Below are 115343 nucleotides of genomic sequence, written 5' to 3'. Positions count from 1 at the left end.
CTGGTCGGCAAGCAGCTGCTCAAGATGGTGACCGGCGCGACGATCTGGCACATCAACGCGGACGAGGGCAGGTTCATGGACTACAACACCGAGTTCAACCCGCCCTCCCTGTACTCACCCGCCGCCTTCCGCTCCTCCGACCACGACCCCCTCCTCTTCGGCATCGACCTGAAGAACTGATCTCGATTTCCACGCGGGGCCACCGGCCCCGCTGAGACAGAACATGGAAGAGCCCCCGGCCAGGGCCGGGGGCTCTTTGTCGTAGATGAGAGACTCTTGGCCGTCAATCCACCCGCTGCGGCGCGTAACGCGCGACCACCGGTCGCTCCAGTGCGGCGACGAGGGCGTACAGGGCCACGGAGACCAGGACGATGATCACGGAGCCCGACCAGAGCGCCGCGAAGCGGGAGGCGGTGTAGTCCGCGACGAGCAGGCTGCCCAGCCCGCTGCCGCTGGCGAGCCACTCCGCGAGGGTGGCGCCGGCGATCGCACCGGGGATCGCGATGCGTGCCGACGCGAACAGCGAGGGAAGCGCGTACAGCAGCCGTACCTTCCTGGTGACCATGACCTGCCCGCCGCCGAGCGAGGTGATGACCTCACAGGCGAGCACGGGGGCCGCGCGAAGTCCCTGGCTCACCGTCACGAGGGTGGCGAAGAAGGTGACCACGGCGACGACGACCGTGACGCCGAGCAGCCCACGCCCGAAGATGAGGGCGAGCAGCGGCGTCAGGGCGACCAGGGGGATGGACCGCAACACGATCGCGATCGGCAGCACGACCTGTTCGGCGCCGCGGAACGCCACCAGGGCGCCGGCGACCAGCGACGCGGCGATCATGCCGACGACGTAGCCGACGCCCGCGTCGAGCAGCGTCGTGCCCAGCGCCGCCAGCAGGCGTCGCCGATGCTCGGCGGCGTCGTCACCGGCGAAGAGATGGGCCGCGACGTCCGCCGGGGTCTTGGCGAAGTACGGATCGAGGGCGAAACCCCGGATGACCGCGTACCAGGCGGCCACGACGAGGAGGATCGAGCCGGCCAGCCCGGCAGCCCCGGCGAGGAGGGACCGCAGGCGGCCGCCGGACGCCCGCGGCGCCACGGCTCCCACGCCCACGCTCACGTCCCGGGCCGCCCACGGGGTGAACCGGCGGGCGATGATCGCGACCACCGCGTAGCCGATCCCCGCCAGGGCCGAGATGACGAGCGCCACCCCCCAGGTGCGCGCCACCTGGAACGACGACTGCGCCTGCACCAGCATCACGCCGAGCCCGCTGCTGGAGCCCAGGTACTCGCCGATGATCGCGCCGAGCAGGGCCGAGGGCGCCGCGATCTTGAGTCCCGCGAACAGACTGGGCAACGCGGCCAGCAGGCGAAGCTTGCGCAGCACCATGAACGAGCCGCCACCGAGGGAGCGGATGAGCTCGATCGCGCTGCGGTCGGCGGACCGCAGTCCCAGTACGGCGGCCGTCAAGGTGGTGAAGAAGACCGACAGCCCGGCCAGCGCCTGCTTGGGGACGTCGCCGGGCAGCACGATGACCAGGATGGGCGCGATGGCGACGAGCGGTACGCAGTAGCTCGCGACGGCGATGCGCAGCAGCAACCTCTCCACGGCGGGGACCTGGACGAAGACGGCGGCGAGCGCGACGGCCAGCAGGTTGCCCCACAGGAAGCCGATGGCCGCCTCGGACAGCGTGGTGGCGATGTTGCCGGAGTAGATGGCGCGGTCGTCCCAGATGGCCTGGAGGACCGCCCACGGTGCGGGAATGACCCGCAGGCCGGTGAAGACCCGGGCGAGGACCACCCAGACCAGGAGCAGCCCGGCCATGCCGAGCACCGGGCCCGCCCAGCGCCGGCCGCCGGTGCGCGCGCCGGCGGCGACCGCGGCGCGCCCGGTCGCCACGAGAGGGTTCACGTGAGGTCCCCGTGCGGGCCGGAGTCCGCCTCGCCATGGTCACCCTGGCCGAAGAGCCGCTCGCTGAGGTGGTCGCAGAGCGCGTGGAACTCCGCCGAGCGTGTCAGCTCGACGCCTCGCGGCCGGGGCAGGTCGATCCGTACCGTGTCGATGATCCGTCCCGGGCGTGCGCCCATCACCACCACGGTGTCGGCCAGGAACACCGCCTCGCTGATCGAGTGGGTGACCAGGAGGGTCGTGGTCCTGCGTTCCAGCCAGATCCGCTGCGTCTCCAGGTTGAGCCGCTGGCGGGTCATCTCGTCCAGCGCGCCGAACGGCTCGTCCATCAGCATGACCTCCGGCTCCCCGGCGAGGGTGCGCGCGAGCGCCACTCGCTGGCGCATGCCGCCGGACAGCTGGGCGGGACGGGCCTTCTCGAAGCCGGTGAGCCCGACCAGGCGCACCAGGTCGGCCACGGCCGTCCGGCTCACCGGCCGGCCCGCGACCTCGAAGGGCAGCGCGATGTTGGCCTCGACGCTGCGCCAGGGCAGCAGGGCGGCGTCCTGGAAGGCGACGCCGATGCGATGCTCGCGCCGCAGGTCGTCGGGGGAACGGCCGTGCACGTACGCCGTGCCGGAGGACGGGCGCTCCAGACCGGCGAATATGCGCAGCAGCGTGGACTTGCCGCATCCCGACGGGCCGAGCAGGGCGGTGAACTCACCGTGCCGGGTGTGCAGATCGATGTCCCGGAGCGCGGGAACCTCGGTCGCCCCGACGTTGAAGGTTCTGCTGACGGCCTCCGCGGACAGGCCCTCCGCGCTCGGCGGGTCCGCGGGAGGCGGCGTCGCGGCGTGCGCGGCGGGCGTCACCCGTCCCACTTTCCCTCCGCCACGATGTCGAGGAGCAACTCGCGGTAGGAGGTGTCACGGCCGGGGATCTCGTTGTCCACCTTCGAGCCTTCCCGCAGGAAGTGCGTGAAGTCGCGGCCCATCTCCTGCCCACGGCGGGTGTGCATGTCGAGGGCGTATTCAGGGATCTCGGGGAGCCGTTCCCCGCTGCGCAGCATGTGGACGGCCCACAGCCCGAGCTCGTCGGTCGTGCGGTCCTTCGTACTGCTGACCAGGAACCGTACGGCGTGCACCGCGAACAGCCACCTGTCGCCGGCATCCCGAGCCATGCGCTGGTGCATGCGGTACAGGGTGTCGACGACGACGGGCTCGGCGAAGGTGCCGGTGCCGGCGTCCTCGCACGACATCACGAGGAGGCGTGACCACATCACCTCCTCCAGCTCGGCACTGCTCTCGTACATCTCACGCGCGATGAGCAGCGCGTTCTCCATCAAGCCGCGGCGCACGGACTTCTGCAGGGCTGAGATCAGCTCGTCGGCGGGGAATCCGCGCACGCTGGTGACACGAGTCCAGGGATCTTCGGTGTGGGAGACGGGCACTGCGATGCGCTCCTCTTCGGAATGGACGGTGGGCAGGAGGGGACTTCAGAGGCGGTTCTTGCCGGCGTAGACCTCGCTGAGGATGCTCGTGTCGAACAGCTCCTCGGCGGTGGCCTTGACGCCCAGCGAGGTCAGGGTGGCGATGTTGGCCGCGATGCCCTCGGCGCTCATGGTGAGCAGGCCGTTCGCCTTGGCATCCTTGGTCTCGATGACCGATCGGAACGCCGCGGCGGTCTTCTGCTGCGCCTTCAGATCGAGATTGAGGCTCTTGCCGTACTTCTCGACGACCAGCTTGGCCGCGGCGTCGGTGTCCTTGAGCGCGTCCTGCCAGCCGCGCGCGGTGGCGCGGACGATCTTGACGACCTGCTCGCGCTTGGCCTTGTCGGCGAGCGTCTGCTCGCTTACGAGCAGCACGTCGGCCCACACGTTGTAGCCGTACTGGTCCAGCGTGAACGCCTTCGTCTGCACGCCCTGGAGTTCCAGCTGAATCGGCTGGTTCGCCAGCATCGACATGAACGCGTCGCAGTCCCCGGCCACCAGGGGCGACGGGTCGAACTGGACCGGTACGAAGGTCACGTCGGCCGGGTCGATGCCGTTCGCCTTGAACACGGTGTTCATGATCTCCACACCGCTCTGCTGGACGCCCAGCCGCTTGCCGACGAGGTCCTTCAGCGTGTTCACAGGAGCCGAGGAGAGGGACATGATGGCGGTCGGGTTGACCTGCATGGTCGCGGCGACGATCTTCAGCGCCGCGCCCTCGTTGCGCGCCTTGGCGATGGTGTCGACGGAGTCGAGGCCGACCAGGGCCTTGCCGCTGATCACGAGCGGTTCGACGACCACCGAGGGGCCGCCTGGCGTCAGCGTGACGTCGAGCTGCTCGTCCCTGAAGTAGCCGGCGTGGTCGGCCATGAACAGGCCCATGTTCTCGACGTTGGCGAGCCATCCGAGCTGGAAGTTCACTTTGGCGGGGCCGGAGGCCGAGGAGGTGGTGGAGGAGGAGGACGAGCAGGCGCTCAGCGCGGTCCCGGCGGCGAGGAGGGACACGCCGCCCACACCGGACAGGAAGGCACGACGAGAAAAGAACGAGGACATGACAGGAGCCTTTCTGGGGGGTTGAGCAGACGGCCTGGCGACGGGAACGCGAATCCCGTGCCGGCCGGCAGGGCCCACCGGCCGGGCCGGAAGGCGGGGGAGCCGTGCTGGGTACGGCAGGCCGGCACGACGAACCGGGACTCGTTACGGCACGGGCAGGGGAGCGCGCGAAGGGACCGTCTCAGCGCGTGACGAGGTCAAACTGACAACGGTTTCCCTCGGGCGTTGGACAATCGCCAACGTCCGTGTCGTCCTTCAGGACCGATCACCCGACACTCCTTTGGCAAGATATGCCCGCCCGAAATGCGGCGGTACTTCGGCATAGTTGCAGGTAGGACGATTGCCCGATGCCGATCCGCTGTCAAGTGGGTGGCAGTGGAAGTAACACAACGACACAAATTCGTGACATGTCGGTCCGTGGTCGGCGCGAGGCGCCGAGGGCGGAAGCCGCTGGCCACGCGGGTAGTGACAACGGTTTCACATGCTGAGCCCATGATCGGTGGACCTGCGGGCCGGCTGGTAGCACTTGCGTCCTCCTGTCGGGGTGGAGTCCCGGGAAATCTATCCGAATAACAAGTCGGCAACAGGACGGGCGCTCGCTGTTGACGTGGTCGCAGGCTGGGGTGCAACCATTATGTGACAACGGTTTCACCAGGAGCGCACTTGATCACCATCCATGACGTAGCGGCACACGCCGGTGTATCCGCCGCGACCGTCTCGCGTTTCCTGCGTGGCCGGCGGGTGCGCTCGTCCGAGGCCATCCAGGCGGCCGTGGATGAGCTGGGCTACTGGCCGAGTGCCGCGGCGCAGTCCCTGAAATCCGGGCGCACCCACACCATCGGAGTCGTCGTCCCGGACATCACCAACCCCTACTTCGCCAAGGTCGTCAAAGGGATGGAGTCCGTCACCCGGGCGGAGTCGTACCGCATCCTGCTCGCCAACAGCGACGAGAGCAGCGAGCGGGAGGACGACGTGCTCGCCGACATGGTGCGCCGGGTGGACGGCCTCATCCTCGCGCCCGCCACGGAACAGGACTGGACCCCGCTGAACCTCAGGGACGCCGACGTGCCGCTGGTGTTCATCGACCGCGATCTGGCGGGCGGCGAGCGCTTCGACTCGGTTCTGGTCGACAACGCCGGCGGAGGCCGGCAGGCGGCCGAGCACCTGCTGAAGCTCGGCCACACCCGAATCGCCGCGATCAGCGGCCCGCCGGACACGACGCCCGGCCGCCGCCGCCGGGAGGGTTTCCTGGAAGCGCTCGCGGCCGGGGGCGCCGACATCGCCCCCGAGCACGACCTCGTCGGCGACTTCCGCGAGCAGAGCGGCTACCAGCTCACCTTGTCCCTGTTGTCGCTGCCGGAGCCCCCCACCGCCGTCTTCACCGCGAACAACCTCATGACCCTCGGCGCTCTCAAGGCGCTCCACGACATGCGGGTCGACGTTCCCGGCCAGGTGAGCCTGATCGGTTTCGACGACCTGGACACCGGCCCGCTGCTCCGGCCGCCGCTCACCGTGATCGACCGGCCGATGGTGGAGCAAGGAGTCCTCGCGATGCGCCTGCTCCTTCGCCGGTTGGACCCGCAGTATGTCAAGGACATCCCTCGTCGCATCGTCCTCGGTACCAAGCTCATCGATCGGGCCTCGACGGCGCAGCCCCTGAAGCCCGGTGGCGGAGCCGCCACCCCTCCACGAGCAGGAAAGACACGATCCAGATGAGCCACGCCACCACGGGCGTCGACCACATCGGCACCGGCCATCTCGACACCGGCGGCATCACGTCGTCCTCCGGCACGTTGCGGGCATTTCTGCATGGTCTGCCGGGTGTCGATCGGGTGGGTGCCGACCAGCGCGCCGCGATGCTGGGCACCCGTTCCATCAAGACGACCGCCAAGGCGCAGGCCATTGACCTGGCCATCTCCATGGTCGACCTCACCACCCTGGAAGGCGCGGACACCCCGGGCAAGGTGCGGGCGATGTGCGCCAAGGCGGTCCGGCCCGACCCGGGTGATCCTTCGGTTCCGAGGGTGGCGGCCGTGTGCGTGTATCCCGATCTGGTCGCCGAGGCGGTGCGGGCGCTCGGGCGCTCGGGGGTGCGGGTGGCGAGCGTCGCGACCGCGTTCCCCAGCGGCAGATCCTCCCTCGCGGTCAAGGTGGAGGACACGGCACTCGCGGTCGAGGCGGGCGCCGACGAGATCGACATGGTGATCGACCGCGGCGCCTTCCTGTCGGGTGACTACCGGAAGATCTTCGAGGAGATCGTCGCCATCAAGGCCGCCTGCGCCCGCGGCGACAGCGCCGCGGGTAAGGGCGACGCGCATCTGAAGGTGATTTTGGAGACCGGTGAGCTGGCGACGTACGACAACGTGCGGCGGGCGTCCTGGCTGGCGATGCTGGCCGGGGCCGACTTCATCAAGACCTCCACCGGCAAGGTCGCCCCGGCGGCCACCCTCCCGGTGACGCTGGTGATGCTGGAGGCCGTGCGGGACTTCCGCGCCCAGACCGGGCGCATGGTGGGCGTCAAGCCCGCCGGCGGCATCCGCACCACCAAGGACGCCATCAAGTACCTCGTGCTGGTGAATGAGACCGCCGGGCCTGACTGGCTGGACCCCGACTGGTTCAGGCTGGGCGCCTCCAGCGTGCTGAACGATCTGCTGATGCAGCGTCAGAAGATGGCCACCGGGCGTTATGCCGGTCCTGACTACTTCACCCTTGACTGAGGCGGGCCCCATGTTCGAATACGCACCGGCGCCCGAGTCACGCGACGTTGTCGACATCCGGCCCTCGTATGGGCTGTTCGTCAACGGCGAGTGGGTCGACTCCCTGGGCGATGAGCGCGAGAAGACCATCAACCCGGCGAGCGAAGAAGTGCTCTCGGAGTTCTCCCTCGCGAGCGAGGGAGACGTCGACAGGGCTGTGTCGGCGGCGCGCAAGGCGTATGAGTCGGTGTGGAGCCAACTCCCGGGCCGCGAGCGCGCCAAGTACCTGTTCCGGATCGCCCGGATCATCCAGGAGCGGTCGCGTGAGCTGGCGGTGCTGGAGTCCCTGGACAACGGCAAGCCGATCCGCGAGTCCCGCGACGTCGACCTTCCCCTGGTCGCGGCGCACTTCTTCTACTACGCCGGGTGGGCCGACAAGCTCGGCCACGCCGGCCTCGGGGCCGATCCCCGGCCGCTCGGCGTGGCCGCCCAGGTCATCCCGTGGAACTTCCCGTTGCTGATGCTGGCCTGGAAGATCGCTCCTGCTTTGGCGTGTGGGAACACCGTGGTGCTCAAGCCGGCCGAGACCACGCCGCTGACCGCGCTGGCGTTCGCTGAGATCTGCCGGCAGGCCGACCTGCCGCCGGGTGTGGTGAACATCGTGACGGGCGCGGGGGCCACCGGTCAGGCGCTGGTCAGCCACCCGGATGTCAACAAGGTGGCCTTCACCGGGTCCACCGAGGTCGGGCGGCTGATCGCCCGTTCGGTGGCCGGGTCGGGCAAGAAGCTGACGCTGGAGCTGGGTGGCAAGGCCGCGAACATCGTGTTCGACGACGCCGCGCTCGACCAGGCGGTGGAGGGCATCGTCACGGGCATCTTCTTCAATCAGGGCCACGTCTGCTGCGCGGGTTCGCGGTTGCTGGTGCAGGAGTCGATCGAGGCTGAGTTGCTGGAGGCGCTCAAGCGGCGTCTGTCGTCGCTGCGGTTGGGTGACCCGCTGGATAAGAACACCGACATCGGGGCGATCAACTCGGCTGCGCAGCTGGCGAAGATCAGGTCGTTGAGCGAGGCGGGGGAGCGGGAGGGTGCTGAGCGTTGGTCTCCTTCGTGTCCGATCCCGGACAAGGGTTTCTGGTTCCCGCCGACGGTGTTCACCGGGGTGGCGCAGTCGCACCGGATCGCCCGTGAGGAGATTTTCGGCCCGGTGTTGTCGGTTCTGACGTTCCGCACTCCGGCCGAGGCGGTGGAGAAGGCCAACAACAGCCCGTTCGGTCTGTCGGCGGGGGTGTGGACGGAGAAGGGGTCCAGGATCTTGTGGATGGCCGACAAGCTCCGCGCCGGGGTCGTCTGGGCCAACACCTTCAACCGCTTCGACCCCACGTCGCCGTTCGGCGGCTACAAGGAGTCCGGATACGGCCGTGAGGGCGGCCGGCATGGACTGGAGGCGTATCTCGATGTCTGATCGGCGACTGACCGTGCGCAAGACCTACAAGCTGTTCATCGGGGGCGCCTTTCCGCGTTCCGAGTCCGGCAGGTCGTACGTGGTGACCGGCCCGAAGGGCGACTTCCTCGCCAACGCCGCCCGCGCCTCCCGCAAGGACGCCCGCGACGCGGTGTCCGCCGCGCGCAAGGCCTTCCCGGGCTGGTCCGGGTCCACGGCCTACGGCAGAGGCCAGATCATGTATCGGATCGCGGAAATGCTGGAGGGCCGGCGGCAGCAGTTCGTCGCGGAACTCAGGGCGGCGGGAATGCCCAGCGGCACGGCCACGGCCGAGCTGGACGCCACGATCGACCTCTGGGTCTGGTACGCGGGCTGGGCAGACAAGATCGCCTCGGTCTCCGGTTCGGCCAACCCGGTCGCCGGGCCGTACTTCAACCTGTCCACGCCCGAGCCGACCGGCGTCGTCGCGGTGATCGCACCGTCGAGCCCGCTCCTCGGCCTCGTCTCGGTGATCGCCCCGGTGATCGTCACCGGCAATACCTGCGTGGTCGTGGCATCCGATGAGGCGCCGCTGCCGTCCATCACCCTGGCCGAGGTGCTGGCCACCTCCGACCTTCCCGGCGGCGTCGTCAACATCCTCACCGGCAGCCGTTCCGAGCTGGCCCCCTGGCTCGCCGCTCACATGGACGTCAACGCCCTCGACCTGGCCGGCGCGTCCGGGGAACTCGCCGTCGCCTGCGAGCGGGCGGGCGCCGAGAACCTCAAGCGCGTACTGCGCCCGTCCGGGAAGACCGACTGGCTCGCCGACCCCGGCACCGGCCGGATGACCGCCTTCCTGGAGACCAAGACCGTCTGGCACCCCACCGGAGTCTGATCTCCGGCGGATGGAGAGGATCGCATGAAACCGAATGGCGTGCTCGTCGTGGGGAGCATCACCGCTGATGTCACGGCGTTCAGCCGGCGGCTCCCAGGCCGCGGTGAGACCGTGCTCGGCGACGACTGCACCCTCGTCCTCGGAGGCAAGGGTGCCAACCAGGCCGTCGCCGCCGCTCGCGCCGGGTCTCCCACGTGGCTCGCCGGTTGCGTGGGACGGGATCCGTTCCGCGAGATCGTCATGTCCGGCCTGCGGTCTCACGGAGTCGCGCTGACGCAGATCCGCACGGTCGAAGGCCGCACCGGCGTCGCGCACATCCGGGTGGACGCCTCCGGCGAGAACGACATCGTCATCACCCCGCTGGCCAACGCCTCCCTCGACACGGAGATGGCCGACGACGGCATCCGGGCCGTCCAAGACGTGGTCAGCGTGCTCCTGCTCCAACTGGAGATCCCCACGCAGGTCACCTGCCACGCGGCGAAGGCGGGGGCGGCCGCGGGGCTGACGGTGGTGCTCGACCCGGCCCCCGCGCAGGAGCTTCCGGAGGACGTGTGGCGACACGTCGACGTCGTGACGCCGAACGAGAGTGAGGCCGGGGCGCTGACCGGGGTCGCGGTGACCGACCTGGAGTCCGCCGGGCGAGCGGCGTCCTGGTTTCTCGACCGCGGCGTCGGGCACGCCCTCATCACCCTCGGTTCGGGCGGTGCCCTTTCGGTCACCGCCGCGCGTACCCGCCATTTCCCCGCCTACCCGGTGACACCCGTCGACACGACGGCCGCGGGCGACGCCTTCACCGGGTTCCTCGGTGCCGCCCTCGCCGCCGGGCTGGACGACGGCACCGCGATCCGGCGCGCCATGGCCGCTGGCGCGCTCGCCACCACCCGTGCCGGGGCCAGCCCGTCGCTTCCCGACCGAGCCGCCGTCGAGACGATGATGGCCGGTACGAACCCCGTCCTGGACGTGGTCTCCTGACCGGCGGGACCCAGGTGGTACCGAGCCGGCGGCTCGATCCTGTCGTCTTCGCGCCTCCGCTGACCGGAAGGCTCGTGTTCTTCGTTCGTGCCTGATGGCGGGCGGCGGGGCGGGGTAGAGGAATTCGCGCACAGGGTAGATGGTTATGCCGATCGAAATCGACGAGACACGAGACGAGGAACCACCTGTGGCGACCATCGCGGTGAACGAGACCAACTTCAACGAGATCGCCGACGAGGGCATCGTCCTCCTTGACTTCTGGGCCGCCTGGTGCGGGCCCTGCCGGACCTTTGGGCCGATCTTCGAGAAGGCCTCCCAGAAGCACGAGGACATCACCTTCGGGAAGATCGACACCGAGGCCGAGCGCGGTCTCGCGGAGGGTTTCGACATCACCTCGATCCCCACCGTCATGGCGATCCGCGACGGCATCGTGGTCTTCGCCCAGCCGGGCGCGCTCCCCGAGCCCGCCCTGGAGGACCTGATCAGGCAGGTGCGGGCGCTCGACATGGAGGCGATCCGCAAGGAGATCGCGGCCGACATCGACGCCGGGGCCGAGGGCCCGGAAGACGGCCGCCGTCCCTGAACGGCCGCACTCGGGAACGGCCCTGACCGGGCATGCCCACCGCCGTCCGGTCACGCGGCCGGGACAGCCGGAAACCGGGGCCCTCCCAGCTGGGAGGGCCCCGGTTCGCGTTTCGGGGTGGGCTCAGCTGGAGCGGTAGAGCTCGGCCACCCGGAAGGCCAGGTCGAGGGACTGGCCGCGGTTGAGACGGGGGTCGCAGGCCGTCTCATAGCGCAGCGCGAGGTCCTCCTCGACGATCGCGTGGCCGCCGCCGACGCACTCGGTGACGTCGTCGCCGGTGAACTCGATGTGGATGCCCCCAGGATGGGTGCCGAGCGCCCGGTGGACCTCGAAGAAGCCCGCCACCTCGTCGAGCACGTCGTCGAGCCTGCGGGTCTTGTGGCCGCTCGGCGCCTCGAAGGTGTTGCCGTGCATCGGGTCGCAGATCCAGGCGACCTGGGCGCCGCTCGCCTGGACCTTCTCGACCAGCGTGGGCAGCGCGTCGCGGACGCGGGAGGCGCCCATGCGGGCGATGAAGGTCAGCCGCCCGGGCTCGTTGGCCGGGTTGAGCTTGTCGATGAGCGCCAGCGCGTCCTCGGGGGAGGTGGCCGGCCCCAGCTTGACCCCGATCGGGTTGCGGATGCGGCTGAAGAACTCCACGTGGGCGCCGTCGAGCTGGCGGGTGCGCTCGCCGATCCAGACCATGTGCGCCGACACGTCGTAAGGCAGGCCGGTGCGGGAGTCGACGCGGGTCAGCGCGCGGTCGTAGTCGAGGATCAGCGCCTCGTGCGAGGAGTAGAACTCGACCGTGTGGAACTCCTCGGGATCGGCCCGGCAGGCGTGCATGAACGCCAGCGCCTGGTCGATCTCGCGCGCGAGCTGCTCGTAGCGCCGGCCCGCCGGGGACTCGGCCACGAAGTCCTGGTTCCAGGCGTGCACCTGGCGCAGGTCGGCGTACCCGCCCTTGGTGAAGGCCCGGGCGAGGTTCAGCGTGACGGCCGAGGAGTGGTAGGCCCGCAGCAGCCGCGCCGGGTCGGGGGTGCGGGACTCGGGGGTGAAGTCGAAGCCGTTGACCATGTCGCCCCGGTAGGCCGGGAGCTCGACGCCGCCGCGGATCTCGGTCGGCTTGGAGCGCGGCTTGGCGAACTGCCCCGCCACGCGGCCGATCTTGACGACCGGGACGCGGCCGGCATAGGTGAGCACGATGGCCATCTGCAGCAGCGTCCTGAGCTTGTCGCGGACGTTGTCGGCGGTGGCCCCGGCGAAGGTCTCGGCACAGTCTCCGCCCTGCAGGACGAAGGCCTCGCCACGGGCGACGGCGGCGAGGCGGTCCTTGAGCTCGTCGCACTCTCCGGCGAACACCAGCGGAGGCAGGCCCTGCAGCTCGGTGACGACCCGCTCCAGCGCGGAGGGGTCGGGCCAGTCGGGCTGCTGGGCGGCGGGTAGCTCCCGCCAGGAATCCAGGTTGATCGGTTCGGCGCTCACCCTGAAAGGCTATTGCACCATCCCCTCTTAACCGACCCACTGTCCACTCCGTGAGAAGCGAGTCCCGAGCGGCGGTATGAACGGCGAGCCGCGTCACTCCCCGGCCGAGGGCGACCGCACGTGCTCGGGCAGGACGCCGAAGCCGATGAAACGGCGTGCCAGGGCGCCGATCACCGGCAGCCGGGACGGGTCCACGGGCAGCCGCAGCGGCTTCGCCGAGCCCTTGAGCGCGGGGCGGATCAGCCGGTTCTGCACCAGCCGCTGCGCGGCCTGCGTGACCACCGTGGGGAACGTGCGCCGGCGCTGTAGCCTGCGCAGCAGCGACTCGGGCACCTCACCGGCGAGCAGGGGGCCGGTGAGCAGGTTGGCCGCCGCCACCGCGTCCTGGACGGCCAGGTTGATGCCGACGCCGAACACCGGCGACATCGCGTGGGCGGCGTCCCCGATGAGGAGCAGGCCGGGCCTGTGCCACCGCCGCAGGCGGTTGAGCAGGACCACCAGCACGCTCACGTCCTCGAAGCCCTTGAGCTTCTCGGTGCGGCCGGCGAGGAAGGGCAGCAGCGCGCTGATGGACGCGCGCATCGCCTCGATGCCCTCGGCCTGGAGCAGCTTGTAGCCCCCCTTGGGGATGAGGTAGGCGAGCTGCCAGTACGTCTCCCGGTTGATCGCGACCATCATGTGGCCAGAGGAGACGCGCAGGAAGGTCTCCTCCGGATCGCCCTGCTCGCGGGGCAGCCGGAACCAGGCGACGTCCATGGGGGCGCCGCGCTCCACCGGCACCAGGCCCGCCGCCCGCCGCACGTCGGAGTGCCGTCCGTCGGCGCCCACGGTCAGGATGGCGCGAAGCTCGTGCTCGCCCTCGGCGTCCCGGTAGCGGACGCCGCGTACCGCGCCGCCCTCGCGGATGACCCCGACGACCTCGGCCTCCATGATCAGCCGGAAGGACGGGTAGCGCCGGGCCGCCGCGACGACCAGGTTGAGGAAATCCCACTGCGGCACGAAGGCGATGTAGGGGAACTTGGTCCTGAGCCCTCTCAGGGAGGCCAGCTCGACGACGCGGTCATCGGTCCAGATCGACAGGTCGTACGCCTTGCGGTGCGCCAGGGAGTGGAATTCCTCGGACAGGCCCAGCTCGTCGAGCACCTGGAGGGTCGAGGGATGGATCGTGTCCCCCCGGAAGTCGCGCAGGAAGTCGGCGTGCTTCTCCAGGAGCGTCACCTCCACGCCCGCGCGGGCGAGGAGCAGAGCCAGCACGGCCCCGGCGGGGCCCCCTCCGGCGATCACGCATGTGGTCAGCATATTCATCACCCGTTGAAATCATTGCACACATCGCCCTCCCGGCAAACCCTGCCCAGGGGACGGCCCGGCGGATCCTCCCGGGCGCGACATGCGGCCGAGGAATAACCCGGCGGCTGCGGGGCAGTCGGTTGTCGGCCCCCCAAAGGGGCTTGGCACCGAGGCGACTTGGAGTTGAGGTCACATGATCGTGCTGGGCCTACTGTTCATCCTTCTCGCCGGCGCGGCCCTGGTCGCGGTGGCGAACGACGCGACCGGCGGCGTCACGGCGTCGATCACGGTCCTGGACCGGACGCTCCAGCTGAGCAAGCTGGAGCTCTTCCTGGCCGGAGCGGCCACCGCGGCCGTCTTCCTGATCGGCCTGATGATGCTCACCGGTGGCATGCGCCGGACCGGCGCCAAGCGCAGGAAGCTGCGCGAGGCCCGGGTCGAGACGCGCGACCGCGTCGCCCGGCTGGAGGAGGAGAAGCGCCGGCTTGAGCGCAAGCTGGAGTCGGAGGCGTCCGCCACGCCGGCGACGGCCACCCCGGCCGCCGTCCCGGTCGCCGTTCCCGTCGAGACCACGCCCGCGGGACGGCACGCCCACGTGTCCGACCGTGACGGCGACGGCGTCGACGACCGCGCCGAGAGCACCGACGAGCGGGTCGGAGCCGGCACGCAGCCGGTGCGCGTCGTGAAGGACCCCTACCCCGCCGACCAGCTGGTCGCCGGCAACCGTTCGCCCCGTGACACCGGCGCCTGACGTGCCGGCGGAGGCGAGCCGGAAGCGGCCGGCCGCCCGGGGACCGGGTCCCTGGGCGGCTCTACCCGCCCGCCGCCGCCTTTCGAGGCCGGTGGGCCACCGTTGCGTGCGGCACGCGCGGCCCCGTCGCCGTATGGGTCACCGCTGCCTGAGGAACGCCAGGCTGTTCGTCAGGCCCGTGGTCGCCAGGTCGCGGATGCGGGCGTAGGACTCCTCCGGGTACTGCCTGGGGCCGCTCTCGACCAGCAGGATCAGGTAGAGGTACACGCGGTAGAGCGCCTCGCGCCTGCGGGCCTCCGGGGTGAGGTCGAGCTTCCCGCCCGCCTCACGGTAGCCCGCAAGGATCGGATCGTCGTCCCTGAGCTCGCCGAAGATCGTCGGGGTGATGAATTCGGCCAGCGGATCGCCCCAGAACGCCCGCTCGTGGTCGATCAGCGCCTGGATGCCGGGCGTGCCCTCCGGGGGCAGCGAGAGGAAGACGTTGCCCGGCCAGACGTCGAAGTGGACCAGCGCGGGGGCGGTCACCTCGTCCAGCACGTGCACGCTTGAGTAGATGCCGCCCGCGATGTCCACCAGCGAGCAGGGAAGCAGGGTGGCGTAGCGCACGGCGTCGTCCATGAGGGCGCCCATCATGGCGATGAACGCGTCACGCCAGGTGGGGCCGGTGAGCCCGGCGTACGGGTAGCCGTAGAGGCCCTGGCCGGGGATGGCGTGCAGCGTGGCCAGGTGACGCCCGAGCTCGTGCCGCAGCACCCGCTCGTCGGCGTCGCCGAGGGAGGTGGCTTGGTTCCACGGCACCCCGTCGAGCGCCGACATGATCAGGTAGTCGCCGCCCAGCTCGGGGTCGTCGAAGCCCGAGTGCAGCAGCCGGGGGAGCGGGAGCCCCGTGGGCGTGGCCAGGTGGTACACCAGCGCCTCGGTGCGCAGCAGGTCGCGCTCGTAGCGCAGCAGCTCGAGATCGGGCGGCGGGGCGACCTTCAGGACGACCTGCCGGCCGTCGCCGAGGCTGAGCCGCCACACCGCGTTGGCGAAGCCGTCGGTGAGCTCCTCGGCCGACGCCACGCCCGTTCCCAGCGCTCCAAGGATCAGCGCGTCCAGCTGGGCGGCCGACAGCCGGCGCTTGGTCCTGCTCTCCATCGGTCACATCACTTCGGCTCGTCGAGACGTTCTGGCTCGGGAGGGTCGGATTCTGTCGAGACGGGCCGGTGGCCGGTCGTCGGGGGGTGCGGGCGGTCAGACGACGGAGATCGTCCAGCTCGCCTCGTGCTTGCCGCCTGGGTCGAGCACCACCAGGTCGGTGCCCGAGTTGAAGGCGTCGGCCGGGCAGGTCATCGGCTCGACGGCGATGCCCCGGTGGCCGAACCCCGTGCCCGTGCAGACCTGAACCCACGGCATCGTCGCGGCGTCCCAGGAGATGCGCACCCCGCCCCGCGCGCCCCGCAGCCGTACGTGCGCCGTGCCGCCGGGGTCCGCGGCGAGCCCGGTGAACGCCTCGTCGAGCACGGTGCCACCGAGCCGGCGGGGAGCCCGGAAGTCGAAATCGGTGCCGGCGACCGGCTCCAGCGTGGTCGGCAGGAGCGTCTCGTCGGTGCGCAGCACGCGCTCGGCCGGCAGCTCCAGCTCCCAGCCCTCCTTCGCGCCGTCGTCGGCGATCAGCCACGGATGCGGCCCGCAGCCGTACGGCGCGGGGCGGTCGCCGACGTTCTCGGCGGTGAGCGTGGTGGTCAGGCCGTCGGGACCGAGGGCGTAGCGCACCTGCAGCGCCAGGCGGAAGGGGTAGGCGGGCGACGGCTCGATCGTGTGCGCCAGCCGGACGAACCCGTGGTCGTCCTCGACGGCGAGCAGCTCGACGGCCTCCCAGTCGGCGAACGCCACCAGGCCGTGCAGCGCGTGGCCGCGCTCGGGCTCGTTCACCGGCGCCTCGAACCGCTCGCCTTGGAAGGTGTACGCGCCGCCGGCGAGGCGGTTGGGCCACGGGGCGAGGAGGGTGCCGCTGTAGTGCGGGATGGGCCCCTCTTCCGGCCAGCTCGCCACGAGATCGCGGTCGCCGTGCCTGAGCACCCGCAGGGCCGCGCCCAGCCGGGTTATCTCGGCGCGGTAGTCACCACCGTGGAGAACGTACTGAGGCACGGGGGAATCCTCTCATCGACGCGCGAACGCAAAGAATCCGGGCGACACCTTGGCGGGCACGCCCCATCATCCCCGTTGCCGCCCGGTGATCAAAATTTGACCGTCGGCCTCGCGGATGGTGGGAGCGCTCCCATAGCGTCAGAAGGTAAGGGCTTTCGGCCGGGGAGTCAACTAATTCGGTAAGCGCCGCCCTACTTCCCGGGGCTGGGCCGAGGTGTGGCCGTGCGGGTGAAATCGCAGGTCGGCATGGCTGAGGGCAGGGCGTACCGAGCCCCGGCGCCACGCCTCCCCACCCCGTCCCCACGGGTCGCCGGCGTGCGGTTTGACAACCCGTGGGGGTCAGTCGCCGAAGTCAGGTCTCTTTCCGAGAGCGGTCAGGGCGCGGACGAATCCGCCGACCGTGGGAGCCTCGAAGAACATCCACGCCGGAACCTCGACGCCGAGGCTCTCCTGGACGCGTGCCGCGATGTGGGTGATCGCCAGCGAGTCGCCGCCGAGGTCGAACAGATCCGCGTCCTCCTCGATGTCCGGCTTTTTCAGGACTTCTGACCAGATGCGGCTGACCTCCGCCGCGAGCCTCTCGTCCACGGGGTCGCCGCCCGGCGGCTCCGGTGCGGCCGGTGCGGCCGCGGGCGAGGCGGCCGGGCGGCGGGGGAACGACTCCAGGGACGGCACCGCCAGCTCGCCGACCGGCACGTCCGGCGAGATCGACAGCGCGTCGAGCAGCGCCTCGAAGGCCGGGCCCAGGGCATCGGCCACCTCCTGCGGCACCCGGTCGACCCGGTGGGTGAGGACCAGCTCGTACCCCGTCCCGCGCGGGATCATCGTGAGCGTGAGGTCGTAGGCCGACCCGTCGACCTCCTCGCTCCACTCGAAGGCCCGGAGCCCGTCCCACCCTCCCGGCGGCGCGGGGGCGTCCTGCTGGATCAGCGCCACCTGGAAGATCGGGTGCACGCCCGGCCGCCGCCGTCCCCCGAGGCCCGACACCAGCGTGTCGAACGGCACCTCGTTGGCGAGCGCCGTGCCGACCTCGTCCCGCGTCCTCGCCACCACGGTGCGGAAGCCCTCGGTGCCGTCGACCCGCAGGGGGATCGGCACCATGTTGATGAAGCAGCCCACCAGATGCTCCAGCTCCCGGCGCGCCCGCGTGCCGGACACCGTGCCCACCGTGAGGCCGGACGAGCCCGTGACGCGGTGCAGCAGCACCGAGAAGGCCGCCAGCACGGTCACGAACGGCGTCGCGGAACCGCCTCGCAGCGCGTCCATCAGGCCGCCTTCGACCTGGATGGTCGTGGTGGCGCTCAGCCGCCCGCCCGGCCGCCGGGGCGACGCGGCGCCCTGCTCGCCGCCGAGCAGGGGCGGCGGGTCGGCGAGGCGCTCGCGCCAGTGGTCCAGCCGCTCGCCCGCGTGAGCCCGCGCCCGAGCCCGAGCCCACGCGGCGTAGTCGGCGTACGTCACGGCCGGCGGCGCGGGGAGCGCCCTGCCGCTGTAGAGGCCGGCGAGGTCGCGGGCGACGACGCCCAGCGAACCGCCGTCGCACACGAGGTGGTCGCAGACGAACAGCAGCCGGTGCTCCTCCGGGCCCGTCCGGTAGACGGTCAGGCGCAGCAGCGGGCCGGACGCGAGGTCGAACCGCTCCCCGCCGGCGGCCACGGCCAGCCTTCGCGCCGTCTCCTCGGCGGCGGGGTCGCCGGTGAGGTCGACCACGGTGAGCGGCGCGTCGGCCGAGCCGAGGATCATCTGGCGGGGCTCGCCGCCGGAGTTCACGAAGACCGTGCGCAGCGCCTCGTGCCGCTCGGTCAGGCCCGTGAGCGCCTTGGCCAGCGCGCCGAGGTCGAGCGGCCCTGACAGGCCGACTCCGAGGGTGACGTTCGGCGCGGCGACCTGGCGGTCGGTCTGGGCGGCCAGCCAGAGCCGCCGTTGCTCCGGGGAGCATTCGAGCAGGCCCGAGTCGCGGGGGACGGCGGGGATGGCGTCGCCGGCCGGTCGCCTGCGGGCCGCGAGCAGCCGGGCGACCAGCTCCTGGCGGTGTGAGGGGAGCCCGGCGACCCGCCCGCGCAGCTCCTCGTCGCTCACGCCGTCACACCTTCCCCGGCCGGAAAAGCCGGAGAGGCCGGAGTCACCGGAGCCGCGGGAGTCGCGGGAGTCGCCGACGAGGCCGGTGACGCGGGAGCGGCGGCCGGTGCGGCCAGGGCTTCCGGTGCGGCCAGGGCCGTGCGCAGGGCGTCCAGGAACAGGACGGCGTCGCGGCCGTTCACGATCCGGTGGTCGAACGCCACGCCCAGGTACACCACCTCCCGCACGGCGAAGCCGCCCGCGCCGTCCGGGACGACCTCCTGCTGCGGCGCGGCGAGCGACAGCGCGCAGGCGTGCCCGGGGAAGATGATGGGCACCGCCAGCACCACACCCGGCTCGTTGTGCAGCGTCACGACGATGTTGGCGCCCTGGAGATCGCTCTCGCGCAGGTCACCGCGCATCGCGCTCATCCGGAACGTCATGAGGTCGCGGGATATGTCCGCCAGGCCGCGCGTCGAGGCGTCCCTGACGACGGGGATGACCAGTCCCTTGCCGACATCGAAGGTGACCCCCACGTGCGCCGCCGCCGGCAGCCGTACGGTGCGCGCGTCGACGGGGGAGGCGAAGAACATCGGGAATTGCCCGTGGAGCGACCCCACTGCCGTGACCAGCAGCTCGGGGAGGCCGACCAGCGTGCGCAGGCTCCTGGTGAGCGCGCGGCCGGTCGAGAGCGCCGCGCCGACGTCGGCCTTCATGACGGTGTACGCGGGCGGGATGGTCCGGTGCGACAGCTCCACGACCGCCGCGGCGCGCTGTTGCGCGCGCGACAGCGGCACGTCGGTGGACTGCCCCGCTTCCCCGCTCACCTCGGGGACCGCCGTCTCCGTCGCTTCCGGTACGGCCGTGATGGCGGGCCCAGGGGCGAGTACGGCCGTGCCGGTTGGGCCGGAGGCTGAGGCGGGAACGGCCGTGGTGCCGGGGCGGGAGGCCGAGGCGAGCGCCTCGACGTCCGAGCGGCGGATGAGCTTCTTCCCGAGGCCGCGCACCCGCTCCGGGCCGATGCCCAGCTCGTCCATCAGGGCCTGGGCGGGAGCGGTGACGACCGGTCCGCCCTGGCCACCGGGGGCGTCCGGCCCGGCCGCCGGGGCATCGCGGCCGTGCTCGCCACGGTGTTCGTCAGGGGCGCCACCGGGTTCTCCGCCCGGCGGGCGGCGTTCCTCCCCGGCGGCGGACAGCCGGGCGATGACCTGGCCGGGCTCGCAGTCGGCGCCCTCCGGCAGGTGGTGGCCGAGGACGCCCTCGGCCTCCGCGACGATCTCCTCGGCGGCCTTGGAGGTCTCCAGCACCGCCAGCGGCTCGCCGGCCCGCACCCTCTGGCCCTCCTTGGCGACCCACTCCACCAGCACGTACTGGGCGTCGTTGTTGTTGAGCTTGGGCACGCGTACGTCGGTCATGCCAGGGCCTCCAGGACGGCCTCGCGGATGGTGGTGTCCTGGATCAGGACGTCGCGCTCCAGGTGAAGGGCGGTGGGCACCACGTCCGGCGCCGAGTGGACCACGCTCACCGGCTGGGGGAGGGAGCCCCACAGGTGGCGGTGCAGCCGGTGGGCCACCTCGCTGCCCCAGGTGCCCCCGGCGGCGCTCTCCTCGGCCACGCAGACGTGCCGCGTTCCTTCGAGCAGCGGGAGCAGCGGCCCGGGGTCGAACGGGTAGAGCCGGGAGGGCACCAGGAGCTGGCAGGTGATCTCGTCGTTCAGCAGCAGGGCCCGCATGGCCGAGATGGCCCGGTGCGCGACCCCGCCGGGCGCGATCAGCGTGCAGTCCGGCGGCGGCCCGTCGTCGAGCCTGACGCGGGCGACGTACGGCGGCGGCCCGACCAGGTCGTACGTGAACAGCTCGTCCACCTCGCCCCGCTGGTACGCCCGGCGCGTGTACAGCACCTTGTCCTCGAACAGCAGGCAGGGCTCGCCCAGGGACAGCAGGTGGGGGAGCAGCTCGCGGGCGTCGTGGAAGGGGCTCATCTCGAACACCGACAGCCCGGGGATGCCGATGAAGTGCTTCTGCAGGCTCTGGCTGTGCGTCGGGCCGTACCCCCGGCCGCCCCCGGTCGGGCAGCGCACCACCAGGGGGATCTCGACGCGCCTGCCGTACATCATGGTCGACTTGCTCGCGAAGTTCAGCAGTTGGTCGAACGCCAGCCCGGCGAAGTCCGCGAACATGATCTCGACGATGGCCTTGTCGCCGGCCAGTGCGAGCCCCGCGCCGACCCCGACGATGCCGCCCTCGCTGAGCGGGGTGGCCATCACGCGGGAGCCGTACCGGGTGGACAGCCCCTTGGTGACCTTGAAGGCCCCGCCGTACGGGTCGACGATGTCCTCGCCGAGCACGTGGACGCTCGGGTCGTCGGCCATCACCTGGTGCAGCGCCCGGTTCAGGTTGTCGACGATCCGCTCCGCCCGGCTCACGGGCGTTCCCCGGCGGTGGCGGCCCGGGCGACGGGTGGACGGGCGACGGGGGGACGGGCGGCGACCTCGGCGGCCACGCGGGCGACCAGCTCGCGCTGGCGGGCGTCGATCAGGGCGAACCGCTCGGGGAACGCCTCGGCGTACACCTGGTGCCAGCCCGACCGCTCGGCGTCGAGCCGTTCCCGCTCGGGGCGGGTGTCGTCGCCCTTGCTGTGCGGGCCGATCCGCTGGGTGACGAACTCCACGACCAGCGGCCGCGAGGTCTGCCTGACGGCGGAGACCAGCGGCCCGAGCTCGTCGCGGATGTGCGCGAGGTCGACGGTGGCGAACCGGTGGTGGCGGATGCCGAACGCCTCCGCCCGCGCGGCGACCGTGCCGGACATCTGCGCGGCCGTCGGCGTGGACTGGGCGATGCCGTTGTTCTCCACGACGACGAGCAGCGGCGCCCGCCACAGCTGCGCCATGTTCAGCGCCTCGTACACAGAGCCCTCGCCGAAGGTGCCGTCCCCGATGTACGCGCAGGCGAGCCCGCCGTGGGTGGTGCGCTTGAGCCGCAGCGCCACGCCGACGGCGACGGGAAGGCTCTCGCCCTGCACCCCGGTGGACAGGAACCGCTCGTGGAAGATGTGCTGGCTGCCGCCCACCCCGCCGCACAGCGCGCCCTCGCGGCCCATGATCTCCGCGAGCAGCCCGTACGGGTCGTCGTAGCGGGCCAGGAAGTGACCGTGGCCCCGGTGGTTGCTGAAGACGAAGTCGTTCTCGCCCAGCAGCGGGCTCAGCGCCACGGGGATGTGCTCCTGGCCGAGGCAGGTGTGGGTGGTTCCGTTGAGGGCGCCCCGCTCGAACAGCTCCAGCAGGGTCAGCTCGAAGTGGCGGATGAGCAGGAGCCGTTCGAGGTCCTCGTCGCCGACCTTGGCCACAGGCAGCCTGTACGACTGCTCGGTGCCGATCACGATGAATGGTCTCCTTGCTCGGGGGCGGTGGTGGGCGGGGGAGCGGCGTGCACCGCCAGCAGGGCGGCCAGCGCCGCCCGCCGTTCGGGGGTGAGCGCCTTGGCCCTCGGCCGGTCGGCGGCGGGGGCGGCGGGCGCGGGCGTCAGCTCGCTCAGGTAGCGCTCGAACGCCCCCTCGTCCAGCGAGGCGACGAAGGACTTGGCGGCCTCCCGCGACCGCCCGCCCAGCTCACGACGGTGGGCGGGGTCGGAGAGCAGCCGGTCGAGCGCCTCCAGCCACGGCCGCGCGTCCTGCACGGGGACGACCGGCACGGGCCGCGCGTGCGCTCCGGCCTCGTACGCGGTGATGCGCCGCACTGGCAGCAGGTACGGCACGCCGAGCTTGGCCTCCGACAGCCCGCCGACGTCGGAGGCGAGCACCGGGATGCCGCGCAGCATGGCCTCCACGGCGGTGTAGCCGAACGTCTCGTCCCACAGCGACGGCATCACGAGGATCTTGGTCATGGCGAGGATCGCGTCGATGTCGTCGGCGGGCTCGACCAGCCTGATGTTGGGCCTGCTGTGAAGCGCGTCGAGGTCGGCGCCGGTGGCGCCCCAGGTGGGCACGGCGAGGAAGGGCGTGTCCGGGCGGGCGTCCGCCAGGGCCAGGAAAAGGGGCAGTCCCTTGTACGCGCAGGGGTTGACCATGGTCACCGCCCCCTCGTCATCGGGGTCGCGGCCGGTGAGGGGGGCGCCGTACACCTGCGGGTAGATCAGCTCCGACTCGATCGGCCCCTGCTTCAGCAGGTGGTCACGTGCCGCGCGGCTGACGGCGACGACCCCCGCGGCGGCCTTGACCAGGCGCGTCCCGGCCGCGCTCGGGTAGAACGCCCCCGGGCCGAAGGGAAGCTGCTGCAAGGTGTGCGCCAGGTAGACGACCCGGCCAGGCGTCGCGCGCGAGGCGGCGCCCAGCATGATCAGGCCGGGGTCGTCGGAGGGCACCAGCGTCCAGGACGGGTCCAGGGTCCCGGCCACGGCGCCGACCTCCCGGGCCAGGCGCGAGGGGTTGACGACGGCGTGGGCCACGACTCCCCGGTACTCGTAGGTCACCGACTCGCCGGTCACCGAGTGGACGCGGGCCCCGAGGCCTTCCAGGTAGGACAGGTGCCGGTCGAGGGAGGTGGGGCGGAGCGCGCCGGACAGGGGGGCGACGACGTGGCACTCGTGGCCCCGGGCGGCGAGCTGCTCCATCAGGATGCGGTTCGACTTGTTGGCGCCGCCGTGGGTCGGCAGGTGGAACATGTTCTGGGCGAGCAGTATCCGCATCACGCACCCCGCTCGGCGAGCCGCCCGCGCAGGCGGTCGGCGACGAGCCGCCGCTGCTCGGCGGACAGGTGGTCGAGCCGCCGGCGTATCCCGTCGGCGGGCGAGTCGGCGACGGGGGGCTCCAGCAGCGCGGCGATCAGGCCGGCCGCCTCGGCCGGCGCCTCGTGCGCGGCGTCCTCACCCGGGGGAGGGACGACTCTGCCCCGCCCGGCCTCCTTGGCGAGGAGGGCGGACACCTCCCGCGGCGTCCAGCGGGGTGCGGGCAGCCAGGAGGCCAGGCCGTGGCGTTCGAGGCGTTCGGCGTTGTCCGGCCGGTCGACCCCGTGGGCGAGGATCACCTGCGGGGTCCCGGCGCGCAACGCGCGGCTCAGGGTGCCGATGCCGCCGTGGTGCACGATCGCGGCGACGCGGGGCATGACGGCGCGGAAGGGCAGGCTGGGGTACCAGCTCACGCCGGGAGGCAGCGGGTCGGGCACCAGGTCGCGGTGCCGTACGACGAGCAGCACGGGACGTCCCGCGAGCCCGCCGCCCTCGACGGCGGCCGTGTAGAACTCCCGGTGCAGCATGCGCCCGGTGCCGCCGGTCACCAGCACCGGCCGTGGCCCGTCCGGCAGGCCGGCGAGCTCGGGAGGCAGGGCGTCGTCCTGGTCGTCGTCGGGGAGGGGAAAGCCGGTCAGCCGGACGCGCGCGGGGGAGCGCGCGCCCGCCCGGTCGAACCAGCGCGGCCACAGGCCCAGTTCGAGCCGGGCCGAGGCGAACCAGGCGTTCCAGTCGGCGACCTGGCCGAGCCCGAGCTCCCGCCGCACCCGGCCGAGCCCGTCCGCGAGCAGGTGCCGGTAGGCGTGCAGCGCGGCCCGCGCGGCCATGAGCTGGATCGGCGCCACGGCCACCCACGCCGCGGGGGCGCCGAGCGCCTCGGCCGCGAAGAGCACCGACAGCGCCGAGGTGTGCCGCCCGACGAGCACCGTCTCGCCCGGGCGGTGCCGCTCGGCGATGGCCCTGAACTCCAGGACCATCTGCTCGTACAGCCCGTTGCGCTCGTAGAACTCCGGCCAGCCGAGGCCGTGCAGCAGCTCGGGCGTGTCGGCCAGCGTCCGCTCGAACTCCAGCTGGGTGTCGACGGCGACGAAGTCCAGGCCGGCGCGGGCGGCGTGCCCGCCGTAGTGGGCGTGGGTGAGGAGCGTGACCTCGTGGCCGCCGGCGCGGAGCTGTCGTCCGAGCCGCACGAACGGCAGCACGTCGCCGTCGGTGCCATGGGTCACCAGCAGCATGGTGGCCATGTGCGGGGTCAGTCCTCCTCGGCGAGGAGGGCGAGCACGTCCTCGTCGGACAGGCTCTCCAGCTCCGTGAGAAGCGCCGCGATCTCGGTGTCGCCGGCGGCTTCGAGCCGGCCCCGGTCGATGGCCCTGGCCGCCTCCGCGACGGTGAAGTCGCCGGTGAACAGCAGGTCGACGGGCAGCTCGATCCCGTAGGTCTCCTGCACGCGCGCGAGGAACCTCACCATGGTCAGCGACTGGCCGCCCAGCTCGAAGAAGTCGTCGTCGACCGAGCCCGGCGTGACGCCGAGCAGCTCGGCCCACATCGCGGCCACCGCGGTCTCCGTGGCTGTCACGCTGCCCTCCACGCGGTGTTTCGGGGGGTCTCGGACCTGCCCGGCAGGAGCGAATGCGTCACTGAACCTCCAGCACGGGGTTTCGTGGGGGGTTTGGTCTGGTGGGAGCGCTCCCACACCCTAGGTACCCGGCCGAACAAGTGTCAACAATGACACGGCATTTGTGAGGATCTCGACACGGCCTTGTCATTAAATTTGGTGGTAATAAGGCCATTCCGGACGAAACGCGTATGACACCTTGACGCCACCAAAGCGCCGTCCCTAACCTGTCGGCCTTGGGAGCGTTTGCACCACGTCTTATGTGATTTCGCTTTGGACGCGCGCTTGTCTGAAGGACAAGAGCCCTTTTCACCGCCGCGGTCCGGCAGAGGTACTGACGCAATGCGCGAGCCCACGGAAATGATCCCCCTCTCGTTCGGCCAGGAACGGTTGTGGTTCCTGGACCAGCTGAGCCCCGGGGACTCATCGCATCACCTCTTCACTACGTTACGGCTGAACGGCCCGCTTGACGTGGGGGTGCTCGGAAGGGCGCTGACCGAGGTGGTGGCGCGGCACGAGCCCCTCCGCGCGCGCTTCCCCGCGAGGGACGGCGGGCCGGTTCAGGTGATCGACGCCCCCGCGCCGTTCCCCCTGGAGTACGCCGAGCTGACCGCCGGCGAGGTGCCCGCGTACCTCGCCGAGCGGACGAACCGCCCGTTCGATCTGGCCGCCGGGCCGCTGATCCGCGCGAGCGTGGCACGCCTGGGACCCGCCGAGCACGTCCTGTGCCTGGTGGTGCACCACATCGTCTGCGACGGCTGGTCGCTGAAGCTGCTCCTCGACGAGGTCGCGCGGCTGTACGCGGCGTTCCGCGAGGGCAAGCCGTCGCCGCTGCCACCCCTGCCCGCGCGCTTCGCGGACTTCGCCCGCGCGCAGCGTTCGCCCGAGCCGGCCCACGGGGCGGGCGTGCCGAGGGAGTCGCTGGAGTACTGGAAGGCGCGGCTCGCGGGAGTGCCGCCCCTCGAACTGCCCGCCGACCGGCCGCGGCCCGCGGTCGCGACCACCAACGGCGCGAGCCTGGTCGTCCCGCTGCCCGCCGGGCTGATGGACTGCGTGCAGCGGCTCGCCACCGCCGAGCGGTGCACGAGCTTCATGGTGCTCATGGCCGCCTACCAGGCACTTCTCGCCCGCTACAGCGGTCAGGACGACCTGTGCGTGGGCTCGGCCATCGGAGGGCGTGACCGGCTGGAGTACGCCTCCCTCGTCGGGTTCTTCGCCGGCACCCTGGTGCTGCGGGGCGACCTGTCCGGCGACCCGTCCTTCGGCGAGCTCCTCCAGCGCACCCGCGCCGCCGCGGTCGGCGCCTACCGCCACCAGACCGTGCCGTTCGAGCTGCTGCTGAACGAGCTGGGCGTCGAGCGTGACCTGAGCCGCGCCCCGCTGTTCCAGACGATGCTCGTCCTGCACGACATGGGGGAGACGCGGCTCGACCTGCCCGGCGTCCGGGCGGAGGTGCTCGACGCCGGGTACCACCAGGTCCACCACGACCTGGTCGCCGACGTGTTCGGCGAGGGCGACGACCGGCGGCTGGTGCTCACCTACAACACCGGCCTGTTCGAGCCCGGCACGATCGCCGGGTACGCCTCGGCCTTCCTGTCCCTGCTCTCGCGCGTCGTCGCCGATCCGGGCGCGCGGCTGTCGCGGTCGCTCGGCGTGCGGGAGGCCGAGCGGCGGCGGTCGCTGGAGGCGGGCGAAGGGCCGGCGCTGGCGATTCCCGGCCTGCCCACGGTGGTCGCGATGTTCTCGGCTCGCGCGGCCGGGAGTCCTGACGCGGTGGCGGTGGTCCAGGGGGGTGTGGAGCTGTCGTACGCGGAGCTGGAGGTGGCCGCGGGTTCGGTGGCGGGGCGGTTGCGGGGTGCGGGGGCCGGCCGGGGGTCATTGGTGGCGGTGTTCGCCGAGCGTTCGGCCCAGACGGTGGCGGGGTTCCTGGGGGTGATGGCGGCGGGGGCGGCCTATCTGCCGCTGGATCCGGACTATCCCCCCGAGCGGATCGCGATGGTGCTGCGGGACTCGGGCGCGGAGGTGGTGCTGGCCCAGCGCGATCTGCTCGACCGGCTCCCCGCGCACCAGGCGACCCTCGTGGTGCTCGATCCCCTTCCCGGATCCGGCGATGACCAGGGCGCGGGGGCGGAGCGGCCCGATGGGGAACGCCGCGCGGGGACCCTGCTCGCGAGCCTCGCGGGGCCCGGTGACCCGGCCTACGTGCTGTACACCTCGGGTTCGACCGGCCGGCCCAAGGGTGTGGTGGTGCCGCACAGGGCGCTGACGAACTTCCTGGTCGCGATGCGCGAGTCGCTCGGCGCGGGGCCACTGGACCGGTGGCTGGCGGTGACCTCGCCGTCCTTCGACATCTCCGGCCTGGAGATGTACCTGCCGCTGGTGACCGGCGGCCGGCTGGTCGTCGCCGGCCCCGGCGTCGCCCGCGACGGGGAGGCGCTGGCCGGCCTGATCGAGCGGTCCGGGGTCACCCACGCGCAGCTCACCCCCTCAGGATGGCGCGTCCTGCTGGACGCCGGGTTCGACGGCCCGGAGGTGACCGCGCTGGTGGGCGGGGAGGCCCTGCCGCCGCCGCTCGCCGCCGAGCTGCGCTCGCGGGCCGGGCGGCTGTGGAACATGTACGGGCCCACCGAGACCACCATCTGGTCCACCGCCTGGCAGGTCCCCGAACGGCCCGGGAGCGTGAGTATCGGCGGCCCGATCGCCAACACCCGGGTGTACGTCGTGGACCGGGACCTCGAACCGGTGCCGGACGGCGTCCCCGGCGAGCTGGTCATCGGCGGGCTCGGGGTGGCCGACGGCTACCTCGGCAGGCCCGGCCTGACCGCCGAGCGGTTCGTCCCCGATCCGTACGGCCCGGCGGGCGGGCGGCTGTACCGGACCGGCGACACCGTCCGCAGGCGCCACGACGGCACGCTCGCGTTCCTCGGACGCTCGGACACGCAGGTCAAGCTGCGCGGGCACCGCATCGAGCCGGGCGAGATCGAGGCGGCGCTGGCCTCCCAGCCCGGCGTGCGCCAGGCCGTGGTCGCCCTCCACCGGGAGACCCTCGTCGCCTACGTCATCGGCGAACCCGACAGGGCCGCGCTGGCCGGCCGGCTGCCCGCCTACATGATCCCCACGATCTTCGTCCCGATGACCGAGTTCCCGCTCACCCCCAACGGCAAGCTCGACAGGAAGGCCCTGCCGGAGCCCGGCGGCCCCGCCCCAGGCCGGGGACGCCCGCCGAAGACCCCGGCCGAGCACCGCGTCGCCACGATCTTCGCCGAGGTCCTCGGGCTCGGCGGCGCCGGGCGCGTCGGGGCGGAGGACGACTTCTTCGCGCTCGGGGGGCACTCCCTGCTGGCGACCAAGGTGGTGGCGCGGCTCGCCGACGCGCTCGGCGTGCGCATCCCCGTGCGCGAGCTGTTCGCCCACCCGACGGTGGCCGGGCTCGCCGCCGTCGCCGGGCGGTCCGACGCGAGCGCGGCGCCGTACGAGCCGAGGCCCGAGGGGGCGCCGGTGCCCCTGTCGGCCGCCCAGGAACGGCTGTGGTTCCTCCACCGCTTCGACCCCGGCGACGCCTCCTACAACGTCTACCTGGTGCGGAGGATCGCGGGGCCGCTCGACGCCGGGCTGCTCGACACGGCGCTCACCGGGCTCACGGCCCGCCACGAGGGCCTGCGGACCCGCTACCCGCACGACGACGGCAGGCCGCTCGCCGTGGTCGAGCCGGCGGTGCCGCTGCGGTTCGAACGGGCAGACGCCACCGATGAGGAGGCGGCCAGGCGGCTGGTGGGCGCGCGGGTGAACGCGCCGTTCGACCTCGCCGCCGCGCCGCCGTTCCGCGCCACGCTGATCCGGCTGTCGCCGGTGGACCACGTCGTCTGCGTCGTGTCGCACCACATCGCCGCCGACGGCTGGTCGCTCACCATCCTGCTCGACGACCTGGCCCGCCTGTACGGCGCGGCGCGGCGCGGCCTGCCCCCGGACCTCGCGCCGCAACCCCTCCAGCCGGGCGACGTCGCCTACCGGCAGCGCCTGCGCGACGGTCACGACGGTCACGAAGCCGCGCTCGCGTACTGGCGGCAGCGCTTGGACGCGGTGCCCGCTCTCGACCTGCCCACCGACCGGCCGCGCCCGGCGACCTCGGCCCATCGGAGGGGCACCCATCGCCTGGTGCTGCCAGGCGACCTCGCCGCCGCGCTGGAGAGGACCGGCAGGGAGCACGGCGCCACGCTGTTCATGGTGCTGCTGGCCGCCTACCAGGTGCTCCTTTCCCGGCACAGCGGGCAGGAGGACTTCGCCGTCGGATCGCCCACGGCGGGACGTGACCGCACCGAGCTGGAGCGGGTCGTCGGCTACCTCACCAACACGCTGGTGCTGCGCGCGGGCCTCGCCGGCGACCCGCCCTTCGGGGAGTTGCTCGGACGGGTGCGGGAGGCCGTGCTGGACGCCCACACCCATCAGGAGATCCCCTTCGAGCGGCTACTGGCGGATCTCGGCGTGGACCGCGACACCGGCAGGACGCCGCTCTTCCAGACCATGCTGATCCTGCACAGCCAGGAGAGCCTCGCGCCCGAGCCGTTCGACGGCCTGCCGTCCGAGCCGTTCGACGCGGGCAACGACCACGCGAAGTTCGACGTGATGCTGGAGGCCTGGCGCGGTGAGGACGACCTGACACTTCTGTTCGGCTACGACGCCGGCCTGTTCGACGCCGTGACCGCCGAGAACCTGGCCGCGCGCATGGCCGTCCTGCTCCGGGGCGTGGTGACCGGCTCCGGCCTGCCCGTCTCAGCGCTTCCGATGCACACGGACTCCGACGCCACCGCGCTGCGCCACCTGGTGTCCGGCGCGGGAACCGGTGAGCCGGGCGGGGCGCGAACCGTGCCGGAGCTGGTCGCGGAGTCGGTCCGCCGCGCTCCCGGGGCGGTCGCGGTGGAGTGCGGGGGCGAGACCACCACCTACGCCGAGCTGGACGAACGCGCCCGCCGGCTCGCCCCGCTCCTGCGCGGCCACGACGTCGTCGGCGTGTGCCTCGGACGGTCGGCCGGTACGGTCGTGACCCTGCTGGCCGTCTGGCACGCGGGCGCCGCCTACCTTCCCCTCGACCCGGAGTATCCGGCCGAGCGGCTCGCCGGGCTGATCCGCGACGCGGGCGTCTCGCTGGTCGTCACCGGGGAGGGGCACGGGCCGCCGTTTCCGAGCAGGGTGGTGGTCGACACCGCAGGCCGGGCCGTCGCGCCGGTGGCGGTCCCGGTCGCCGAGGGCGCGGACGTGCCCTGGCCGGGAGCCGGGGCCTACGTGATCTACACGTCGGGGTCGACCGGGGCGCCCAAGGGGGTGCTGGTGGAGCACGCGGGCCTCGCGGAGCGCGTCCGGTGGATGACGGCCGACTACGGGCTCGGGCCGGGTGACCGGGTGGTGCAGTTCGCGTCCCTGAGCTTCGACACCCACGCAGAGGAGATGTACCCCGCCCTCGCCGCCGGGGCGACCGTGGTCATGCTCCCGGACGGCGGCGCGTCCCTGCCCGACCACCTGGCGACCTCGGCCGGTGTCACGGTGCTCGACCTGCCGACGGCGTACTGGCACCGCCTCGTCGACCTGATCGACGAGATCCGGTGGCCGGCGTCGCTGCGGCTGGTGATCCTCGGCGGCGAGCAGGTCCACGCGGGCGCCGTGGCCCGCTGGCGCGCCCGGTTCGGCGACCGGGTACGGCTGGTCAACACCTACGGCCCGACCGAGACCACCGTCATCGCCACCGCCGCCGACCTCGGTGACGAGCGCGGCGCTCGCCCGCCGCTCGGCCGGCCGATCGCCGGGACCGGCGCGTACGTCATGGACGCCCGGGGCGATCTCGTACCGCCCGGCGTGCCCGGCGAGCTGTGCGTCGGCGGCGCGGGCGTCGCGCGGGGCTACCTCGGACGGCCCGCGCTGACCGCCGCGCGGTTCGTGCCCGACCCGTTCGGGCCCCCCGGCTCCCGGCTCTACCGTACGGGCGACCGGGCCCGGCTGCGGAACGACGGGCAGCTCGAATTCCTCGGACGCCTGGACGACCAGGTCAAGGTGCGCGGCTACCGCATCGAGCCCGGCGAGGTGGAGGCCAGGCTGCTGGCCCATCCGGACGTCGGCGAGGCCGCCGTGGCGGTCCGCGACGACACGCTGGTGGCCTACGTCACCGGCTCCGCGCCGTTCGAGGCCCTGCGGCGGCACGCGGCGGAGACGCTGCCGCCGTACATGGTGCCGGGCCTGTGGGCGCGGCTCGACCGGCTGCCGCTGACGACCAGCGGGAAGGTCGACCGCGCGGCGCTGCCCGAGGTCGAGCCCGAGCGGGAGACGCGCTTCGTGCCGCCGCGCACCGACGCCGAGCAGCTGGTCGCCGAGATCTGGGCCGAGGTGCTCGAACTCGACCGGGTCGGCGCGCTTGACGACTTCTTCCATCTCGGCGGCCACTCGCTGCTCGCCGTACAGGTGACGGCCCGGATCCGGGCCAACGTCGAGCTGGACATGCCGATCCGCACGATCTTCGCCCGCCGCACGGTCGCCGAGCTGGCCGCCGCGCTGGAGGAGCTCCTGCTGGAGGAGCTGACCGGCCTCTCCGACGAGGAGGCACTCGACCTGCTCGAAACCACGAACGACACCCAGGAGAGCCCGTGACCACGGACCTGTCGGCGGCCAAGCAGGCGTTGCTGGCCCAGCGCCTGCGGCGGCGCGCGGCCGCGACGACGATCGCCGCCCGCCCGGAGGGAACGGTCCCGCCGCTCTCGCACGCCCAGGAGCGGTTCTGGTTCCTGGAGCAGTACGTGCCAGGCACCGCCGCGTATGTCGTGCCCTTCTCGGTGCGGCTGACCGGGGAGCTGGACGAGGAGTGCCTGCGCCGCGCGCTGACCGGCGTCGCCGCCCGCCACGAGAGCCTGCGCACCCGGTTCGTCACCACCGGCGACGGGCGGCCCGAGGTGGTCGTGGACGCCGAGCCTCGCACGGGCTTCCGCGTCGCCGAGGCGGACGGCGAGGACCGGGCCCGCGAGCTGGTCAACGAGGAGATCGTCCGCCCGTTCGACCTGGAGGCCGGGCCCCTGCTCCGGGCGCTGCTCATACGGCTCGGCCCGCGCGACCACGTTCTGCTCCTCACGATGCACCACGCCGTGACCGACGGCCGGTCCTGCGACATCCTGATCCGCGAGATCCTGACGCTGCACGACGACCACCGCTCCGGCCGGACGCCCTCGCTACCACCGCTGCCCGTGCAGTACGGCGACTACGCGATCTGGCAGCGCGGCCGCATGGGCTCCCCCGACTACGACCGGGACGTCGCCTACTGGAAGCGCAGGCTCGCCGGGCTGTCGCCGCTCGAACTGCCCGCCGACCTGCCACGGCCGGCGACGCAGGGCTTCGACGGGGCCCAGCACGGCTTCCGCCTCGACGCGGAGCTGGCCTCGGCGGTCGCCCGGCTCGGCGACGCGTACGGGGCCACGCCGTACATGACGCTGCTGGCGGCCTTCCAGGCGCTGCTCGCGCGCTACTCGGGGTCGGCGGACTTCGCGGTCGGGTCGCCGATCAGCGGGCGCGGGCTGCCGGAGCTGGAGGCGCTCGTCGGGGTGTTCGTGAACACCCTCCCGATGCGCGCCGACCTTTCCGGGGACCCCGCTTTCACCGAGCTGCTCGGCCGCTGCCGGGAAACCGCCCTGGACGCGTATTCGCACCAGGAACTCCCTTTCGACCAGCTGGTGAACGAGCTGGCCGTAGAGCGCGACGTCAGCCGCTCGCCGGTCTTCCAGGTGCTTTTCGCGCTGCAGAACTACCGGGGGAAGGACGGGAGGGCGCCGGAGCCGCCGGGCTTCTCCATGACCGGTTTCCCGTTCGACACGAGTATCACCAGATTCGACCTGGCGCTCTATTTGACCGAAACCCCAGACGGCGGTTTATGGGGAAATTTCACCTTTAATACCTCATTGTTCCTACCGGGGACGGTCGAGCGAATGGCCGGCCATTTCGAGAGCCTGCTCCGCTCGGTCGTCGCCGCCCCCGGCACCCGGATCTCCGAGATCGAGCTTCCGTACGGCCGGGCGCTGGAGTTCGCCGCCTCGCCGGCCCCCGAGCCGCCCGGGCACGAGCTGCTGCACCGGCTCGTCACCGCGCAGGCGGCGCGCACCCCCGCCGCGACGGCCGTGGTGTACGGCGGCACCGCCCTCACCTACGCCGAGCTGGACGAGCGGTCCGACCGGCTGGCCCGCCACCTGGTGGGCCTCGGCGTGGGCCCGGACCGGCGGGTGGCCATCTGCCTGGAGCAGTCGGCCGAGCTGGCCGTCGCCGTCGTCGGCGTGCTCAAGGCGGGCGGCGCCTACGTCCCGCTCGATCCCGAGCATCCCGAGGAGCGGCTGGCGCACGCGCTGGAGGACGCGGGCGTGACCGTCGCGGTCACCACCACCGCGCTGCGCTCCCGCCTGCCCCGCGCCACCCAGTCCTCCGAGCCCGGCGGGGCGCCAGGCGAGCTGTCGGCCGTGTGCCTGGACACCGGCGTCCTCGACGGCGTGGAGCCCGGACCCGTGGAGACCGGCGTCACCGGCCGCGACCTGGCCTACGTCATCTACACCTCGGGCACCACCGGCAGGCCCAAGGGCGTCGCCGTCCAGCATCGCGAGGTGCTGCTCTACCTGTCCGGCGTGCGCGAGCGGTTCGCCGCCGCGATGCGCGACGCCGCGGCGGCCGGTTCCGGCGGGGACGGCGTCGCGGGCGGCACCGGGTTCGAGCCCGGAGGGTCGTTCGCGCTCCTGCAGTCGCTGGCCTTCGACTTCGGCGTCACCGTGTTCTACCTGTCGCTGATGACCGGCGGCACGCTGCACCTGATCCCGTCACGCACGGCCGCCCCCGATCTCGTCGCGTACTTCAGAAGGACCCCGATCGACCACCTGAAGATCACCCCTTCGCACCTCGCCGCGCTGCTGGCGGAGGCGAGCCCCCGCGACCTGCTGCCCCGGCGCCTGCTCGTCCTCGGCGGCGAGGCCTCGCCGTGGGCCTGGGCGAAGGAGCTGGCCGCGCTCGGGAAGTGCGCGGTGGTCAACCACTACGGGCCCACCGAGGCCACGGTCGGCGTCACCACCCTGCGCGCCGACCCCGCCGTCCCCGACGTGGCGGCCACGCTCCCGATCGGGCGGCCGCTGCCGGGCGCCCGCGCGTACGTGCTGGACGAGCATCTGCGCCCGGCGCCGGTCGGCGTGCCGGGGGAGATCTATCTCGGCGGGGAACGGCTGGCACGCGGCTACCTCGGCAGGCCCGCGCTGACCGCCGGCCGCTTCCTGCCCGACCCCTACGGCGAGCCGGGCGCGCGCATGTACCGCACCGGGGACCTCGGCCGGTGGCTTCCGGAGGGCGACCTGCAGTTCCTCGGCCGCCGCGACCTCCAGGTCAAGGTACGCGGCTACCGCGTCGAGCTCGGGGAGATCGAGACCCTGCTCCAGGAGCACCCCGCCGTCGCCCAGGCCGTCGTCGACCTGCGCGAGCGTGGACTGGTGGCGTACCTCGTCGCCGCGGGCGAGGAGGCGGTGCCGGGCGCGGGCGAGCTGCGCAACTGGATCCGCGAGCGGCTGCCCGACTACATGGTCCCCGTCAAGTACGTCTGGCTGGACGCGCTGCCCTTCAAGTCCCACGGCAAGGTCGACAGGGCGGCACTGCCGGAGCCGGACGACGAGCGGCCCGGCCAGGGCGCGGGATACGTGCCGCCGGAGAACCCGCTGGAGGAGGCCGTCGCCGAGGTCTGGGCGAAGGTGCTCGGGCTGGACCGCGTCGGGGCGCTGGACGACTTCTTCGACCTCGGCGGGCACTCCCTGCTCGCCATGCAGGTCATCGCGCGGCTGCGCTCGCTGGCCGGGCACCCGGTGACGATCATGGACCTGTTCAAGCACGCGACGGTGCGCTCGCTCGCGCGCCTCATGCATGCGGGCGACGACGGTCCCCGCAAGCTGCTGCACCGGCTCACCTCCGCCCGCCGCGCGACCGCGACGTTGGTCTGCGCCCCGTACGGCGGGGGCAGCGCGGTGATCTACAAGCACCTGGCCGATGCCCTGCCGGGCGACTGGGCGCTGTACTCGATCGCGGTCCCCGGGCACGAGCTGGGGGAGGAGTCACGGCCGATCCCCGAGGTGGCGAGCGAGTGCGTCGAGGAGATCCTCGCCACGGTCGAGGGCCCCCTGGTCCTGTACGGGCACTGCGGGCTCGGGGTGATGCTGGCGGCGGAGATCGTGCGCCGCCTGGAGGCCGCGGGGCGGAAGGTCGACGCGGTCTACCTGGGCGGCATCTTCCCGTTCGCCCGCCCGAAGGGGCTCATGTCGCGGGTGTCGGACTGGATGGAGCTCATCCGCAGCGACCAGGCGATGGCCAACGCGCTCACCGCGGCGGGGATGGACATCGAGGAGGTCGATCCGGAGCAGCTGAAGCTCATCATCCGCAACCGGCGGCAGGGCACGCGCGCGGCGGAGCGGTACTTCGGCCGGCTGTTCGAGGAGCGGACGCCGCCATTCGAGGCGCCCGTCGTCGCCGTCGTGGGCGAGCGCGACCCGGCCACCGAGTTCTACCAGGAACGTTTCCGCGAGTGGCACTGTGTCTCGGACTCGACCGCCCTGGTCGTGCTCGACGAAGCCGGACACTTTTTCATGAAATATCGGGCGGAGGAGCTGGCGGCGATCGTCACCGGGATCCACCCGGCCGTCGCCGCCGGCCGTACCGAGCCGTACCTCCGCCGCGACGACTCCACCTGGTGGCTCCACGACGTCTCCACCGCCACCCCCGGCGCCGCTGAAACAGCCACCCCCGCGAACGGCGAGCCTCTGGGCTCCCTGGAGACCACCGCGGGCGGCGATCCCCTGGAGACCGCCGCGAACGCCGGACCCCGGGCTTCCCTGGAGACCGGCGCGAACGCCGAACCCCGGGCTTCCCTGGAGGCCGGCGCGAACGACGAGCGCTCGGCGTCTCCCGGAGGCGGCGGGGGCGGGCCGGCTCCGGCGTACCCCGGCTCGGGGATGTCCTCGGCGGGGCCGAGGCCGAGCATGCGGAGGTTCGCGGTCGTGGCCGCGGGCCAGCTCGTCTCGATCACCGGATCGGCGCTGACCGAGTTCGCGATCCCCATCTGGATCTACCTGACCACCGGCTCGCTGGTCAGCTTCGCGCTGTTCGCCGTGCTCGGCCTGGTGCCCGGCATGCTGGTGTCACCGCTCGCCGGCGCCATCGTCGACCGGTCCGACCGCCGCCGGGTCATGCTCGCGGGCGACATCGGCGCGGGCTCCACGCAGGTGATCCTCGGCGTGCTGCTGTGGACCGGCAACCTGCAGACCTGGCACATCTACCCGCTGCTGGTGTGCCTGTCGATCGCGCTGACCTTCCAGCGGCTGGCGTACGGCTCCGCGATCCCGCAGCTGGTGCCCAAGCGCTACCTCGGCCACGCCAACGGCGTGGTGCAGATGGTCATCGGCACCTCGCAGCTCATCGTGCCCCTGGTCGCCGCCGGGCTGATGGCCACGATCGGCCTGTCCGGCATCCTGGTCATCGACGTGGTCAGCTACGCCGTGGCCATCCTGAGCGTGGCGCTCATCCGGTTCCCGTCCTCGATGGCGTGGAAGCGGCGTGAGTCCGTGGTGACCGAGATGGTGAACGGCTTCCGCTACTCATGGGGGAACCGGTCGTTCCGCTCCATGCTGGTGTTCTTCGCCGTGCTCAACATCTTCCTGTCGCCGCTCTTCCTGATGATCTCGCCCCTGGTGCTGTCGTCCGGCACGCTGGCCGACGTCGGGCGGGTCGCCTTCGCGGGCGGGCTCGGCGCGTTCCTCGGCGGCCTGGCCATGACGGTGTGGGGCGGACCGCGCAGGAAGCGCCTTCGCGGCGTCCTGCTCTCGACCCTGGCCCTGGCGGTCTTCTGCCTGGTCACCGGCCTGCGCGACCATCTGGTCCTTATCGGCGCCGGCGCCTTCGGGATGTCGCTCTGGCTCACGCTCCTCAACGGGGTCTACGCCACGATCATCCAGGTCAAGGTGCCCCAGCGGTTCCACGGCCGGGTGATCGCGCTGAACACGCTCGTCGCCTGGTCCACCCTCCCGATCGGCTTCGGCCTCGTGGCCCCGTACGGCACGGCGGTGTTCGAGCCGCTGCTGGCCCACGACGGCCCGCTGGCCGGCACCGTCGGCACGCTGATCGGGACGGGCCCCGGGCGCGGCATCGGCTTCATGTACATCTGCTTCGCCCTCGCCATGGCGGTGACGGCGCTGGTGGCGATGCGCGTCAAGGCGCTCGCCCGCTTCGACGACGTCGTCCCTGACGCACTGCCCGACGACCTGGTCGGCGTCGAGGCCCTGCGCGCCCGTACCCCGGCGCCCGACCACGAGAACCTCATCGATCGACGACCAGCTCTCAAGGAGTCCCCGTGACCGAAGCCCCGCACCGCGTCGTCCTCAACGGCGAGGAGCAGTACTCCCTCTGGCCGTCGGACCGCGAGATCCCGGCCGGGTGGCGCCCCGACGGGTTCGAGGGCACCCGGGAGGAGTGCCTCGCCCACATCGAGGAGGTCTGGACCGACATGCGCCCCCTCAGCGCGAGGGCGTCCGGCACGGCTCTTCGACCTTGAGGGGGATGCTCGCCCTCATGCCGCTGGGTCGATTCGTCGACGAAGCAGATCCACGCGCCGCGCTCGGCGGCCTGCCTTTTATATACGGCCAGGTCTCCTTCTAATCCCTCGGTTCCCCCGGCTGCGGCACCTATGGGCCGACCAGGGCTACCGCAGGAGCCGGGATCACCGTCCTGGCGGGCGCGCCGGATATGGGTCCGACCGCCCGACCGGCCGTACACTGATGTCCATGGGTCGTACAAGCGTCATGAGACAGTGCCTGCGGCAGGCGGTCTTCGCGCTGTGCTCGACCATTACGGGTCCGACAGGTGTCGGCCCGGCGACCGCAGCCGACGCGGAGGCACCGGAAGCTGGTCACCGCGTGTTGCACGGCCGCGGCTAGCGATCTTCCACGGCTCCCACCGGGGTCTGTCCCCGGCGCGCTCCTCTTCGAGAACCAAGTAGGACTCCGCCTACCAAGCCGAGCCGTCACATTTAGCTCGCATCGGAGTCCCCACTCCCCGTAATCTCCCCAGTTTCCGGCAAGCCGTCAGCGCTGACGGCCACGCGACCGGGCCAAACCCGTCTTCGAAGGAATCGCCGTGAGGCTGAGCGAACTACTGGCCGGGCACGACCACCAGGTGCTCCAGGGCGACCCGGAGACGCCGATCACCGCCGGCCTATTCTTCGACGTCAATCGGGTGACGCCGGGTTCGCTGTTCATCGCGGCACCCGGCCACCGTGAAGGCGGTCCCGAGTCCATCGGACCGGCCCTTGCACGCGGTGCGGTCGCGGTGATCGTCGACGGTGAGGCGCCGGCGCTTCTGGCATCGGACGCGGGTGTATGTGTCGTCCAGGTGCTGGACACCCGTACGACGGCCGCGATCCTGACCTCCCGGTACTACGGTGAGCCGGGGCGACGAATGGACATGATCGCGGTCACCGGCACCAACGGGAAGACCTCGGTGTCGTACACGGTCGAGTCGGTGCTCCGGATCTCCGAGGGCGCGAGGGTGGGGGTCATCGGGACGTCCGGCAGCCGGATCGGCGACGAGTTGATCCCGATGCCGGAATCGGTGCTGACCACGCCAGAGTCACCGGACCTTCAGTACCTGCTGGGACGCATGCGCGACAGCGGGGTCGCAAGCGTGGTGCTGGAGGCCACGTCGATGGCTCTGCTGACGCACCGGGTGGACTGCTCCTTCATCGACGTCGGGGTCTTCACCAATCTGTCCCAGGACCATCTGGACGACCACGGGACGATGGAGAACTACCGGGACGCCAAGCTGCGCTTGTTCCAGGGACTGTGCCGCCGCGCGGTGGTCAACGCCGACGACCCGGTGAGCGCCCGCATCCAGGCGCTCATGCCGGGCGCGGTGACCACGTACGCTCTCGACACCGGGGCGGACTATCGGGCCACCGACTTAACTGTGGACGCGCATGGCACGCGTTTCACCCTGCACCACGACGGCCGCAAGTACCCGGCGGCGATCCCCGTACCGGGCCGGTACTCGGTGGCCAACGCCCTGGCCACCGTGGCTGCCTGCCACACCTTGGGACACGACCTGAACGGTCTGATCGCCGCGCTCGAGCGGATGCCGCCGATCCCCGGCCGGTTCGAACGCTTCGAGACCCCGCGCGGCACGTGCGTGATCGTCGACTACGCCCACTCCCCGGACTCTCTGGAGCAGGTTCTGACGACCATCCGAAGCTTTGCCTCCGGCCAGGTCATCACCGTCTTCGGGTGCGGTGGAGACCGTGACACCACCAAACGAGCCGAGATGGGGAAGATTGTCGGAACCTACTCCGATCTGTGCGTCCTCACCTCCGACAACCCGCGCAACGAAAACCCCGAGGCGATCCTGGATCAGATCACCCCGGGCCTCGCGACCACCGGTACACCGTTCAAACGCTTCGTCGACCGTCGCCAGGCGATCGCCTTCGCCCTGTCCGCCGCAGGACCGGACGACGTCGTCCTGGTCGCCGGAAAGGGTAGCGAGCCACACCAGATCGTCGGCGAGAAGTTGCTCCCCTTCAGCGACATGGCTACCGTTCGTGAACTCGCCGGAACGTGACCACGTCTGGAAAAGCAGCATGCTGATCATGTGGAGCGGTCGAGCTTGCCAGCGATCATTCCACCGGAACCATACGAGCCACCTAGGCACAGTGATCTCTAGCCTTTCACCCGGGCGCCGGAGGTTGAGTGGCACATCAGTGACAGGAACGTCGCCGTACGCCATCCACACCGAGTTCAGACAGCGGCGGCCTCGGGCTTCGGGCTGCTAGCGTCGCCGGTCGTGAGTGAGAACGTGTACGTGGGAAGCGCGGACGTCGACGCGGCGGCCGACAAGGGGTGGCTGCTCGGGCACTTCAAGCCGCTCGGCGACGTGCGGCACAGCGAGGACGTCGAGATCAAGTGGGGCGTGCACCCCCCTGGCGACGAGCGTGCCGAGTGGGTCACCGGCGAGAAGCGCACCGCCCTGCTCATCCTGATCAGCGGGCGCTTCCGGGTGGAGCTGCCCGGCCGCAGTGTGCTGCTGGCCAAGCCGGGCGACTACGTCGTGTGGGGCCACGGCGTCGACCACTCCTGGCGCGCCGAGGAGCGGTCGGTGGTCCTCACCGTCCGCTGGCCCTCCGTCCCCGGCTACGCGGTGCCGGAACGGCCCGTGCCAGGAAAGGACTCCTGACCTCCGAATACGCGGTGCCGGAACGGTGGATGATCGGATGCGCGAACGGTACGCTCCGACCGGAGAACGGAAAACCCCGTGAGCGCCATGAGGTCATGGCCCGCTTCGGTGGGTGGTGGGAGCGGGCGTCAGGTCAGGCGGCCGGTGGCGATCACGTCGCGGTACCACAGGGCGCTGTCCTTCAGGGTGCGCCGCTGGGTGGCGAAGTCGACGTGGACGATGCCGAAGCGCGCGCTGTAGCCCTCGGCCCACTCGAAGTTGTCCAGCAGCGACCACACGAAGTACCCCTCCACCGGCACCCCCTCGGCCACGGCGTCGCGTACGGCCGCGAGGTGGTCGCGCAGGAAGGCGACGCGCCCGGCGTCGTGGACCCCGCCGTCCGGGTCCACCACGTCGGGGGCGGGCACGCCGTTCTCGGTGACCACGATCGGCACCTCGGGGTAGTCGGCCCTCAGCCGGGTCAGGGTGTCGTACAGGCCCCTCGGGTAGATCTCCAGCCAGTCGAGCTGCGCGGTGGGGTGCTTGACGACGCGGTTGCCCTCGGCGTCGAGGAAGTTCGGGTTGTAGTACTGCACGCCGAGCACGTCGATCGGCTCGCTGATCACGGCGAGGTCCCCGTCGAGGATGTGGTCGGCCATGGGGCTGCGCTCGGCGATCCAGGCCAGCGTGTCCTCGGGATAGGAGCCCGTGAAGATCGGGTCCAGGTACAGCCGGTTCTCCAGGCCGTCCTTGTGCCACACCGCCTTCGCCGTCTCGGGGGCGTCGTCGGCGGCGTAGGTGGGGTGCAGGTTGAGCGCGGGGCCGATGCGGCGGCCCGGGTGCCGGTCGTGCAGGACACGCGACGCCCGCCCGTGGGCGAGCAGCAGGTGGTGCAGGGCCACGAACGCCCGCCCGTCGTCCTGGACGCCTGGCGCGTGGATCCCCCAGCGGTACCCGCACTCGACCACGGTCTTTGGCTCGTTGATCGTCAGCCAGTCGCGGATGTCCAGGGCGTCGAACATGATCTCGGCGTAGTCCGCGAACCGCTCGGCGGTGTCCCTGTTCTCCCAGCCGCCCGCGTCCTGCAACGCCTGGGGGAGGTCCCAGTGGAACAGCGTGGCCATGGGATGGACGCCGCGCTCGCGGAGCCCGTCGGCCAGGCGGCGGTAGAAGTCGAGGCCGCGCTGGTCGGGCCGGCCGGCGCCGTCCGGCTGGACGCGCGGCCAGGCGATGGAGAACCGGTAGCCGCGCAGGCCGAGCGAGGCCATCAGGTCGAGGTCCTCGCCGAGCCGGTGGTAGTGGTCGGCGGCCACGGCCCCGGTGTCGCCGTCCTTGACGTTGCCCGGGGCCGCCGCGAAGGTGTCCCAGACGGACACCCCTCGCCCGTCCTCCTCGGCGGCGCCCTCGATCTGGTAGGCGGAGGTCGCCGCCCCCCAGACGAACTCCTCGGGGAAACGCTGCTCGGGCACGGTCTTCTCCTTCGGGGGAGGGGGGCATGCGGTGGGATCACGGCATGCGGTGGCCCAGGCCCCGGCCCGTACGGCGGCGGGGGCCCTCCCGGACGCGTGGTGTCAGGCCGAGCCGCGCTCGACCAGATGCGTGTCCAGTATCACGACGGGCTGCTGCAGGCGCTCGCCGTTGATGCGGGAGACCAGGAGCTGCGCCATCTGGCGGCCCATGGCCTCGGTCGGCTGGTGGACGCTGGTGAGCGGCGGCACGGTCTGGGCGGCGATGGCGGAGTCCTCGAAGCCGATCACCGCCACGTCGCCGGGTATGGCCCTGCCGTGCTCCTTGAGCACGCGCATCGCACCGATGGCCATCGCGTCGGAGGCGGCGAACACCGCGTCGAGGGTGGGATGCTCGCCGAGCAGCCGCTCCATCGCGTCGACGGCACTGCCCTCGCTGAAGTCGCCATACGCGACGAGTTCGGGCATGCCGGTGGCCAGCAGCGCGTCGCGGTATCCGGCGAGACGGTCGACACCCACGCCCATGTCCTGCGTGCCGGCGATGGTGGCGATCTGCCGCCGGCCCCTGGCGAGCAGGTACTTGACGGCCTGCCTGGCGCCGGCGCGGTTGTCCATGTCGACGTAGCTGAAGGGCGTGAACCCGACCGGCCGGCCGCCGAGGACGGTGGGCACGCCCATCTCCTCCAGCCGGCCGGGCAGCGGGTCGGCGCCGTGCAGCGAGATCAGCAGGACCCCATCGACGTGCTGACCGGTGAGGTAGAGCTCAAGGCGCTCGTGCTCGTCGCTGGACTGCGCCATGGTCAGGATCAGCTGGAGCCCGGTCTCCGACAGCGACGAGCCGATGCCGCGGATGATGCCCGCGAAGAACGGCTCGTCGAAGATGCGCTGCTCGGACTCGGACACGACCAGCGCGATCGTGTCCGTGCGCCTGGTGACCAGGGTGCGCGCCGCCCGGTTGGGCACGTAGCCGAGTTCGTCGATGGCCTGCTGGACGGCCTCGCGCGCCTTCTCGCTGACCTTCGGCGAGCCGTTGATGACGCGTGAGACCGTGCCGCGGCCGACCCCGGCGCGAGCGGCGACGGCCTCGAGGGTCGGTCGCGCTCCCGAGCGGCGGTCCCCGTTCATGAGAAGTGCCCCCTCCTAGAGTTAGGCCTTATTCTGCCGGACCGCGGAGACCGCCTCGGCGAATAGTGTCCGCGTACCAGTACGCGCTGGCCTTGGGGGTTCTGCGCTGAGTGGGATAGTCGACGTAGACGAGCCCGAACCGCTTGCCGTATCCCCATGCCCACTCGAAATTGTCCATCAAGGACCAGGCGAAGTATCCCTTCAGGGGTATCCCCGCCTCGATGGCGGCGTGGCAGGTGCGCAGGTGCGCCTCGATGTAGGCCAGGCGGTCCTGGTCGTCCACCGTCTCGCCGTCCACGACGTCCTCGAAGGCCGCGCCGTTCTCCGAGATGACCAGGGGGATGCTCGGGTAGTCGCGGGCGACCCGCTGGAGCACCTCGTACAGGCCGATGTCGTCGATCTCCCAGCCCATCGAGGTGACCGGGCGCCCGCCGTTCACGAAGGAGATGTGCTCGCTGCCCGGCCACGGCGAGCCGGCGCCGGTCGGCGCGGCGGCGGCGGAGGCGGCACCGCCCGGCTTGCCCGACACCGTGAAGCGGCTGTAGTAGTTCACCATCAGCGTGTCGAACGGCGTGGAGATCGTCTCCAGGTCGCCGTCCTGGATGAAGTCGATCTCGGTGACGCCGCTCAGGTCCTCGAGGACGTCCTCGGGGTAGGAGCCCTTCAGCAGGGCGTCGAGGAAGAACCGGTTCTGCAGGCCGTCGATGCGCCGGGCGGCGTCCAGGTCGGCCTCGTCCTGCGAGGCCGGGCTGATCGCGTACAGGTTGACCGACCCGCCGATGTTGACCCCGGCGCCCTGGGCGCGCAGCGCCTGTACCGACAGCCCGTGGGCGAGGTTGAGGTGGTGGGCGGCCCTGATGGAGGCGGCGGGCTCGCGCCGTCCCGGAGCGTGCTCGCCGGAGGCGTAGCCGAGGAAGGCCGCGCACCAGGGCTCGTTCACGGTGCTCCAGTTGCGCACCCGGTCGCCGAGGGCCTGGTGGACGCACGCCGCGAAGTCGGCGAAGCGCTTCGACGTGTCGCGTACCGGCCAGCCGCCGAGATCCTCCAGCGCCTGGGGCAGGTCCCAGTGGTACAGGGTCAGCCAGGGCTCGATGCCGTGGCCGAGCAGCTCGTCCACCAGGCGGCGGTAGAAGTCCAGGCCCGCCTCGTTGACCTCGCCCGCCCCGTCCGGCTGGATCCGTGGCCAGGAGACCGAGAAGCGATAGGCGGTCAGGCCCAGGTCGGCCATGACCGCCACGTCGTCGCGGTAGCGGCGATAGTGGTCGATCGCGACCTCGGCGTTCTCGCCGTTGAGTACGCGGCCCGGCTGCCGGACGAACGTGTCCCAGATGGAGGTTCCGCGCCCGTCGGCGCTGATCGAGCCTTCGATCTGGTACGCCGAGGTGGCGGCGCCCCAGACGAAGCCCGTCGGGAACACCAGGGTAGGGGCGTCGGTCTCGGGTTGAGTCTCCTGCGTGGTCACGCTTTGACCGCACCTTCCATGAGTCCGCCGACGATCTGCCGGCCGAACGCGACGAAAACAACAATGAGGGGTAGTACGGAAAGGGCCGTGCCCGTGAAGATCAGCACGTAGTCCGTGGTGTGGGCCGCGGTGAGGAAGCTGATCGAGACCTGCACCGTGGGGTTCTCCGGGGTGAGGACGATCAGGGGCCACATGAACTCGTTCCAGTTCAACATGAAGGTCTGCAGCGCCAGGACCGCCATGCCGGGCCGTACGGCGGGCAGGATCACGTTCCACCAGATGCGCATCGTGGACGCGCCGTCCACCCTGGCCGCCTCGACCAGTTCCTCGGGAACGGCCTGGTGGGTGTACTGCGTCATCATGAACACGCCGAAGCCGTTGAGCAGGTACGGCAGGATGACGGCCTTGAGCGTCCCGACCCAGCCGAGGCTCACCATGAGCTGGTAGAGCGGGACGATGCCCATCTGCTGCAGCGGCACCATCATCGTGATCAGGATGGAGCCGAGCAGCAGGTTGCGCCCGCGGAAGTGGAGCCGGGCGAAGGCGAAGCCCGCGAACGTCGAGATGATCACGACGGAGATCGTCACGGTGGAGGTGACGATCAGCGAGTTCATCAGGCCGGTGAGGAAGTGCGCGTCCTCGGTGTTGAGCACCCGCTGGATGTTCTCGCCGAGGTTGCCTCCGGGGATCAGGGGCGGCGGCACCTCGACGGCGTCGGAGTTGGTCCGCGAAGCGATGATGACCATCCAGTAGATCGGGAAGATCGACAGGATGATGGTGAACAGCAGGGAGATCTTGGTGAGCGGCGTGGCGCGGAAGGGGTCCCGCTTGCTCCTGGCGGCGGCCCGGCCGGGCCTGACCTGCGTGATGGCGGTCACTTGCTGCCCCCGATCCGGCGGACGAACGCGTAGTTGATCGCGACGCCGAGGAGGATCAGGATGAACAGCAGCCAGGCGGCCGCCGCCGCGTAGCCGTAGTCGAAGTCCCTGAACCCCTGTTTGACGATGTACATCGCGATCGTCTGGAACTGACCGGTACTGCCACCCTCCATCCGGTTGCTGCCGAACATGACCGGCTCGGCGAAGAGCGTCAGCCCGCCGATCGTGGAGACGAAGACCGTGAAGATGATGGTCGGGCGGATCATCGGCAGCGTGATGCTCCAGAACTGCCGGCGGGAGGACGCCCCGTCGATCGACGCCGCCTCGTAGAGGTCGCGGGGGATCGTCTGCATGCCCGCGAGGTAGATGATCGCGTTGTAGCCGGTCCAGCGCCAGTCGACCATGGTGGCGATCGCGCTCCAGGACGACCACTTGGCGTTCTGCCAGTTGATGTTGTCCACGCCGAGGGACCCGAGCACGTAGTTGATCAGGCCGAAGTCACGGCCGAAGAGCTGGGTGAAGACGATGGCGACCGCTACGACCGAGGTGACGAGGGGCAGGAGCACCCCCAGGCGGAAGAACAGCCGCCCCCGGATCCGCTTGTTGAGGGCGTTGGCCAGCATGAGCGCGAGGACCAGCTGCGGCACCGTCGCCAGGGCGAAGATGCCGACGGTGTTGATCACCGCGTTCCAGAAGTCGGCGTCCGTCAGCAGGTTGGCGTAGTTCGCGAGGCCCGTGAACTTGGCGTCGCCGCCGGCCAGCTCGTAGTCGTGGAGCGAGACCCACAGGGTGAAGATGAGCGGGAACAGGCCGAAGATCGCGAAGAGGATGAAGTACGGCGAGATGAGGAAGTAGGGCGTGGCCTTCAGGTCGAGCTGGGACAGGAAGCGGCGTGAGGATCCCGATTGGTGGCGCCCCGGCCGGTGTGGGGGAGGCGCGGGATCCGCACGGTGGATGCGGACGTTGACGCTCATCGGAATTCCGGGGCGGGTCCCCTGGCCTTCAGCCGTGGGGAGAGTGCCCCATTCTCCTTCTTTCGTCGAAAGCGATGTGTGGTGTGCCCGCCGCCGGGCGATGAGCACGCTCGGCGGGAGTGCCACGGAGGCAGGGGCCGCCCTGGCGGCGGCATGGGGAGTCCTCCGGTCGATGAGCCGCGAACTTTCAGCCCATGTGGGGCGGACTCCACAGGGTCTGTCCGTCGGGAGGAGGTCAACGGTTTACCTTTCGGCGCTCGGAGCGAAGGGCGGCAGCGTGGTTCCGCTGCCGCCTGCCGCTCAGGAGGGGAGGTCACCGGCCCGCCGGAGGGTTGCCGCGGAGGGCCGGTGACGTTCGGGGACGATCAGCCCGCCGCCTTCTGGCCCGCCTCGACGAACTTCTGCCATGCCTCGCCGTAGGGCACGGCGCCCTGGTCCATGCCGATGATGATCTGCTCCACCGCGGCCTTCACCTGGGCGTGCTTCTCACCGAGGAAGGTCGGCTGGAGCGACTTGATGGACGGCCCGAAGATCTTGCCGATGGGCGCGTTGTCGAAGTACTCGTTGGTCGCGCTCTGGAGCTCGGGGTTGTCCTGCGCCGGGATGGTGCTGGGCAGGTTGCCGCCCTCCTTGAACGCCAGCAGCTGCGCTTCCGGGCTGGTCAGGTAGCTGGCCAGCTCGGCGGCCTCCTTCGGGTGCTTGGACTGCTTGGGCACCGCGAGCCAGGAGCCGCCCCAGTTGCCGCCGCCACCGGGAACCGTCGAGACGTCCCACTTGCCCTTGAACTTGTCACCGGCGGTGCCGGACACCACGCCGAGCATCCAGCCCGGGCAGCCGAGGGTCGCGAACTGCGACTTCACGAAGCCCGTGTTCCACGGGTCGGTGAAGTTCTGCAGCTTGGCGGTCAGACCGGCCTGGCTGATCTTCGTGGTGAAGTCGAACGCGGTCTTGACGGCCGGGTTCTTGTCCACGATCAGCTGCTGGTTCTTGTCGAAGTAGGTGACGTTGCCGTTCTTGGCGGACTCCTGCGACAGCACCACGTTGTAGATGGTGTTGACGCTGTCCACGAACTTGGCGTCCTTGACCTTGGCCTGGAAGTCCTGGCCGGCCTTGACGAAGTCGTCCCAGCCGCCGCTCCACAGCTTCGAGACCTCGTCCCGGTCGGTGGGCAGTCCGGCCTTCTTGAACAGGTCGGTGCGGTAGCAGATGCTCATTCCGCCGACGTCGGTGCCGAGGGCGAACAGCTTGCCCTCCGAGTTGAGCCCGTTCTCCCACTTCCACGCGGGGAAGTCGGCCTGACGGCTCTGCAGGCCGTACTGACCGAGATCGGTGAAGAACTGGGGCCGGGCCTTGGCCAGGCCCATGCCGCCCTCGTCGATGCCAACGACGTCACCGGCACCCGTGCCGGACTGGAGCCACTGCAGCATCTGGGGCCAATAGACGTTCTCGAAGCTGTCGGTCAGGTTGTTGTACTTGACCTGCACATTCGGGTGCTCGGCGTTCCACTTCTCAACGGCGGCCTTGTAACCGAAGTTGGTGCCGCCGCCGAAGGTCTGCAGCGTGAGGGTGATCTTCTCCGCCGGCGCGGCTGACGACGAGCCGCCGGTGGTGCTACCGGTGTCGCTGGACGAGCACGCGGTGGTGATTCCGAGCGCGGCGGTCATCACCGATGCGACCGCGAGCATTCTGCCGCGGCGCATGTTGTTCTTCATTCCGGACCCCTCTCAGGTGGTTGCCCGATCGTTGGGAGGTGGCATCGAGGGCCGGCCCCGACAGTCGGGCCCCGCGATGTGCTGGATCCCTCAGTCGTGATCCCGCGAGGGGCTGCCTCGCGAGCGAAGTTTGGGAGCGCTCCCACGAAGAGTCCCCGATAGGCAATGCTGGCGTCAATATGCTGAAACCTAACTGTTACTCCTGGGGCTGTTAGGAGCTTGAAATCAGACGTTGTGCGCGATAAGGACCATTGGCGGTATTGGGAGCGCTCCCACCGTTAACCGGCACAGTCGGGCGCAAATCATCCATGCGCCACGGGATCGCCCGGCTCCCGGACCTGGAGAAAGCACGGTGCCGTACGGCCGGCGGAGTGGGTCGCCGGCCGTACGGCACCGAGGGGAACGGGCGTCCTCCGCGGGAGGGGGAGGGGCGCCTTCGATGGTCGGGAGGGCGGGCGCCCCGCGAGAAGGAGAGCGCCCGGGAGGTAATGTCAGGCGGCGTAGCTCGGGTAGCCGTAGCCGACGACCTGGGAGGCCGGGCGGGTACGGATCTCGACCTTGCCGTTGCCGGTGTTGCCCTCGACGGTCTTGATCGTCCCGTCGCCGTTGTCCTTGATGACGAAGCCGACGTGGTCGATGTTGTCGAGGTTCTTGCTGCGGCCCCAGTCGAAGAAGACGACCGCGCCGGGCTTGGGAGTGCTGCCCCAGCGGTCCTGCGAGGCGAACCACTTGGCGTGCGCGACGGTGTAGGCGTCGACGCCCACGGTGTCCTGCATGCCGAGCTGGCTGCCGACCCAGGAGACGAACATGTCGCACCAGGCGGCGTCGGCGTACCCGGCGATGGAGCCGCTGTCGCGGGCCACGGTCTCCTTGGCCCTCGGGGAGCTCATGTACCAGGAGTGGAACTTGGTGCCGCCACCAGCGCTGTTCTCGGAGATGCCGACCTGTCGCTCCGCCAGCTTCAGGAGCTGCTCGGCGGAGACCTGCCGCACGGTTTCCGGAGCCTTCACGGTGTTCGGGGCCTCGGCGGCCGCGAGGTTGCGGCCCGTGTCGTCGGCGGAGGCGGCGTGGGCCGCGAGAGTCGTGCCCGCCACGGCCTGGGCGACGACCAGGCCGCCGAAGGCGAAGGCTTTGAGATGGTTCTTTGGGGCGTCCAGAAGCCGATGTATCGACATTGACAAGGGGATACTCCTTCTTCCAAGCCGCCTACCGGGTTAGCTGACGGGTTCGGGCGTGGAAGTCGCCCTACGGGAGCGTCCGTGGGAAGTGACGGCCCCGATTCACCCCAGAGGAGGTGGGTCCCCGGCTCCGCGCGACGCGGACTCGGCGTAGCGCGTATCGGCGGGAGAGGGATCTCCGCAGAGGACCGAGCCGCGCTGTGCAATCTCCACGGCACGAGCGGGGTACTCAAACAGGCAGTACCTGTACCAGGAGTCCACTCAGAGTAATACATCGGACAAACACATGCAAACAGGACAAAAGTCCGGGCTGGATGGGGGGCCTGGACGGCAAACCCGCCTTGACCACGCCGGGGCGCAGGGGCTTGGGGTGGCGGTTCACCTGCCTTGACCTGGGTGCGGAGGAACCCTCCGCCCGCCGGGCACGTGACCGGCGGCACCGGAGCGGCCATCGCGCCGGGCCGGGCGAAAGTGATAGTTGCGCAGGTTCGCGCTGCCGTGTCAAGGGGGACTGAAGTGACGTGAGCCCACGGCTGGTACGTGTGATGACGTGGCCGGCCGTCGTGGCATGGCCGCCGAAAGCCCTCCTTTGCTATTCATGAGCGGCGAATACCGTTAACGGTAAATGCCGGGATTTCCGGTTTGCGTTACCCGAACGAGATCACGATGACGTACTCCATCCGGCCCGGTACGGACGTCCTTTCCGTGTACGGCGGAACGCGCGGCTCGTGAACCGGGCACGAAAGGCATCCGGTGCCCATGGCGATCGGAGGGATGGATGGTGAAATATCCCCCATGAGCCACCCCGGCCGTGCTCGCGCCCGCGGACCAGGGCCACGACCAGGGCGGCGACGGGCGCTGACCTCACCCTGGACCTGTACGGCGAGGCCGCGTACCGGCGCGCGAATTCCTTCGGCGCCGTCCACGGACAGCCCGTCGAATGCGCCCCGAAATCAGCGGCTGCAGGTATTTCACGCCATTGGAACGGCCGCGGTGACCGGAAATAGCGGGGCCTGTTGGTATTGGCTGGAAAGGGTGGAGAACATGCGCGGTCCGGGGATCGTCGTGCCGTTGGCGGCCCTGGCATCCCTCGCTGTGGTCGCCGCCCCCTCCGGCCTCATCTCTGGAGGGGGCCCGAGGGCGGCCACCGTCATCACGCTTCCCGTGGCGAGCGCCGGCGCACCGAGGTGCGCCACGGCCGTACCGGCAGAGGTGACCACGCACGCCGGCTGGGTGAGGCTCCTCCGCCCTCCCACCGGGCACCGCCGGAACCACCACCGGCACCGCCGGGAGGCGCTCCGGCACACCCCGGTCCACACTCCAACGAGAACAACTAGACCTGGCTGATCCACCGTTGTTCTCCGTTCACCGGTTGTTACCCCCCGCGTCGGGTCATCCCGTTACGTTGCTTGCGTCGTGAAAGTGTCAATGCCCGGCGTGGAGAGGAACGGTCGAAGCCACGTGCGGGAGCAGGGGTCGGCCGTCGCCTGGGTGGAGTCGCCTCTCCAGTTGCTGTGCGCGGTCGAGGCACGGTATGCCGGGGTCGTCGGGCCGGGCACGCGCGTGGTGACCCGCGCGAAGCTGCCGGGGCTCCGCGTCACCCGCGCCGAGCTGGCCGCCCTCGACCTGCCCGCCGGGCTGGAGATCGAGACCGCCGACGGCGCGATGCCCCGCCCCGGCCGGGACGCCGCGTGGGTCCTCGGAGACGCCTTCTCCGGGAGGATGCAGCTCACCTCGCTCACCGCCGCCCCCGCGCGGATGGTCCTGGTGGACGACGGCCTCGCCACGATCCGCCTGCTGGAGCTGCTCACCGCCAGGCTCGGCACCCCGCTCCTGCGCGCACGCGCCAAGTCCGGCCCGACGCGGCGCGTCCTCGGGGCCGCCGCCGCGGTCCGGCTGCGCGCCGCCGCCCGGGCCGGACGGCTCACGGTGTTCACCGCCCTGCCCGTGCCCGCCGAGCTGGCCAAGGCCGTACAGGGGCTCGGGGCCGAGCTGGTGACCCACGACTTCGCCTGGCTGCGCTCCCAGCCCGCCGTCGCGCACCCACGTCCCCCCGAGAGCACGGTCGTCCTCGGCACGTCGCTGGTGCGCAACGGGCTGATCCACCGCGACCGCTACCTCGCCTGGCTCTTCGGGCTTCAGGGGCCGCTGGCCTACTACCCGCACAGGCGGGAGGACCCCGGCGACCTCGCGGCGGTCCGGGGCCACCCCGGCGTCACCGTCTACGACGGCGGGGTCCCCGTCGAGATGACGCTGCGGGACCTGCGGCCGGGGCAGCGCGTGCTCAGCCTGCCCTCCACGGCCGTCACCTCGCTGCGCGTCCTGCTCTCCGCGCGCGGCGTCCCCGTCGAGACCGTGGAGGTCCCCGACGACTGGTGGACGCCCTCCGCGACGGTCTCGCTCCGTTCACACCTCCAGATGTTCGCGCACGAAAGGGCTTCTCCTTGAGCCGGGTTCTCGCTGTGGCCGATTCGGACTCCTACCTGAAGTGGGCGGCGGGTCTCCTCGACCAGCTGCCCGCCGGGTGGACGTCGACGCTGGCCGTGGTGCGCACGCCGATCGTGCCGTCGCAGGGCCAGATCGCCGCCGCCGTCAACGGGACGCGCTTCGACACCGACCAGCCGCCTTCTGTGGTGCACGCGCGCGGCCTGCGCCGCCTCGCGGAGCGCATCAGGCCGGACGTCGTGCTGGTCGCCTGCACGGGGCCCGTCGTGGACGTGCTGGTGAGCGACGTGTTCGACGGGCTGAGCCCTCGCCCGGTGTTCGTGTCGGGCCTTCCCGGCATCTCGATCCCCGCCACGGAGAAGGCCTGGCTGTACCGGGGCGGATGCGACCTCTTCGTCGTGCACAGCGGCAGGGAGGTCGAGGAGTTCGCCCGCATCGGCAAGGAGCTGGGCGCCGAGGGCTCGGTGGCGCTCGCCCGCCTGCCCTACCTCGACCAGGCCGTCGCGCGCCCCGCCGCCGCCGACCAGCTCGTCTTCTCCTCCACGACGGCCCCGCCGAACCGGGTGGTGTTCGCGACCCAGGCGAAGGTGCCGAAGCGGCGCGAGGAGCGCGAGAGCATCCTGCTGGCCCTCGCGGGGCTCGCCGCCGCCCGTCCCGACCTGGACGTCGTGGTCAAGCTCCGGGCCCTTGAGACCGAGCGCCAGACCCACAACGAGCGGTACCACTACGAGCGGCTGTGGCGGCAGCTCGTCGAGACGGGCGCGGTGCGCGACGGCGCTGTGCGGTTCGCGGCGGGCGCGATGCGCGAGCACCTCGCCGAGGCCGCGGCGTTCGTGACCGTCAGCTCCACGGCGGCCCTGGAGGCCATCGCGGGTAAGGTCCCGCTGCTCGTGCTCTCCGACTTCGGGGTGAGCGCCGAGATGATCAACCTGGTGTTCGAGGACAGCGAGTGTCTCGGCACCCTGGAGGAGCTCGCGCGCGGCGACTTCCGGCAGCCCGCCGCCGCGTGGCGCGACGCCAACTACTTCCACGACCCGGCCGTGAGCGACTGGGTGGTCAAGCTCGCCGCCCTGGTGGACCAGGCGCGCACGGGCGGCCTCGGCCCGGTGCGGCCGCTGCTCGACGGGCCGGGACACGCGGCGGCCCGCCGACGCGCCCGGCTCCGCGTCGAGGTCCCTCCGGACGTGCTGCGCGTCGGCTACCGTGCCGGCCGCCGCGTCCGCCGCTACCTGAAGGCCCTCGGCTAGTCACCCTCAGCCGGCCAGGACCCCCCGGCGGACACCGAGTAAGGCCGGCCACCCGCCGGCCGCGTCACCAACCTGTCAGGACAGAACAGCTAGCGGCGGCCGCGGAAGGTGCGGCGAAGGTCGTCGACCCAGTGGCCGGGGATCTCCCAGGGGATGAAGTGGCCGCCGCTCTCGTGGGCCGTGAGGTTGACGTGGTTGTACCAGCCGGCGCGGTCGCTGTCGAGGAAGCTCTGGACGCGCCGGTCGGTGGTGACGCCGGGCGGGTTCTCGTGGCCGACGAAGGTGATGCCGGTGGGCGCCTCGATCACCGGCCGCCGGTCGTGGGACGGGGTCCAGGGGTAGCGGTTGTTGTTGGCGTAGGTGCGGATCGAGGTGCCGATCGAGTTGGTGACCCAGAAGATCATGGCGTGGGTGAGCAGGTCGTCCTTGGAGAAGACGGTCTCGACGTCACCGCCGTTGTCGCTCCACTTCACCCAGCGTTCGAGTATCCAGGCGAGCATCCCCGCGGGGGAGTCGGTCAGCCCGTAGGCGAGCGTGCTCGGGCCGAGCACGTGCGCGGCGAGGTGGACGGCGAACCGCTTCTCCAGCTCGACGACGCGGGCGTGGACGCCGGCGGGCAGGCCTTCGGGGATGGGCCGGCCACCGCTGAGGTCCCAGGCCCGGTCGCCCTCGAACAGGGTGAGCTTCTGCCCTGACCCGATGTGGATGGCGTACAGCTCGTCGGCGTACTTGTGCCCGAGCTGGCCGGTGACCAGCGCTCCGACGTCGCACCCCGCGGCGGCGTACTTGTCGTGGCCGAGGGTCTTGGTCATGAGGCTGTGCCAGAGGTCGGCGACCTTCCAGAAGTTCATGTCCGGGTTGTCCGGCAGCGGAGTGGAGAACCCGAAGCCGGGGAACGACGGGACGATCACGTCGAACGCCTCGGCCGGGTCGCCGCCGTGCGCGCCGGGGTCGGCCAGCGGGTCGACGACCTTGGACCAGTGCCAGAACGTCCACGGCCAGCCGTGCGTGAGGATCAGCGGCGTCGGGTCGTCGCCGGCTCCGGGCCTGCGCATGAAGTGGACCGGCACGCCCTCGACGTCGACCTGGTAGTGCTCGTAGGCGTTGATCGCGGCTTCGGCCTTCCGCCAGTCGTAGCCGGTGCGCCAGTAGTCGACGAGCTCGCGCAGGTAGGCGCGGTCGACGCCGTAGTACCAGTCCTGGTTGCCCGCGTCGACCGGCCAGCGGGTGAGGTCAAGGCGCTGCCGGAGGTCGGCGAGCACGTCGTCGGGCACGTGGATCGGCGCCGGCGCAAGGGGGAACGGCCGGGGATCGGACATGGTTCTGTCTCCTGTTCACGTTTCGTGCCGCGCGTCGTGCTCACCGGTTCGCCGCCGGTTGAGATCGACTATGCGGGCCAGGGCAGGCAGGGCCGCCGCGATGGCCGTCCGCTCGTCCGGGGTGAGCCGGCCGGTGAGCTCCGCCAGGTGTGCCATTCGCTCGGCCCGCCGCCCGTCCACGATCGCGGCGCCGCGCGCTGTATCAGAAACTAATGTAAACGCCTCAGCGGGTGAGGGCGCGGCGGAGGCGGGTGGTGAGGCCCCTGGCCTTGGCGGGGGGTTCCGGGGCGGGGATCAGGCCGACGGAGGCCAGGCGGCGGTTCTTGAAATAGCGCGCCTCGGCGCCGTGGGTCTCGATGTAGCGGGCGGCGGGCTCGCGCAGCTCCGGGTACGACTCGCTCTGCATGCAGAAGCCCACCGCGTCGACCAGCCCGGCGAGGTCGGCGTCCGGCGGGTCGCCGATCGATCCGTCCGGGGCGAGGCGGGGCACGGTGGCGTCGACGATCGTGACCGGGATCCGGTTGCTGTTCTCGTAGGGCGCGAGCCGTTCGAGCACGGTGTCGCAGCCCATCGTGGCGATGGGGATGCCGAACAGCCGGTGCGCGGTCATCAGGGCGGTGGAGAAGCAGCCCACCACCAGTTCGGGCCGCAGGGCCTGGAAGCACACCTCCGCCGGGACGGTCTCACCGGCCACGCTCAGCTCCACGCCGAGCTCGCCCGCGACCGCGCGGAGCTGCTGGGCGTGGCGGCGCCCCGCCGCGGGGTGCGGCTTGAACAGGACCTCGCGGTGGCCCCGCGCGGCGAGGGCGCGCAGCATGGCGGCGTGCAGCTCCGCCTCCTCCTCGGGGGTGACGATCTCCAGGGCCGAGAGGTACTGGCCGAGGATGACCGCGTCGCCCTTGAGGCCGTCCGGCGCGGGCATCGCGTCCAGGACCCCGCGGAAGGCCGCGTCGGGCAGCGGGTCGGGGGCGACGCCCACCTCCCTTAGCAGCAGCGGGACGAGGCCGGGCACCAGGTCGAGGTGGAGCAGCCGGGTGATCCTTCCGTAGATCTCCTGCGGCAGCGGGTCGCGGGTGGGCCCGTAGCTCATCAGGCCGTCGGAGTACACCGTGATGGGGCAGTCGCGGATCAGCGCCGCCACCGTCCTCGACGGGGGGACCGCGACGGACTCCAGGACCAGCTCGTCCGGGCCGTCGTCCAGCGACAGGTGGGACCGCAGCAGGCGCCCGAGCATGGGCACCTCGATGACGCGGGCCTTCCAGTCGGAGGGGTGCAGGGGCGCCAGGATGTCGTTCCAGGACCAGACCTCGTCGAAGCGCCCGCGCAGCGCGGCGAAGCCCGGCGCCTCGTCCAGGGACGGGGTGACCTCCGGGATCGCGGCGTTGTTCGACACCAGCAGGATCCTGCGCCCCGTGTGCGGGCCGAACCTGCCGGCGTCGATCGTGGCGGCGAGCGTCATCGCCCCGAAGAACGTCGAGCTGTAGAAGACCTGGGTCACGTGCGGCTCTCCTCGGACTCTCGGTGGTGCCGGGGGAGCAGCGGGCGCAGCAGGGCGGCGCGCTCGGGCTCCAGTCCCGCGCCCGTCACCAGGCTCGGCGGCAGGCCGGCGAGGACGTCCTGCGCCCGGGCCTCGAACCGGGCGCGGAGCGCGGGGGAGAAGCGGTCGCCCAGCTCCAGGTGGTGCGCGAGCAGGGCGCAGAAGGTGCGCACGGCCTTGGACAGCAGGTCGCGCTCGTTCTCCACCTGCTTGAACACCAGCTCGAACGCGTCGAAGAAGTGCAGCTGCCGCTCGTCGCCGATCTGGGTCAGCGACGAGGGCACCATGCGCCGGTAGAAGACGCCGGCGAGGGAGGCCACCGCGAACGAGCGCGCCTCGCGGTGCAGGCGCCAGATCCAGGGGCGGTCCTCGGCGGTGTGCAGGTGGCCGGGGAAGGCGAGCAGGTCGCCGAGGTCGCGCCGGTAGATGCCGGCCCAGGCGTACGGGTAGTCCACCATCGTCTTGGCGCCCGCCGGGAGGATGCCGTCCCTCGGCCTGAGCACCACTCCCCGCCTGGCCTCCGGCGCCCGGTGGACGGTCCGCTTGCGCCCCTCCACCTGGACGTGGTCGACCCTGACGAAGTCGCAGCCGAGGCCCTCGATCGCGGCCACGAGCCGGGGGAGGTACCCCGGCGCGAGCCAGTCGTCGCCGTCCATGAAGGTGACGTACCTGCCGGACGCCAGCGACAGGCCGGCGTTGCGCGCGTCCGCCAGCCCCACGGGCGACGCGTTGCGCAGCACGGTCAGGCCCGGGAGGTCGTCGCGGAAGTCCTCGATGATCCTCGGGGTCGCGTCGGCCGAGCCGTCGTCGACGACGACGAACTCGAAGTCGTGCCGGGCGTTGCGCCGCAGCGAGGTGAGCGCGTCGGCGATGTACGGCTCGGCGTCCCTGACCGGCACCACGACGGACAGCGTGATCACCGGTGGCCCCCAGCGTGCGTCACTTGGTGATTCTCCTCTGGTCCTCAAGGCACGGCGCGGGCCCTCGGACGGACGGCGGAACGGATGGACGGGTGGTGCGAACGAGCGGATGGTACGGGCGGTGCGGGTGGTGCGGATGCCCTAGCGCTTCGGGGCCCGCAGACCGTGGTCTGAGGGCCCCTTCGGACGGTGGCGCGGGTCGTGCCTGGACGGGCGTCAGACGGTGACGCGGCGCAGGCGGGCCTTGGGGGCCTCCTCGCCGGGGAACACCCGCTTGACGCCGTCGCCGAGGGCGGACTCGATGATCCGGATGTCCCGCACCAGGTGCTCCAGCCCGCTCGGCTCCAGGGAGGCGGCGTGGTCGGAGCCCCACATCGTGCGGTCCAGCGTGATGTGCCGCTCCACGGTGACCGCGCCGAGCGTGACGGCGGCCAGCGAGATCTGCAGGCCCCGCTCGTGCCCGGAGTAGCCGACCGGGACGCCGTAGCGGTCCTGGAGGGTCATGATCGTGCGGAGGTTGGCCTCCTCCGGCGGCAGCGGGTAGGTGGAGGTGGCGTGCATCATCACGAGCTTGGAGGTGCCGAGGATCTCGACGGCCTCGTCGATCTCCTCGAGAGTGGACATGCCGGTCGACAGGATGATCGGCTTGCCCGTGGCGGCGAGGCGGCGGAGCAGCTCGTGGTCGGTCACGCTGGCCGAGGCGACCTTGTGCGTGACGACGTTCATCTCCTCCAGGAAGTCGACCGAGGGGATGTCCCACGGGGAGGCGAACCAGTCGAGGCCCCGCTCGGCGCAGTACTTCGCGATCTGGGTGTACTCGTCGCGGCCGAACTCGGTGCGGATCTTGTACTCCATGTAGGTCATCTCGCCCCACGGAGTCTGCCGGATCTGGTTTCGCTGCTCGAGCGGAACGCAGATCTCGGGCGTGCGCTTCTGGAACTTCACGGCCTGGCAGCCGGCGTCGGCGGCGACGTCGATGAGCCGGCGCGCGATGTCCAGGTCGCCGTTGTGGTTGATGCCGATCTCGCCGATGACGTACACCGGCTGCCCGGGGCCGACCAGCGACTCGCCGATCCGCACCGGGGCGCCCTTCACCCGCAGCGTGGCGCGCGGGCCCGCGGCCGTGGGCTCGGCGTCGGCGGGCCGCGAGGCGAGCACGCGGTCGCACAGCTCGCGCACGGCGCCCGCGCCGCCCTGGTGGTCGAGCACGATGCGGGCGGCGGCCCGTACGCGGGGGTGGGCGTTCGGCACGGTGACCGGCCAGCCGACCAGGTCCATGCAGCCGAGGTCGTTGACGTCGTTGCCCACGTAGGCCACGCGGGCGGGGTCCAGGCCCTCGATGCTCAGCCAGTCGCGCAGCGCGGTGTGCTTGGAGGCGAGGCCCTGCAGGACCGGCACGCCGAGCTTGCGCGCGCGGGCGGCGACGACCGGGTTGCGCTCGGTCGACAGGATCAGCAGCTTCACGCCCGACCGCTTGAGCAGGGAGATCCCGAGGCCGTCGGAGCGGCTGACGGCGACCGCCTCGCGGCCGTCCTGGTCGACGTAGACCAGGTCGTCGGTGTGCACGCCGTCGAAGTCGGTGATCACCGCGTCCACGTCGACCGGCCCGGGCCGGTCCACGAACGGCGCGAGCGCCCGTACCATCTCCAGGTCCTCGGGGGTGTCGACCTCGACGGCGTGGCGCGGCGGCACGGGCTGGACGGCGACGGTGCCGAAGAACCGGTGGCCGTGCTCCCGCAGGCCGGCGGTGCGGATGGCGTAGAAGGCGCCGGTCTCGCGGTACTCCGCCTCGCGGTCCTGGCGGCGCGGGCGGTGGGCCGGGTCGTGGTTGACCCCGCTCACGCCGCCGTCGCGGGCGGCCCACACGAACTCGTGGGTCGCGAGACCCGAGAAGACGACGTCGGCGGTCCCGTCGAGGACCTTCGCGACCGCGGCGTCCAGGTCGGCGGCGTCGATGAAGGCGCTCGTGCACTGGACGAGCACGACGACCTCGGGGTCCGCGTCGAGCTGGTCGAGCGCGTGGAGCAGGGCCGACTCGCTGGAGGCGGTGGCGCCGCTCAGCTCGGCGGGGCGCTCGATCACGCGGGCGCCCGCGGCCTTGGCGGCGGCGGCGATCCCCTCGTGGTCGGTGCTGACCACGACTTCGTCGATCAGCTCGGCCCCCGCGCAGGAAGCCACCGCGCGGGCGACCAGGGGCGTGCCGCCCACCTTGGCCAGGTTCTTGAGCGGGACGCCCGCAGAACCTCCACGGGCGGGGACGACGGCCAGGACTCGCAAGGTGACTCCCTGATATGCGGTGTAACGAGCGGTCGTCGCGGCGACACGCTCGTAGGGTGTCACGCACGCTAACCACCGGTTCAGTCCCGCAAGGGGAGCCTGAGCTGAACGCCCAGCGTCGCTCCTGTTAACTCTTGGCGAGCCGTTATTCGATCATCGGCAGCCGCAGGACGAACCTCGTGCCCTCCGGGACGTCCTCCACGTGCAGCGTCCCGCCGTGCGCGATGGCGACGTCGCGGGCGATGGCGAGCCCGAGGCCGGTGCCGCCCCGGTCCCTGCTCCGCGACTCGTCGAGCCGGGCGAAACGGTGGAAGACGCGTTCCCGGTCCTTCTCGGCGATGCGGTCGCCGTCGTTGGTGACCGCGAGGACGGCCGTGCGGTGCGAGCCGCTCACCTCCACCTTGATCATGCCGGCGGCGTGGCGCCGCGCGTTGTCGAGCAGGTTGCCGATCACCCTGAACAGCTGGGTCCGCACGCCGAGCACGACCACGTCCTCCTGGAAGTCCGTGATGACCGGCACCTGCGCCGGCCGGCGGGCGATCTCCTCGGCCGCCAGGTGCCCGAGGTCGACGCACTCCTGCACGGCCGGGCCGCTGGATCCGAGCCTCGCCATGAACAGCAGGTCGGTGATGATGGCCTCCACCCGGTCGGTGTCGCGCAGGGCGCCGTCCACCAGGCTCACCAGGTCGGTGTCATCGGGATGCAGCCGTGCCTCCTCCAGTTGCGCGCGGAGCCCGGCGATCGGGGTGCGCAGCTCGTGGGAGGCGTCGGCGGCGAACCGCCGCTGCTGCTCGACCGAGTGCTCCAGGCGCGCCAGCGTGCTGTTGACGGTCCTCGCCAGGTTGGAGATCTCGTCCTCGCCCGGCGGCTCCTGGACCCGGCGCGACAGGTCGCTGACGGTGATGTGGGCGAGCTCCGCCTGGATGTTGTCGACCGTGCGGAGACCGCGGTCGGCCCCCTTCCAGGCGATCCAGCCGATCAGTCCGGTGAGGGCCATTATCTGGAGGCCGACGGCCACGTCCAGGACGCGGGTGGACAGCACGGCGGGGGTGTGCTTCGCGGCGTACACGACCGGTGAGCCGGGCCTCGCGCCCGCCAGGGTCGCGGTCACGTGGAAGCACTCCCCGAAGCTCCGTGGGCACGTCGTGAAGTCCACGAACCGGTCGGGGAGGTCGGGCCGCACCTCGCTGAGCGGCGGCACTCCGCCGGCCTCGGCCGTCGCGGCCAGCAGGTGGCCGCCGGGACCGACCACCTGGATGACGTCCACGCCGCCGGGACCGGGCGCGATGGGGTTGCGCAAGGTCGTGTTCCGGTACGCCACGACGATCTGGGAGGCGGCCTCCCTGGTCTCACGCCAGATGGACGTGGCGACCGCGCCCCTGATGACCATGTCGGCCGCGAGGCCGAGGGGGACCAGGAAGAGGCCCGCCAGCACGAGGGCGAGAAGGGTGACCTGCCCCCGGATAGATCGAGGCCATGGGGCGGCCCGTGGGAGGGACATTGGCAAAGGCTACTGGCGGGGATCTCCTTCAAGATCCGCGAGGCGGGAAAGAGGTGCTCAAGGGATGGCAAAGCCGCCGGGCGCGGGGCCGGGCGAGACACCGGGGGAGCCTAGCGTCCGGCGTGCCGGGTCATCCGATCCGGTCGCCGGCCTGGTTGTGGGTCTCCCGGTCGCGGCCTGGGACCGCTACCTTGAGCGATAGCGATCTTTTAACCCTAAGTGTGGTGTTATGGCGCCGAACCTCTGGCGAGCGGGTCTGTCGTTGCCGTTGACCTTTCTGCTGCTCGCCGCAGTGCCGGGGGTGGCGGACGCCGTACGCGCGGCGCCGGGGCAGCGGGACGCGCGCCCGCTGCTGGAACGTTCCGGGGCCGCGGCGGCCAGGGTGTACTACGTGGACTCCAGGAAGGGCGACGACGACGCGCCGGGCACCTCGCCCGGCAAGGCCTGGCGCTCGCTCGACCGGGCCGGCTCCGCCCGCCTGCGGCCGGGCGACACGCTGCTCCTGCGGCGGGACGGCCGGTGGAAGGGCACGCTGACGCTCAGGGGCAAGGGAACGGACGCGCGGCACATCACGGTGGGCTCGTACGGCAAGGGCGCCCGGCCGAGGATCAGCGGCAGGGACGGGGACTGCGTGGTGGTCGAGGGGTCCTACTGGCGGATCTCCGACCTGCGGGCGAGCGACTGCGGGTGGGGCGGCTTCCGGATCGACGGCCGCCACAACGACCTGTGGGACGTGTACGCCGACCGCAACGTGGCGGGCGTCTGGGTGACGGAACGGGGCGCCCACAACGTCATCCGCAACAGCCAGATGATCGGCAACGACCGGATGAGCGTCGACGACCCGGAGCCGGACAACGACTCAGGCGCGTTCGGAGTGCTGCTGAACGGCGACGACAACCGCGTCGTGGGCAACCTGATCGTGGGCAGCTACGCCGCGAGCCAGGACTACATCTCCGACGGCGCGGCCGTCGAGGTGTACGACGGCGACCGCAACGTCGTCGCGCACAACGTCGCCCGTGACAACGAGACCTTCACCGAGCTCGGCCACAGCCCCGGCGGGACGGCCACGGGGAACCTCTTCGCCAACAACGTGGTGACCTCGGAGCGGAAGCGGGGCTCGTTCCTGATCACCCGCGGCGCCGGGCACGCCGTCGGGCCGGTCACGGGCACGGTGGCGGTCAACAACTCGGTGTACCTCCCGGCGCGCAGGACCATCGGCGTCTCCTGCGCCGACGGCTGCTCCCCGAAGATCCTCGTGCTGCGCAACAACGCCATCAAGGTCGGCGGCGCGCTTGGATTCGAGGACGGCTCGGGGATCGACGACGCGGGCGGCGTCTACGACGGCAGGACCCTGGGCCTCAAGCTCGGCCACCGGTCGATCCACGAGGATCCCGGCTTCCGCAGCCGCCATGACCTGCGGCTACGTCCCGGGGCGCCCGCCATCGGCCAGGGGGTGCCGCTCGGGCCCTCGTGGTACGGCGGCGCGGGGCTGGCGCACGACGCGGCGGGACGGGTCATGCCCCACTCGAAGAACCCAGACGCGGGCGCCTATCAATACTGAATTGGATTTATTTCGGACATATCTTCGGAACATCGCCGAAACCTCGATCCAGGACGCTGTGTGGCGTGGTGCAGTAGATGAAAGAAACAGGAGGTCGGCCCGTATACGTGGCTCGGCTGCATATACAGAGGTGGTGGTGACGGTGCTACGGATCCGGGTTTCGCTTCCCGACCGCCCGGGGGTGCTTGGACAGGTGGCCCGGTCGTTCGGGGTCCTCGGCGCGGACATCCTCCAGGTGACGGTCCTGGAGCGGGAGGGCGGCCGGGCGGTGGACGACTTCACCCTGTCGTGGCCGGGCGGGTTCGCGGCCGACGAACTGCGCGAGCGCCTGTCGGTGGTGCCGGGGGTGCGCATCGAGGGCGTGTGGCCCACCAGGGAGTCGCCGGGCACGAGCCCCGACTACGACCTGCTCGGCCATGTGGTCTCCGACTCCGAGCGGGCCTTCGTGACCCTGGTCGACGCGGCCCCCGACCTGGTGGGCGCCGAGTGGGCGGTCGCCGTGGACTCCGACACCGGCGCCGTCGTGCACGGGAGCTGGCAGGCGCCCGGCGTGGACGAGATGCCCGACCTCACGCCCCTGCGCCCCGCGGCGTTCAGCGAGGGGCCGCTGCACCTGCTGAGCCTGCCGGTGAAGAGCGCGGGCCTGCACCTCGTCGTGGCGCGCACGGAAGGCCCGGCCTTCCACCAGGTGGAGCTGGACAAGGTCGTGCGGGTGGTGGAGATCGTCTCCCAGCTCGCGGGCTCGGCGGCCGACCGCACGGTGGTCTAGCGGCGGGGCGGGTCGATCCTGTTGCCCTCCGGGGTGAACAGCATGAGCCTGCTGAGGTCCACGGCCACGCGGCCGTGCTCCCCGGCGCGCCACACCGGGCGCGAGCCCAGGCGCACGACGAGGTCGGCCCGGCGGTGGGTGCCGCTGCCGGCCGCCGCGGGGGCGACGTGCTCGGGTGCCTGCTCCTCATCGCCGGACATCAGGCGCCGCATCATCGACCGCACCTTGCCCGTGGCGCCGCCCGCGGCGTTGGCGTGCCCGTTGGCGGCGGCCCTCGGCGCGGGCTCGGGAGCGGGCACCACGGGGATGCCGACCTCCAGGTAGGCGAGCCATTCGTGCCCGTGGTACTCCAGCGTCCGTACCCTGCCGCTGAAGTGCGGGCCGTCGACGCCTTCGGGGATGGGGGTCAGCCCGTCGGGGCGGATGCCGACGATGATCTGGCTGCCGGTGTGCTGCGAGACCGCGTAGGCCCGGGGGTCGGTCCAGGGCATCGTGATCTGGTGGAGCCCGAAGTCCAGCATGATGTACTGGTTCTGCGGGGTCTTGACCGTCGCCGACAGCAGGTTGAGCTGCTGCGAGCTGAGGAAGGCCGCCACGAACGCCGTCGCGGGGTCGTTGTAGATCTGCCCGGGGGTGCCGACGTCCTGCAGGACGCCGCGGTTCATGATGGCGATGCGGTCGGCCAGGGTGAGTGCCTCCACCTGGTCGTGCGTGACGTAGATGGTCGTCACGCCGAGCGCCCGCACCAGCGACGAGATCTCCATGCGTAACTCGGTGCGCATGCCCGCGTCGAGGTTCGACAGCGGCTCGTCCATGAGGAACAGCGACGGCTGCCTGACGATGGCGCGTCCCATCGCGACACGCTGCCGCTGGCCGCCCGAGAGCGTTCCAGGACGGCGATCCAGCGTCTCGTCGATGTGGAGCGCCCGGGACAGCTCGGTGACGCGTTCCCTCACCATGGCGGGATCGGCCTTGGCGATCTCCAGCGGGAAGGAGATGTTCCCCCGGACCGTGCGGTGGGGGTAGAGGGCGCCGTTCTGGAAGACCATCGCGACATCCCGGTCACGGGGCGCCAGGTCATTGGCGATCCGCCCGTCAAGGTAGAGATCCCCGGAAGTGATCTCCTCGAGACCCGCGATCATCCGCAGCAGCGTGGACTTTCCGCAGCCGGATGGGCCGAGCAGGACGAGCAGTTCGCCCTCTTCCGCGCGCAGGCTCATGCGATCGACCGCGAGATGCCCCCCGGGGTACACCTTTGTCACGCTGTCGAGAACGACGGTACTCATCGTCACTCGTTCCTCCCGGGCATCAAAACCCGGATCCCAGCCGTCATTGTGATTGATGAGGTAGTACATCGCGTCGTGGGCCACTGTGTCCATACATGAGGTGAGAAATCGCTCATCTGCTGGTTACTTGACCGTTGCCTGTCTGTAGAGGTCAGGACAGACAGGAAAGACGGCGCCGCCGGGGGTGGCGGCTCAGGCACCCCCGGGGTGCCCGGACGCGGGCCGGCGCGCTGGTCCGCGCGGGTAATGCGGACGTAATGACAGACGTGTCACAATTTGCAGAAAGTTTCCGAAAGGTCTTTCATGTCTGTTCACATGGCTGTTACGTTCCGCGTACCCCGGTGATCCCGTCTGCCCTCGGGGACGCGGACGGGGTCGGCCGATCCTCTGGGCAATGAAGCTGAGCAAGGAGTGCACAAAATGCGGCGAGGCATCTCGGTCGCGGCGACAGCCGCGGCGCTCGCGCTGGCGGTCTCCGCCTGTGGCGGCGAGGACACCACCAATCAGTCGGCCGCTCCGGCCACGACCGCCGGCGCCGCTGACGTCTCCGGCGAGGTGACATGGTGGGACACCTCTGACGCCACCAACGAGGGTCCCGTGTTCAAAGAGGTGATCGCCGACTTCCAGGCGAAGTACCCGAAGATCAAGGTCAACTACGTCAACGTCCCCTTCGCCGACGCGCAGAACAAGTTCAAGACGGCCGCGCAGAGCGGCGCCGGCGCGCCGGACGTGCTCCGCGCCGACGTCGGCTGGGTGGCCGAGTTCGCCTCCCTCGGCTACCTCGCCCCGCTCGACGGCACCCCGGCCCTCGACCAGCCCGAGGACTTCCTCCCGAGCCCGGCGGGCAGCGGCAAGTACGACGGCAAGACGTACGGCGTCCCGCAGGTCACCGACACGCTGGGCCTGCTGTACAACAAGGAGCTGCTGAAGAAGGCCGGCCACGACGCCCCGCCGAAGACCTTCGAGGAGCTCAAGCAGTTCGCGCTGGACGTCAAGTCCAAGGCGGGGGCCGAGGGCCTGGCGCTGAACGTCGACGCCTACTTCCTGCTGCCGTTCATCTACGGCGAGGGCGGCGACCTGCTCGACGTCGACACCAAGAAGATCACCGTCGCCTCCCCGCAGTCGGTGGCGGGCCTCAAGGTGGTCGAGGACCTGATCAAGTCCGGCGCCGCGTCCAAGCCCGCGATCCAGGACAGCTACACCAACGCGGAGACCGCCTTCAAGGAGGGCAAGGCCGCGATGATCTTCAACGGCCCGTGGTCGAACACCGACAACCTCGGCGGCAAGGTCTTCAAGGACAAGCCCGACAACTTCGGCATCGCCCCGGTCCCGGCCGGCTCGGTCAAGGCGGGCGCCCCGACCGGCGGCCACGACTACACCGTCTACGCGGGCTCCAAGAGCCTCGACGCGTCGTACCTGTTCGTGAAGTTCATGGACTCCGCCGAGAGCCAGGCCAAGATCGCCGGCAAGCTCGGCCTGCTGCCGACCCGCCAGTCGGCCTACAGCATGCCCGACGCGCAGGGCAACGAGATGATCGGCCGCTGGAAGGAGCCCATGACCGCCGCCGTCGAGCGCCCGTGGATCCCCGAGGCCGGTCAGCTGTTCCAGCCGCTCGTGGAGGGCTACCAGAAGCTCGCCACCGGCGGCACCACCAGCGAGCAGATGGCCCAGGACGTGGCCAAGGCCTACCAGGGCCTGCTCAAGGGCTGGAGCCTGTGACCGATGACGACTCAGGTCGTTGACGGGACGGCCGCGGGCGCTCGCGCCCGCGGCCGTGCCCGCCGCCCGGGGCCGGGCGGGAGGACCGGCAGGTTCCTCTCCAGGCACTGGTACGCCTGGGCCATGTGCGCCCCGGTCGTCATCGTCACGCTCGTGCTGATCGGGTACCCGCTGGTGCGTGGCGTCTACCTGTCGCTCACCGACGCGACCGAGGCCAACATGGGCCGCACGATCGGGATGAACACCATCCCGTCCACGTACGAGTTCGTCGGGCTCTCCAACTACGTCGACATCGTCGGCTCCAGCGAGTTCCTGTCCCGGCTCCTCTGGACGGTGATCTGGACCGTCGTCTGCGTCGGCCTGCACTACGGCATCGGCCTCGGCCTCGCGCTGCTGCTCAACCGGCCGCTGCGGTTCCGGTCGCTCTACCGCATGATGCTCGTGCTCCCGTGGGCCGTGCCGGCGTTCGTCTCGGCGTTCATCTGGCGGTACCTGCTGAACGGCGAGTTCGGCGTCGTCAACGCGATGCTGCGCGCCGCGGGCTTCGGCGGCCTGGACTGGCTGGACGACCCGTTCTGGGCCAAGGTCTCGGTGATCACCGTGAACGTCTGGCTCGGCGTGCCGTTCATGATGCTCGCGCTGCTCGGCGGCCTGCAGGCCATCCCGCGCGAGCTGTACGAGGCGGCCGAGGTCGACGGCGCCACGCCGTGGCAGCGCTTCAGGAACATCACCCTGCCGGGCCTCCGGCCGGTGTCCAGCACGGTGGTCCTGCTCGGCACCATCTGGACCTTCAACCAGTTCCCCGTCATCTACCTGGTCACGCGGGGCGGCCCCGGCGGCTCCAGCGAGATCCTCGTGACCTACGCCTACCGGCAGGCCTTCGAAGGCATCAGGAACTACTCGGGATCGGCCGCGTGGGGTGTGCTCATCCTCGCGCTGCTCGTCGTCATGGCCGTCGTCTACCGCCGCGCGCTGCGCAGGCAGGGGGAGGCATGGTGAGCACCGCAGGTCACGCCGCGGCGCCGCGGGTCAGGGGGCGCGGCTCACGAGGAGCCGGGGCGTCCGCCGCCCTGCACGTCACGTTGGTCCTGGCCAGCCTGATCGCGGTCTTCCCGGTCGCCTGGCTGGTCCTGACCTCCCTCAAGCCGAGGGACGCCTGGCAGTCCACCAAGGTCGAGCTGTTCAACCACCCGAGCCTGGACAACTACACCCAGGTGCTCGGCCAGACGGCGTTCCCGCGCTGGCTGTTCAACTCGCTGCTCGTCGCCGCCATGACGACCGTGCTCGGCGTGGTGCTCTCGGCGACCACCGGCTACGCGGTCAGCCGCTTCCGCTTCCCGGGATTCCGGTCGATCATGTGGATGCTGCTGATCACGCAGATGTTCCCGGTGGCGATCCTGATCGTGCCGATCTACAACCTGATGGCCGGGCTCGGGCTCATCAACCAGTTCCCCGGCCTGGTGATCGCCTACCTGACCTCGACGATCCCCTTCTGCGCCTGGATGATGAAGGGCTACTTCGACACCGTGCCCGTCGAGATCGACGAGGCCGGGCGCGTCGACGGGCTCACCCCCTTCGGCACCTTCTGGCGGCTGATCCTGCCGCTGTCCAAGCCGGGGCTCGCCGTGGCGGCGTTCTACTCCTTCATCACGGCCTGGGCGGAGGTCGCGTACGCGACCGCGTTCATGACGGGCGACGACAAGTACACGCTGGCCGTGGGCATCGGGCAGTTCGTCGGCCAGCACAAGGCCGAGTGGGGCCTGCTCACCGCGTCCTCTGTGCTGATCGCGGTGCCCGCGGCCGTGGTCTTCCTGCTCGTCCAGCGAAACCTCGTAACCGGCCTGACGGCCGGTGCCACGAAGTCGTAACACCACCGTGGTATCAGAACCTGATATTTCGGAGAATCGGGGGATCCCAATGACCGACGTGGTCCGTGCAGCCCGTCCCGTCGAGACCGGCACCCGCTGGTGGCGGGACGCGGTGATCTACCAGGTCTACGTGCGCAGCTTCGCCGACGGCAACGGCGACGGCGTCGGTGACCTGCTCGGGGTACGCAGCCGGCTCGACTACCTGGCCGGGCTGGGCGTGGACGCCATCTGGCTGACGCCGTTCTACACCTCGCCGATGGCCGACTTCGGGTACGACGTCGCCGACTACCGGGACGTCGACCCGATCTTCGGCACGCTGGCGGACGCCAGGGCGCTGATCGAGGACGCGCACCGGCACGGCATGAAGATCATTACGGACGTGGTGCCGAACCATACCTCCGACCGGCACGCCTGGTTCGTGGAGGCCGTGCAGGCCGGCCCCGGCAGCCCCGAGCGCGAGCGGTACATCTTCCGCGCGGGACGGGGTGAGGCAGGGGAGCTGCCGCCCAACGACTGGGAGTCGGTGTTCGGCGGGCCGGCGTGGACGCGGCTGCCCGACGGTGAGTGGTACCTCCACCTGTTCGCCCCCGAGCAGCCCGACCTGAACTGGGAGAACCCCGAGGTCCACGCGGAGTTCGAGGCGATCCTGCGCTTCTGGCTCGACCTCGGCGTGGACGGCTTCCGCATCGACGTCGCCCACGGCATGGTCAAGGCGGAGGGGCTTCCCGACATCGGGTCGCGCGGCCAGATCGAGATGCTCGGCACCGCGGTGCTGCCGTACTTCGACCAGGACGGCGTCCACGAGATCCACCGGGGCTGGCGCCGCCTGCTCGACTCCTACGACGGGGAGCGCATCGGCGTCGCCGAGGCCTGGGCGCCGTCCCAGGAGCGCCTCGCCCGGTACGTGCGGCCTGACGAGCTGCATCAGGCCTTCAACTTCCACTTCCTGAAGACCCCGTGGGACGCCGGGATGCTGCGCGGGGTGATCGACGAGTCGCTCGCCACCGTCGGGCCCGTCGGCGCGCCGACGACGTGGGTGCTGTCCAACCACGACGTCAAGCGGCACGTCACCAGGTACGGCGACGGCGAACTCGGCCTGCGCCGTGCCAGGGCGGCGGCCCTGATGATGTTCGCCCTGCCCGGCTCCACCTACGTCTACCAGGGCGAGGAGCTCGGCCTGCCCGAGGTGCTCGACCTGCCGGACGAGGTCTGCCAGGACCCGCAGCGCCTGCGGGCCCCCGAGGACGGCCGCGACGGCTGCCGCGTCCCGATCCCGTGGGCCCACTCGGAGCCGCCCTTCGGGTTCAGCCCGCCGGGGATCGAGGAGACCTGGCTGCCGGTCCCGGCCACCTGGGGCCCGCTCAGCGTGGAGTCCCAGCTCGGCGACCCCGGCTCCACGCTGTCGCTCTACCGGGGCGCCCTTCGGCTGCGGCGCGAGCACCCGGCGCTCGGCGACGGCTCCCTGGAGTGGCTGGAGTCCCCGGCCGAGACCCTGGTCTTCGCCCGGGGCGGCACGTTCGTGTGCACGGTGAACACCTCGGGCGAGCCGGTCGAGCTGCCGAGGCCGGGCCGGCTCCTCATCGCCAGCGCCCCCGTGGCAGGAGAGGGCGACGTCGTACGGCTGGCGCCGGATTCCGCCGCATGGTGGGCGCTCGGTGATGCGTAAAGTAGCGGCCATGAACGGTAACGCCCGGCTGTCCGACATCGCAGCCCAGGCGGGCGTGAGCGAGGCCACGGTCAGCCGCGTGCTGAACGGCAAGTCCGGCGTGTCGGCCAGTACGCGCCAGCTCGTCCTGACGGCGCTCGACCTCATGGGGTACGAGCGCCCTCAGCGGCTTCGCCAGCGCAGCAACGGGCTGATCGGGCTGGTCACCCCCGAGCTGGACAACCCGATCTTCCCGGCGTTCGCCCAGTCCATCGAGAAGTCGCTGACCCAGCACGGCTACACGCCCGTGCTCTGCACGCAGAGCCCGGGCGGCGCACCCGAGGACGAGTTCACAGAGCTGCTGCTGGAGCGCGACGTCAGCGGCATCATCTTCGTCTCCGGCCTGCACGCCGACACCACCGCCCGCATGGATCGTTACACCAGGCTGACCGACCGGGGCCTGCCGATCGTGCTCGTCGACGGCTACAGCGAGCACATCGAGGCGCCGTTCATCTCGCCGGACGACCGGCTCGCCTCGCGCCTGGCCGTGCAGCACCTGGTCGACCTCGGGCACGAGCGCATCGGCCTCGCGCTCGGCCAGCGGCGCTTCGTGCCGGTCATCCGCAAGATCGAGGGCTTCACGCAGGCGATGTCGCAGCTGCTCGGGGTCTCGGCCTGCGACGAGCTGATCCAGCACTCGCTGTTCTCCGTGGAAGGCGGCCAGGCCGCGGCGGGCGCGCTGATCGAGCGCGGCTGCACGGGCATCGTCTGCGCGAGCGACCTGATGGCGCTCGGCGCGATCAGGGCCGCGCGCGAGCGGGGCCTGTCGGTGCCGGGTGACGTCTCGGTCGTCGGCTTCGACGACTCCCCGCTGATCGCCTTCACCGACCCGCCGCTCACCACCGTGCGCAAGCCGATCGGCGCGATGGCCTCCGCGGCGGTCCAGACGCTGCTGGAGGAGATCAACGGTGCGGCGCCCAAGAACATCGAGCTGGTCTTCCAGCCCGAGCTCGTCGTCCGAGGCTCCACCGGCTCCGGCCCGCTCGTCAACCGCTGACGATGGGAGTTGAGGAAGCCGACTGTGCGGGCTGATTCCGTTATCAGCACGCTCGGACCTCGATCCAATGGCTCGATGACCATTCGCGAGGACCGCGCTGACCACGTGGAGCTGAGGGCACCTGGATGGTGCCCTCGAGCAGGAGCTCAGAAGTCGAACACGTTCGCGCGGACGCCGGCGAGGAAGGCATTCCACTCGGCTCGGGTGTAGATGATGACCGGCCCATCGGGATGATGGCTGTGCCGAACGGCGATGCGATCGGTGCCGTCAAGGATGGGGCCGGCTTCTACACAGTCACTGCCGCCGTTCGGGCTTAGCGTCTGCGGTTGTATGGAGGCTCGCTGTGCCCATTGGATGCCCATCGAGCGCACCTATGCGATGTTTCCGCTGGTTAGAGTCGCATTGTGATGGGTCTGTAAAACCGTCGGCTCAGCCTACACAGGTTCGAACCCTGGACCTGCCACCAGCAGAAACAGCAGCTCAGAGGCCCTCCTGGGCCTCTTCTGCTTTCCGGGATCGTGCAGTCAGGGCAGCCAGAAGCGGCCGTATGTCAGTGCTCCCAGAATGTACGCGGAATGGATCACGGGCCGTTTGACCAGGTAAGACACCATGATCCGGGACATCCACGGAATGGTCCACGCCCTGGAAACGCCGAAAGGTCCCGGAGATCATCCGGGATCTTCCATGCCACACATGGCGAGTCTCAGGCCGCAAGCACGTCCTCGATCCGCTTGTTCGCGATCTTCTTCTGTCGTCGACGCACTTGGCGTAGACACGGAGGAGGACATCCACCCCGTGGGCCGGCCCGGGGTCGGGGTACAGGGCCGGGTGCCCGCCCATAGCAGGAGCGCGAGGCAGCTGATCGCGGTCCCCAGTGCGCACACGGCACCCCAGCCAGCCGCCGCATAGAGAGCGGTCGAGGCGATGGCTCCGAAGGCGCTGCCGAGCGAGTAGAAGACCATGTAGCCGCCGATCAGTCGGCTGCCCGCGTCCGGGCGAAGTGTGTAGATCAGGCTCTGGTTGGTGACGTGGACCGCCTGCACGGCGAGGTCGAGGACGATCACGCCGACCACCAGTGCCCATAGTGACTGTCGGGCGAAGGTCAGGGGTAGCCACGAGGCGACGAGCAGGGCCAGGCCGAATCCGGTGGTCCGCTGGGAGAGCCCGCGATCGTTTAGGCGGCCGGCTGCGGTCGCAGCCAGGGCGCCTGCGGCTCCCACCAGTCCGAACGCGCCGATTGCCGTGTGGGACAGAGACAGCGGAGGCGCGCTCAGCGGTAGCGCGATGCAGCTCCACAGGGTGCTGAAGGCGGCGAAGATGAGCAGGGCGAGCAGGGCACGGAGCCGAAGGAGGCGCTCCTGTGCGAACAAGGAGAGCGTGGAGCGCAAGAGCTGTCCGTAGTGCATGGACGGTGCAGCGGTGTCACGGGGTGGCAGGGCATGGTGCAGTGCCAGGACGAGCACGCAGGTGAGGGCCGCCGAGGTGAGGTAGACGGAGCGCCAGCCGGCGAGGTCGGCCAGGAGGCCGGATACGGTGCGGGCAAGCAGGATGCCGGTGACCACACCGCTGGTCACGAGGCCGACGACGCGTCCGCGTTGCGCCGGTGGGGCGAGCGAAGCAGCGAAGGCCACCAACGTCTGAGTCACCACCGCGAGGAGTCCCACAGCGGCCATACCCGCAAGCAGGAGCGCCGCGATGGTGGCGGTGCCGACCACCATCAGCGCCGCCGCCAGCAGGAGCAGCTGCATCACGATGAGGCGCCTGCGGTCGACCAGGTCGCCCAGCGGCACGATGAAGAACAGTCCCAGCCCGTAACCAAGTTGTGTGAGGGTGACGACGGCACCGAGTGTCGCCGGGCTGATCGCGAAGTCACGGCCCAGTGTCACCAGGAGGGGCTGCGCGAAGTAGACGTTGGCCACCGCAGTCCCACAGGCGATGGCGAAGAGCAGGGTGACGCCTCGGGGTAGCGCGAAGCTGGGAGTCCCCTCGTTCGTGCCCGCGGTCCTCGGTGTCGTGGTCTCGTCGTTACTGGCCACTCGGCGCCCTTCGGAAATTGGTTTCATCTTGCTACCAGATGGAACGCTAGTCGTTCTGGTAGCATGTTGCAACCGATGTGAATGTGGAGGGTGTCATGGTCAGGCGGACGCGTTTCAATGACAGCGACTGTCCCGTCGCGCGATCAGTCGACGCGATCGGCGACTGGTGGTCCTTGTTGATCGTGCGGGACGCGTTTGACGGCAGCCGCCGCTTCGGAGAGTTCCAACGCAGCCTCGGCGTCGCCAAGAACATCCTCACCACGCGTCTGCGCGTCTTGGTCGCCGGCGGCATCCTGGACGTCATCCCGGCCTCCGACGGCAGTTCCTACCACGAGTACGTTCTGACGCCGAAGGGCAAAGACCTCTTCCCCGTCATCGTGGCGCTGCGGCAGTGGGGCGAAGGACACTTCTTCGAGCCCGATGAACCGCATTCGGAGATGATCGACCGCCAGCGCGGGCGGCCCCTGCGCGTACTAGAGGTCCGCTCCGCAGATGGGCGACGGCTCGACCCCGATGACACCACCGTCAACAAGGTCAATCAGCCCAGAACGCTGACCGGGACAAGGTCCGAGTAGCCTTCTGACGCAATCGTGGCGCGACGGCCCCAACCAGCTGGCCCCAATTCTTACCGCCATAACGCCGACCAAGCGGCGAGTAGACCTGAACGACCTTCGCGGATTTCGGTCAGCGGAACTCCTCGATCGAACCCACGTCGACAGTTCGGGCTCTCGTGTCCCCCGCGTTTGACGAACTCCTGCCAGTCGCACGTGGACTGAGTAAGCGCACAACGGCACATCGCAGGACCCCGCACAGGAAACCCCGAACCACCCACCCGCTCTCAACCTCGCTGGAGCCTGGAAACGCAAGAGCTCGATCGTGCGTGCCGCACCGATGTGTGGGCCTACCCGGGGAGCAGGGTGAAGGCGGGGACGTGGACAGGGCGGACCACGGAGAAGTCACGGACATCGATGGTCATCACTTCGGTGACGCGCATCCGCTCCGCCACGGTGACCACTGAGGCGTCGGCGGCACCCAGGGGAAGATCGTGGTAGCGCTCGACGAGGACTGCGATTCTTGAGAGGTCGGACTCAGTGAGATCGACGAGCCGAAACCAGCCGGACTCAAAGTAGCCGGATGAACGCCGCCTCTGCCTTGGGGCCACCGAGCTTGCCGATCATGTAGCAGCTCTCACCGGCGACGAAGCTGGGGACGAGCAACGGTCGGTTGGCCTTGCGGAGCCGCATGAACTCCTGTATGCAGCCCTCGTGATTCTTGTCGTCCTGGAAGGCCGCTGCCACGATCGGGCCGGTGTCGACGACGATCACGCTTCGCGCCCGTACCCTTCGGCGAGGATCTCTTCCACTCGTTCGGATGCGTCGCTCCGGCCCGCACGGAACGCACCGAAGAAGGCGGGCAGACCATCAGGGCCGAGCTCCGGCTCCTCCGATCTCCCACCATCATGGCTGTTCGCGATGACCGCGCCGGGCCTGCGCAGGTGAACCGGCGCCGTTGGGAGGACGAGGCGGCTGGGGCACATGGGACGCTCGCCTATGGTCAACGCTCGCGGCCGGGGTGACGTTCGGGACGGGTAGGGGGTCCGGTGAGATCGTCTTGTCCGGGATCTGGTCAGGCCTTCTGGGGCGAGGCTTCGGGCCGAGCGGTGTCCCCCGCAGGGGACCGCCGCACGTCGGGTACCAGGAGCACGGCGAGATTGGCCGCGGCGACCAGTGCCGCGCCGATGAGCAGCGGGGCCATGGTGCCGGTCAGCGCGGCCACGGGGGCGGCGACGGCCAGGCCCAGTGGCCGGGCGGCGAAGGAGATGAGCGCGTCGAAGGACCCCACCCGTCCCAGCGCCTCCTCGGGGATGCGCTCCTGCATGGTCGTCTCCCACAGCGGGCTGAGCACGCCGAGGCCGAACATGGCCGCGCAGTAGGCGACCGTGACGACCGCCATCGGCATCCGTACCGCGAAAGCCGCCATCGGCAGCGCGTACGCGGCGGCCCCGAACGCGACGGCCACCAGCGGACGGCGGACGGGGAGCCGGGGCGCGGCATAGATGCCGGCCAGCATGCCCACGGTGCCGAGCTGGGCGATGATCACCCAGGAGGTCGCGCCGCCCATGTGGCGCACCGCGATGAGCGGGCCCAGGGTGAGCAGGAATCCGGCGGCCAGATGCCATACCCCGTGGCCCAGCACGTTGGCCAGGAACCACGGGTGGCGGCGGGTCTCCGTCCATCCTCCGCGCAGTTCCCCGAGGAAGGCTCCGCGCCGGTTCCGCCGGGGGGCGCGGTGCGGGCGCAGGCCGCCGAGCGTGAGCGCGGAGACCGCGAACAGCGCGCCTGTCAGGAGCGAGGACCAGCCGGCACCCACCGCCAGTATCAGTGATCCGGCCATGGCGGGGCCGGCCATCTGGGCGAGCCCGGCGGCCACACCCAGCCGCGTGTTGATCCGCAGGCGCCCGGGGCCCGGCACCACCGCCGTGACCAGCGTCCGCACCGCCGGTGTCCCGAAGGCCACCCCGGCGCCGGTGATCGCCGACAGTGCCGCCAGATCCGGGATTCGCACCAGGCCGGCGAGCAGTTCGGCCGCGATCCCGAGTTGGGCGGCGCAGCGTACGAGGTCGGCGGCCAGGACGACCCGTTGCGGCGGGAAGCGGTCGGCGACCACACCCGCCACGGGTAGCAGGACCAGCAATGGCAGCAGCTCACAGGACAGGATCAGGCCGAGATCCGCCGCCGAGTCGGTGGCCTGGATGACCGCGAGTGTCAACGTCGTGGGGATCAGCGCGGTGGCCAGTGCCGCGATGGTCCGGCCGGCCAGCAGCCGGGAGGTGGAGGAGTTCACGGCTGAAAAGTATTTCGCTGACGAATCTTTTGTCAACGAAATACTTGCTGGCGTAGCATACTGAGGTGATGGAGGACTCCGTCGATCGGCACCTCGCCCGCTGGCGCGACAAGGCGCCCTTCGACGAGCGAGTCGAGGCGATCATCACCCGTATCCAGCTCCTGGCCAGGCACGTTGGCCACGCTAAGGACCGGGCCCTGGCCGAGGTCGGCCTGCAGGGATTCGAGTTCGAGACGCTGCACCGCCTTGCCTCGCGCGGAAGGCCCTGGCGGGCCACGCCGTCCGAGCTGGCCACCGAGCTGATGGTCTCGCCGGCCGGGATCACCGGCCGGCTCGAAACCCTTGAGAACGCGGGCCTGGTCCGCAGGCTCCGGGGCGCCGAGGACCGGCGGCGCGTCGACGTGGAGCTCACCGAGCTGGGGTACGCCCGCTGGTTCGCCGCCATGGAGCTCCGCGGCACGGCCGAGGACGCGATGGTGAGGCCTCTGGACCACGCCGAGCAGGACGCGCTCATCGCCCTGCTCAAGCGCATGCTCGTTCAGATGGAGTCCGGGCGCTGAACCGGGCCGGCGGGAGGAGGGAAGCCTGTGGAGCCGCTTTCGTGCGAACCTCGCCGCGGTCGCCGCGGGTAAGTTGTTTCGCGCGGAATACGTGTGCTGGGTGGGTTGAATGTGTTTCGGGATCTCATCTGAGGTTGTGGAGGGGCGATGAGTTCAGCCGGCACTGTGCCGTACGACGTCGTCGTGGTCGGGGGCGCCGGGGTCGACACGACGGTGTACGTGCCGGAGCTGCCGCTGCCGTACGCCGACACCTACGGCGTGCCGCCCGTGGTCGACCGCATCGGCAACACCGGAAGCGGGGTGCTCCTCGGCTGCCACGCCCTCGGCCTGCGGGCCAGGCTGATCGACCTGATCGGAGACGACCCGCAGGGCGCGCTCATCCGCGCCCACCTGGCCGCGCGCGGCGCCGACTTCGGGTGGGAGATCGTGCCCGAGGGCACCCGGCGCAGTGTGCTGCTGGTCGGCCCCGACGGGCGGCGGCTCTCGCTGTACGACCCGCGCGCCGCGGCCGGGCAGCGCCTGCCTCGCGACCTCTACCTCCCCGCGATCAGCCGGGCGCGGCACGTCCATGTGTCCATCACCGACTTCTCCCGCCACCTGTACCCCGAGCTGCTGGAGCTGGGGGTCCCGGTCTCGACCGACCTGCACGACTGGGACGGTGTGAACGGCTACCACGCGGACTTCGCGTACTCCTCCGACGTGGTCTTCCTGTCGGCGGCCAAGCTCCCCGGCCCGGCTCCGGTGATGCGCGACATCCTGTCGCGTGGCCGCGCCTCCCTGGTCGTCTGCACGGCCGGCGCGTCCGGGGCGTACCTCCTCGGCGACGCGTCCGGCGAGGTGGAGCACTTCCCGGCCGCGCCGCTTCCCGGCCCGGTGGTCGACAGCAACGGCGCGGGCGACGCGTTCGTCTCGGGGTTCCTCTACGGCCGCCTGCGCGGCCTGCCGCCGGGGGAGTGCGTGCGGCTCGGTGCCGTCGCCGGGGCCCACGCCTGCAGCGCCGAGGGCACCCACGAGAGCCCCATCGACGAGGAGACCCTGCTCAAGCGCCTGCCTCCGGCCTGAGCGGGGTCACTTCAGCAGGCCGACTCCACGGGCGATGACCAGCACGGACAGCAGGAGGGCCGACACCGACTCCGCCGCCATGAGCAGCTTGGCCCGTGCCGACAGGGGCATCGTGTCGGTGGGGCTGAACGCCGAGGAGTTCGTCACCGACACGTAGAAGTAGTCGACGAACCCGGGGGTCCAGCCCGCCTTCACCGAGGAGCGCGCGGCCACCTCCCTGACGGCGTCGTGGTCCTCGTCCTGGGGGAACCGGAAGTCGGCGAGCGGCAGATCGCGGCCCCGCGCCTGCGTGCGCTGGACGGGCCCGCCGCGGTCGAGCTCCCAGTACGCCATCGCGAAGATGATGATGTTGGTCAGCCACACCTGCCCGGCCGCGAGCAGCAGTTGCCTGCCGTTCTCGGTGCTCCCGGCGACGAGCTGCTCCACGAGCAGCACCAGCGCCACCGCGTTGGTGACCGCGATGAGGAGCACCAGCATGATGGACAGGCGTCGCAGCAGGCGGTTCTCCCGGCGCATCCGCCAGGGGTTCACCGCGACCAGCGGGACGAACAGCAGCAGCTCCAGCGCGGGCACGACGAACCTCGGCCCGAGGATGAGGTGGCTCGGCAGCGCCGCGTACAGCGTGATGGCGACCACCACCGCGCACGCCGCGGGCAGCCGGGGCTCGCCGGGATGCCCCTCGTGCTCGGCCCGCCGCCCCGGAGGAGGGGCGTCGTCGTCCTGCTCCGAACGCTGATCGTCAGCGCGCTGCCCCGTGCGCCGCTCGGCTCGCTGCGCCATCTGCGGGCCCTCTCCCTAGGTCGTCGCCCGGCCGCGCGTCGCGCGGCCCGCCCGTGACGTACGGGCCGGTCACAGCCCTTTGCCCTGGGAAGAGCGGTCTAGGCCCGTGAGCCGGAGGACGACCCCTGATCTACAACGTGAAGGTCCGGGAATCGAGATTCCCGGAAAGGCGCATTCCGCTGTCAGAGGTGGCAGATGACGACCAGGCAGCTTTTGAGGGTGACGTCGTCGATGACGGGTCCCGAGGCGCCCGGGACGGTGCTGGCGAATCGCACGGTGGTGGACAGGCCGGACGCGACGAAAGACACCTTCTGCCGGGTGTACTCCATCTCGGGGAAAGTCTTGCCCGTGGTGTCGAACGAGAACTTTCCCACCACTTCATCGTTGACCTGAATTTCACCGGTCTTCACCGCCGGCCCCGTCGCGGGATTTCCCGCGAGCCGGTAGCCGAGCTCGTACTTGACCCGTGGGAGCGTGCTGAAGGTCTGGGAGATGGTGCCCGCGCCATAGCCGTTCAGGTCGAGCGACTGGACGCCGTCGGCCGCCTGCCAGAACCCCTGGCCCACCAGGTCGACGGTGCCGGCGGTCACGCTCCACGCCCCCATGGGCTGGCCGGAGGAGAAGGTCTGGAACGCGTTGGCCCTGACCACGGGGGTCTCGAAGCTGCCGTTGCTTCCCGCGGTCGCGTCGGCGGGCGCGGCCGTCACCGTGGCCAGCGCGGCCAGCGCGCTCAGCAGCCCCGTTCCGGTGCGCGACCGCCGCCACCGGTTGCCGCGCCGTGCCCAGCGAGGGCCCTGCCCGGCCGTGCGACCTTTCATCCGGATGCTCGGAACGGTCATCGTCGTCCTTTCCGTCGTCCGCCGCATTCACGCCGGAGCGTCATGCCGACCGGCTTCCGGACCGATCCGTGAATTCACCGGCCGGGCGGTGCCGAGAACAGGAAGATTAGCGTCCAGCCCCATGCGCGCCCCGGTGGCCCGTGTTTCGCGGAAGTCAATTGTTGGTATTCGGAAATGCCCTTCACGGCCCCGGTGAAGGCCGCCGCCGTCCCCGGAACACCGGCGAGGCTCACAGTCGTGACGTTCCGCTCGTTAGTCCGCGCGTCGCATGGGAAGGGGCGGTCGCCAAGAACATCTGCTGGGACTCGCCGGCCTCCGCGCGGCGTCCGGGCAGACCTCGCGGGAGTCGAGCGCTAGGCAGGTCATCATGGAGAACGCTGTACGCACCCTGGTGCCGGCGCGGCTGGACCGGTTGCCGTGGTCGCGGTTCCACACGCGGCTGGTCGTCGCGCTCGGGGTCGCGTGGGTCCTGGACGGGATGGAGATCACGATCGCCAGCGCGATCGGGTCGGTCCTGCAGGACAGGCAGACGCTCGGCCTGTCGGCCGTCCAGGTGGGATTCACCGCGACCATCTACCTGATCGGCCAGGTGGCGGGCGCGCTGGTGTTCGGGCGGCTGTCCGACCGGTTCGGCAGGCGCAGGCTGTTCGTCCTGACGCTCGGGCTCTACCTGGTCGCCAACGGGATCACCGCCTTCTCGCCCAACCTGGCGTTCCTGCTGGTCTTCCGCTTCTTCGCCGGGGCGGGCATCGGCGGGGAGTACGCGGCGATCCACTCGGCCATCGACGAGCTCATCCCCTCCCGCTACCGTGGCCGCGTCGACCTGGCGGTCAGCGGCACGTACTGGCTCGGCGCGATCATCGGCACGGCGAGCACGTACGTGCTGCTCAACCCGGACATCCTGCCGCTGGATCTCGGCTGGCGCATCGGGCTGCTGATCGGTCCGGTGCTCGGTGCCATGATCTGGGTGCTGCGCCGTCACCTTCCCGAGAGCCCGCGATGGCTGCTCATGCACGGCAGGCACGACGAGGCCGAGGAGGCCACCCGGGCGGTCGAGACGGCGGTCGCCGAGAGCGGGCGCGAGCTGCCGCCCGTGGACGAGGACAAGGCCATGGACCTGCGCCCGCACGGCGCCCCGTCCTACGGCGAGATCCTGCGGGTGGTCGTCCGCGAGTACCCCAAGCGCACGTTCCTCGGCGTGTCGATGATGGTCAGCCAGTCGTTCCTGTACAACGCGATCTTCTTCACCTACGTCCTGGTGCTCAACACCTTCTACGGCGTGTCCCCGAACGACGCCTCCAAGTACCTGCTGATCTTCGCGGTCGGCAACCTCGCGGGGCCGTTCCTGCTGGGGCCGCTGTTCGACACCATCGGGCGCAAACCGATGATCTCCAGCACGTACGTCGCCTCGGGAGCGCTGCTCGCCGTGACCGGGTGGCTGTTCAAGGAGGGGCTGCTCACAGCGACCACCCAGGCGCTGCTGTGGTCGGTGATCTTCTTCATCGCCTCGGCGGCGGCCAGCGCCGGTTACCTGACGGTCAGCGAGCTGTTCCCGCTGGAGATCAGGGCGCTGGCGATCGCGCTGTTCTTCTCGATCGCCCAGGGGATCGGCGCCCTCGGCCCCGTCCTGTTCGGCGCGCTCATCGGCGACCAGGCCCACCCCGACCCGTCCCGGCTGTTCTACGGCTACCTGCTCGCCTCGGCGCTGATGGTGGCGGCGGGCGTGGTCGCGCTGTTCTGCGCGGTGAACGCCGAGCGGCGGTCCCTGGAGGATCTCGCCCCCTCACTGTCGATGCGGGACGCGAAGGCGGGCGCCGCCGCGACCGGGTAGCTACTCTGAGTGACCATGGATGCGGTTGCCCGGAGTCTGGTGCCGGCGAGGCTCGACCGGTTGCCGTGGTCGCGGTTCCACACGCGGTTCGTGGCCGCGCTCGGGGTCGCGTGGGTGCTCGACGGGATGGAGATCACGATCGCCGGCGCGATCGGGTCCGTCCTGCAGGACAGCCGCACTCTCGGCCTGTCACCGGTCGAGGTGGGGTTCACCGCGACCGTCTACCTGATCGGCGAGGTGGCCGGGGCGCTGGTGTTCGGGCGGCTGTCCGACCGGTTCGGCAGGCGCAGGCTGTTCGTCCTGACGCTCGGGCTCTACCTGGTCGCCAACGGGATCACCGCCTTCTCGCCGAACCTCGCCTTCCTGCTGGTGTTCCGCTTCTTCGCCGGGGCGGGCATCGGCGGGGAGTACTCCGCGATCCACTCGGCGATCGACGAGCTGATCCCCTCGCACTACCGGGGGAGGGTCGACCTCGCGGTGAGCGGCACGTACTGGCTGGGTGCGATGATCGGCACGGCGAGCACGTACGTACTGCTCAACCCAGCCGTCCTTCCGGTCAACGTGGGGTGGCGGCTCGGGCTGCTGATCGGGCCGCTGCTCGGAGCGGCCATCTGGGTGCTCCGCCGCCACCTTCCCGAGAGTCCCCGGTGGCTGCTCATGCACGGCAGGCAGGAGGAGGCCGAGCGGACCACCGCGGGTGTCGAGGCCGCGGTCGAGCGGGGCGGACGGCCGCTGCCGCCGGTGGACGAGAGCAAGGCCATGGAGTTCCGCCCGCACGGCGCCCCGTCGTACCGCGAGATCGCCCGGGTGCTCCTGATGGAGTACCCGAGGCGCACGTTCCTCGGCGCGACCCTGATGATCAGCCAGTCGTTCCTCTACAACGCCATCTTCTTCACCTACGTGCTGGTATTGAGCAATTTCTACGGCATCACCCCGCACGACGCGTCGAAGTACCTCTTCGCGTTCGCGGCCGGCAACCTCGCCGGGCCTCTCGTCCTCGGGCGCCTGTTCGACACGCTCGGGCGCAGGGTGATGATCTCCAGCACGTACATCGTGTCAGGAGTGCTGCTCGCCGCGACCGGGTGGCTGTTCAAGGAGGGGCTGCTCACGGCGGCCACGCAGACGCTGCTGTGGTCGGTGATCTTCTTCATCGCCTCGGCCGCGGCCAGCTCCGGCTACCTCACCGTCAGCGAGCTGTTCCCGCTGGAGATCAGGGCGCTGGCGATCGCGATGTTCTTCGCGGTGGCCCAGACGTTCGGCGCGCTCGGCCCGACGATCTTCGGCGCGCTCATCGGCGACCGCACCCACCCCGACCCGGCCAGGCTCTTCTACGGCTACCTGTTCGCCGCCGCCATGATGGTCTTCGCCGGGCTGGTCGCGCTCGTGCTGGCGGTGGACGCCGAGCGCAGGCCGCTGGAGGACCTCGCGCCGCCCCTGTCGGCTCAGAGAAGACTCACACGGTGATTATTAAAAAGGTTATTTACTAACAGATCGGAGTCTGCTTATCGTGGGGTCACAGCTGGCCGGGGGGCAGCCGTGACCACGCAGCATCGGACCCCTGCGGAGGCGTTCTTGAACGTCCGTCGGCTCCTCGCGCTACTGCCGGTTTCCCTCCTCCTCCTCATCATCCCGACCGCCCCACCGTCGACGGCGGCGACCGTCGTCGCGTTCGGCTCGGTCGTCCCCGCCCCGGTCACCTCGACCGCCGCCGCCGGGGTGACCTACGGCATCACCGTCTCCACCGCCGTCTACGCCGACCCGGGCGCCGAGGGCGTCGGCGAGCGGCTCGCCGCGCCGCTCCGCCGGTCGACCGGGTACCCGCTACCGGTCTCACCCGCCCCGGGCGCCGGTGGCATCTCCCTGCTGCTGTCGGGCGCTCCCGCCACGGTGGGGGCCGAGGGCTACCAGCTCGACGTGACCGCCACCTCGATCGTCATCCGCGCCAACCGGCCCGCCGGGCTCTGGAACGGGGTGCAGACGCTGCACCAGCTCCTGCCCGTCGCCGCCGACAGCGCCACGGTGCAGCCGGGCCCGTGGCCGGTGCCCGGCGGCCACATCGTGGACTACCCCAGGTTCGGCTACCGGGGCGCCATGCTCGACGTGGCCAGGCACTTCTTCACGGTGGCCGCGGTCGAGCGCTACATCGACCAGCTCGCCCTCTACAAGGTCAACTACCTGCACCTGCACCTGTCCGACGACCAGGGCTGGCGCATCGCGATCGACTCCTGGCCGAACCTCGCGACCTACGGCGGCAGCACCGCCGTCGGCGGCGGCCCCGGCGGCTACTACACCAAGGCGGACTACCAGCAGATCGTCTCCTACGCGGCCGCCCGCTCCGTCACGGTCGTCCCGGAGATCGACATGCCGAGCCACACCAACGCCGCCTTGGCCTCGTACGCGAGCCTGAACTGCGACGGCGTGGCACCGCCGCTCTACACCGGCACCGACGTGGGGTTCAGCTCGCTGTGCACCGCCAAGGAGCTCACCTACACCTTCATCGACCAGGTCGTCGGGGAGCTCGCCGCCCTGACCCCCGGCCCGTACCTGCACATCGGCGGGGACGAGGCCGCCTCCACCGCGCCCGCCGACTACGCGGCCTTCGTCAACAGGGTCCAGCGGATCGTCGCGGCGCACGGCAAGACCGTCGCCGGCTGGCACGACGTGACCAAGGCCACCCCGCTGCCCTCGACGGTCGCACAGTACTGGGGCACCACGACGAACGACGCCTCGGTGAAGACGGCCGCGCAGAACGGGACCAAGCTCATCATGTCCCCGGCCAACCGGGCCTACATCGACATGAAGTACAACTCCCGCACCACCCTCGGCCAGAACTGGGCCGGGTACATCGACGTCAAGACCGCCTACGGCTGGGATCCCGGCGCCTACCTGACCGGCGTCGCCGCCTCCTCGGTGCTCGGCGTCGAGGCCCCGCTGTGGACCGAGACCCTCACCACGAGCGCCGACATCGACTACATGGCCTTCCCCCGGCTCCCCGCGATCGCGGAACTCGGCTGGTCGCCGTACAGCACGCACAACTGGACGGCCTTCAAGCAGCGGCTCGGCGCCCAGGGTCCGCGCTGGAAGGTCATGGGCGTCAACTACTACCACTCCACGCAGATCTCCTGGCCGGGCGGTTCCTGATGCGTCGACTCCTCGCGATCGTTGTCTCGACCCTCACACTGGTCCTCGCCATCGGCGTCGTCGACGCCCGCGCGGCCACCGTCGCCTCCACCGAGCTCACCTCGGGCTGGGCGCTGCGGTCGGCCACCGGGCTGGCCGACACCGGCGCGGCCATCTCCCGGACCGGCTACTCCACCTCGGGCTGGAACCCGGTGTCGCTGCCCTCGACGGTGCTGGCGGGGCTGGTGGCGAACAACGTCTACCAGAACATCTTCTTCGGCCAGAACCTCAAGAACGTCCCCGACCTGACCGGGCAGGACTGGTGGTTCAGGGGGGAGTTCACCGCCTCGGCCACCTCGCCCGGCCAGGTCTACTGGCTGCGATTCAAGGGGATCAGCTACCGCGCCCAGATCTGGCTGAACGGCGTCCAGCTCGACGCGAACGCCGTGGGCACCATGGTCGCCCATGAGTACGACGTGACCGGCGTGATCCATCCGGGCGCGGCGAACGCCCTGGCCATCCGGGTGACGCCGCCCGCCCACGACTGCAAGGACCTGTCGTTCTGCACCGTCGACTGGAACCCCGAGGCCCCCGACATGAACGCCGGCCTGTGGGGCAAGACGTTGCTGGACACCACCGGCCCGGTCGCGCTGCGCGACCCCTACGTCAAGACCGTCCTGCCGTTGCCGGCCACCGACGCCGCCGACCTGACCGTCTACGTCGACGCGGTGAACGCCACCACGGCCCCGGTGACCACGACCGTCAGCGCCACCATCAGCAAGGCGGGCCAGCCGAGCATCCCGCTCAGCCAGACCATCACCCTCAATGCGAGGGAGCGGCGCGAGGTGGCCTTCGCGCCGGTCCACGTCACCAACCCCGTCCTGTGGTGGCCCTACCAGTTCGGCTCGCCCGAGCTCTACCAGCTCGGCGTGACGGCGACGGCGGGCGGGGCGACCTCCGACACCAAGGCGATCGACTTCGGCATCCGCCAGTTCACCGACTACCGCACCACCGTCAACGGCACCTCGTTCGCCGGCTACAAGGTCAACGGCCAGAACATCCTGTTCCGCGGCGGCGGCTACATGTGGGACATGCTGCAGCGCTGGGACTCAAGGACCAACGCCGCCCACGTCAAGTACGTCAAGGACATGGGTCTCAACACCATCCGCCTGGAGGGCACCCTCGGCAACGAGGAGCTCTACGACCTGGCCGACAAGGCCGGCGTCATGGTGATGCCCGGATTCGTCTGCTGCAGCGCCTGGGAGAACGACAGCGGCTGGTCGGCGGAGCAGGCCCAGGTCGCCGTCGCGTCCCTCGACACCCAGATGCGCGCCTCCCGCGCGCACGCGAGCACCTTCCTGTGGACCTACGGCAGCGACCAGCCGCCGACCGCCGCCCACCTGACCGCGTACAAGAACGCCGCCGCCGCCCTGCACTGGCAGAACCCCACCCTGGACAACGTCGCCACCTGGTCCAACGCGAACGCCGGGATGAAGATGGACGGCCCGTACGTGTGGGAGCCGCCCGTGCTGTGGTGGGACACCACCAAGGCGGGCAGCGCCTTCGGCACCACGGGCGAGGAGGGCACCGAGTCCCCGCCGCCGCTGGAGAGCCTCCAGCGCTTCCTGGCCCCGGCCGACCAGTGGCCGATCGGCGCCGCCTGGAACTACCACGCGGGCAAGGCGGGCAGCGTCTTCGACAACACCACCCCGTTCACGACGGGGCTCAACAGCCGGTACGGCACGGCCACCGGGGCCGCCGACTACTCGCGCAAGGCCGAGCTGCAGAACTACGAGAACACCCGGGCGTTCTTCGAGGCGTGGAACGCCCATGAGTACACCCAGTCGTTCGGCACCGTCTTCTGGATGCTCAACAGCGCCTGGCCCTCGGTCCACTGGAACCTGTACGACTACTACTTCAAGCCCGGCGGCGGCTACTTCGGCAGCAAGAAGGCCAACGAGCCGGTGCACATCGCCTACGACTACGCCACCAGGAAGGTGTTCGTGGTCAACTCCACCCTCGCGGCCCGCGGTGGCCTGACCGCGACGGCGACCCTGTACAACATCCCGGACCTGGCCCAGAAGTACACGACCTCCGTGCCCTTTACCGCCGCGGCCAACTCCGCGACCCAGGTGCTGACCATCCCCGCCGTCACCGGCCTGTCGACGAGCTACTTCATCCGGCTGCGGGTGAAGGACGCGGGAGGGGCGACGGTGAGCGACAACCTGTACTGGTACTCCACGACGGCCGACACCCTCGGCAACAAGAGCAACTGGTACCGGACGACGCCCAAGAACTACGCCGACCTCACCGGCCTGAACAGGCTGCCCGCCAATCCCGATCTCAACGCCGCCGTGTCGAGGACCTCGTCCGGCGGCCAGGAGAGCGTCGCGATCACCCTCACCAACAACAGCGCGACCAACCTCGCGTTCTTCGTCCGTCCCGAGATCACCGCGGGCAACGGCGGGAACGAGGTCACGCCCGTCACCTACACCGGCAACTACCTGTCCCTGTGGCCGGGCGAGTCCACCACCGTCACCGCCGTCTACCAGACGGCCGACCTCGGCGGGCAGGCCCCCTACCTGCGCCTGCGCGGCTACAACACGCCCACGACATCCGTACCCGTCCCCTGATCCGGGGGTGGGCTCGCGGGCGCCGGGTGAGGCGCCCGCGAGCCTGGTCCCATGAACGTCGCGCCGGGTCGCGGCGGTTTCCATGGCCGGTCGCCCGCGGCCCGAGGGAGGGGTGGACGCGGGCGAGGGCTGACGCGGGCCCTGGTCAGCTCCGCAGGGCGGCGGCCTCCGCGGCGAGCTTCTCGATCCGGGGGTAGTCGCCGGAGGCGAGCGCGTCGGCCGGGGTCAGCCAGGTGCCGCCGACGCAGCCGACGTTCGGCAGCGCCAGGTACTCAGGAGCCGTCTCCAGCCGGATGCCGCCCGTCGGGCAGAACCGCACCTCGGGGATCGGCCCGGCGAGCGCCTTGAGGTAGGCGACGCCGCCCGCCGGTCCGGCGGGGAAGAACTTCAGCTCGGTCAGCCCGCGCTCGGCGAGCGCCAGCACCTCCGAGGCGGTGGCCGCGCCCGGCAGGAACGGCACGCCGCTGTCCAGCATCGAGTCCAGGAGGACGGGCGTGCTGCCCGGGCTGACCAGGAACCGCGCGCCCGCGCCGGTGGACGCCACGACGTCGGCCGGGGTCCTGACCGTGCCCGCGCCGATCACGGCGTCCGGGACCTCGGCGGCGATCCGGGCGATGGCGTCCAGGGCGCACGGCGTGCGGAGCGTCACCTCGATGACGGGGAGGCCGCCCGCCACGAGCGCCCGGGCGAGCGGGACCGCCGTCTCCACCTCGTCGATCACGACGACCGGGACGACAGGGGCGAGATCGAGGATGGTCACGGGGCCGCGCTCCTTGTTGCAGGGGTAACCGACGGGTCGGCTTCGGGGAATGGGTGCGGGGGTCGCGAGGAGGGGACGCCGGCCTCGCGCCCGGCCACACGCTGGGCGAGCCAGGCCGCGGCGCCGGTCAGCGCCGGCTGCTCGGCGACGATCACCGTGGTCGCGATCTCGCTCAGGTAGTCGGACAGCACGAGGTTGGCCTCGAAGCGCCGCCGGAAGTCGCTCTCCCGCATGCGCCTGACGATCCTCGGCACGATCCCACCCCCGAGATACACCCCGCCGCGCGCGCCCAACGTCAGAGCGACATTAGCGGCAAAGCTCCCCAGAAGCCCACAGAACACTTCAACCGTACGCGCGCACAGCGAATCGTCCACCCGCGCGACGATCTCCGGGGCGGCGAGCGGGGCCACGGGGGTGCCCTCCACCAGCGCGAGCCCGTGGCGCAGCCGTACGAGCCCCGGGCCGGACAGCAGATGCTCGGCGTCCACGAACGACATGCCGTCGGCACGCAGCGCCCGTACCACCTCGATCTCCAGGCCGGTCACGGCGGGCACCGAAACGTGGCCGCCCTCGCCGGGCACGGGCACCCAGCCCTCCCGCACGGGGACCAGCGCGGCGACGCCCAGCCCGGTGCCGGGGCCGAGCACCGTCTTCACCATGTCAGGGGCCGGGAGCGGGCCGCCGAGCGAGGCCAGGTCGCCGGCCCCCAGGTGCGGCAGGGCCAGCGCCAGCGCCTCGAAGTCGTTGAGCAGTTCGACGTGCGGGATCCCCAGCTCGCCGACCGAGCCGGACCAGCCGGTGTTGGTCAGCCGGTAGCGGTCGGCGTTCACCGGGCCGGCGATGGCGAGGCACGCGGCGGCCGCCCGCACCCCGCCGGCGTGGTCCGCGAGATAGGAGTGCACCGCGTCCGCCAGCCCGTCGAACTCCGCCCCGGCCAGCACGGCGACCGTCCCCGGATGCCCGCCGGGCGCGGTGACCAGCCCGAATCGCGCGTTGGTCCCGCCGACGTCGGCGACCAGCCAGGGACTCTCCGGGGACGGCAGGGGGATCGGGCTCACGCGCGCCCCTCCGCGCCGTTGAGGGCGAGAGCGCCCGTTCGCTCCTCGGCGCCGTCGAGGGCGAAGCCTTCCGTACGGCCCTCCGCGCCGTTGAGGGCGAAGATGCCGGCGCCGCGCTCCGCCGGGCCCGCCGCGCGGCGGAAGGCGGCGAACAGCTCGCGCCCGGTGCCCACCCACTCGTCGTCGCGCAGCGGCCTGCCCTCGGGCGTGCGGGCGGCCAGCTCGGCCTCGGGGACCAGGATGTCCAGCGTGCCGGTCGTGGAGTCGAGCCTGATCGGGTCGCCGTTCCTGACCAGCGAGATCGGGCCGCCGTCCGCTGCCTCGGGGGACAGGTGGATGGCAGCGGGCACCTTGCCCGACGCCCCGGACATGCGGCCGTCGGTGACGAGCGCGACCCGCTGCCCCCGGTCCAGCAGCACGGCGAGCGGCGGGGTCAGCTTGTGCAGCTCGGGCATGCCGTTGGCGCTCGGGCCCTGGTAGCGGATCACCGCGACGAAGTCCTGGCCGTCCAGCTCGCCCGCCGCGAACGCCGCGAGCAGCTCGGCCTGGTCGTCGAAGACCTTGGCGGGCGCCTCGATCACCTGGTGCTCGGGCTTGACCGCCGACACCTTGCTGACCGCGCGGCCGAGGTTCCCGCTGAGCATGTGGATGCCGCCGTCGGCGGAGAACGGCTCGGCGACCGGGCGCAGCACGTCGAGGTCGGCGCTCACCGTCGCCCGCTCCTCCCAGACGATCTGGTCGTCCTTCAGCTCCGGCCCGCCGCGGTAGAGGCCGAGGCCGCGCCCGGCGACCGTCAGCACGTCCTCGTGGAGGAGCCCGGCGTCGAGCAGGTCGCCCATCATCACCTGCATGCCGCCCGCCGCCTGGAAGTGGTTCACGTCCGCCTGGCCGTTCGGGTACATGCGGGTCAGCAGCGGGACGACCGCCGACAGCGCGGCCAGGTCGTCCCAGAGCAGCTCGATGCCGGCGGCGGCCGCGATGGCGACCAGGTGCATGGTGTGGTTGGTGGAGCCGCCGGTGGCCAGCAGCGCCACGGCCGCGTTGACCAGGGCCTTCTCGTCGACGACCTCGGCCACGGGGGTGTACTCCTCCCCGTGCGCGGTGATCTCGACCACGCGCCTCGCCGCGGCGCGGGTGAGGCCGTCGCGCAGGTCGGTACCGGGGTTGACGAACGTCGCGCCCGGCAGGTGCAGGCCCATGACCTCCATGAGCACCTGGTTGGAGTTCGCGGTGCCGTAGAAGGTGCAGGTGCCGGGGGAGTGGTAGGACTCGGCCTCCGCGTCCAGCATCGTGCCCCGGCTGATCTTGCCCTCGGCGAAGAGCTGGCGGGTGCGCGCCTTCACCTTGTTGGGCAGCCCCGAGGGCATGGGCCCGGCGGGCACGAAGATGGCCGGCAGGTGCCCGAAGTGCAGCGCGCCGATCAGCAGCCCCGGCACGATCTTGTCGCAGACGCCGAGCAGCAGCGAGCCGTCGAACATGTCGTGTGAGAGCGCGATCGCCGTGGCCATCGCGATGACCTCGCGGCTGTAGAGCGACAGCTCCATGCCCGCGCGGCCCTGGGTGATGCCGTCGCACATCGCCGGGACGCCGCCCGCGAACTGCGCGACGCCGCCCGCCTCGCGCACGGCGTCCTTCAGGATCGCGGGGTAGGTCTCGTACGGCTGGTGCGCCGACAGCATGTCGTTGTACGCCGACACGATCGCGACGCCGGGCCTCTCGTTCCCGCGCAGGGCCAGCTTGTCGCCGGGGGAGCAGGCGGCGAAGCCGTGGGCGAGGTTGGCGCAGCCGAGGCTCGCCCGGGCGGGCCCGCGCTCCCTGGCCTCACGGGCGGCGGCGCCGACGCGCTCGAGGTACGCCGTCCGGCTGCGCAGGCTGCGCTCGGTGAGGCGCTCGGTGACCTCCTGTACGGTGCGGTTCACGGCAGGTCCTCCTCGTGCCAGGCGCGGCCGCTGCGGCCGAGCAGTTCGTGGGCTGCGGCCGGGCCGCTCGTACCGGCAGGGTAGGTCTCGGGGAGCGCCGCCGACGACTCCCAGGTAGCGATGATCGGGTCGATCCAGCTCCAGGCCGCCTCGACCTCGTCACGCCGCATGAACAGAGTCGGGTTGCCCGACAGCACGTCCATGAGGAGGCGCTCGTACGCCTCGGGCACGCGGGTGCGGAAGGTGTCGGCGAAGCTCAGGCTGAGCGGCACGGGCCGGGGGACGACCTCGCCCGCGCCCGGCTCCTTGGCCATGATGTGCAGGTGGATGCCCTCGCTCGGCTGGAGCCGCAGCACCAGCCGGTTGGGCCCGCCTCCAGGGAAGATCGAGTGCGGCACGTCCTTGAACTGGACGACGATCTCCGAGCGGCGGTACGGCATCCGCTTGCCGGTGCGCAGGTAGAAGGGCACGCCCGCCCAGCGCCAGTTCTTCACCTCGGCGCGGATCGCGGTGAACGTCTCCACGCGGCGCGAGGCGTCGGTGGGCGCGGTCTGGTCGGGCTCGTCGAGGTACCCCGGGACGGCCTGCCCGCGCGACTGCCCGGCGACGTACTGCCCGCGCACGGTGAACCGGTCGGCCTCGGTGCCGGCGATCGGCCGCAGCGACTGAAGGACCTTGACCTTCTCGTCGCGGATGGACTCGCGGTCGTTGCGTGACGGCGGCTCCATCGCGACCAGGCACAGCAACTGGAGCAGGTGGTTCTGCACCATGTCGCGCAGCGCGCCCGCGTGGTCGTAGTACCCCCGCCGCCCCGGCGTGCCGACGGACTCCGCCGCGGTGATCTGGACGTGGTCGATCCACAGGGAGTTCCAGATCGGCTCGAGGAACGCGTTGGCGAAGCGCAGCACGAGCAGGTTCTGGACGGTCTCCTTGCCCAGGTAGTGGTCGATGCGGAAGATCTGGTGCTCTTCGAAGATGGCGCCGACCTCGTCGTTGATGCGCCGCGCGCCCGCCAGGTCGCGGCCGAGCGGCTTCTCCAGCACCACCCGGGAGCGCGGCGTCACCAGGCCCGCCTCGTGCACGCCCCTGCAGAACGGGCCGAACGTCATCGGCGGGCTGGCCAGGTAGAAGATCCGCGCGGTGTTCTCCCGGCCGGCGAGCAGGTGGGTCAGCGCGCGCCAGCCGGCGTGGTCGGGGCCGCCCACGTCGACGGACACGTGGTGCAGCCGCCGGAGGAACCGGTCCCATCCCCCGGCGTCGTCGGCGTGCAGGCCGGGCCGTACCTCGGCCTCGACCTTGCCGCGGAAGTCGGCGTCGGTCAGCCCGCCGCGCGACATGGCGATGATGCGGGTCTCCGGCGCGAGCCGTCCGTCGCGGTCGCTGTGATACAGCGCGGGGAGCAGCTTCCGCATCGAGAGGTCGCCGGTGCCGCCGAACACGATCAGGTCGGCCACGTGCGCCGTGGGGCGGCCGGACACCTCGGGGGTCGCGTCCGGGGTGGAGGGCACGGGAGGGGCGGAAGACGCGGACACGGTCGAGGGCACGGTCGACGGCTCGAACGAGGTCGTGGGCGCGGGCTCAGGCACGGGGGAAAGCTCCGTAGATCTACCAACTGAGGACAGATCGGACACTAGCCCGATCTTTGGTCGCACACAACCGCAGTTTTGGCATTTGAGATGAGGAACTTAGGAACTTCAGATTACAAAAGAGGTGTGGTTGACTTAGCCGATGGGTCGACGATCAGCCTCCGCGCTCGCCAGCAGCGGCGAGGTGCTCCACCTCATACGCACCGGTGAGGCGGTCACGCGGGCGGACATCGGCAGGGTCACCGGGCTCTCGCGTCCCGCCGTCGCGCTGCGCGTGGCCGGGCTCCTCGAACGCGGCCTGGTCGTGGAGGACACCGAGGGCCCCTCCACCGGCGGCCGTCCCCCCGCCAGGCTCGCCTTCAACGCGGCCGGCGGCGTGGTCCTCGTCGCCTCGCTGGGCGCCAGCCGCACGCAGATCGCCCTCTGCGACCTCGCGGGCTCCGAGCTGGCCCGCACCGACCTGGAGATCGACGTCGAGCGCGGCCCGGACGTGGTGCTGCCGCTGCTGATGGACGTCTGGGCCGACCTGCTCGGCGACCGGCCGATGTCGGTCGTGCGGGGCGCCGGCCTCGGCGTGCCCGCGACCGTCGAGTTCGCGGCGGGGCGCACCGAGAGCGCCCGCGTGATGGCGAGCTGGACCGGCGTGGTGATCCCGCCGCTCATCTCGGCGCGCTACCCGGTGCCCGTCTTCGTGGACAACGACGTGAACGTCATCGCCATGGGCGAGTACCACGAGGCGTACGCGCGGGAGGTCGCCGACCTGCTGTTCGTGAAGGTGTCGACCCGCATCGGCGCGGGGGTGATCGCGGGGGGCGAGATCCTGCGCGGGGCGCTCGGCGCGGCCGGGGAGATCGGCCACATCCCCGTGCGCGACGGCGGGGGAGTGCTGTGCCGGTGCGGCAACATCGACTGCGTCGACTCGGTGGCGAGCGGCACCGCGATCCTGCGCGACCTGCGGGCCAGGGGCCGGGAGGTCTTCTCGCTGTCGGACGTGGTCACGCTGGTGCGCGCGGGCGACGCCGAGACCATGACCGTCGTGCGCAGGGCCGGGCGGCTGCTCGGGGAGGTGATCGCGAGCGCGGTCAACCTGCTCAACCCCGCCGTGGTGGTCCTGGGCGGCGACGTCGCCGAGAACTTCCAGCCGCTGGTCTCCAGCGTGCGCGAGGTCGTCTACCGGCGCTCCACGGCGCTGTCCACCCGGAGCCTGCGCATCGAGCGCAGCCGGCTCGGGGCCGGCGCGGGCATCACCGGCTGCGCGGTCATGGTGATCGACCACATCCTGGCCCCCGAGATGGTCGACGCCGCCATCGACGGCACGGGGCCGTTCGAGGCCGCGCAGCACCCGCGGCCGTCCCACGCGGTGGGCTCGGGCGGGTAGCGGCCGGGTCAGTGGGCGCAGATCAGGCAGCTCAGGGCCTGCTCCAGGGCCTCGGGGCCGTCGACGGGTGAGGGCCAGGGCACCCGGATGAGCGTCGGGTCCTCGATGCCCGAGCGCACGGTCACCCCGTAGCGGTCGAGCTCCCACAGCCAGGCCTCGGGCGCGGGCTCGCCGAGCATGCGGTGGACGGCCCGCTGGAGCTGGTCGCGGTGGGACTCGTTCACGTGGCGCAGGACGCGCTCGGCCGCGTCGAGGAACGGGTCGGGCCCGGCGCCGAGGTAGTCCTCGGCGTCCAGCATCCCGGACTCCTGGCCCGTCAGGTAGATCACGTAGCCGACGTCGACGCGGAACAGGCGCGGGCCGTCGGGGTCTCCTTCGACGGCGGCGAACAGCGCCTCGTCCGGGCACCGTCCCGCCACGGTCACCGCCGCGTCCCGGGCCTCCTCCGGGGGCACGGCCTGCGCCCACCCGTGCACCTTGAGCAGGCCGCGAGGGTGCTCCACCCCGCCAAGGACGCGGGTGGCCGCGAGGTCCACGGTGACCACCACGTCGTCTGCGGCGGGGATCGCGTGGAGCGGCTCGCCCGGCTTGACCAGCAGGAGCGGCCGGCCGGCGGCGTCGACCCCACCCCTGGCGGCGTGCGCCGAGCCGTCCAGCGAGACATGGGTCGGTGCGGAGGCCGTGGCGAGGCTCCGGATACGTTCGGAGATGGGGGGGACCGTCACGTGCATGGCGTGGGCTCCTTGCTGGTTCGCGTCGCACGGCAATTTAAGGTTAGGCTTCCCTTACTTAGGCATACCTAATCACAGCGAGGTCATCGTGCGCTACACCGGACCCAAGGTGCGCCTGTCCAGGCGGGCAGGCCTTCCACTCACCAGAAAGGCCGTGCGCTACTTCGAGCAGCGGCCCTACCCGCCGGGCGAACACGGCCGCAAGACCAACCGCCGCGCGGCGGGCGACTACAGCCTGCGGCGGATGGAGAAGCAGAAGCTGCGCTGGTACTACGACGTCTCGGAGAAGCAGATGAGGAGGTACTGGGGCCTCGCGCTGCGCCGGCCCGGACGCTCGGGCGCCGAGCTGGTCTCGCTGCTGGAGAGCCGCCTCGCCTCGCTGGTGCTCCGCTCCGGGCTCGCCTCGTCCATCTATGCCGCCCGTCAGTACGTCAACCACGGCCACATCACCGTGGACGGGCGCAAGGTCGACATCCCCAGCTACCTCGTACGGCCCGGCCAGACCGTCGCCGTGCGGCCCAAGTCGCGGTCGATGCAGCCGTTCGTGGCGGCGGCCGAGGGCACCTACGCCGACGAGATCACCGCGCCCTACCTGGACGTGGACCTCGGCGAGCTGACCTTCACGCTGCTCAGCACGCCCGAGCGCCAGCAGGTGCCCGTCCTGGTGGACGAGCAGCTCGTCGTCGAGCACTACTCCCGCTGAGCCGGCCGCGTCAGCGCATGGAGGAGGCGCCCTCGGGCGCCGGCATGGCCGCGCGCAGCGCCGCGATCTCGGCGCGCAGCGCGGCCAGCTCGGCGGCGACGGAGCCGCCGGAGTCGCCGGAGTCGCCGGGCACGCGTTCCCGCTGGTGCTCCTCCTCCATCGCGCTCACGACGACGGCGATGAACAGGTTCAGCACGACGAACGTGCAGATCAGCACGAATATCACGAAGAACACCCACGCCGACGGGTGGTGCTCCATGACGTCCCTGTTGATGTCCGACCAGCCGTCGCCGGTCATCGTCTGGAACAGCGTGAACAGCGAGGTCGGCAGGTCGCCGAAGTAGTCGGGGGAGGCCGCCCCGTACAGCTTGGTGGCCATCACCGAGGCCACGTAGAGCACGAGGGCCAGCAGCAGGGCGATCGAGGCCATGCCGGGAACCGCCGTGAGCAGCGCCGACACCACCCGGCGCAGGCTGGGCACGACCGAGATCAGCCGCAGCGCCCGCAGGATGCGCAGGGCCCGCAGCACCGACAGCCCGCCCGCCGTCGGCATGAGCGAGACGGCCACGATGACGGTGTCGAAGAGGTTCCACGGGTCCCGCACGAAGCGCGCCCGGTAGACGTACATCTTCGCCAGCAGCTCCGCGACGAACACGTAAAGCGCGGCGCGGTCGACCACGTGGAGCACGGTGCCGTACGACGCGAGCGCCGAGGGCGAGGTCTCCACGCCCAGGGTGGCCGCGTTGACCACGATGACGGCGACGATCGCGCGCTGGAACCACTGCGATTCGAGGGCCTGCCGAACACGATCACGCATGGGGATGAGCACTCCTGAATCGGAAGATCGGAATGCGCAAGATCCTAGAGTCTGTACGGGTGTGTCGCAGGCCGCCCGCGCGTCCCCGCGTACGTCCCTAGGGCGTGCCCGTGCGCGGTGAGAGGCGGAAGACGCGGAGCTCGCGGCCGGAGCGCTCGGTGTAGCCGTCGTACACCGGCCAATGGCGGGTGAGGTCCTGCCACGCCCGCTCGCGGCCGGCCCCGGCGAGCAGGTGGCCGGTCACCGGGATCACGCGCCCGCGGAAGGTCACCGTGGCCCGAGGGTTCTTGATGAGGTTGCCGCTCCAGGCGGGGTGGCGCTCCTTGCCGAAGTTGCTCCCGGCCACCAGGAACGCGCCGTCGTCCTCGGGCAGGCAGGCGAGCGGGGACCGGCGGGGCTCGCCGCTCTTGCTGCCGGTCGTGGTCAGCAGCAGGTGGGGGACCATCTGGTCGCCCATGAGGACGCGGCCGCCGCTGACCCGGTTGAGGAACCGGTCGACGGGCGGCACGATCTTGGGTCCCACCAGCGAGAAGCCCCGGGTGGTCGCGAGCCACTGGAAGAACGGGCGGAGCGCGACGCTGACGCGGCGGACGACCCCGCCGCTGGACGGCTGCTGCTGCACCATGGCGACCTCGTGTCCGGCTCCGGCCCTCGTCGGCCCGGCCAAGGCTAGCCCCTAGCAAGCGCTAGGTCAAAGTCAGTTGGACGGCCCGTAGGGTTCGATCGGGGGGTCGGAGAAGGGGCCGCCCGCCGCCGGGGTGACGCGGTCGCCGGCGGCCTCGGTGACGCGCACCGCGTAGAGGCCCTGCTCGGGGACGAGCGGCACCAGGCCGTAGGCGGTGTCCACCTCGTCCTCGCTCAGGCCCAGCTGACGCATGGCCTGTTCCAGAGTCGCGTCCCGCGGGAGCTGTACCGTGACCAGCACCATGCCCCCCACGCTACGCGCCCCCCACGCCTCCCGTGCGCGCGGGCCTTCTCACAGCGGAATTCTCATGGCCCGTCGTTCGAGCACCCTGAGGATCGCCCGGGTGTCGGCGATGCCGTACCCGTAGTCGTAGTCGAAGCCCACATCGCTGCGGTCGTCGGCCGTGCGGTGGAGCAGCGTGCGGAGCTGGGCGGGCGGAAGCTGGGAGGCGGGCCAGCGGGTGCGGATCGCGGCTATGAGCCCGGCCGCCACCGGGCAGGCCGCCGAGGTGCCGGAGTCCGGCTGGTCGTCGCCGAAGGCCTTCGACCCGGAGAAGTGCGTGTAGGCGCAGATGTCGGGCTTGCGGTCGCTCAGCCGCCCCGGCCCCTGCGAGGAGTAGCCCACCCGCTCGCCGTTGGTGTCGACCCCGCCGATGGACAGGGCCTGCGGGTGGGAGTTGGCGCCCACGATGGGACGGCCCGAGTAGCCGCACCGGCGGTCCTTGCACTCGGACCCGCAGTTGCCGGCCGCGAACAGGATGTCGGCCCCGGCCTGCTCCAGGCTGCCGACGATGATGTTGAAGGGATGGGCCGCGTTGTCGGAGTAGTTCCCCGGCTGCCCGGGGGCGAGGTCCCACTCGGGAGAGAACGACCCCCAGCTGTTGCTGATGACCAGCGCCCTGCTCGCGGCGGGCTGCGCCTCGAGGACGGTGCGCAGGTGGGCGAACGCCGCCACCGCGTCGGAGAGCAGGCCGTCGATGGCCGTGCCCCCCTGCCGCCTGGACAGCAGGACCGGGATATCGATGAGAGACGCCCCCGGTGCGGCGATCTGCGTGTCGAAGGCGCACATCGTGCCGTGGTCGACGGCGAACGACCCGGCCTTGCCGGTGACGCCGCCGGGGTTCCAGCTACGGTCGGCGTCGATCGTGATCTCCCTGCCCAGCTGGCGGGTGACGTGGTCGGCGTTGATGCCGGTGTCGCACACCGCGAGCGCCACGCCCGTGCCGTCGTACCCCTCGGCGCGGAGCCGCGTCACGTCGAGCAGGCGGGCGACGTCCTGCCAGGTGCCGACGGGAGGGGCGCCGCCGCAGGTGAGGCTGGTCTCGATGACGGGGTCGGCGTAGATGCCCACCACGTCCCGATGGCGGCCGGGCAGCAGGGCCAGGCGCGCGGAGCTCACGTCGTCGGAGATCTCGCCCCTCACCAGGACCGAGGCCTCCCCGGGCGCCATGGAGAAGACCAGCGGCTGGTGCAGCGACAGCGGGTCGCCCCCGAGGGTGGCGGGCTGGGCACGGGGGAGCGCGACCGGGGTGAACGAGTGGTCGAGCGCGACCCCGGGAAGGCCGTCGGTGACGTCGGCGGTCGTCGCGACGAGGTGGGGGGCGGCGACGGCGGCGACGATGTCGGGGGAGGGACGGAGCTGGATCAGGACCCGCATGAGGACACCACCCTGAGATCGCGAAAACCGGACGCCACAACGTTCCAGCATCCGGCCGCACCGCGTCTACCAGCAGAAATGTCGTGCCATCGTGCAATACACCACGAAGGCCTGCGAAGCATCGTGGGAAATTTCCGGGCCTCCCTCGCCTCGATGTGGTCGCGCGTAAGGCTTCCGCCGGGCGCGGCGGTTGGCTACGTTGAGACGCATGATCGCCGAGGTAGACATGCCGTCTCGTCCCGAATCCGGTACGGGAGGAGACCACTGGCTCGCGGTGCGGCCGAGGCTGGTGCTCGCCAGTGCGTTCATGCTCTTCCTGGAGCTGGCGCTGATTCGCTGGACCGGCTCCAACATCGTGCACCTCAGCTACTTCACGAACTTCGTGCTGCTGGGGTCCTTCCTGGGCATCGGGCTGGGGTTCCTCCGGGTCGGGCGCACCACCAGGCAGCCGTACTACTCGCCGGTCGTCCTCGCCGGGCTGGTGCTGATCGTCCTGTTCTTCCCTGTGACGGTGAACCGCGAGACCGAGGGCATCCTCTACTTCACCAGCCTGTCCACGAGCGGGCCGCCCGCCTGGGCGATCCTGCCGGTCGTGTTCGCGGCGGCGGCGCTGGTGCTGATGGGCCCCGCGGAGCTGGTCGGCAGGTGCTTCCCCCAGCTTCCCCGGCTGGAGGCCTACCGCTACGACCTCGTCGGCAGCCTCACCGGCATCGCGATGTTCTCGCTGCTGTCGTTCGCGGGCGCGCCGCCCGTCGCCTGGGGCCTGATCGCGGCCATCGCGTACGGGGCGCTGCTCCAGCCCCGCTCCCTGGCCCGCTACGCCGGGCTGGTCGTCGTGCCCTCGCTGGTGATCGTCGGCGCCCTCACCGTTGAGACGCTCACCCCGGGCACGCTGTGGTCCCCGTACTACAAGGTGACCTACGAGCGCACCGACTTCAGCGGTGTTCCCATCATGAACATCGCGGTCAACGGCATCCCGCACCAGCAGGCGATCCCCGCGGCCAACCGCCTGGAGTGGGAGCGCCAGTACGCCCTGCCGTACGAGCGGGCGGCGGCGGCGAGCCTCGACGACGTGCTGATCGTGGGCGCCGGCAGCGGCACCGACGTCGCCATCGCGCTGTCCAAGGGCGCCAAGCACGTGGACGCGGTGGAGATCGACCCCAAGCTCAGGGAGCTCGGCGGCACCTACCACCCCGACCAGCCCTACAGCGACCCGCGCGTCACCACCCACATCACCGACGGCCGGGCCTTCCTGGAGCGCACCGGGAACAAGTACGACCTCATCCTGTTCGCCCTGCCCGACTCGCTCACCCTGGTCTCCGGGGCCAGCTCGCTCCGCCTGGAGAGCTACCTGTTCACCCAGGAGGCCATGCGCGCCGCCCGCGACCACCTCAAGCCGGGCGGCGCGTTCTCCATGTACAACTACTACCGCGAGCAGTGGCTGGTCGACCGGCTCGCCTCCACCGCGCAGGCCGCCTTCGGCCACAAGCCGTGCGTGGACGAGGTCGGCTCCGGGCAGCAGGCCGTGATCACCGCGGGGGTCACCCCCGACGCGCAGCGCTGCGTCAGCGAGTGGGCGGGCGCCAAGGCCGACACCCCGCCCCCGGCGGTGGACGACCGCCCGTTCCTCTACCTCCACGGGCGCGACATCCCGTCCATCTACCTCATCGCGCTCGGGCTGATCCTGCTGGTCAGCGTGGTCGCGGTCCGCGCGGTCGCCGGGCCGTTCCGCCGCATGCGCCCCTACGCCGACCTGTTCCTGCTCGGCGTATCGTTCCTGCTGCTGGAGACCAAGAACGTCACCGGGTTCGCGCTGCTGTTCGGCACGACGTGGGTGGTCAACGCCATCGTGTTCGCCGGGGTGCTCGTGGCGGTGCTGGCCGCGGTGGAGGTGACCCGGCGCTTCCGCACGCCGCCGCTGCCGGTCATGTACGCCATCCTGCTCGGCGGCCTGGTGGTCGCCGCCCTGGTGCCCAACTCCTGGCTGCTCGGCCTGCCCCTGCCGCTGCGGGCCCTGGTCGCGGTGGTGGTCGCGTTCATGCCGATCTTCGCGGCCAACGTGGTCTTCGCCAAGCGCTTCGCCGACACCGCCGACGCGACCGTCGCCTTCGGCGCCAACCTCCTCGGCGCCATCCTCGGCGGCTGCCTCGAATACCTCTCCCTCGTCATCGGCTACGAGGGCCTCCTGGTGGTAGCCGGCCTCCTCTACCTGGGCGCCTTCGCCCTCCTCCCCCGCCCCGCGAGAGCCCTGTAGGAAAGGGTGCCCGTTTGAGAAATCGGAGCGTGCCTCGAGGAAGCCCGTGGCTTTCGCCGGCGTGCGTTCAGCGAACCGTCGGGTCAGCAGCCGTGTTCGTGGTGCTCGCCCACGGTCTGGTACGGCTCATTGATGTAGATGCAGTTCCCACGGTTGTAGTAGGCGTTCGCCGAGGAGGCCCAGGCGCCCTCGATGGCGGCGCCGAGGATGCACGACGTGCTAGGCGTAGTGGTTGCCGGCGTGGTCGTCGAACTCGACGTTGACGGTGGTCGCGGTGGAGGTCACCACTGGGGTCGTGTAGCGGGCCGTGATCGAGGCGACCGCCGCGTCGACCGCTCCGGGGTCGGGCGCCGCCTGCGCGGGCGAGCCGAAGAGGGAGCTCCGGCCCCGCGTGGTTGCGCGGCGGGACGACGCTGGTGCTGCGGCGGGTCCGGATGGAGCTGGATACCTGGGATGCCGCCGACCGGCTCGGCCGGGAGAAGCTGGGCGTCAAGCATCTGCGGCACATGCAGTGAGGGCCGAGGAGGTCTTCGTAAGACGAGTGATTCTGCGGGGCAGGACATACCCGCGCCGAGCACGGCGGCCCGTCCTTGATCAGCATTGCCGACTGTTTTAGAAGTGGGTGTCCGGTTGTACGAGGGGTTGTATTGGCCCTGCCCCGGGCCTGAATACTGGGTGAACGCCACTTAGGCAGGCATCATCAACTCATGGGCGGTGACAGGGTGCTTCTCGGGGGCAACGCAACGCTGGCTGCGATCCTCTCCGAGGCAGGGTGTTCCCATGGCGCACTCGCGCGTCGGGTGAACGAGCTGGCGAGCCGTCAAGGCGTGATCACGCGCTATGACAAGGCATCTGTCACCCGTTGGCTACAAGGTATGCACCCCCGGGGGCACGCCCCGGAATTTATCGCCGCTGCGCTGGCCGAACGGCTCGGGCGGGCGCTCAGCCCCTCAGACATCGGATTCCTGGCAGAGCCTCAGCGTCCTGTGGTGGCCCGCTCGCTGGCTTATGTTGAAGAGGTGGGTGAAACACTGCACATGCTCGCTGAACTCGGCTCCACCGATGTTTCTCGTCGCGCGCTCCTCGGTAGCGTGCCCTTCGTCGCCACCGCCTTGATGGACCCTCAGCGCCGCTGGCTGCTTTGGCTGCTTGAGGATGAGCAGGCCACCCACCTGGCCGCCGTCACGAGCGGTGGGCCCGCTGAGCGGGTCTACGCGATGATCGCAATGTTCGACGAGATGGACAATCGCTTCGGTGGCGGACACGTGCGCAGCAGTGTCGTGCACTACCTCAGCACCGAGGTCGTCCCGATGCTGCAGCGGTCAGGAACACCTGGGCGTCAGCGTGGTCAGTTGTTCACCGCGGCAGCGAAGCTGGCCGCCATGGCCGGCTGGAGTTCGTACGACTCGGCGGAGTACGGGCTGGCCGAGCGATACATGGTCCAAGCGCTACGGCTCTGCGCGGAAGGCGGGGACCGTGTGCTAGGTGGACAGATTCTGGCTGGTCTGTCCCATTTGGCCACCGGTCTTGGCCGTCCCGACGAGGGAATCGCCCTCGCTCGCAGCGGGCTGGTCACCGCCAAGAACGCTGGAAGCCCTCTGGGCCTGATGCGGCTGCACATCATGGCCGCCCGCGGGCACGCCGCGCTCAACCACTCGTTGAAGGCCGCCGCCTCGTTGAAGGCCGCCGAGGCTGCCCTCGATGCGAGCAGCGGACCCGAGAATGAGTCGCCCTGGGTCCGCTATCTTGACCACCACTATCTCGATGCCGAAGCCGCCCACTGCTTCCGTGACCTGGGCGACGCCCGCCGCGCCGAACACCTAGCCGACGATTCGGTACGCGCCAACGCTGACCGGAGGCGACGCCAGGCCATCAGCCAATCCGTCCTGGCCACCGCGCATCTGCAACAGCGGCGCCTGGAGGAGGCCATCGACGCGGCCACCACCGCCTTGAACTTGCTTGGCACCGTCAAGTCCGAACGCTCCGTGCAGGCACTGCGTGACTTCCGCATGCGGCTGGAGCCGCACGGCGCGGAACCGCTGGTACGTCGATTCGAGCGGCAGGCCCAGCCCGTGCTGGGCGCGGCCTGAGGTCAGTACCCGTCCGGGGTCGGCGCGTTCTGTGCCCGATCCACGGGAATGTTCGCCCCAGAAATGCCATTCGCCGAATCGGAGAGCAGGAAGGCGATCACTGCCGCGACCTCCGCGGGATCCACCAACTGTCCGAAGGGGAACTCTCGTGTGAATGCGGCGAATCCTTCAGGGTCTTCGCTCCGCATCCGATCCCACCGCTTGCCCGGGATGAGCATGGAGCCTGGAGAGACGGCGTTGACCCGGATCCCGTCGGCTCCAAGCTCCCTCGCCAGGGAGGTGGCCAGGTGGATCTGTGCGGCTTTGGCCGTTCCGTACTGGGCCTGAGGTCCGGGTTTCCAGCCCGAGATCGATGAGACGATCACGACGGCTCCGCCGCCCGCCGCGCGGAGATGGGAAGCGGCGGCCGAGATGAGCCGCGCCGCGTGCCCGACATTCAGCTCCCACGTCGTCGCCCAGTCCTCAGCTGTCGCTGAGCCGAGCGCCCCGCCCTTCGCCCCGCCGGCGCACGCAACGACACCGTCCAATCCGCCGAAGTGGACCGCCGCCTCGATGACGAACTCCTCCAGCATGTCGGACGCGGTTACATCGAGTGCCTTGGTGTAGAGCGCGCTTCTACCCTGATTACCCAGGGAGTTCGCCAGCTGACGGAGGCGTTCCTCGTTGCGAGCGCACGTCGCCACCAAACAGCCTTCAGCCACCAAACGCCGCACGACCTGTTCGCCCAGCCCACGAGATCCGCCAGTGACGACAACACGTCGTCCGGTCAGCCCGAAACCACCCCTGCGATTCGGGTCGGCGCGATCGTCATTCACGACGTGCTCCTCTCTGTGTGTACATTCTAACGATCTTGTTGGGTGACTCCTGGTGAGTGCGTAATCACGGGAATTCCGCGGATGGATCGGCTGGAAATGGCTGCTCCAGCGCTTCATACCACCGTCGTACACCCCGGCGTGCTCGCGAACACCCGCCATGCGTCCTTCCGCGTCGCCCAGCCGGGCGGTTTCCTTGGGACGGCACCCAACCGCTTCGAACGGTGATGGCTGCTGACTCACAGTGCCAAGCCACCTGCCTCAGGAAGGAATCGCCCTCATGGCCTTCGACGGCACCTCCCGACCCCTTCCGCCCGCAGCGCTCTTGTTGCGGGAAGAACCGCAGGCAGGGCGGCGTAGCCAGGGCGGGCTGACTGAGGACGCAGCCAGAAGCGTCACCGTCAGCGCGGCGTCTCCGGCTCTCACCGCTCGCGCTCAGCTGGAGATGGCCACTGATCCGCTTGCGCCGAAGAAGGCGCGTGACTTCACAGCCGAGACTCTGCGCACGTGGGGAGAGCACAATCTCGTCGAGGATGCCACGCTCGTCGTCAGCGAACTCGCCACCAACGCTTTCCGTCACGGACATCGGCGGTTGGAGGAACTCGCCGATGCCGCGCGTAGGGACATCGAGAAGATCACGCTGATCCTGGAACTGTGGCCGGACGCAGTGGGAGTCCGCCTCCAGGACAGTTCCCCAGTAGTACCCGCGCCCCGGGTCGCTCTTGACGACCAGGAAGACGGGCGCGGCCTGCGGATCGTCTCGGCCGTGGCCTCGTCATGGACCGTTTCTCCCGTTGCCGCAGACGGAAAGCAGATCACCGCCTTCCTGCGTCGCGACGGCCGCACTCTGCCGCATGACCTGTGACCTCCCCTGATTTCTCCTAAACCGATAGTCCCCAATGGAGGAGGACCGCGACTAAACCGATAGTCCCCAATGGAGGAGGACCGCGACTGTGATCGCCGGGTCGATCTCCTCGGCGGGACAGGGTTGACGGCCAAGACCGACGCCTTGTTCTACCTCAGCAAGGACGCGTTCAAGCGCCGGCTCATCGACGATCTCTGGAAGGCGCGAGCGGCGACGTCCCCCAAGTCGCTTGCTCAGGTGATGCTGTCCGACGTGGTCCTCGACGCGGTGCGCAAGGAGGTCCGGCGTCAGACGGGCCACAATGCCGAAGCCAAGGACCTCAGCCGTATCCTTCGGGAGGAAGTCCTACGACCGGAGTCGCTGGTCTGAGCCTAAGGCGAAGGCGCCAAGGTGACGTTCTCATCGACTCGTCGACCAGTGCGCATCGCTGCTCCCGCCGATGGGTCGTTCCCCGTGACGCGAGAGCCCTAGCTGGCTGGGCGGTCGGTTGCTGACGTCGATGCGCGGGAGCCTTGCCCGGCTGCCGTTGGGCGCGCCCGACCCCGAACTGTCCGCTCGTCCTGCCGGTGCCGTGAGAACGGCAGGGCGCGGCTGCCTCGAATACCTGTCCCTCGTCATCGGCTACGAAGGCCTCCTGGTAGTAGCCGGCCTCCTCTACCTAGGCGCCTTCGCCCTCCTCCCCCGCCCCGCGAGAGCCCTGTGACACCTCCCCTTGCCGCCAGACGTCACCTGTAGGAGTTGATCAGGCGGGCCAGGTGGGTGCCCGCTATCTCTAGTGGCTTCTCGGTTCTGGAGAATTGGGCGGCCAGTTCGGCGCCCTCGAGGGTGTTGATCACCGTGCAGGCGAGGTCGCGGGCGTCGTCTTCGGCGATGCCGGCGCGGCGGAGCCTGTCGGACACGAGGCCCCGCCAGTGCTCGAAGGCCTGGGCGACGGCCTGCTGGATGTCGGGAGCGCGGCCGACGGTCTCCAGCGCGGTGGTCGTGACCGGGCAGCCGTCCATCCAGTCGGAGTCGCGGAGCTCCTTGGCGAGAATCCGGGTGCAGGCGATGACCGCCTCGGCCGGATCCTCTGCGCTTTCGAGCCCCTCGCGCAGGATGCCGGTGAACTCCTGCTCGCCCTGGCGGATCGCCTCCGCGCCCAGCTCCTGCTTCCCACCCGGGAAGAAGTGGTAGACCGAGCAGTGAGGGAGATCCTCGTGAGCAAGCAGGCAGCTACCTGCGCGCTCTCGCGGTGGCCGACGCGCACGGCATATCGGCGGAGGAGTTCCTGCCGTACGCCACGTCCATGATGTCCTCGATTCCGGGCTTCCTCGGGTTTTACGCGCCGCGGATCGACGCGGGCAGGCACACCGGCGACGTGGACAAGCTCGCCACGGGTGTGGCCGGCGTCGACCACATCGTCCACGCCACCAGGGACGGCGGCCACGCCGCCGACAGCTTCGCCAGTCTGGTCGAGATCTTCAAGAAGGCCGCGGGGTAATGCGCGTCGCGCCTGGTCCGGTAGCCGGCCGGGGGGTTCAGAAGCCGCAGGCTTCTGAGAGGGTCTTGGCCGCCTTGTTCTGATGGTTGGGGGTCGGGGTGTCGAGGGGAGTGGAGGCCCTCGGGGTGCGGGCCGGGGTGGGGTTGGCGGAGGAGCCGCTGGGGGTCGGGGTCGCCGAGGGGTTCTGGGACCCGGACGGGGAGGCGGTGGCCGCCCCGGTCGTCGTGGTGGGGCTGGCGGTGACGCCCGCGGCCAGGAGGCCCCGGGCGGAGCGCTCGGAGTCCTTGATCGCCTGAGTGGTGAGGCGGCGGATCTTCACCCAGTCCGCCGCGCCCGGCCAGACGGTCGGCGGTACGAACTGCAGGCTGGTCGTCTTGGCGTCCTTGACCTTCAGGGCCAGCGGCACCAGGTGTTCCAGCAGGTCGCGCGGGATGTCGGTGCGGAACATGTGCCGGGTGGCGGTCGCGATCTTGCCGAAGTTCGCGAGCACCACGCTGGGGGTGGCCTGGTCGAGGAGCGCGCCCATCACGCAGCGCTGCCGCGACATGCGCGAGAAGTCGTCGCTGTCGACGCGGGAACGGCCGTACCAGAGCACGTGCTCGCCGTCGAGCTTCTGGTAGCCCGCCTTGATGGTGCCGGCCGTGCCGAAGTGCCCGCCCCACTTGATGTCGGTCTCCACGCGGATCTTGAGCCCGCCGATCGCGTCGATCAGCGCGGCGAAGCCGTACATGTCGACGATCGCGTAGTAGTCGACCTTGAGGCCCAGGGTGTAGCCGATGGCGCTCTTGAGCTCGTGGGGGCCCCTGCCCTTGCCGAGGTGGTCCTCGGCGTACTGCCAGACCTCGTTCAGCAGGCCCTGCCCCGAGTCGCCCGTGAAGCCGTTGGGGAACCTCGCGGCGAGCGGGTCGCCCTTGGGGAATCGGACGTACTGCAGGTTGCGGGGGAGGCTGAACATGACCGTGTTGCCGGTCTTCACCTCGACGCTGGCCACGGTCATGCTGTCGGTCCGCACGCCGGTCCTGTCGCCGGCGGCGTCACCGCCGATGAGCAGGAAGTTGACCCGGCGCCTGCCGTTCCACGGGTCCTCCTGCTTGACGGGCGCGATGGTCTCGCCCGGCACCTGCACGGTCGGGAAGATGGCCGCCGCGGTCTGGCGTACGGTCATCATGCTGCTCGCCGTCAGCGCGAAGGGCGCCATGACGCTCACGCAAAGGACTCCGACCACGATGCCGGAGACCACCTGGCCCGTCTGGGGGAGCCGGTTGGGGCCGAGGGCGATGTAGGAGGTGATGATGAGGGCGAACCACGCCAGCGCGCCGACGGCCGCCGCGGCGATCACCGTCACCAGGATGCCGTCCTTGACGGCCAGGCCCACGTTCGCCCGGACGACGAGCGCGAACACGAGGCCGGCGACGAGGAGGAGGGCGAAGGCCCCGAGAAGCGCGAAACCGGTGCGCCGCTGCCCCGCACGGAGGTGGGCCGCGCCGGGGACCAGCGCGGACAGCCCCGTCCATCCGATGACGGAGGCGGTGGTGGGGGTCTTGGCGTAGCGGGGAGGTGTGGCGGTCGGCCGCTTCGGGGCGGGTTCCTCCGGGCCGTCCCCGGCCGCCTCCCCCGCGGTGCCGCCCACAGGCGTGGTCACAAGCGCTCCCTCATGACTGTCGAATCCGGCCGCCAACCAGGAGAAACCCATGGTTGACCCCCCGCAGGTTCACGGAATTCCAGGATTCTAACCCCCATACCTGGACATCACTGACGCAAAGCCAATTTTGAGGAATCGGACGGTAACAACTGTCTTAACTCGTCATCTCACCTGACAGCCGCTGTCAAGCGCGCCCGCCTCTACGAAGTGCTGGAGGCGGGGGCGAGCCAGGTGTTGCACTGGTAGGCCTTGTCGCGCTCGTATCCCTGCCGGAACCAGCGGCCGCTGTTGGCGGGCGTGCCGTGGTCCCGCGGGTATCCGGGCCAGTCCCCGACGTTGGAGAAGAAGTAGAACAGGTTGGCGCGGCGGGCCGGGGGGATCGGGTAGCTCGTGGCCACAGACCTCATCCACATGCCGCTGAAGCAGTTGGCCTGCAGCTCGTACTTGCGGCTCAGGGCGAGCTTGGCGCTCTGCGACCGCGCGTCCAGGGTCTTGCCCCACCAGGAGTTGGCGAGCCCCGACAACTGCTGGACGTGGTGGCCGTACTCGTGGGCCATCATGCCGATGATCGCGCCGTGCCAGCTGGACAGCGAGCCGTACCCGCGCTGGTCGCCCCGGCCGCGCGCGAGCGCCGTGGTCGAGGCGTAGATGGTCGTGTTGCGCGGGCAGTAGTAGGGCACGATGCTGCCCCGCTGGGGGAAGTCGCCGCACGCGCCCCGGCCGCCGCGCGCCGTGATGGCGTACCTCGGGGGGGCGAAGGCGATGCCGGTCTTCCGCAGCGCGGGAGACCAGGTCCGGCTCATGCACTGTCCCGTCTTGAGGATCAGCGACTTGAGCTGGGCGTCGTTGAAGATGTTGGTGGCGGCGGCGTGGCAGGGGACACGGGGCAGCGCGCCGACCCGGTAGACCGTGTTCCCGGTCAGCGTGGTGTTCAGCGAGGGCCGGCTCGTCTGGGTGTTCGTGTCCACCTGGGAGCTCGACGTGTCGCGCGGGGGCGTCACCGATGTGGGCGTCCGGGTCGTGCCGTGGGGCGAGGAGCGGGTGGGGTACGGGATCGGCGTGTAAGGGGCGTAGGTCGGGAGCGCCACGGGAGAGATCGGGTCCGGGTGCCTGGCGCTCTTCAGGGCCGCGGAACCGATCACCAGCAGGACGAACACGGCGGCGACCACCCCGAGAAGGCCGCCGACGACCGCGCCCGCGCTCGATTTGCGCTTCGGTGGGCGCCGGTTCGGGGGCAGGTGCCCCGGCGGGCCGTACGGACCTCTGGGCGGACCTGGCGGGCCGTTCCACCCCGGTGGAGGCGGCGGGAACGGCGCGGGTGCCTGGCCGCCCGGAGGCGGGGGAGGAGCCTGGTACGGGGGCCCGGGCTGCTGCCCGGGGGCCTGCGCGGGCGGGTACGGCCGCCGGTAGGGCTGACCCCCCGGCCGCGGCGGGTACGGCTGCGCGGGTTGCGGCCCCGGATAGGGCTGCGCCGGGCCCTGTCCGGGGTACGGCTGGGCGGGCCCCTGTCCCGGGTAGGGCTGCCGCCCGGGGCCCTGGCCGGGTCCCGGGTACGAGGGCCGCCCCTGTGGCGGGTAACCCTGGGGCGGTTGGCGCGGTCCACTGGGCGGGTACGGCGGCGGGACGTCCTGCGGCACCGGGCCGCCTGCCTGCGGTACGGGGCCGCCGCTCCAGCCCGGATCCCGCGGCACCGGGCCGCCGCCCTGGCGTGGATCCTGAGGGGGCGGATAGGGATGGCGTCCCCCCGGCGGGGGCGGTGGAGGATGCTGTCCGTTGGTACCCATTCCGTGCGCCCCCTTCCCGGCCTCAGAAGGCCGAGCCGCTCTCCCCAGTCACAAGATCCACATTCTGGAGCATTTTGGGCATAACTGCACTGAATTCCCAGTAGTCACGGAAGTAGCGGTATCTGGTTACATTCTGAAATCATCCAAGGTGATCTCTGCGATGTTCCGGATTCGCCGAGCCCCTCTGCCCTAGCTTCGATTCCATGAATCTGCAGCAGCTCCGTTATGTGGTCGCCACTGCGGAGCACCGCACCATGACCGACGCGGCCAGATCGCTCTACATCGCGCAGCCCGCGCTTTCACGCGCGATCCGCGACCTGGAACGTGAACTCGGCATGACCCTTTTCGCTCGCTCGGGGCGGGGAGTCGTCGTGACGGCACAGGGCCGCCGCGTCGTCAAGCTCGCCAAGGAGGCGCTCGACGCCGTCCACGAGATCGAGGCGCTCGCCACGCACACGCACTCCGGCACGAGCGAGCTGCGCATCGCCTCGCCTCCGAGCCTGGAGCCCGGCCTGGCGGGCCGCCTCCTTCCCTCCTACGTCTCGGAGCATCCGGGGGTACGGGTGCAAATCGTTCGGTGTGACGGCCGTGACGGCGTCGTGAACGCCATCCGGGAGCAGCGTGCCGACCTCGGGCTGACCGATCTGCCCGTGCCGGCCGACCTGGTCAGCCACCCGCTCGAACGGCAGGAGATCGTGCTGATCTCGCCTCCCGGCCTTGACCTCCCCGAGTCGATCCCCATGATCCGCATGAACGGCATGCGGCTCGTGCTGCCGCTGCCGGGCAGCGCCCGCCGCAGGGAGTTCGACCAGCTCTTCGCCACCTACGGCGTGCGGCCGGTCGTGGCCGCCGAGACCGACGAGCGCGGCGGCTGGCTGGCCACGATCAGGGCCGCCTCCGCCTCCCTGCTCGGGTACCGGGGGATGTCGGAGCAGGCCGTGCGGGCGGGGCTGGTGGTCCGCTCCCTCGACCCGCCGCTGCGCCGGATCATCGCCCTCGTGCACGCGCGCAAGCGCCTGCCGGGCATGGCACAGGATTTCCTCACCGTCGCCGAGAGCGGCTCGGCGATCTGAGCCGTTTTGGAGCGTTCCCATGACTTCGGGACGCCGTCCGGCGGCGCCGGAGCCCTGTGCGGCGATGCTGGCGTACGCTTGCGGCGATGCATACTCTGCGCCTGCGTGACCGCGAGTTCCGGCCAGGCGAGTTCGCCGTGATGGCCGTGGTGAACCGCACCCCCGACTCCTTCTACGACCAGGGCAGGACCTTCGGCTTCGACGCCGCGCTGGCCGCCGTCGCCGAGGCGGTCCGGGCCGGGGCCGACATCGTCGACATCGGCGGGGTGAAGGCGGGCCCGGGCGAGACCGTGGACGCCGCCGAGGAGATCCGCAGGGTCGCCGACCTGGTCGCCGCCGTGCGCGCCGCCCATCCCGACCTGGTGATCAGTGTGGACACCTGGAGGGCCGAGGTCGGCGAGGTGGTCGCCCAGGCCGGAGCCGACCTGCTGAACGACACCTGGGGCGGTCCCGATCCCGGTCTGGCCGAGGTCGCCGCCAAGCACGGCATCGGGCTGGTGTGCGCCCACGCCGGAGGCGTCACCCCGAGGACCCGGCCGCACCGCATCGCCTACGACGACGTGGTGGCCGACGTCGTCGCGCACACCGCCGACCTCGCCCGGCGGGCCGTACGGGCCGGCGTGCGCGAGGACGCGATCCTCATCGACCCGGCGCACGACTTCGGGAAGAACACCTGGCACTCGCTGGAGGTCAGCCGCAGGCTCTCGGAGATGGTGGCCACCGGGTGGCCGGTGCTCGTCGCCGTCTCCAACAAGGACTTCGTGGGAGAGGCGCTGGGCGGGCTCCCGGTCGGGGAGCGCCACGCGGGCACCCTCGCCACGCTGGCCGTCTCGGCCTGGCAGGGCGCGCGGGTCTTCCGCGTCCACGACGCCGCCTCGGCCAGGGCCGCCCTCGCGACCGTCGAGCGGCTCAGGAGCGGCCGGGCTCAGCCGTAGATCACCGAGAGGAACCTGATCAGGATCGCCTCACGGGTGCCGGCCGGCAGGGCGTCGAGCACGGTGTTGACCACCGCCATCTCCGGCTGGCCGTCACCGCCCAGCTCCACGCCGACCGACGCCGCGAGCTCCGTGAACGTCGCGTCGTCCAGCGCGTCGAGGTCGAGCGAGGCCAGGACGCCGGTCAGCCCGTCGGGGATCCGCGCGGGGCCCCTCTCCCTGGCGGCCGCCGCCGCGGCGGCGATCACCTCCAGCATGGCGTCCACCCCGGCGAGGGTGACCCCGGTGACCGTGACGTGCAGGTTCGCGGGGATGCCGGCGTACGAGAGCTGCGGCTGCAGGAACCACCCGAGCTTGCGCGCCTCGTCGGACAGCACGAACACGTCCACGCCGTCCTCGCCCGCGAACGCCACCAGCGAGGACTCCGGCTCGCCCAGCACCCGCAGGCCGGGGATCGCGCCGATGCCCGCGACGAGCCTGCGGGTGGCCTCCAGGGTGCTGCGGGCGAGGTCGAGGTAGCCGGCGCGGCCGAGCGCGTTGAGCGTCGCCCACGCGCCGCCGAGCGGGCCCGCCGACTTCGAGCTCTGCACGGTGGTGTTGATCACCGTGTACCCCGGCCACGCGGCAGAGGCGAAGTACGCGGCCCGGCGCAGCGCGGGGTCGGCGAAGAGCACGACCGAGGCGCCCTTGGGCGCGTAGCCGAACTTGTGCAGGTCACAGGAGATGGACGTCACGCCGGGCACCGACAGGTCGAAGGGCGGGACCACCGCCCCGGCCCGCGCCAGCCAGGGCAGCAGCCAGCCGCCGACGCAGGCGTCCACGTGGCACAGCACCCCGCGCGAGGCCGCCAGCGCGGCGATCTCCGCGACGGGGTCGACCACGCCCTGGGGGTAGGAGGGGGCGGACGCGACGACCAGCACGGTGTCGGGCGTGATCGCGGCGGCCACGGCCGCCGGATCGGCGCGGAAGGTGCCGGGGTCGACGGCCACCGGCGCCACCTCGACGCCGAGGTAGTGCGCCGCCTTGTGGAACGCCGGGTGCGCGGTCACCGGCAGCACCATGCGCGGCCGTCCCGCGACGGGACGCGCGTCCCTGGCGGCCTTCACGGCCAGCATGATCGACTCGGTGCCGCCGCTGGTGAAGATGCCCGGGGTGTGCGGCCCGCCGCCGAGGAGCTCCGCCACCGCCCCGACGACCTGCTTCTCCATCGCGACGATGCTCGGGAACGCCGTCGGGTCCAGCGTGTTCACTTCGAGCATCTCGAAGTAGGCCCGCGCGGCGGCCTCGTGCACCTCGGGGCGGCCGGTGTCGTAGACGTACGCGGTGACCTTGCCGCCGCGCACCGGCAGGTCGTCGCGCCTGAGCCGGGCGATCTCCGCGAGGAGCTCTTCGGCGGTACGGCCGTTCTCGGGAAGCACGTGATTCTCCCTTGGGGCACGAGGGTGGCTCAGGCGGCGCCGCTCCTAGGGGTGACACCACTCGATCGGCGAGGGACATTACCACGCCAGCCCCTACATAACGGGCACAAGATCGTCACACCTCACGAACGCGACAGCGGCAGCCGCACGACGGCGCGCAGCCCGGGGGAGGCGTCCTCCAGGTGGACCGAGCCCCCGTGGGCCCGGACGGTCTCGCGGACGATGGCGAGGCCGAGCCCCGCCCCGCCGTCGTCGCGGCTGCGGGAGCTGTCGAGTCGGGTGAACCGGTTGAACACCCGCTCCCGGTCGGCCTCGGGGATCCCCGGCCCGTCGTCCGTGACCGTGATCACCGCTTCCGCCCGGGTCGCGCGCAGCTCCACGCCGACGTGGCCGGCCGCGTGCCGTACGGCGTTGTCCAGCAGGTTGACCAGCACCCGCCCCAGGTCCATCGCGTCGCCGTCGACCACCGCGGGTCCCGCCGCCACTATCTTGACCACGGTGTCGTCGTAGCGGTCCGCCGTCGCCTCGACCAGCTCCCCGAGGTCCACGGGCTGCCACCGGGCCGGGCGCCGCCGCTCGTCCAGGCGTGCCAGGGTGAGCAGACCCTCTGCCAGCCGGCTGAGGCGCAGGGTGTCCTCCAGCACGCCCTCCGCGGTCTCGGGCCACTCCTGCCCTTCCGGGTGGCCGAGCGCGACCTCCAGCTGCAGGCGGATGCTGGCCAGCGGGCTGCGCAGCTCGTGGGCCGCGTCCGAGATCAGGGCCCGCTGGGAGGCCTCGGCCGCCTCCAGCCGGGCCAGCATGTCGTTGAGCGTGGTCGCCAGCTCGTGCACCTCGTCGCGCGCCTCGGGCACCGGGAGCCGGCGCGCCCTGGCGGTGCCGCTGATCTCCGCCGCGCCCCGGCGCAGCGCCGTGATCGGCCGCAGCGTGCGGCCGATGATCAGCCAGCTCGCGGCGCCGAGCAGCACCAGGAGCACGGGCGTGCCGACCACCAGCATGTGGACGGTCGCCGCGAGGCTGTCCGCGACGTCCTTGAAGGACCGCGCGGCGATCACCGTCCTGCCGTGGTCGGCGTGCAGGACGACCACGCGCAGCGGGGCCGGGATGCCGTACGGGCCGCCGTCCACGAACCGGCCCCGGCCGTCCGGCGGATCCTCCTCCCGCGCGCGGGCGCTCACCAGCGGGACCAGGCGGTCGGCGCCGAGCGTGACGTGGGTGATGCGGCCCCGGTCGTCCAGCACCTGGATGATCGTGCCGTCCGGGACGGCGACGGGGTCGGACAGCCGCCCGTCGTCCGCCAGGGCGACCACCTCCCTGGCCCGCTGGTAGGCGACCTCGTCCGTGGAGGCGATCAGCGCCCGGCCCAGCACGCTGACCAGCAGCGCGGACGCCGCCGCGAGCGCCAGCGCCAGGACGGCCGAGGCCGTGGCGGTCAGCCGGAAGCGCAGGCTCTTCCGCCGCCACCAGGCCAAAGGCGACCGGTCAGCCGCCATCGCCCACCAGCCGGTAGCCCGCCCCGCGCACGGTCTGCAGGGCGTTGCGCCCGAACGGGACGTCGATCTTCCTGCGCAGGTAGCCCACGTACACCTCGACCACGTTCGGATCGGTGTCGTAGGTGTCCCAGACGTGCTCCAGGATCTCGGTCTTGGACACCACCTCGCCCGGACGGCGCAGCAGGAACTCCAGCAGGCCGAACTCGCGCGGCGTCAGCTCGATCGGGGTGCCGCCGCGCGCGACCGCCCGGCCGGCCGGGTCCAGGGTGAGATCCCCCGACCTGAGCACCGCCGGACGGCGCCGGGCGCCGCGCCGCATGAGGGCCCGCAGCCTGGCCACGAGCACGACGTAGGAGAAGGGCTTGGTCAAGTAGTCGTCGGCGCCGAGGTCCAGGCCGTCCGCCAGGTCGTACTCACCGTCCTTGGCCGACAGCATCAGGATCGGCACCCAGTTCTCCTCGGCCCGCAGCCGCTTGCAGACGTTGTAGCCGGAGAGCCTCGGCAGCATGATGTCGAGCACGACCACGTCGTAGTCGCCCTCGCGGGCCAGGTGCAGGCCGTCCTCGCCGTCGTGGGCCAGGTCGACCGCGAACCCCTCCGCCTGCAGCCCGCGCCGCAGCGCGGCGGCCATCCGCCTCTCGTCCTCGACGACGAGCACGCGCATCCGGACTCCCCCCAAAATTGTGTGTCACCCCATCTTGGCCTGTGCCGGCTGAGACCCGGCTGAGAACGGAGACCCGGCGGCCGGCCCCGCGAGCTGCGGAAAGCCCTCCGGCCTGAGAGCCCTCTCAGCTTGTCTCAGCTTCGGCACAGGGGCCGCGCGGCAGTCTGCGGAGTATCGGATCGCGAAGACATACCGTTGAGGAGTGACATGCCGTCCCAGTCCAGAAGAGTACGTGCCGTGAGGTGGGGAGTCCCGGTCGTCGCCGTCGCCGTGGTGGGAGCCGCGGTCGGCGCGGGGCCGGTCATCGCCGCCGTCCAGGGCGACCCGTCCCTCCCCGACCGCACCGCCGCGCAGCTGCTCGCGGAGGTCGCCAAGACCGCGCGGCACCAGGCGCCGCCCGCCATGTCGGGCACCGTCGTGGAGACCGCCTCCCTGGGCCTGCCGGCCCTGCCACTGCCCGGGGGGTCGAGCAGCTCGCCGATGTCCCTGCTGTCCGGGTCCCACACCATCAAGGTCTGGTACGGCGGCGACGGCCGGGTGCGGCTCGCCCTGCCGGGCCCGATGAGCGAGACCGACGTCATCTCCACGGGCACCGGCGAGGCCTGGCTGTGGCAGAGCGACCAGAACACCGCCACGCGCTACAAGCTGCCGCAGGGCACCGGGGCCGACGGCGCGAAGGCCGCGCACACCGCGCTGCCCACCGCCACGACCCCGGCCGACATGGCCGCCGAGGTGCTCAAGGCCGCGGACGAGAGCACCGCGGTCACCGTGGAGAACGGCCAGCACGTCGCCGGCCGCGCCGCCTACCAGCTCGTCCTCACGCCCAAGGACACCTCGTCCCTGGTCAAGCAGGTCAAGCTCGCCCTCGATGGGGAGAACTACATCCCGCTGCGCGTGCAGGTCTTCGCCAAGGGGGCCTCGGAGCCCGCGTTCGAGGTCGGCTTCACCCAGGTGAGCTTCTCGGCGCCCGCTCCCGAGAACTTCGCGTTCACCCCGCCCGCCGGCGCCAAGGTCGAGGACAAGACGCTCGGCGCCGAGGGCGCGCCGAGCGGCGACAAGCCGGCCGAGCCCGATGGGCACGCCCTGGGCAAGGACGCCGGGAAGATCCGCACCATCGGCAAGGGCTGGGCCACCGTGGCCGAGGTGCCGTTCTCGCTCGCCGACCTCCAGCGGCCGCCCGCCACGGGCGAGCACGGGAAGTGGGGGAACGGCGATCCCACCGCGGTCGTCGACTCGCTGCTCAAGTCGGCCAAGCAGGTCTCCGGGCCCTGGGGGAGCGGCAGGGTGATCCAGAGCAAGCTCGTGTCGGCGCTGGTCACCGATGACGGCAGGCTGCTGGTGGGAGCCGTCACTCCCGAGGCGCTGGCCGAGGCGGCCGGCCAGAAGTGACGACGACGATGACGGGGGAGGGGGCGCACGAGGCGGCGCCCCTTCCCGGGGTCCCGCGCCCGGCCTCAGAAGCGATATCCACCGACGACTGCTCGATCGTGTCGCGCGGGCTCACCAAGCGCTTCCGCGGCGGGCAGGTCGCCGTCGACGACCTCGGCCTCGCCGTGCCGCGCGGCTCGGTCTTCGGCTTCCTCGGTCCCAACGGGTCCGGCAAGACCACGACGATCCGCATGCTGCTCGGCCTGATGAGCCCGACCAGCGG

At 71.0% G+C, this 115343-nt stretch carries 91 protein-coding genes and 1 riboswitch (2 of these 92 running past the window's edge); of the genes, 40 read left to right on the top strand and 51 right to left on the bottom strand.

What is annotated here, in order from left to right:
* Window positions 1-180, top strand: the final stretch of a protein-coding gene (locus tag OG589_RS19050) for an ExeM/NucH family extracellular endonuclease (protein WP_405150832.1). The gene continues 2223 nt to the left of window position 1, outside the view; only the last 180 of its 2403 coding nucleotides appear in the window; its start codon lies beyond the left edge, outside the window; its stop codon occupies window positions 178-180.
* Between the two features lie 103 nt (window positions 181-283).
* Here OG589_RS19050 and OG589_RS19045 read toward each other — a convergent pair whose 3' ends face one another.
* From OG589_RS19045 to OG589_RS19030, 4 genes are read right to left on the bottom strand one after another with little or no spacing between them, the layout of a single operon-like run.
* Window positions 284-1906: an ABC transporter permease gene (locus tag OG589_RS19045; protein ID WP_405150831.1), complete on the bottom strand. Its 1623-nt coding sequence runs from the start codon at window positions 1904-1906 to the stop codon at window positions 284-286.
* Window positions 1903-2763, bottom strand: coding sequence for an ABC transporter ATP-binding protein (locus OG589_RS19040; protein WP_405150829.1), 861 nt, complete (start codon window positions 2761-2763; stop codon window positions 1903-1905). Before OG589_RS19040 ends, OG589_RS19045 begins: the two co-directional genes overlap by 4 nt.
* Complete coding sequence (locus OG589_RS19035) at window positions 2751-3332, bottom strand: hypothetical protein (protein WP_405150827.1); 582 nt, start codon at window positions 3330-3332, stop codon at window positions 2751-2753. The genes OG589_RS19040 and OG589_RS19035 overlap by 13 nt, the downstream gene beginning before the upstream one ends.
* 45 nt (window positions 3333-3377) lie before the next feature.
* Window positions 3378-4424, bottom strand: a complete 1047-nt coding sequence (locus OG589_RS19030) for an ABC transporter substrate-binding protein (protein ID WP_405150826.1) — start codon at window positions 4422-4424, stop codon at window positions 3378-3380.
* A gap of 663 nt (window positions 4425-5087) precedes the next feature.
* On the opposite strand from OG589_RS19030, the gene OG589_RS19025 reads away from it, so the two are divergent.
* The 6 genes from OG589_RS19025 (at window position 5088) to OG589_RS19000 (ending at window position 10990) form a co-directional block, all read left to right on the top strand.
* Window positions 5088-6140: a LacI family DNA-binding transcriptional regulator gene (locus OG589_RS19025; RefSeq protein WP_405150824.1), complete on the top strand. Its 1053-nt coding sequence runs from the start codon at window positions 5088-5090 to the stop codon at window positions 6138-6140.
* Complete coding sequence (deoC, locus tag OG589_RS19020) at window positions 6137-7141, top strand: deoxyribose-phosphate aldolase (protein WP_405150822.1); 1005 nt, start codon at window positions 6137-6139, stop codon at window positions 7139-7141. The genes OG589_RS19025 and deoC overlap by 4 nt, the downstream gene beginning before the upstream one ends.
* Window positions 7142-7151: 10 nt before the next feature.
* Entirely contained in the window at window positions 7152-8582 is a 1431-nt protein-coding gene (locus tag OG589_RS19015; RefSeq protein ID WP_405150820.1) for an aldehyde dehydrogenase family protein, read from the top strand.
* Window positions 8575-9435: an aldehyde dehydrogenase family protein gene (locus OG589_RS19010; protein WP_405150819.1), complete on the top strand. Its 861-nt coding sequence runs from the start codon at window positions 8575-8577 to the stop codon at window positions 9433-9435. Before OG589_RS19015 ends, OG589_RS19010 begins: the two co-directional genes overlap by 8 nt.
* Window positions 9436-9459: 24 nt before the next feature.
* Window positions 9460-10407, top strand: a complete 948-nt coding sequence (locus OG589_RS19005) for a ribokinase (RefSeq protein ID WP_405150817.1) — start codon at window positions 9460-9462, stop codon at window positions 10405-10407.
* Window positions 10408-10594: 187 nt separating this feature from the next.
* Window positions 10595-10990: a thioredoxin family protein gene (locus OG589_RS19000; RefSeq protein ID WP_405152073.1), complete on the top strand. Its 396-nt coding sequence runs from the start codon at window positions 10595-10597 to the stop codon at window positions 10988-10990.
* Between the two features lie 123 nt (window positions 10991-11113).
* On the opposite strand, the gene OG589_RS18995 is transcribed toward OG589_RS19000, so the two are convergent.
* Both OG589_RS18995 and OG589_RS18990 read right to left on the bottom strand, forming a co-directional pair.
* On the bottom strand, window positions 11114-12454 hold the full coding sequence (locus tag OG589_RS18995) for a class II 3-deoxy-7-phosphoheptulonate synthase (protein ID WP_405150815.1): 1341 nt from the start codon (window positions 12452-12454) through the stop codon (window positions 11114-11116).
* 93 nt (window positions 12455-12547) lie between these two features.
* On the bottom strand, window positions 12548-13753 hold the full coding sequence (locus OG589_RS18990) for an FAD-dependent oxidoreductase (RefSeq protein ID WP_405150814.1): 1206 nt from the start codon (window positions 13751-13753) through the stop codon (window positions 12548-12550).
* 181 nt (window positions 13754-13934) lie between these two features.
* Here OG589_RS18990 and OG589_RS18985 point away from each other — a divergent pair, with 181 nt between their 5' ends.
* Window positions 13935-14492, top strand: a complete 558-nt coding sequence (locus OG589_RS18985) for a hypothetical protein (RefSeq protein WP_405150813.1) — start codon at window positions 13935-13937, stop codon at window positions 14490-14492.
* Between the two features lie 138 nt (window positions 14493-14630).
* On the opposite strand, the gene OG589_RS18980 is transcribed toward OG589_RS18985, so the two are convergent.
* The 9 genes from OG589_RS18980 to OG589_RS18940 form a co-directional block, all read right to left on the bottom strand.
* Window positions 14631-15629: a phosphotransferase family protein gene (locus OG589_RS18980; RefSeq protein WP_405150812.1), complete on the bottom strand. Its 999-nt coding sequence runs from the start codon at window positions 15627-15629 to the stop codon at window positions 14631-14633.
* A 96-nt stretch (window positions 15630-15725) separates the two neighbouring features.
* Entirely contained in the window at window positions 15726-16622 is an 897-nt protein-coding gene (locus tag OG589_RS18975) for an aldose 1-epimerase family protein (protein ID WP_405150811.1), read from the bottom strand.
* A 339-nt stretch (window positions 16623-16961) separates the two neighbouring features.
* Window positions 16962-18698 carry a condensation domain-containing protein gene (locus tag OG589_RS18970; protein ID WP_405150810.1) on the bottom strand — a complete coding sequence of 579 codons (1737 nt, stop codon included), beginning with the start codon at window positions 18696-18698 and terminating at the stop codon, window positions 16962-16964.
* The gene (locus OG589_RS18965) at window positions 18695-20092 is read right to left on the bottom strand and encodes a 2-oxo acid dehydrogenase subunit E2 (RefSeq protein ID WP_405150809.1); all 1398 of its coding nucleotides are present in this window, start codon (window positions 20090-20092) and stop codon (window positions 18695-18697) included. Before OG589_RS18965 ends, OG589_RS18970 begins: the two co-directional genes overlap by 4 nt.
* A complete protein-coding gene (locus tag OG589_RS18960; protein WP_405150807.1) occupies window positions 20089-21102 on the bottom strand; it encodes an alpha-ketoacid dehydrogenase subunit beta in 1014 nt (337 codons plus the stop codon). The genes OG589_RS18965 and OG589_RS18960 overlap by 4 nt, the downstream gene beginning before the upstream one ends.
* A complete protein-coding gene (locus tag OG589_RS18955; protein WP_405150805.1) occupies window positions 21099-22055 on the bottom strand; it encodes a thiamine pyrophosphate-dependent dehydrogenase E1 component subunit alpha in 957 nt (318 codons plus the stop codon). The genes OG589_RS18960 and OG589_RS18955 overlap by 4 nt, the downstream gene beginning before the upstream one ends.
* Entirely contained in the window at window positions 22052-23359 is a 1308-nt protein-coding gene (locus OG589_RS18950) for a glycosyltransferase family 4 protein (protein ID WP_405150804.1), read from the bottom strand. The genes OG589_RS18955 and OG589_RS18950 overlap by 4 nt, the downstream gene beginning before the upstream one ends.
* A complete protein-coding gene (locus tag OG589_RS18945) occupies window positions 23359-24639 on the bottom strand; it encodes a glycosyltransferase (RefSeq protein ID WP_405150803.1) in 1281 nt (426 codons plus the stop codon). Before OG589_RS18945 ends, OG589_RS18950 begins: the two co-directional genes overlap by 1 nt.
* A gap of 8 nt (window positions 24640-24647) precedes the next feature.
* Window positions 24648-24971, bottom strand: coding sequence for a phosphopantetheine-binding protein (locus OG589_RS18940; RefSeq protein WP_405150802.1), 324 nt, complete (start codon window positions 24969-24971; stop codon window positions 24648-24650).
* A 381-nt stretch (window positions 24972-25352) separates the two neighbouring features.
* Here OG589_RS18940 and OG589_RS18935 point away from each other — a divergent pair, with 381 nt between their 5' ends.
* The 5 genes from OG589_RS18935 to OG589_RS18915 all read left to right on the top strand — a co-directional run bounded on the left by OG589_RS18935 (window position 25353) and on the right by OG589_RS18915 (window position 40262).
* Entirely contained in the window at window positions 25353-31643 is a 6291-nt protein-coding gene (locus tag OG589_RS18935) for an amino acid adenylation domain-containing protein (RefSeq protein WP_405150801.1), read from the top strand.
* A complete protein-coding gene (locus OG589_RS18930; RefSeq protein ID WP_405150800.1) occupies window positions 31640-37399 on the top strand; it encodes an amino acid adenylation domain-containing protein in 5760 nt (1919 codons plus the stop codon). The genes OG589_RS18935 and OG589_RS18930 overlap by 4 nt, the downstream gene beginning before the upstream one ends.
* Complete coding sequence (locus OG589_RS18925) at window positions 37396-37596, top strand: MbtH family protein (RefSeq protein ID WP_405150799.1); 201 nt, start codon at window positions 37396-37398, stop codon at window positions 37594-37596. The genes OG589_RS18930 and OG589_RS18925 overlap by 4 nt, the downstream gene beginning before the upstream one ends.
* Before the next feature lie 581 nt (window positions 37597-38177).
* On the top strand, window positions 38178-39650 hold the full coding sequence (locus OG589_RS18920) for a UDP-N-acetylmuramoyl-L-alanyl-D-glutamate--2,6-diaminopimelate ligase (protein WP_405150797.1): 1473 nt from the start codon (window positions 38178-38180) through the stop codon (window positions 39648-39650).
* A gap of 222 nt (window positions 39651-39872) precedes the next feature.
* On the top strand, window positions 39873-40262 hold the full coding sequence (locus tag OG589_RS18915) for a signal peptidase I (RefSeq protein WP_405150796.1): 390 nt from the start codon (window positions 39873-39875) through the stop codon (window positions 40260-40262).
* Between the two features lie 128 nt (window positions 40263-40390).
* Here OG589_RS18915 and OG589_RS18910 read toward each other — a convergent pair whose 3' ends face one another.
* From OG589_RS18910 to OG589_RS18880, 7 genes are all read right to left on the bottom strand, one after another.
* Window positions 40391-41710, bottom strand: a complete 1320-nt coding sequence (locus OG589_RS18910) for a GH1 family beta-glucosidase (RefSeq protein ID WP_405150794.1) — start codon at window positions 41708-41710, stop codon at window positions 40391-40393.
* A 102-nt stretch (window positions 41711-41812) separates the two neighbouring features.
* Window positions 41813-42832, bottom strand: coding sequence for a LacI family DNA-binding transcriptional regulator (locus OG589_RS18905; RefSeq protein ID WP_405150793.1), 1020 nt, complete (start codon window positions 42830-42832; stop codon window positions 41813-41815).
* Window positions 42833-42860: 28 nt separating this feature from the next.
* The gene (locus tag OG589_RS18900; protein ID WP_405150791.1) at window positions 42861-44294 is read right to left on the bottom strand and encodes a GH1 family beta-glucosidase; all 1434 of its coding nucleotides are present in this window, start codon (window positions 44292-44294) and stop codon (window positions 42861-42863) included.
* On the bottom strand, window positions 44291-45172 hold the full coding sequence (locus OG589_RS18895; RefSeq protein ID WP_405150789.1) for a carbohydrate ABC transporter permease: 882 nt from the start codon (window positions 45170-45172) through the stop codon (window positions 44291-44293). The genes OG589_RS18900 and OG589_RS18895 overlap by 4 nt, the downstream gene beginning before the upstream one ends.
* Window positions 45169-46146 carry a carbohydrate ABC transporter permease gene (locus OG589_RS18890; RefSeq protein ID WP_405150787.1) on the bottom strand — a complete coding sequence of 326 codons (978 nt, stop codon included), beginning with the start codon at window positions 46144-46146 and terminating at the stop codon, window positions 45169-45171. Before OG589_RS18890 ends, OG589_RS18895 begins: the two co-directional genes overlap by 4 nt.
* Window positions 46147-46511: 365 nt before the next feature.
* Window positions 46512-47858: an ABC transporter substrate-binding protein gene (locus OG589_RS18885; RefSeq protein WP_405150786.1), complete on the bottom strand. Its 1347-nt coding sequence runs from the start codon at window positions 47856-47858 to the stop codon at window positions 46512-46514.
* 491 nt (window positions 47859-48349) lie between these two features.
* On the bottom strand, window positions 48350-49033 hold the full coding sequence (locus tag OG589_RS18880) for a CHAP domain-containing protein (protein WP_405150784.1): 684 nt from the start codon (window positions 49031-49033) through the stop codon (window positions 48350-48352).
* Window positions 49034-49047: 14 nt separating this feature from the next.
* Window positions 49048-49197, bottom strand: a riboswitch (cyclic di-AMP (ydaO/yuaA leader).
* Between the two features lie 1300 nt (window positions 49198-50497).
* On the opposite strand from OG589_RS18880, the gene OG589_RS18875 reads away from it, so the two are divergent.
* Together OG589_RS18875 and OG589_RS18870 are read left to right on the top strand one after the other, a co-directional pair.
* Window positions 50498-51484 carry a hypothetical protein gene (locus tag OG589_RS18875; RefSeq protein WP_405150783.1) on the top strand — a complete coding sequence of 329 codons (987 nt, stop codon included), beginning with the start codon at window positions 50498-50500 and terminating at the stop codon, window positions 51482-51484.
* Between the two features lie 14 nt (window positions 51485-51498).
* Window positions 51499-52728: a DUF6716 putative glycosyltransferase gene (locus tag OG589_RS18870; RefSeq protein WP_405150781.1), complete on the top strand. Its 1230-nt coding sequence runs from the start codon at window positions 51499-51501 to the stop codon at window positions 52726-52728.
* Between the two features lie 89 nt (window positions 52729-52817).
* On the opposite strand, the gene OG589_RS18865 is transcribed toward OG589_RS18870, so the two are convergent.
* The 6 genes from OG589_RS18865 to OG589_RS18840 all read right to left on the bottom strand — a co-directional run bounded on the left by OG589_RS18865 (window position 52818) and on the right by OG589_RS18840 (window position 60282).
* Window positions 52818-54047: an epoxide hydrolase family protein gene (locus tag OG589_RS18865; protein ID WP_405150780.1), complete on the bottom strand. Its 1230-nt coding sequence runs from the start codon at window positions 54045-54047 to the stop codon at window positions 52818-52820.
* 15 nt (window positions 54048-54062) lie between these two features.
* Window positions 54063-54203 carry a hypothetical protein gene (locus OG589_RS18860; protein WP_405150778.1) on the bottom strand — a complete coding sequence of 47 codons (141 nt, stop codon included), beginning with the start codon at window positions 54201-54203 and terminating at the stop codon, window positions 54063-54065.
* A gap of 67 nt (window positions 54204-54270) precedes the next feature.
* Window positions 54271-55545, bottom strand: a complete 1275-nt coding sequence (locus tag OG589_RS18855) for a polysialyltransferase family glycosyltransferase (protein ID WP_405150777.1) — start codon at window positions 55543-55545, stop codon at window positions 54271-54273.
* Complete coding sequence (locus tag OG589_RS18850) at window positions 55542-56504, bottom strand: glycosyltransferase family 2 protein (RefSeq protein ID WP_405150776.1); 963 nt, start codon at window positions 56502-56504, stop codon at window positions 55542-55544. Before OG589_RS18850 ends, OG589_RS18855 begins: the two co-directional genes overlap by 4 nt.
* 216 nt (window positions 56505-56720) lie before the next feature.
* Complete coding sequence (locus OG589_RS18845; RefSeq protein ID WP_405150774.1) at window positions 56721-58781, bottom strand: N-acetylneuraminate synthase family protein; 2061 nt, start codon at window positions 58779-58781, stop codon at window positions 56721-56723.
* Between the two features lie 145 nt (window positions 58782-58926).
* On the bottom strand, window positions 58927-60282 hold the full coding sequence (locus tag OG589_RS18840) for a sensor histidine kinase (RefSeq protein ID WP_405150773.1): 1356 nt from the start codon (window positions 60280-60282) through the stop codon (window positions 58927-58929).
* A gap of 229 nt (window positions 60283-60511) precedes the next feature.
* Here OG589_RS18840 and OG589_RS18835 point away from each other — a divergent pair, with 229 nt between their 5' ends.
* Together OG589_RS18835 and OG589_RS18830 are read left to right on the top strand one after the other, a co-directional pair.
* Window positions 60512-61843 (top strand): right-handed parallel beta-helix repeat-containing protein, encoded by a 1332-nt coding sequence (locus tag OG589_RS18835; protein ID WP_405150771.1) that lies wholly within the window; start codon window positions 60512-60514, stop codon window positions 61841-61843.
* A gap of 136 nt (window positions 61844-61979) precedes the next feature.
* Window positions 61980-62612, top strand: a complete 633-nt coding sequence (locus OG589_RS18830; protein ID WP_405150769.1) for an amino acid-binding protein — start codon at window positions 61980-61982, stop codon at window positions 62610-62612.
* Here the strand turns inward: OG589_RS18830 and OG589_RS18825 are convergent.
* A complete protein-coding gene (locus OG589_RS18825; protein WP_405150768.1) occupies window positions 62609-63898 on the bottom strand; it encodes an ABC transporter ATP-binding protein in 1290 nt (429 codons plus the stop codon). The two genes, OG589_RS18830 and OG589_RS18825, sit on opposite strands and share 4 nt — an antisense overlap.
* Window positions 63899-64318: 420 nt before the next feature.
* Here OG589_RS18825 and OG589_RS18820 point away from each other — a divergent pair, with 420 nt between their 5' ends.
* The 5 genes from OG589_RS18820 to OG589_RS18800 are packed head-to-tail and all read left to right on the top strand — an operon-like array spanning window position 64319 to window position 70187.
* Window positions 64319-65617, top strand: coding sequence for an extracellular solute-binding protein (locus tag OG589_RS18820; protein WP_405150766.1), 1299 nt, complete (start codon window positions 64319-64321; stop codon window positions 65615-65617).
* A gap of 3 nt (window positions 65618-65620) precedes the next feature.
* Entirely contained in the window at window positions 65621-66616 is a 996-nt protein-coding gene (locus OG589_RS18815) for a carbohydrate ABC transporter permease (RefSeq protein WP_405150764.1), read from the top strand.
* Entirely contained in the window at window positions 66610-67485 is an 876-nt protein-coding gene (locus OG589_RS18810) for a sugar ABC transporter permease (RefSeq protein WP_405150762.1), read from the top strand. Before OG589_RS18815 ends, OG589_RS18810 begins: the two co-directional genes overlap by 7 nt.
* A 49-nt stretch (window positions 67486-67534) precedes the next feature.
* The gene (locus OG589_RS18805) at window positions 67535-69151 is read left to right on the top strand and encodes a glycoside hydrolase family 13 protein (RefSeq protein ID WP_405150761.1); all 1617 of its coding nucleotides are present in this window, start codon (window positions 67535-67537) and stop codon (window positions 69149-69151) included.
* A 10-nt stretch (window positions 69152-69161) separates the two neighbouring features.
* The gene (locus OG589_RS18800; protein ID WP_405150759.1) at window positions 69162-70187 is read left to right on the top strand and encodes a LacI family DNA-binding transcriptional regulator; all 1026 of its coding nucleotides are present in this window, start codon (window positions 69162-69164) and stop codon (window positions 70185-70187) included.
* Window positions 70188-70333: 146 nt separating this feature from the next.
* Here OG589_RS18800 and OG589_RS18795 read toward each other — a convergent pair whose 3' ends face one another.
* A complete protein-coding gene (locus tag OG589_RS18795) occupies window positions 70334-70549 on the bottom strand; it encodes a DUF397 domain-containing protein (RefSeq protein ID WP_405150758.1) in 216 nt (71 codons plus the stop codon).
* 306 nt (window positions 70550-70855) lie between these two features.
* A complete protein-coding gene (locus OG589_RS18790) occupies window positions 70856-72124 on the bottom strand; it encodes an MFS transporter (RefSeq protein WP_405152072.1) in 1269 nt (422 codons plus the stop codon).
* Window positions 72125-72318: 194 nt separating this feature from the next.
* Here OG589_RS18790 and OG589_RS18785 point away from each other — a divergent pair, with 194 nt between their 5' ends.
* Window positions 72319-72798 carry a winged helix-turn-helix transcriptional regulator gene (locus tag OG589_RS18785; protein WP_405150756.1) on the top strand — a complete coding sequence of 160 codons (480 nt, stop codon included), beginning with the start codon at window positions 72319-72321 and terminating at the stop codon, window positions 72796-72798.
* 546 nt (window positions 72799-73344) lie between these two features.
* Here OG589_RS18785 and OG589_RS18780 read toward each other — a convergent pair.
* Together OG589_RS18780 and OG589_RS18775 are read right to left on the bottom strand one after the other, a co-directional pair.
* Window positions 73345-73548 carry a hypothetical protein gene (locus OG589_RS18780; RefSeq protein ID WP_405150754.1) on the bottom strand — a complete coding sequence of 68 codons (204 nt, stop codon included), beginning with the start codon at window positions 73546-73548 and terminating at the stop codon, window positions 73345-73347.
* A gap of 301 nt (window positions 73549-73849) precedes the next feature.
* Complete coding sequence (locus OG589_RS18775; protein WP_405150752.1) at window positions 73850-75067, bottom strand: MFS transporter; 1218 nt, start codon at window positions 75065-75067, stop codon at window positions 73850-73852.
* Between the two features lie 68 nt (window positions 75068-75135).
* Here OG589_RS18775 and OG589_RS18770 point away from each other — a divergent pair, with 68 nt between their 5' ends.
* Window positions 75136-75627 carry a MarR family winged helix-turn-helix transcriptional regulator gene (locus OG589_RS18770; RefSeq protein WP_405150750.1) on the top strand — a complete coding sequence of 164 codons (492 nt, stop codon included), beginning with the start codon at window positions 75136-75138 and terminating at the stop codon, window positions 75625-75627.
* A 147-nt stretch (window positions 75628-75774) separates the two neighbouring features.
* A complete protein-coding gene (locus tag OG589_RS18765; RefSeq protein ID WP_405150748.1) occupies window positions 75775-76689 on the top strand; it encodes a carbohydrate kinase family protein in 915 nt (304 codons plus the stop codon).
* 6 nt (window positions 76690-76695) lie between these two features.
* On the opposite strand, the gene OG589_RS18760 is transcribed toward OG589_RS18765, so the two are convergent.
* Both OG589_RS18760 and OG589_RS18755 read right to left on the bottom strand, forming a co-directional pair.
* Entirely contained in the window at window positions 76696-77469 is a 774-nt protein-coding gene (locus OG589_RS18760) for a hypothetical protein (RefSeq protein WP_405150746.1), read from the bottom strand.
* 182 nt (window positions 77470-77651) lie between these two features.
* A complete protein-coding gene (locus OG589_RS18755; RefSeq protein ID WP_405150744.1) occupies window positions 77652-78308 on the bottom strand; it encodes a choice-of-anchor C family protein in 657 nt (218 codons plus the stop codon).
* 367 nt (window positions 78309-78675) lie between these two features.
* Between OG589_RS18755 and OG589_RS18750 the strand changes: the two genes are divergently transcribed.
* The 4 genes from OG589_RS18750 (at window position 78676) to OG589_RS18735 (ending at window position 85892) form a co-directional block, all read left to right on the top strand.
* Entirely contained in the window at window positions 78676-80139 is a 1464-nt protein-coding gene (locus tag OG589_RS18750; RefSeq protein ID WP_405150742.1) for an MFS transporter, read from the top strand.
* Window positions 80140-80154: 15 nt separating this feature from the next.
* Window positions 80155-81603 carry an MFS transporter gene (locus tag OG589_RS18745; protein WP_405150741.1) on the top strand — a complete coding sequence of 483 codons (1449 nt, stop codon included), beginning with the start codon at window positions 80155-80157 and terminating at the stop codon, window positions 81601-81603.
* 108 nt (window positions 81604-81711) lie between these two features.
* Window positions 81712-83280 (top strand): beta-N-acetylhexosaminidase, encoded by a 1569-nt coding sequence (locus OG589_RS18740; RefSeq protein WP_405150739.1) that lies wholly within the window; start codon window positions 81712-81714, stop codon window positions 83278-83280.
* Entirely contained in the window at window positions 83280-85892 is a 2613-nt protein-coding gene (locus OG589_RS18735; RefSeq protein ID WP_405150738.1) for a glycosyl hydrolase 2 galactose-binding domain-containing protein, read from the top strand. The genes OG589_RS18740 and OG589_RS18735 overlap by 1 nt, the downstream gene beginning before the upstream one ends.
* Window positions 85893-86037: 145 nt before the next feature.
* Here the strand turns inward: OG589_RS18735 and eda are convergent, their stop codons facing one another.
* Genes eda through zwf form a run of 4 tightly spaced genes read right to left on the bottom strand, consistent with a single transcriptional unit; the run spans window position 86038 to window position 91107 of the window.
* Entirely contained in the window at window positions 86038-86652 is a 615-nt protein-coding gene (eda, locus tag OG589_RS18730; protein WP_405150737.1) for a bifunctional 4-hydroxy-2-oxoglutarate aldolase/2-dehydro-3-deoxy-phosphogluconate aldolase, read from the bottom strand.
* The gene (gene glk / locus OG589_RS18725) at window positions 86649-87710 is read right to left on the bottom strand and encodes a glucokinase (RefSeq protein ID WP_405150735.1); all 1062 of its coding nucleotides are present in this window, start codon (window positions 87708-87710) and stop codon (window positions 86649-86651) included. The genes eda and glk overlap by 4 nt, the downstream gene beginning before the upstream one ends.
* Window positions 87707-89629, bottom strand: a complete 1923-nt coding sequence (edd, locus tag OG589_RS18720; protein ID WP_405150733.1) for a phosphogluconate dehydratase — start codon at window positions 89627-89629, stop codon at window positions 87707-87709. The genes glk and edd overlap by 4 nt, the downstream gene beginning before the upstream one ends.
* A complete protein-coding gene (gene zwf, locus OG589_RS18715) occupies window positions 89626-91107 on the bottom strand; it encodes a glucose-6-phosphate dehydrogenase (RefSeq protein ID WP_405152071.1) in 1482 nt (493 codons plus the stop codon). Before zwf ends, edd begins: the two co-directional genes overlap by 4 nt.
* A 250-nt stretch (window positions 91108-91357) precedes the next feature.
* Here zwf and OG589_RS18710 point away from each other — a divergent pair, with 250 nt between their 5' ends.
* The gene (locus OG589_RS18710) at window positions 91358-92593 is read left to right on the top strand and encodes an ROK family protein (protein ID WP_405150731.1); all 1236 of its coding nucleotides are present in this window, start codon (window positions 91358-91360) and stop codon (window positions 92591-92593) included.
* Between the two features lie 8 nt (window positions 92594-92601).
* Here the strand turns inward: OG589_RS18710 and OG589_RS18705 are convergent, their stop codons facing one another.
* Window positions 92602-93324: a DUF2470 domain-containing protein gene (locus OG589_RS18705; RefSeq protein WP_405150730.1), complete on the bottom strand. Its 723-nt coding sequence runs from the start codon at window positions 93322-93324 to the stop codon at window positions 92602-92604.
* A gap of 88 nt (window positions 93325-93412) precedes the next feature.
* Between OG589_RS18705 and rpsD the strand changes: the two genes are divergently transcribed.
* On the top strand, window positions 93413-94027 hold the full coding sequence (gene rpsD / locus OG589_RS18700; protein ID WP_405150728.1) for a 30S ribosomal protein S4: 615 nt from the start codon (window positions 93413-93415) through the stop codon (window positions 94025-94027).
* Between the two features lie 10 nt (window positions 94028-94037).
* On the opposite strand, the gene OG589_RS18695 is transcribed toward rpsD, so the two are convergent.
* The 4 genes from OG589_RS18695 to OG589_RS18680 form a co-directional block, all read right to left on the bottom strand.
* A complete protein-coding gene (locus tag OG589_RS18695) occupies window positions 94038-94844 on the bottom strand; it encodes an ion transporter (protein ID WP_405150727.1) in 807 nt (268 codons plus the stop codon).
* A gap of 97 nt (window positions 94845-94941) precedes the next feature.
* Complete coding sequence (locus OG589_RS18690; RefSeq protein ID WP_405150725.1) at window positions 94942-95511, bottom strand: nitroreductase family deazaflavin-dependent oxidoreductase; 570 nt, start codon at window positions 95509-95511, stop codon at window positions 94942-94944.
* A 30-nt stretch (window positions 95512-95541) separates the two neighbouring features.
* Window positions 95542-95772, bottom strand: coding sequence for a hypothetical protein (locus tag OG589_RS18685; protein WP_405150723.1), 231 nt, complete (start codon window positions 95770-95772; stop codon window positions 95542-95544).
* 48 nt (window positions 95773-95820) lie between these two features.
* A complete protein-coding gene (locus OG589_RS18680) occupies window positions 95821-97185 on the bottom strand; it encodes a S8 family serine peptidase (RefSeq protein WP_405150721.1) in 1365 nt (454 codons plus the stop codon).
* 208 nt (window positions 97186-97393) lie between these two features.
* On the opposite strand from OG589_RS18680, the gene OG589_RS18675 reads away from it, so the two are divergent.
* Window positions 97394-99439 carry a spermidine synthase gene (locus OG589_RS18675; RefSeq protein ID WP_405150719.1) on the top strand — a complete coding sequence of 682 codons (2046 nt, stop codon included), beginning with the start codon at window positions 97394-97396 and terminating at the stop codon, window positions 99437-99439.
* 707 nt (window positions 99440-100146) lie between these two features.
* Window positions 100147-101529 (top strand): hypothetical protein, encoded by a 1383-nt coding sequence (locus tag OG589_RS18670; RefSeq protein WP_405150718.1) that lies wholly within the window; start codon window positions 100147-100149, stop codon window positions 101527-101529.
* Between the two features lie 2 nt (window positions 101530-101531).
* Here the strand turns inward: OG589_RS18670 and OG589_RS18665 are convergent, their stop codons facing one another.
* Window positions 101532-102344, bottom strand: a complete 813-nt coding sequence (locus tag OG589_RS18665; protein WP_405150716.1) for an SDR family NAD(P)-dependent oxidoreductase — start codon at window positions 102342-102344, stop codon at window positions 101532-101534.
* Between the two features lie 277 nt (window positions 102345-102621).
* Here OG589_RS18665 and OG589_RS18660 point away from each other — a divergent pair, with 277 nt between their 5' ends.
* Window positions 102622-103206 carry an ATP-binding protein gene (locus tag OG589_RS18660; protein ID WP_405150715.1) on the top strand — a complete coding sequence of 195 codons (585 nt, stop codon included), beginning with the start codon at window positions 102622-102624 and terminating at the stop codon, window positions 103204-103206.
* A 69-nt stretch (window positions 103207-103275) separates the two neighbouring features.
* Window positions 103276-103575 carry a hypothetical protein gene (locus OG589_RS18655; protein ID WP_405150713.1) on the top strand — a complete coding sequence of 100 codons (300 nt, stop codon included), beginning with the start codon at window positions 103276-103278 and terminating at the stop codon, window positions 103573-103575.
* Between the two features lie 356 nt (window positions 103576-103931).
* Here the strand turns inward: OG589_RS18655 and OG589_RS18650 are convergent, their stop codons facing one another.
* The gene (locus OG589_RS18650) at window positions 103932-104300 is read right to left on the bottom strand and encodes a TetR family transcriptional regulator C-terminal domain-containing protein (RefSeq protein ID WP_405152070.1); all 369 of its coding nucleotides are present in this window, start codon (window positions 104298-104300) and stop codon (window positions 103932-103934) included.
* A 122-nt stretch (window positions 104301-104422) separates the two neighbouring features.
* On the opposite strand from OG589_RS18650, the gene OG589_RS18645 reads away from it, so the two are divergent.
* On the top strand, window positions 104423-104686 hold the full coding sequence (locus OG589_RS18645) for a hypothetical protein (RefSeq protein WP_405152069.1): 264 nt from the start codon (window positions 104423-104425) through the stop codon (window positions 104684-104686).
* A 37-nt stretch (window positions 104687-104723) separates the two neighbouring features.
* Here the strand turns inward: OG589_RS18645 and OG589_RS18640 are convergent, their stop codons facing one another.
* Together OG589_RS18640 and OG589_RS18635 are read right to left on the bottom strand one after the other, a co-directional pair.
* A complete protein-coding gene (locus OG589_RS18640) occupies window positions 104724-106328 on the bottom strand; it encodes an LCP family protein (protein ID WP_405150712.1) in 1605 nt (534 codons plus the stop codon).
* A 200-nt stretch (window positions 106329-106528) separates the two neighbouring features.
* Window positions 106529-107497 (bottom strand): neutral zinc metallopeptidase, encoded by a 969-nt coding sequence (locus tag OG589_RS18635; protein WP_405150710.1) that lies wholly within the window; start codon window positions 107495-107497, stop codon window positions 106529-106531.
* Window positions 107498-108315: 818 nt separating this feature from the next.
* On the opposite strand from OG589_RS18635, the gene OG589_RS18630 reads away from it, so the two are divergent.
* Window positions 108316-109185, top strand: coding sequence for a LysR substrate-binding domain-containing protein (locus OG589_RS18630; protein WP_405150709.1), 870 nt, complete (start codon window positions 108316-108318; stop codon window positions 109183-109185).
* Window positions 109186-109271: 86 nt separating this feature from the next.
* A complete protein-coding gene (gene folP, locus OG589_RS18625; protein WP_405150707.1) occupies window positions 109272-110120 on the top strand; it encodes a dihydropteroate synthase in 849 nt (282 codons plus the stop codon).
* On the opposite strand, the gene OG589_RS18620 is transcribed toward folP, so the two are convergent.
* The 3 genes from OG589_RS18620 to OG589_RS18610 all read right to left on the bottom strand — a co-directional run bounded on the left by OG589_RS18620 (window position 110111) and on the right by OG589_RS18610 (window position 113692).
* The gene (locus OG589_RS18620; protein ID WP_405150706.1) at window positions 110111-111538 is read right to left on the bottom strand and encodes a pyridoxal phosphate-dependent decarboxylase family protein; all 1428 of its coding nucleotides are present in this window, start codon (window positions 111536-111538) and stop codon (window positions 110111-110113) included. The genes folP and OG589_RS18620 overlap by 10 nt on opposite strands.
* A gap of 122 nt (window positions 111539-111660) precedes the next feature.
* Window positions 111661-113028: a sensor histidine kinase gene (locus OG589_RS18615; protein ID WP_405150704.1), complete on the bottom strand. Its 1368-nt coding sequence runs from the start codon at window positions 113026-113028 to the stop codon at window positions 111661-111663.
* Window positions 113018-113692, bottom strand: coding sequence for a response regulator transcription factor (locus tag OG589_RS18610; RefSeq protein WP_405150702.1), 675 nt, complete (start codon window positions 113690-113692; stop codon window positions 113018-113020). The genes OG589_RS18615 and OG589_RS18610 overlap by 11 nt, the downstream gene beginning before the upstream one ends.
* Before the next feature lie 237 nt (window positions 113693-113929).
* Here OG589_RS18610 and OG589_RS18605 point away from each other — a divergent pair, with 237 nt between their 5' ends.
* Together OG589_RS18605 and OG589_RS18600 are read left to right on the top strand one after the other, a co-directional pair.
* Window positions 113930-115081 carry a LolA family protein gene (locus OG589_RS18605; protein WP_405150700.1) on the top strand — a complete coding sequence of 384 codons (1152 nt, stop codon included), beginning with the start codon at window positions 113930-113932 and terminating at the stop codon, window positions 115079-115081.
* Window positions 115078-115343: the start of an ATP-binding cassette domain-containing protein gene (locus OG589_RS18600; RefSeq protein WP_405150698.1), read on the top strand. Its footprint extends 754 nt past the window's final position; the window shows 266 of its 1020 coding nt (coding positions 1-266); it begins with the start codon at window positions 115078-115080; its stop codon lies off the right edge, out of view. The genes OG589_RS18605 and OG589_RS18600 overlap by 4 nt, the downstream gene beginning before the upstream one ends.

Source organism: Sphaerisporangium sp. NBC_01403 (genome assembly GCF_045040145.1).
Classification (GTDB): Bacteria; Actinomycetota; Actinomycetes; order Streptosporangiales; family Streptosporangiaceae; genus Sphaerisporangium; species Sphaerisporangium viridialbum.
The sequence above is the reverse complement of the archived record's forward strand: the minus strand, read 5'-3'. Positions and strand labels throughout refer to the sequence as shown.

Excerpts from the sequence above, each read along its gene's own strand:
- OG589_RS18760 (WP_405150746.1), bottom strand. The coding sequence starts at position 77,469 with ATGGCGCAGCGAGCCGAGCGGCGCACGGGGCAGCGCGCTGACGATCAG.
- OG589_RS18685 (WP_405150723.1), bottom strand. The coding sequence starts at position 95,772 with ATGGTGCTGGTCACGGTACAGCTCCCGCGGGACGCGACTCTGGAACAG.
- OG589_RS18990 (WP_405150814.1), bottom strand. The coding sequence starts at position 13,753 with ATGCTGACCACATGCGTGATCGCCGGAGGGGGCCCCGCCGGGGCCGTG.
- OG589_RS18750 (WP_405150742.1), top strand. The coding sequence starts at position 78,676 with ATGGAGAACGCTGTACGCACCCTGGTGCCGGCGCGGCTGGACCGGTTG.
- OG589_RS18950 (WP_405150804.1), bottom strand. The coding sequence starts at position 23,359 with ATGCGGATACTGCTCGCCCAGAACATGTTCCACCTGCCGACCCACGGC.
- OG589_RS18675 (WP_405150719.1), top strand. The coding sequence starts at position 97,394 with ATGATCGCCGAGGTAGACATGCCGTCTCGTCCCGAATCCGGTACGGGA.
- OG589_RS18835 (WP_405150771.1), top strand. The coding sequence starts at position 60,512 with ATGGCGCCGAACCTCTGGCGAGCGGGTCTGTCGTTGCCGTTGACCTTT.
- OG589_RS18745 (WP_405150741.1), top strand. The coding sequence starts at position 80,155 with ATGGATGCGGTTGCCCGGAGTCTGGTGCCGGCGAGGCTCGACCGGTTG.
- OG589_RS18860 (WP_405150778.1), bottom strand. The coding sequence starts at position 54,203 with ATGGCACACCTGGCGGAGCTCACCGGCCGGCTCACCCCGGACGAGCGG.
- OG589_RS18965 (WP_405150809.1), bottom strand. The coding sequence starts at position 20,092 with ATGACCGACGTACGCGTGCCCAAGCTCAACAACAACGACGCCCAGTAC.
- OG589_RS18795 (WP_405150758.1), bottom strand. The coding sequence starts at position 70,549 with ATGGGCATCCAATGGGCACAGCGAGCCTCCATACAACCGCAGACGCTA.
- OG589_RS18660 (WP_405150715.1), top strand. The coding sequence starts at position 102,622 with ATGGCCTTCGACGGCACCTCCCGACCCCTTCCGCCCGCAGCGCTCTTG.
- OG589_RS18815 (WP_405150764.1), top strand. The coding sequence starts at position 65,621 with ATGACGACTCAGGTCGTTGACGGGACGGCCGCGGGCGCTCGCGCCCGC.
- OG589_RS18825 (WP_405150768.1), bottom strand. The coding sequence starts at position 63,898 with ATGAGTACCGTCGTTCTCGACAGCGTGACAAAGGTGTACCCCGGGGGG.
- OG589_RS18610 (WP_405150702.1), bottom strand. The coding sequence starts at position 113,692 with ATGCGCGTGCTCGTCGTCGAGGACGAGAGGCGGATGGCCGCCGCGCTG.
- folP (WP_405150707.1), top strand. The coding sequence starts at position 109,272 with ATGCATACTCTGCGCCTGCGTGACCGCGAGTTCCGGCCAGGCGAGTTC.
- OG589_RS18840 (WP_405150773.1), bottom strand. The coding sequence starts at position 60,282 with ATGTCCCTCCCACGGGCCGCCCCATGGCCTCGATCTATCCGGGGGCAG.
- OG589_RS18630 (WP_405150709.1), top strand. The coding sequence starts at position 108,316 with ATGAATCTGCAGCAGCTCCGTTATGTGGTCGCCACTGCGGAGCACCGC.
- OG589_RS18800 (WP_405150759.1), top strand. The coding sequence starts at position 69,162 with ATGAACGGTAACGCCCGGCTGTCCGACATCGCAGCCCAGGCGGGCGTG.
- OG589_RS18735 (WP_405150738.1), top strand. The coding sequence starts at position 83,280 with ATGCGTCGACTCCTCGCGATCGTTGTCTCGACCCTCACACTGGTCCTC.
- OG589_RS18695 (WP_405150727.1), bottom strand. The coding sequence starts at position 94,844 with ATGCGTGATCGTGTTCGGCAGGCCCTCGAATCGCAGTGGTTCCAGCGC.
- OG589_RS18890 (WP_405150787.1), bottom strand. The coding sequence starts at position 46,146 with ATGAGCGTCAACGTCCGCATCCACCGTGCGGATCCCGCGCCTCCCCCA.
- OG589_RS19005 (WP_405150817.1), top strand. The coding sequence starts at position 9,460 with ATGAAACCGAATGGCGTGCTCGTCGTGGGGAGCATCACCGCTGATGTC.
- OG589_RS18680 (WP_405150721.1), bottom strand. The coding sequence starts at position 97,185 with ATGCGGGTCCTGATCCAGCTCCGTCCCTCCCCCGACATCGTCGCCGCC.
- OG589_RS19030 (WP_405150826.1), bottom strand. The coding sequence starts at position 4,424 with ATGTCCTCGTTCTTTTCTCGTCGTGCCTTCCTGTCCGGTGTGGGCGGC.
- OG589_RS18935 (WP_405150801.1), top strand. The coding sequence starts at position 25,353 with ATGCGCGAGCCCACGGAAATGATCCCCCTCTCGTTCGGCCAGGAACGG.
- OG589_RS18805 (WP_405150761.1), top strand. The coding sequence starts at position 67,535 with ATGACCGACGTGGTCCGTGCAGCCCGTCCCGTCGAGACCGGCACCCGC.
- OG589_RS18670 (WP_405150718.1), top strand. The coding sequence starts at position 100,147 with ATGGGCGGTGACAGGGTGCTTCTCGGGGGCAACGCAACGCTGGCTGCG.
- OG589_RS18615 (WP_405150704.1), bottom strand. The coding sequence starts at position 113,028 with ATGGCGGCTGACCGGTCGCCTTTGGCCTGGTGGCGGCGGAAGAGCCTG.
- OG589_RS18980 (WP_405150812.1), bottom strand. The coding sequence starts at position 15,629 with ATGGAGAGCAGGACCAAGCGCCGGCTGTCGGCCGCCCAGCTGGACGCG.
- OG589_RS18705 (WP_405150730.1), bottom strand. The coding sequence starts at position 93,324 with ATGCACGTGACGGTCCCCCCCATCTCCGAACGTATCCGGAGCCTCGCC.
- OG589_RS18755 (WP_405150744.1), bottom strand. The coding sequence starts at position 78,308 with ATGACCGTTCCGAGCATCCGGATGAAAGGTCGCACGGCCGGGCAGGGC.
- OG589_RS18985 (WP_405150813.1), top strand. The coding sequence starts at position 13,935 with ATGATCGTGCTGGGCCTACTGTTCATCCTTCTCGCCGGCGCGGCCCTG.
- OG589_RS18945 (WP_405150803.1), bottom strand. The coding sequence starts at position 24,639 with ATGGCCACCATGCTGCTGGTGACCCATGGCACCGACGGCGACGTGCTG.
- OG589_RS18885 (WP_405150786.1), bottom strand. The coding sequence starts at position 47,858 with ATGAAGAACAACATGCGCCGCGGCAGAATGCTCGCGGTCGCATCGGTG.
- OG589_RS18820 (WP_405150766.1), top strand. The coding sequence starts at position 64,319 with ATGCGGCGAGGCATCTCGGTCGCGGCGACAGCCGCGGCGCTCGCGCTG.
- OG589_RS18710 (WP_405150731.1), top strand. The coding sequence starts at position 91,358 with ATGGGTCGACGATCAGCCTCCGCGCTCGCCAGCAGCGGCGAGGTGCTC.
- OG589_RS18880 (WP_405150784.1), bottom strand. The coding sequence starts at position 49,033 with ATGTCGATACATCGGCTTCTGGACGCCCCAAAGAACCATCTCAAAGCC.
- OG589_RS18770 (WP_405150750.1), top strand. The coding sequence starts at position 75,136 with ATGGAGGACTCCGTCGATCGGCACCTCGCCCGCTGGCGCGACAAGGCG.
- OG589_RS19015 (WP_405150820.1), top strand. The coding sequence starts at position 7,152 with ATGTTCGAATACGCACCGGCGCCCGAGTCACGCGACGTTGTCGACATC.
- OG589_RS18765 (WP_405150748.1), top strand. The coding sequence starts at position 75,775 with ATGAGTTCAGCCGGCACTGTGCCGTACGACGTCGTCGTGGTCGGGGGC.
- deoC (WP_405150822.1), top strand. The coding sequence starts at position 6,137 with ATGAGCCACGCCACCACGGGCGTCGACCACATCGGCACCGGCCATCTC.
- OG589_RS18865 (WP_405150780.1), bottom strand. The coding sequence starts at position 54,047 with ATGTCCGATCCCCGGCCGTTCCCCCTTGCGCCGGCGCCGATCCACGTG.
- OG589_RS18785 (WP_405150756.1), top strand. The coding sequence starts at position 72,319 with ATGGTCAGGCGGACGCGTTTCAATGACAGCGACTGTCCCGTCGCGCGA.
- OG589_RS18905 (WP_405150793.1), bottom strand. The coding sequence starts at position 42,832 with ATGAACGGGGACCGCCGCTCGGGAGCGCGACCGACCCTCGAGGCCGTC.
- OG589_RS18810 (WP_405150762.1), top strand. The coding sequence starts at position 66,610 with ATGGTGAGCACCGCAGGTCACGCCGCGGCGCCGCGGGTCAGGGGGCGC.
- OG589_RS18655 (WP_405150713.1), top strand. The coding sequence starts at position 103,276 with ATGGAGGAGGACCGCGACTGTGATCGCCGGGTCGATCTCCTCGGCGGG.
- OG589_RS19010 (WP_405150819.1), top strand. The coding sequence starts at position 8,575 with ATGTCTGATCGGCGACTGACCGTGCGCAAGACCTACAAGCTGTTCATC.